104 protein-coding genes and 4 pseudogenes are annotated in these 113,420 nt (G+C 62.4%); 57 read left to right on the top strand and 51 right to left on the bottom strand.

The window, feature by feature from the left end:
- Window positions 1-172: 172 nt before the first annotated feature.
- On the bottom strand, window positions 173-499 hold the full coding sequence (locus X733_RS01000000166685; protein WP_023727873.1) for a hypothetical protein: 327 nt from the start codon (window positions 497-499) through the stop codon (window positions 173-175).
- A 273-nt stretch (window positions 500-772) separates the two neighbouring features.
- On the opposite strand from X733_RS01000000166685, the gene X733_RS138935 reads away from it, so the two are divergent.
- Both X733_RS138935 and X733_RS138940 read left to right on the top strand, forming a co-directional pair.
- Entirely contained in the window at window positions 773-1,009 is a 237-nt protein-coding gene (locus tag X733_RS138935) for a hypothetical protein (protein ID WP_023671471.1), read from the top strand.
- A 766-nt stretch (window positions 1,010-1,775) separates the two neighbouring features.
- The gene (locus X733_RS138940; protein ID WP_031194071.1) at window positions 1,776-3,002 is read left to right on the top strand and encodes an anion transporter; all 1,227 of its coding nucleotides are present in this window, start codon (window positions 1,776-1,778) and stop codon (window positions 3,000-3,002) included.
- A gap of 99 nt (window positions 3,003-3,101) precedes the next feature.
- Here the strand turns inward: X733_RS138940 and X733_RS138945 are convergent, their stop codons facing one another.
- A complete protein-coding gene (locus tag X733_RS138945; protein WP_023727874.1) occupies window positions 3,102-3,692 on the bottom strand; it encodes a TetR/AcrR family transcriptional regulator in 591 nt (196 codons plus the stop codon).
- A gap of 83 nt (window positions 3,693-3,775) precedes the next feature.
- Here X733_RS138945 and X733_RS138950 point away from each other — a divergent pair, with 83 nt between their 5' ends.
- Window positions 3,776-4,660, top strand: coding sequence for a crotonase/enoyl-CoA hydratase family protein (locus tag X733_RS138950; RefSeq protein ID WP_023727875.1), 885 nt, complete (start codon window positions 3,776-3,778; stop codon window positions 4,658-4,660).
- Here the strand turns inward: X733_RS138950 and X733_RS138955 are convergent.
- The 5 genes from X733_RS138955 to X733_RS138975 all read right to left on the bottom strand — a co-directional run bounded on the left by X733_RS138955 (window position 4,636) and on the right by X733_RS138975 (window position 8,854).
- On the bottom strand, window positions 4,636-4,947 hold the full coding sequence (locus X733_RS138955; protein ID WP_023743015.1) for a cupredoxin family copper-binding protein: 312 nt from the start codon (window positions 4,945-4,947) through the stop codon (window positions 4,636-4,638). The two genes, X733_RS138950 and X733_RS138955, sit on opposite strands and share 25 nt — an antisense overlap.
- A 10-nt stretch (window positions 4,948-4,957) precedes the next feature.
- Window positions 4,958-5,482: a DUF4142 domain-containing protein gene (locus tag X733_RS138960; RefSeq protein WP_023697729.1), complete on the bottom strand. Its 525-nt coding sequence runs from the start codon at window positions 5,480-5,482 to the stop codon at window positions 4,958-4,960.
- A gap of 115 nt (window positions 5,483-5,597) precedes the next feature.
- The gene (locus tag X733_RS138965) at window positions 5,598-6,266 is read right to left on the bottom strand and encodes an RNA polymerase sigma factor (RefSeq protein WP_023730437.1); all 669 of its coding nucleotides are present in this window, start codon (window positions 6,264-6,266) and stop codon (window positions 5,598-5,600) included.
- Window positions 6,267-6,369: 103 nt separating this feature from the next.
- Entirely contained in the window at window positions 6,370-7,458 is a 1,089-nt protein-coding gene (locus tag X733_RS138970; RefSeq protein ID WP_023727878.1) for an HPP family protein, read from the bottom strand.
- Between the two features lie 226 nt (window positions 7,459-7,684).
- A complete protein-coding gene (locus X733_RS138975; RefSeq protein ID WP_023820021.1) occupies window positions 7,685-8,854 on the bottom strand; it encodes a cystathionine beta-lyase in 1,170 nt (389 codons plus the stop codon).
- A gap of 459 nt (window positions 8,855-9,313) precedes the next feature.
- Here X733_RS138975 and X733_RS138985 point away from each other — a divergent pair, with 459 nt between their 5' ends.
- The 5 genes from X733_RS138985 to X733_RS139005 all read left to right on the top strand — a co-directional run bounded on the left by X733_RS138985 (window position 9,314) and on the right by X733_RS139005 (window position 14,351).
- A complete protein-coding gene (locus X733_RS138985) occupies window positions 9,314-10,342 on the top strand; it encodes an amino acid ABC transporter substrate-binding protein (RefSeq protein ID WP_023684327.1) in 1,029 nt (342 codons plus the stop codon).
- A gap of 62 nt (window positions 10,343-10,404) precedes the next feature.
- Window positions 10,405-11,592, top strand: coding sequence for an amino acid ABC transporter permease (locus X733_RS138990; RefSeq protein WP_023684326.1), 1,188 nt, complete (start codon window positions 10,405-10,407; stop codon window positions 11,590-11,592).
- 4 nt (window positions 11,593-11,596) lie between these two features.
- On the top strand, window positions 11,597-12,754 hold the full coding sequence (locus X733_RS138995) for an amino acid ABC transporter permease (RefSeq protein WP_023684325.1): 1,158 nt from the start codon (window positions 11,597-11,599) through the stop codon (window positions 12,752-12,754).
- Window positions 12,755-12,776: 22 nt separating this feature from the next.
- On the top strand, window positions 12,777-13,580 hold the full coding sequence (locus X733_RS139000) for an amino acid ABC transporter ATP-binding protein (RefSeq protein WP_023671483.1): 804 nt from the start codon (window positions 12,777-12,779) through the stop codon (window positions 13,578-13,580).
- A gap of 105 nt (window positions 13,581-13,685) precedes the next feature.
- Complete coding sequence (locus X733_RS139005; RefSeq protein WP_023820019.1) at window positions 13,686-14,351, top strand: TIGR02117 family protein; 666 nt, start codon at window positions 13,686-13,688, stop codon at window positions 14,349-14,351.
- A 223-nt stretch (window positions 14,352-14,574) separates the two neighbouring features.
- On the opposite strand, the gene X733_RS139010 is transcribed toward X733_RS139005, so the two are convergent.
- Window positions 14,575-15,813 carry an FAD-dependent monooxygenase gene (locus X733_RS139010; protein ID WP_023820018.1) on the bottom strand — a complete coding sequence of 413 codons (1,239 nt, stop codon included), beginning with the start codon at window positions 15,811-15,813 and terminating at the stop codon, window positions 14,575-14,577.
- A 19-nt stretch (window positions 15,814-15,832) separates the two neighbouring features.
- Window positions 15,833-16,078, bottom strand: coding sequence for a zinc-finger domain-containing protein (locus X733_RS139015; RefSeq protein ID WP_031194066.1), 246 nt, complete (start codon window positions 16,076-16,078; stop codon window positions 15,833-15,835).
- Window positions 16,079-16,311: 233 nt separating this feature from the next.
- Here X733_RS139015 and X733_RS139020 point away from each other — a divergent pair, with 233 nt between their 5' ends.
- Window positions 16,312-18,507: an RNA degradosome polyphosphate kinase gene (locus tag X733_RS139020; RefSeq protein ID WP_023820016.1), complete on the top strand. Its 2,196-nt coding sequence runs from the start codon at window positions 16,312-16,314 to the stop codon at window positions 18,505-18,507.
- Window positions 18,504-20,036: an exopolyphosphatase gene (gene ppx / locus X733_RS139025; RefSeq protein WP_023820015.1), complete on the top strand. Its 1,533-nt coding sequence runs from the start codon at window positions 18,504-18,506 to the stop codon at window positions 20,034-20,036. The genes X733_RS139020 and ppx overlap by 4 nt, the downstream gene beginning before the upstream one ends.
- Window positions 20,037-20,295: 259 nt before the next feature.
- Here ppx and X733_RS139030 read toward each other — a convergent pair whose 3' ends face one another.
- The 6 genes from X733_RS139030 to X733_RS139055 form a co-directional block, all read right to left on the bottom strand.
- Window positions 20,296-20,703: a DoxX family protein gene (locus X733_RS139030; protein WP_023712732.1), complete on the bottom strand. Its 408-nt coding sequence runs from the start codon at window positions 20,701-20,703 to the stop codon at window positions 20,296-20,298.
- A 137-nt stretch (window positions 20,704-20,840) separates the two neighbouring features.
- The gene (locus tag X733_RS139035; protein ID WP_023671490.1) at window positions 20,841-21,263 is read right to left on the bottom strand and encodes a DoxX family protein; all 423 of its coding nucleotides are present in this window, start codon (window positions 21,261-21,263) and stop codon (window positions 20,841-20,843) included.
- 257 nt (window positions 21,264-21,520) lie between these two features.
- The gene (gene fumC, locus X733_RS139040) at window positions 21,521-22,918 is read right to left on the bottom strand and encodes a class II fumarate hydratase (RefSeq protein WP_023743009.1); all 1,398 of its coding nucleotides are present in this window, start codon (window positions 22,916-22,918) and stop codon (window positions 21,521-21,523) included.
- A gap of 578 nt (window positions 22,919-23,496) precedes the next feature.
- A complete protein-coding gene (locus X733_RS139045; protein ID WP_023715187.1) occupies window positions 23,497-24,483 on the bottom strand; it encodes a glycosyltransferase family 10 in 987 nt (328 codons plus the stop codon).
- Between the two features lie 103 nt (window positions 24,484-24,586).
- Window positions 24,587-25,348, bottom strand: a complete 762-nt coding sequence (locus tag X733_RS139050; RefSeq protein WP_031194064.1) for an SDR family oxidoreductase — start codon at window positions 25,346-25,348, stop codon at window positions 24,587-24,589.
- Between the two features lie 127 nt (window positions 25,349-25,475).
- Entirely contained in the window at window positions 25,476-26,237 is a 762-nt protein-coding gene (locus X733_RS139055) for an NIPSNAP family protein (protein ID WP_031194063.1), read from the bottom strand.
- 85 nt (window positions 26,238-26,322) lie between these two features.
- Between X733_RS139055 and X733_RS139060 the strand changes: the two genes are divergently transcribed.
- A complete protein-coding gene (locus X733_RS139060; protein ID WP_023755902.1) occupies window positions 26,323-27,009 on the top strand; it encodes a TetR/AcrR family transcriptional regulator in 687 nt (228 codons plus the stop codon).
- Window positions 27,010-27,027: 18 nt separating this feature from the next.
- Here the strand turns inward: X733_RS139060 and X733_RS139065 are convergent, their stop codons facing one another.
- Window positions 27,028-27,621, bottom strand: coding sequence for a hypothetical protein (locus X733_RS139065; RefSeq protein WP_031194060.1), 594 nt, complete (start codon window positions 27,619-27,621; stop codon window positions 27,028-27,030).
- A 132-nt stretch (window positions 27,622-27,753) separates the two neighbouring features.
- On the opposite strand from X733_RS139065, the gene X733_RS139070 reads away from it, so the two are divergent.
- A complete protein-coding gene (locus X733_RS139070; RefSeq protein ID WP_023820011.1) occupies window positions 27,754-28,944 on the top strand; it encodes a metallophosphoesterase in 1,191 nt (396 codons plus the stop codon).
- Here X733_RS139070 and X733_RS1000000168715 read toward each other — a convergent pair.
- Window positions 28,928-29,104, bottom strand: coding sequence for a CsbD family protein (locus X733_RS1000000168715; RefSeq protein WP_023820010.1), 177 nt, complete (start codon window positions 29,102-29,104; stop codon window positions 28,928-28,930). The genes X733_RS139070 and X733_RS1000000168715 overlap by 17 nt on opposite strands.
- Window positions 29,105-29,275: 171 nt before the next feature.
- Here X733_RS1000000168715 and X733_RS139075 point away from each other — a divergent pair, with 171 nt between their 5' ends.
- From X733_RS139075 to X733_RS139100, 8 genes are all read left to right on the top strand, one after another.
- Window positions 29,276-29,929 carry a glutathione S-transferase family protein gene (locus tag X733_RS139075; protein ID WP_023820009.1) on the top strand — a complete coding sequence of 218 codons (654 nt, stop codon included), beginning with the start codon at window positions 29,276-29,278 and terminating at the stop codon, window positions 29,927-29,929.
- Between the two features lie 30 nt (window positions 29,930-29,959).
- Window positions 29,960-30,289, top strand: a complete 330-nt coding sequence (locus tag X733_RS0135780; protein WP_023814786.1) for a YciI family protein — start codon at window positions 29,960-29,962, stop codon at window positions 30,287-30,289.
- Window positions 30,290-30,754: 465 nt separating this feature from the next.
- A complete protein-coding gene (locus tag X733_RS139080; protein WP_023671502.1) occupies window positions 30,755-30,964 on the top strand; it encodes a cold-shock protein in 210 nt (69 codons plus the stop codon).
- Between the two features lie 293 nt (window positions 30,965-31,257).
- On the top strand, window positions 31,258-31,482 hold the full coding sequence (locus X733_RS139085) for a hypothetical protein (RefSeq protein WP_023820007.1): 225 nt from the start codon (window positions 31,258-31,260) through the stop codon (window positions 31,480-31,482).
- Window positions 31,482-31,889 (top strand): hypothetical protein, encoded by a 408-nt coding sequence (locus tag X733_RS139090; RefSeq protein ID WP_023820006.1) that lies wholly within the window; start codon window positions 31,482-31,484, stop codon window positions 31,887-31,889. Before X733_RS139085 ends, X733_RS139090 begins: the two co-directional genes overlap by 1 nt.
- Window position 31,890: 1 nt before the next feature.
- Window positions 31,891-32,055 carry a hypothetical protein gene (locus tag X733_RS1000000170365; RefSeq protein WP_023671505.1) on the top strand — a complete coding sequence of 55 codons (165 nt, stop codon included), beginning with the start codon at window positions 31,891-31,893 and terminating at the stop codon, window positions 32,053-32,055.
- Window positions 32,056-32,059: 4 nt separating this feature from the next.
- The gene (locus X733_RS139095) at window positions 32,060-32,440 is read left to right on the top strand and encodes a YkgJ family cysteine cluster protein (RefSeq protein ID WP_023715196.1); all 381 of its coding nucleotides are present in this window, start codon (window positions 32,060-32,062) and stop codon (window positions 32,438-32,440) included.
- Between the two features lie 69 nt (window positions 32,441-32,509).
- Entirely contained in the window at window positions 32,510-33,121 is a 612-nt protein-coding gene (locus tag X733_RS139100) for a LysE family translocator (RefSeq protein ID WP_023689918.1), read from the top strand.
- Between the two features lie 23 nt (window positions 33,122-33,144).
- Here the strand turns inward: X733_RS139100 and X733_RS02680 are convergent, their stop codons facing one another.
- Genes X733_RS02680 through X733_RS139115 form a run of 4 tightly spaced genes read right to left on the bottom strand, consistent with a single transcriptional unit; the run spans window position 33,145 to window position 35,537 of the window.
- Complete coding sequence (locus tag X733_RS02680) at window positions 33,145-33,585, bottom strand: AraC family transcriptional regulator (RefSeq protein ID WP_196813781.1); 441 nt, start codon at window positions 33,583-33,585, stop codon at window positions 33,145-33,147.
- 46 nt (window positions 33,586-33,631) lie between these two features.
- A complete protein-coding gene (locus X733_RS139105; protein ID WP_023697709.1) occupies window positions 33,632-34,018 on the bottom strand; it encodes a nuclear transport factor 2 family protein in 387 nt (128 codons plus the stop codon).
- A 17-nt stretch (window positions 34,019-34,035) separates the two neighbouring features.
- Window positions 34,036-34,485: an OsmC family peroxiredoxin gene (locus X733_RS139110; protein ID WP_023705715.1), complete on the bottom strand. Its 450-nt coding sequence runs from the start codon at window positions 34,483-34,485 to the stop codon at window positions 34,036-34,038.
- A 41-nt stretch (window positions 34,486-34,526) separates the two neighbouring features.
- Window positions 34,527-35,537 (bottom strand): NAD(P)-dependent alcohol dehydrogenase, encoded by a 1,011-nt coding sequence (locus X733_RS139115; RefSeq protein WP_023820004.1) that lies wholly within the window; start codon window positions 35,535-35,537, stop codon window positions 34,527-34,529.
- A 104-nt stretch (window positions 35,538-35,641) separates the two neighbouring features.
- Here X733_RS139115 and X733_RS139120 point away from each other — a divergent pair, with 104 nt between their 5' ends.
- Window positions 35,642-36,250 (top strand): TetR/AcrR family transcriptional regulator, encoded by a 609-nt coding sequence (locus X733_RS139120; RefSeq protein ID WP_023820003.1) that lies wholly within the window; start codon window positions 35,642-35,644, stop codon window positions 36,248-36,250.
- Between the two features lie 146 nt (window positions 36,251-36,396).
- Here the strand turns inward: X733_RS139120 and X733_RS01000000166680 are convergent.
- The 4 genes and pseudogenes from X733_RS01000000166680 to X733_RS139130 all read right to left on the bottom strand — a co-directional run bounded on the left by X733_RS01000000166680 (window position 36,397) and on the right by X733_RS139130 (window position 40,032).
- Window positions 36,397-38,314: pseudogene (locus X733_RS01000000166680) on the bottom strand (chaperonin GroEL).
- Between the two features lie 118 nt (window positions 38,315-38,432).
- Window positions 38,433-38,615: pseudogene (locus X733_RS139125) on the bottom strand (TCP-1/cpn60 chaperonin family protein); the annotation flags it as partial.
- A 63-nt stretch (window positions 38,616-38,678) separates the two neighbouring features.
- A complete protein-coding gene (locus tag X733_RS0135765; protein ID WP_081740754.1) occupies window positions 38,679-39,050 on the bottom strand; it encodes a co-chaperone GroES in 372 nt (123 codons plus the stop codon).
- Between the two features lie 184 nt (window positions 39,051-39,234).
- Entirely contained in the window at window positions 39,235-40,032 is a 798-nt protein-coding gene (locus tag X733_RS139130; RefSeq protein ID WP_023819996.1) for a methyltransferase domain-containing protein, read from the bottom strand.
- A gap of 82 nt (window positions 40,033-40,114) precedes the next feature.
- On the opposite strand from X733_RS139130, the gene X733_RS139135 reads away from it, so the two are divergent.
- Window positions 40,115-40,984, top strand: coding sequence for a hypothetical protein (locus X733_RS139135; RefSeq protein WP_023715203.1), 870 nt, complete (start codon window positions 40,115-40,117; stop codon window positions 40,982-40,984).
- On the opposite strand, the gene X733_RS139140 is transcribed toward X733_RS139135, so the two are convergent.
- The gene (locus tag X733_RS139140) at window positions 40,981-41,607 is read right to left on the bottom strand and encodes a TetR/AcrR family transcriptional regulator (protein WP_023819995.1); all 627 of its coding nucleotides are present in this window, start codon (window positions 41,605-41,607) and stop codon (window positions 40,981-40,983) included. The two genes, X733_RS139135 and X733_RS139140, sit on opposite strands and share 4 nt — an antisense overlap.
- Before the next feature lie 169 nt (window positions 41,608-41,776).
- Here X733_RS139140 and X733_RS139145 point away from each other — a divergent pair, with 169 nt between their 5' ends.
- Window positions 41,777-42,934 carry a hypothetical protein gene (locus tag X733_RS139145; protein WP_023819994.1) on the top strand — a complete coding sequence of 386 codons (1,158 nt, stop codon included), beginning with the start codon at window positions 41,777-41,779 and terminating at the stop codon, window positions 42,932-42,934.
- A gap of 79 nt (window positions 42,935-43,013) precedes the next feature.
- Entirely contained in the window at window positions 43,014-43,949 is a 936-nt protein-coding gene (locus X733_RS139150; protein WP_023712754.1) for a helix-turn-helix domain-containing GNAT family N-acetyltransferase, read from the top strand.
- A gap of 42 nt (window positions 43,950-43,991) precedes the next feature.
- On the opposite strand, the gene X733_RS139155 is transcribed toward X733_RS139150, so the two are convergent.
- Window positions 43,992-44,825 carry an AraC family transcriptional regulator gene (locus X733_RS139155; protein ID WP_023819993.1) on the bottom strand — a complete coding sequence of 278 codons (834 nt, stop codon included), beginning with the start codon at window positions 44,823-44,825 and terminating at the stop codon, window positions 43,992-43,994.
- A gap of 462 nt (window positions 44,826-45,287) precedes the next feature.
- Here X733_RS139155 and X733_RS139160 point away from each other — a divergent pair, with 462 nt between their 5' ends.
- From X733_RS139160 to X733_RS139175, 4 genes are all read left to right on the top strand, one after another.
- Window positions 45,288-45,758, top strand: a complete 471-nt coding sequence (locus X733_RS139160) for a MarR family transcriptional regulator (RefSeq protein WP_023705728.1) — start codon at window positions 45,288-45,290, stop codon at window positions 45,756-45,758.
- Entirely contained in the window at window positions 45,755-46,948 is a 1,194-nt protein-coding gene (locus tag X733_RS139165) for an HlyD family secretion protein (RefSeq protein WP_023819992.1), read from the top strand. The genes X733_RS139160 and X733_RS139165 overlap by 4 nt, the downstream gene beginning before the upstream one ends.
- A 349-nt stretch (window positions 46,949-47,297) precedes the next feature.
- Window positions 47,298-48,833 carry a DHA2 family efflux MFS transporter permease subunit gene (locus X733_RS139170; protein ID WP_023819991.1) on the top strand — a complete coding sequence of 512 codons (1,536 nt, stop codon included), beginning with the start codon at window positions 47,298-47,300 and terminating at the stop codon, window positions 48,831-48,833.
- A gap of 333 nt (window positions 48,834-49,166) precedes the next feature.
- Window positions 49,167-51,785 carry an EAL domain-containing protein gene (locus X733_RS139175; protein WP_023819990.1) on the top strand — a complete coding sequence of 873 codons (2,619 nt, stop codon included), beginning with the start codon at window positions 49,167-49,169 and terminating at the stop codon, window positions 51,783-51,785.
- Window positions 51,786-51,814: 29 nt separating this feature from the next.
- Here the strand turns inward: X733_RS139175 and X733_RS139180 are convergent, their stop codons facing one another.
- The 4 genes and pseudogenes from X733_RS139180 to X733_RS139190 all read right to left on the bottom strand — a co-directional run bounded on the left by X733_RS139180 (window position 51,815) and on the right by X733_RS139190 (window position 57,328).
- Window positions 51,815-52,351: a CAP domain-containing protein gene (locus X733_RS139180; RefSeq protein WP_023682979.1), complete on the bottom strand. Its 537-nt coding sequence runs from the start codon at window positions 52,349-52,351 to the stop codon at window positions 51,815-51,817.
- Between the two features lie 140 nt (window positions 52,352-52,491).
- Window positions 52,492-53,122, bottom strand: a pseudogene (locus X733_RS01000000166675) (LysE family translocator).
- Between the two features lie 155 nt (window positions 53,123-53,277).
- A complete protein-coding gene (locus X733_RS139185) occupies window positions 53,278-55,251 on the bottom strand; it encodes a pilus assembly protein (protein ID WP_023689555.1) in 1,974 nt (657 codons plus the stop codon).
- Window positions 55,252-55,438: 187 nt separating this feature from the next.
- A complete protein-coding gene (locus X733_RS139190; RefSeq protein ID WP_031194052.1) occupies window positions 55,439-57,328 on the bottom strand; it encodes a pilus assembly protein in 1,890 nt (629 codons plus the stop codon).
- 336 nt (window positions 57,329-57,664) lie between these two features.
- Between X733_RS139190 and X733_RS139195 the strand changes: the two genes are divergently transcribed.
- Both X733_RS139195 and X733_RS139200 read left to right on the top strand, forming a co-directional pair.
- Window positions 57,665-58,525 (top strand): TIGR01459 family HAD-type hydrolase, encoded by an 861-nt coding sequence (locus tag X733_RS139195; protein ID WP_023819987.1) that lies wholly within the window; start codon window positions 57,665-57,667, stop codon window positions 58,523-58,525.
- A gap of 9 nt (window positions 58,526-58,534) precedes the next feature.
- The gene (locus tag X733_RS139200) at window positions 58,535-59,518 is read left to right on the top strand and encodes a bifunctional riboflavin kinase/FAD synthetase (protein WP_023682976.1); all 984 of its coding nucleotides are present in this window, start codon (window positions 58,535-58,537) and stop codon (window positions 59,516-59,518) included.
- A gap of 29 nt (window positions 59,519-59,547) precedes the next feature.
- Here the strand turns inward: X733_RS139200 and X733_RS139205 are convergent, their stop codons facing one another.
- From X733_RS139205 to X733_RS139220, 4 genes are all read right to left on the bottom strand, one after another.
- Entirely contained in the window at window positions 59,548-60,102 is a 555-nt protein-coding gene (locus X733_RS139205) for an HdeD family acid-resistance protein (RefSeq protein ID WP_023715211.1), read from the bottom strand.
- A 129-nt stretch (window positions 60,103-60,231) separates the two neighbouring features.
- Window positions 60,232-60,645: an MAPEG family protein gene (locus tag X733_RS139210; protein WP_023671536.1), complete on the bottom strand. Its 414-nt coding sequence runs from the start codon at window positions 60,643-60,645 to the stop codon at window positions 60,232-60,234.
- A 12-nt stretch (window positions 60,646-60,657) separates the two neighbouring features.
- Window positions 60,658-61,140: an SRPBCC family protein gene (locus tag X733_RS139215; protein WP_023819986.1), complete on the bottom strand. Its 483-nt coding sequence runs from the start codon at window positions 61,138-61,140 to the stop codon at window positions 60,658-60,660.
- Window positions 61,137-61,442 (bottom strand): metalloregulator ArsR/SmtB family transcription factor, encoded by a 306-nt coding sequence (locus X733_RS139220; protein WP_023689559.1) that lies wholly within the window; start codon window positions 61,440-61,442, stop codon window positions 61,137-61,139. The genes X733_RS139215 and X733_RS139220 overlap by 4 nt, the downstream gene beginning before the upstream one ends.
- 211 nt (window positions 61,443-61,653) lie before the next feature.
- Here X733_RS139220 and X733_RS139225 point away from each other — a divergent pair, with 211 nt between their 5' ends.
- The 3 genes from X733_RS139225 (at window position 61,654) to X733_RS139235 (ending at window position 66,557) form a co-directional block, all read left to right on the top strand.
- Complete coding sequence (locus X733_RS139225) at window positions 61,654-62,457, top strand: MipA/OmpV family protein (protein ID WP_031194051.1); 804 nt, start codon at window positions 61,654-61,656, stop codon at window positions 62,455-62,457.
- A gap of 233 nt (window positions 62,458-62,690) precedes the next feature.
- Entirely contained in the window at window positions 62,691-65,672 is a 2,982-nt protein-coding gene (ileS, locus tag X733_RS139230) for an isoleucine--tRNA ligase (RefSeq protein ID WP_023819984.1), read from the top strand.
- Between the two features lie 201 nt (window positions 65,673-65,873).
- Window positions 65,874-66,557 carry a hypothetical protein gene (locus X733_RS139235; protein ID WP_023671541.1) on the top strand — a complete coding sequence of 228 codons (684 nt, stop codon included), beginning with the start codon at window positions 65,874-65,876 and terminating at the stop codon, window positions 66,555-66,557.
- A 28-nt stretch (window positions 66,558-66,585) separates the two neighbouring features.
- Here the strand turns inward: X733_RS139235 and X733_RS139240 are convergent, their stop codons facing one another.
- Entirely contained in the window at window positions 66,586-67,038 is a 453-nt protein-coding gene (locus X733_RS139240; protein WP_023819983.1) for a nucleoside deaminase, read from the bottom strand.
- Between the two features lie 180 nt (window positions 67,039-67,218).
- Here X733_RS139240 and X733_RS139245 point away from each other — a divergent pair, with 180 nt between their 5' ends.
- The 5 genes from X733_RS139245 (at window position 67,219) to X733_RS139265 (ending at window position 73,878) form a co-directional block, all read left to right on the top strand.
- Window positions 67,219-69,402, top strand: coding sequence for a pseudouridine synthase (locus X733_RS139245; protein WP_031194050.1), 2,184 nt, complete (start codon window positions 67,219-67,221; stop codon window positions 69,400-69,402).
- Window positions 69,403-69,449: 47 nt separating this feature from the next.
- A complete protein-coding gene (gene rsmD, locus X733_RS139250; RefSeq protein WP_023697689.1) occupies window positions 69,450-70,004 on the top strand; it encodes a 16S rRNA (guanine(966)-N(2))-methyltransferase RsmD in 555 nt (184 codons plus the stop codon).
- Between the two features lie 96 nt (window positions 70,005-70,100).
- Window positions 70,101-71,456: a pitrilysin family protein gene (locus X733_RS139255; RefSeq protein ID WP_031194049.1), complete on the top strand. Its 1,356-nt coding sequence runs from the start codon at window positions 70,101-70,103 to the stop codon at window positions 71,454-71,456.
- Between the two features lie 188 nt (window positions 71,457-71,644).
- A complete protein-coding gene (locus X733_RS139260; protein ID WP_023730467.1) occupies window positions 71,645-73,021 on the top strand; it encodes a pitrilysin family protein in 1,377 nt (458 codons plus the stop codon).
- Window positions 73,018-73,878, top strand: a complete 861-nt coding sequence (locus tag X733_RS139265; protein WP_023819980.1) for a patatin-like phospholipase family protein — start codon at window positions 73,018-73,020, stop codon at window positions 73,876-73,878. Before X733_RS139260 ends, X733_RS139265 begins: the two co-directional genes overlap by 4 nt.
- 43 nt (window positions 73,879-73,921) lie before the next feature.
- Here the strand turns inward: X733_RS139265 and X733_RS01000000166670 are convergent, their stop codons facing one another.
- From X733_RS01000000166670 to X733_RS139305, 10 genes are all read right to left on the bottom strand, one after another.
- Entirely contained in the window at window positions 73,922-74,347 is a 426-nt protein-coding gene (locus X733_RS01000000166670; RefSeq protein WP_023819979.1) for a dihydrofolate reductase family protein, read from the bottom strand.
- 26 nt (window positions 74,348-74,373) lie between these two features.
- Window positions 74,374-75,240: a 4'-phosphopantetheinyl transferase superfamily protein gene (locus tag X733_RS0135745; RefSeq protein ID WP_023819978.1), complete on the bottom strand. Its 867-nt coding sequence runs from the start codon at window positions 75,238-75,240 to the stop codon at window positions 74,374-74,376.
- Window positions 75,237-75,695 carry a GNAT family N-acetyltransferase gene (locus X733_RS139270; protein ID WP_023742975.1) on the bottom strand — a complete coding sequence of 153 codons (459 nt, stop codon included), beginning with the start codon at window positions 75,693-75,695 and terminating at the stop codon, window positions 75,237-75,239. Before X733_RS139270 ends, X733_RS0135745 begins: the two co-directional genes overlap by 4 nt.
- Window positions 75,695-79,783: a Pls/PosA family non-ribosomal peptide synthetase gene (locus tag X733_RS139275; protein ID WP_023819977.1), complete on the bottom strand. Its 4,089-nt coding sequence runs from the start codon at window positions 79,781-79,783 to the stop codon at window positions 75,695-75,697. Before X733_RS139275 ends, X733_RS139270 begins: the two co-directional genes overlap by 1 nt.
- A gap of 308 nt (window positions 79,784-80,091) precedes the next feature.
- A complete protein-coding gene (locus X733_RS139280) occupies window positions 80,092-81,273 on the bottom strand; it encodes an arabinose transporter (protein WP_196813780.1) in 1,182 nt (393 codons plus the stop codon).
- A gap of 29 nt (window positions 81,274-81,302) precedes the next feature.
- Window positions 81,303-81,737: a lipocalin-like domain-containing protein gene (locus X733_RS139285; protein ID WP_023724823.1), complete on the bottom strand. Its 435-nt coding sequence runs from the start codon at window positions 81,735-81,737 to the stop codon at window positions 81,303-81,305.
- A gap of 57 nt (window positions 81,738-81,794) precedes the next feature.
- Window positions 81,795-82,811, bottom strand: coding sequence for a zinc-dependent alcohol dehydrogenase family protein (locus tag X733_RS139290; RefSeq protein WP_023819974.1), 1,017 nt, complete (start codon window positions 82,809-82,811; stop codon window positions 81,795-81,797).
- 25 nt (window positions 82,812-82,836) lie between these two features.
- Complete coding sequence (locus tag X733_RS139295) at window positions 82,837-83,232, bottom strand: cupin domain-containing protein (protein WP_031194045.1); 396 nt, start codon at window positions 83,230-83,232, stop codon at window positions 82,837-82,839.
- 19 nt (window positions 83,233-83,251) lie between these two features.
- The gene (locus X733_RS139300; RefSeq protein ID WP_023819972.1) at window positions 83,252-83,722 is read right to left on the bottom strand and encodes a cyclophilin-like fold protein; all 471 of its coding nucleotides are present in this window, start codon (window positions 83,720-83,722) and stop codon (window positions 83,252-83,254) included.
- Window positions 83,719-84,909 (bottom strand): MFS transporter, encoded by a 1,191-nt coding sequence (locus X733_RS139305; RefSeq protein WP_031194043.1) that lies wholly within the window; start codon window positions 84,907-84,909, stop codon window positions 83,719-83,721. The genes X733_RS139300 and X733_RS139305 overlap by 4 nt, the downstream gene beginning before the upstream one ends.
- A 148-nt stretch (window positions 84,910-85,057) precedes the next feature.
- Here X733_RS139305 and X733_RS139310 point away from each other — a divergent pair, with 148 nt between their 5' ends.
- From X733_RS139310 to X733_RS139345, 9 genes are all read left to right on the top strand, one after another.
- Window positions 85,058-85,951 (top strand): LysR family transcriptional regulator, encoded by an 894-nt coding sequence (locus tag X733_RS139310; protein ID WP_023819970.1) that lies wholly within the window; start codon window positions 85,058-85,060, stop codon window positions 85,949-85,951.
- Between the two features lie 597 nt (window positions 85,952-86,548).
- A complete protein-coding gene (locus tag X733_RS139315) occupies window positions 86,549-88,840 on the top strand; it encodes a Piwi domain-containing protein (RefSeq protein ID WP_031194042.1) in 2,292 nt (763 codons plus the stop codon).
- Complete coding sequence (locus tag X733_RS1000000167335) at window positions 88,837-90,072, top strand: hypothetical protein (RefSeq protein WP_050588713.1); 1,236 nt, start codon at window positions 88,837-88,839, stop codon at window positions 90,070-90,072. Before X733_RS139315 ends, X733_RS1000000167335 begins: the two co-directional genes overlap by 4 nt.
- A 60-nt stretch (window positions 90,073-90,132) precedes the next feature.
- The gene (locus X733_RS139320; protein ID WP_023819967.1) at window positions 90,133-91,563 is read left to right on the top strand and encodes a hypothetical protein; all 1,431 of its coding nucleotides are present in this window, start codon (window positions 90,133-90,135) and stop codon (window positions 91,561-91,563) included.
- Between the two features lie 464 nt (window positions 91,564-92,027).
- A complete protein-coding gene (locus X733_RS139325) occupies window positions 92,028-93,083 on the top strand; it encodes a LacI family DNA-binding transcriptional regulator (RefSeq protein ID WP_023819966.1) in 1,056 nt (351 codons plus the stop codon).
- Window positions 93,084-93,146: 63 nt separating this feature from the next.
- Entirely contained in the window at window positions 93,147-94,385 is a 1,239-nt protein-coding gene (locus X733_RS139330) for a sugar ABC transporter substrate-binding protein (protein ID WP_023715223.1), read from the top strand.
- Between the two features lie 122 nt (window positions 94,386-94,507).
- Entirely contained in the window at window positions 94,508-95,428 is a 921-nt protein-coding gene (locus X733_RS139335) for a sugar ABC transporter permease (protein ID WP_023819964.1), read from the top strand.
- A complete protein-coding gene (locus tag X733_RS139340; RefSeq protein WP_023682951.1) occupies window positions 95,428-96,285 on the top strand; it encodes a carbohydrate ABC transporter permease in 858 nt (285 codons plus the stop codon). The genes X733_RS139335 and X733_RS139340 overlap by 1 nt, the downstream gene beginning before the upstream one ends.
- A gap of 37 nt (window positions 96,286-96,322) precedes the next feature.
- Window positions 96,323-98,290, top strand: a complete 1,968-nt coding sequence (locus X733_RS139345) for a glycoside hydrolase family 127 protein (protein WP_023819963.1) — start codon at window positions 96,323-96,325, stop codon at window positions 98,288-98,290.
- 1 nt (window position 98,291) lies between these two features.
- On the opposite strand, the gene X733_RS139350 is transcribed toward X733_RS139345, so the two are convergent.
- The 3 genes from X733_RS139350 to X733_RS139360 form a co-directional block, all read right to left on the bottom strand.
- Window positions 98,292-99,092 carry an endonuclease/exonuclease/phosphatase family protein gene (locus X733_RS139350; protein ID WP_023671569.1) on the bottom strand — a complete coding sequence of 267 codons (801 nt, stop codon included), beginning with the start codon at window positions 99,090-99,092 and terminating at the stop codon, window positions 98,292-98,294.
- 26 nt (window positions 99,093-99,118) lie between these two features.
- Window positions 99,119-100,579, bottom strand: a complete 1,461-nt coding sequence (locus tag X733_RS139355; RefSeq protein WP_023700604.1) for a phospholipase D-like domain-containing protein — start codon at window positions 100,577-100,579, stop codon at window positions 99,119-99,121.
- A gap of 160 nt (window positions 100,580-100,739) precedes the next feature.
- Complete coding sequence (locus X733_RS139360; protein ID WP_155924281.1) at window positions 100,740-101,900, bottom strand: helix-turn-helix transcriptional regulator; 1,161 nt, start codon at window positions 101,898-101,900, stop codon at window positions 100,740-100,742.
- A gap of 933 nt (window positions 101,901-102,833) precedes the next feature.
- On the opposite strand from X733_RS139360, the gene X733_RS1000000170360 reads away from it, so the two are divergent.
- Complete coding sequence (locus X733_RS1000000170360; RefSeq protein WP_196813779.1) at window positions 102,834-103,361, top strand: hypothetical protein; 528 nt, start codon at window positions 102,834-102,836, stop codon at window positions 103,359-103,361.
- 250 nt (window positions 103,362-103,611) lie between these two features.
- Complete coding sequence (locus X733_RS139365) at window positions 103,612-104,907, top strand: isoprenylcysteine carboxylmethyltransferase family protein (protein WP_023819960.1); 1,296 nt, start codon at window positions 103,612-103,614, stop codon at window positions 104,905-104,907.
- A 63-nt stretch (window positions 104,908-104,970) separates the two neighbouring features.
- Here the strand turns inward: X733_RS139365 and X733_RS1000000168695 are convergent, their stop codons facing one another.
- Window positions 104,971-105,273, bottom strand: coding sequence for a nuclear transport factor 2 family protein (locus X733_RS1000000168695; RefSeq protein WP_245274524.1), 303 nt, complete (start codon window positions 105,271-105,273; stop codon window positions 104,971-104,973).
- On the opposite strand from X733_RS1000000168695, the pseudogene X733_RS1000000168690 reads away from it, so the two are divergent.
- A pseudogene (locus X733_RS1000000168690) lies at window positions 105,241-105,387 on the top strand (LysR family transcriptional regulator); the annotation flags it as partial. The gene X733_RS1000000168695 and the pseudogene X733_RS1000000168690 overlap by 33 nt on opposite strands.
- Window positions 105,388-105,462: 75 nt before the next feature.
- Here X733_RS1000000168690 and efp read toward each other — a convergent pair.
- Window positions 105,463-106,032 (bottom strand): elongation factor P, encoded by a 570-nt coding sequence (gene efp, locus X733_RS139375; protein ID WP_023682947.1) that lies wholly within the window; start codon window positions 106,030-106,032, stop codon window positions 105,463-105,465.
- A 129-nt stretch (window positions 106,033-106,161) separates the two neighbouring features.
- Here efp and epmA point away from each other — a divergent pair, with 129 nt between their 5' ends.
- The 7 genes from epmA (at window position 106,162) to lpxK (ending at window position 112,992) form a co-directional block, all read left to right on the top strand.
- Window positions 106,162-107,208: an EF-P lysine aminoacylase EpmA gene (epmA, locus tag X733_RS139380; protein WP_023819958.1), complete on the top strand. Its 1,047-nt coding sequence runs from the start codon at window positions 106,162-106,164 to the stop codon at window positions 107,206-107,208.
- 197 nt (window positions 107,209-107,405) lie between these two features.
- The gene (locus tag X733_RS139385; protein ID WP_031194038.1) at window positions 107,406-108,749 is read left to right on the top strand and encodes a TldD/PmbA family protein; all 1,344 of its coding nucleotides are present in this window, start codon (window positions 107,406-107,408) and stop codon (window positions 108,747-108,749) included.
- Window positions 108,736-109,542: a 3'(2'),5'-bisphosphate nucleotidase CysQ gene (locus X733_RS139390; protein ID WP_023671574.1), complete on the top strand. Its 807-nt coding sequence runs from the start codon at window positions 108,736-108,738 to the stop codon at window positions 109,540-109,542. Before X733_RS139385 ends, X733_RS139390 begins: the two co-directional genes overlap by 14 nt.
- A 68-nt stretch (window positions 109,543-109,610) precedes the next feature.
- Window positions 109,611-109,856, top strand: coding sequence for a DUF4170 domain-containing protein (locus X733_RS139395; RefSeq protein WP_023819956.1), 246 nt, complete (start codon window positions 109,611-109,613; stop codon window positions 109,854-109,856).
- A 5-nt stretch (window positions 109,857-109,861) separates the two neighbouring features.
- Window positions 109,862-110,650, top strand: a complete 789-nt coding sequence (locus X733_RS139400) for a lysophospholipid acyltransferase family protein (protein ID WP_023819955.1) — start codon at window positions 109,862-109,864, stop codon at window positions 110,648-110,650.
- Complete coding sequence (gene waaA, locus X733_RS139405) at window positions 110,647-111,963, top strand: lipid IV(A) 3-deoxy-D-manno-octulosonic acid transferase (protein WP_023671577.1); 1,317 nt, start codon at window positions 110,647-110,649, stop codon at window positions 111,961-111,963. Before X733_RS139400 ends, waaA begins: the two co-directional genes overlap by 4 nt.
- The gene (gene lpxK, locus X733_RS139410) at window positions 111,964-112,992 is read left to right on the top strand and encodes a tetraacyldisaccharide 4'-kinase (protein ID WP_023819954.1); all 1,029 of its coding nucleotides are present in this window, start codon (window positions 111,964-111,966) and stop codon (window positions 112,990-112,992) included. It begins immediately after the preceding gene.
- Window positions 112,993-113,420 lie beyond the last annotated feature (428 nt).

Here is a 113,420-nt window from a genome sequence, read left to right as displayed (position 1 = left end):
ACGCGCCGCGGTTTTGGCTCCGTCGTGCTCAAGCGGGTTGCACCACAAGCGCTTAGCGGCACCGGACAACTGGAATTTGGGGAACAAGGCGTCGTCTGGACGCTCCAGGCGCCGCTGCGCTCGGTCCAAATCTCTCTCGCGGATTTTGTCGATTGAAAGAGCGGGTCGCGCCTTAGGACAATCCCAGCAGGGGAGCGGTTTGGCCGCCTGTGGTGTCGGAATTGCCGATGCCAGACAGTTCGTGCTTATCGTCGGCAAGCGAAGTCAATCTCCCCGCCTCGACGGAGGTCAGTCCGTCCAATTCCATCACCGCGCCGTAGAGTTGGGCCGTCTGCATCACAAGCCGCTCGACATCTTCAAGGGCGACGTTCTCGTCCAGGTTACGCAATCGTATGTCCTCGGCAACCACCGCAATATTGACCATTCCGCGCGAGCGCAGCGCGCCCAGGACCCGTGAATTGAGATCCTCCCGTAGCCGAGCCGAATATCCGTAGCGCATGGAAACCTTCCTTTCAGGAGCCGGTTGTCCCGTCGTGGTCAAGATGCGCCAACGACCTTCCGATGGCAAGAAGAATATAAAATATTCTCAGGTAAATCAAGTAGTTAGCAGACTGCGCGGGTTGTGCTATCGGCGTGTCTTCCTCATCGTTGGTCTTGTATGTGAGTCACCCATCAGCCTCTCTTGACGCGCTGCACGGGGACCCCTAGCTATACTGCAATTGAGACACATACTAACTCACCATATTTTTGGTCTTGACGGTTGGAGGCGCGAATGGCCGAGCTGGAACGACCCGAGCGACTGCAGATCATGCTGACAGCCGAGGAATTGGCTGCCTTGGAAAACTGGCGCTTCGAAAAGCGCATGCCAAGCCGGTCCGCGGCGGTGCGGGAACTGCTGCGGCGCGGCCTGGATGCGGATGGATTCCTGACTGCGGGACAAGGAACTAAGTCTCAGGACTTTGGAATTCTGGGCAGCAGTGTGACTGGCGACGGCCAGTCGGGCGAGTAATCCGACGGCGGTTAGCCAACAATCGCTTTTTCTGGAAGTGCCGCTACCAATTTATTGCAGTGGCGGAAACGCAAAGCGGGTCGGCTCTCGGCAGGGTACTGGTCTCAGCAGGGTACTCTTGGCGTATGGTTGCAAAGCCCGCTCCGGTTCGCCGGAGCGGGCTTTTTGCGTTTTCCGAACAGGAAATGGTCGCGATCGCTTTCAGATACGCTCAAGGTTCTCTTCGCACTCCATGCACGTGACGCTGTGACCGGGGCACCTGAGCCGGTGTGTTCCTCCAGGGCAGCAATGGCCGTTCGAGCTCGCCCACCGGGCACAGACAAACACCTTGCGGGTTCCGTGGCATTGTGGACATTCTATCGGACGCGCCAGCAGAGCCTCGTTTTCCGAGACACGGCATTCCCTCTCAAGAACCTGGACCATCTGAAACCCCAAGGCCGAAATACGGCTAAGCTATCCATACCCGGAAAGCCTAAATTAGAATTTAATCACATAGATCACGAGCCTTCCGAGGGGGAAGTTTCGCGGATGGCGATCTCAGTCCGCCGCAGTCCGCCGCGCGTGTCTCATTCCCAATTTCGGCCGTCTCAAGATCAAGCTCCGGTTGCTCCCGGCATCGGTCGACCCGCGATTTTGCCCACCGATTTTCGCATTCGGATCGTTATAGGCTTTCGCTTTGCTGGAGCGGCGTTAAAGCTGCCCGGCAAATGCCTGAGCGGGAACAGTCCGTTCCTGCGTCGGTTCGTTTGGACAAGGATGTCTGCCAATGACATTGATGGGCGCAGCGGCACTTTTGATCCTTGTCCTGACTTATGCCGGCGTCGCAGTCGGGCGTATTCCAGGCCTCCGTCTCGACCGGGCAGGGATCGCCTTGCTGGGGGGGGCGGCGATGATCGCCATCGGCGCACTCAGTATGGAAGATGCCTATCGCGCCATCAATTTCGACACCATTACGCTGCTGCTCGGCATGATGATCGTGGTGGCGCATCTGAAGGTGTCCGGCGCCTTCCGGGCGCTTGGCGCCTACGCTATCGAGCATGCGCACGCGCCTTTCGTGCTGCTGGTGATGGTGACGCTGTTGACCGGCGTGTTGTCGGCGTTCCTGGTCAACGACGCCATCTGCCTGGTCATGGCGCCGATCGTCGTCCACGTCACCCGTGTCATCAATCGCAATCCCATTCCCTATCTGATCGCCACCGCCACCGCGTCCAACTGCGGCAGCGTCGCCACCATCACCGGCAACCCGCAGAACATGGTCATCGGCGCGCTGTCGGGAATTTCCTACCCAGCCTTTTCGGCCGCCCTGGCGCCGGTTGCCCTCTTCGGCCTCGTCGCGGTCGTCGTCATCGTGCGCATCGTCTACCGCGCCGAATTCGCCCGCCCCGCCGATCTCAACCCGGAAGTCTATCGCGGCCGCATGCTGCCGGGACAGGTGCTGAAGGCGGTGGTTGTCTGCATTGGCCTGGCCATCGCCTTCTTCGCCGGCGTTCCGGTTGCCAAGGCAGCGCTCATCGGCGGGGCCATCCTGCTGCTCACCCGCGCCATCAAGCCGGCCCGCATCTACCGCGAGATCGACGGCCCGCTGCTGTTCATGTTCGCCGGCCTGTTCATCGTTGTCGCCGGCGCCGAAAAGACGCTGCTGACGCCCGACATCATCGCCTCGGCCAAGAACCTCGGGCTGGACGACGTCTGGCGTCTATCGGGCTTCACCGCGGTGCTCTCCAACATCATGAGCAATGTTCCGGCCGTGCTGGCGCTGCGGCCATTCATACCCGGCCTTGAAAACCCCGGGCGTGCCTGGCTGGTGGTGGCGATGAGCTCGACGCTGGCGGGCAACTTCACCTTGCTCGGCTCAGTCGCCAACCTGATCGTCGCCGAACAGGCGCGGGCGGCCGGCACGCAGCTGTCCTTCTCAGCCTTCTTCAAGGTCGGCCTGCCACTGACGCTGCTGACCCTTGCCGTCGGGACGGCATGGCTGGCGGCTGGATTCTAGAGCAATTCCAGGAAAAAGTGTGAAGCGGTTTTTCGGTCCGGAATTGCGTCAAAACAAAGAGATAGCGTGTTTCGCCGTCTTCATTAAACGATGAACGCTCTAGCGGATAGTCGCCGATCCTGACCTTGCCCGAACCAGCGTTGCAGCGGCATGTCCGGCCGCCTCGACATAGTCGGGGTTGCGGTGGATCAGCATGATCGAGAACGCGCCGTCCATCAAAAGCACGATTTCGCGCGCCAGGGTCTGCGGCTCGTCGACGCCGTGGCCTGTGAGTTCGCCGGCCAGCCAGGTCTCGAAATTCTGCTTATGCCGCGCCCCCGCTTTAACGGCCGGGTGTCCGGGCATGGAAGCGAGTTCGGCTGCCGTGCGCAGAAAGCCGCAGCCTCTCCATTTCGGGTGCTTCGCCACGCGCGCCAGATTGGTGAAAATCGCCTCGACCTTGCGCTCGACATCGCCTTCGGCCGTCTCGAACCAGCCGGCCATCTGCTTGAGGTTCGGCTGGTCGCGACCGTCGAGATAGGCCGCGATCAAATCGTCCTTGCTCTTGAAATGATAGTAGAGCGTGCGCTTGGTCAGCCCGGCTTTTTCCGCCACTGCATCGACGCTGACGCGGCCGATCCCCTCGGCATAGAACAGCTTCGTTGCGGCATCGACAATGCGTTTGCGGGTGGGGTTCGGTGCTTCGCTCATAGGGCAAGTATACCGACTAGTGAATATACATACAACCGAAAGCCTGATCCTCTCCGGTCGACAAACACAGGGAAGGAAAAGACATGACCGAGCTTGTGCTCACCGAGGCCCGCGACGGGATCGCCATCCTCACACTTAATCGGCCGGAAAAGCTCAACGCCTTGAACTATGCGCTGATTGATCGCCTGCTTGCGCTCCTCGATGCCGCCGAGACCGACGATGCCATCCGCGCCATCATCCTCACTGGAGCAGGAGCGCGCGCCTTCTCCGCCGGCGCCGACATCCTTGAATTCTCAGGCAGCGTGGCCATCGGCGTCGACGTTGCCCTGCGCGACTTCGTCATGCGCGGACAGCGGCTGACTGCAAGGCTGGAGGCATTCCGCAAGCCCGTCATCGCCGCCGTCAACGGCATCGCTTTCGGCGGCGGCTGCGAGATCACCGAAGCCGTGCCGCTCGCTATCGCCAGCGACCGCGCCTTGTTCGCCAAGCCTGAGATCAACCTTGCAATGCCGCCTGCTTTCGGCGGCACGCAGCGGCTTCCGAGGCTGGCAGGGCGCAAGCGGGCGCTCGAGCTGCTGTTGACCGGCGATTGGTTCCCGCCGCCGCGCGCCCTCGAACTCGGCCTCGTCAATCAGGTGGTGTCGCATGAGGAGCTGATGCCCGCCGCAATTGATCTCGCCCGGCGCGTGACCAGGCATTCTCCTGCAGCAATTGCCTCGATCCTCACAGCAGTGGCGCGCGGCCTGAACCAGAGCATCGCGGATGGCTTGGCTGTCGAGGCCGAGCAGTTCGCCCGCATGGCTCCGACCGCTGATCTGCGCGAAGGGCTGGATGCCTGGATCGCACGCCGCCAGCCGGGCTGTCACGGCTCGTGGACGCACATCACCCGGCCGGATGAAGCCAGGCGAGCCTCAACGCAGCAGGACGGGCTTGCGGACCGCGATCAAGGCGCCGTCACGGCCAGATGACCTTTCATGTTGGGGTGGAAGCGGCAGAAATAGTCGACCGCTTCCGCCTTCTGCAGGGTCAGGCTCGCTGTTGACTTCGGCGGGATCATCACTTCCCAGCCGCCCTTGACGGTAGCCGTGTGGGCGAACACGTCATTGTTCACCCACTTGATCGTGTCGCCGACCTTCGCCTCGACGGTGGTCGGCGAAAAGACAAGCTTGTCGATGGTGACCTGGATGGTTTCGGCCTGCACGGGTGAGGTCCCGAAGACCAGCGCCAGTGCAATCCATAGCAGCCGTTTCGACATGGCCTGGTCCTTACTTCAGCATACCTGCAACATGCTCGGCGTGCTGTTCATGGCCCTGGAAAATCTTCAGGCCGGTCTGCAGCAGGCTCTTCAACTCGGCATTGCTGGCCGATGGGATCAAAAGGGTTTCAAGCGCGCCGTCGACCTGTTTGTGGTAGGCGATCTCGTTGTCGACATAGGCTTTGTCAAAGGCTGCGCCGTCGAGTTTGGCGAGCTTCGCCCGCTCCTCGGCCGCAGCCTTGGTCAGCGCCTGGCTGGTTGCGTTGTCTTCCGGCGTCACCTTCAGCTTCTTTACCAGTTCCAGTGCCTGCGCGTTGACCGCTTCGTGGTCGCGCACCATGTCGTTGGCGAAATCCACGACCTCCTTGGTCTTCGATTTCTTGATCGCCTGCTTGGCGGCTTCCACATCGATGACGCCTGCCGTGTAGGCGATGTGGGCGATCTGCGGGTCCGTCGGCTTGTCGGCGGCTTGTGCGAGCGGGGCAGCGCCAAGCAGCAGCAAGGCAGCGAGGGCGGCGGTGTGTCGGGTAAGCATGGCATCTCCTTCGCCCGGACGCGGGATCGCGCCGGGCCATGTTTTTCAGTTGACGGTCATTGGATGCGCAGCGGCGGCAAACGTTCCCGGGGAAATCGGCCAAATCAGCCGATGATCAGCTCTCCAGGCCGAGCCGCTGCATGACGGCGCTGGTCAGCCTGTCGCAGCGCCGGCCGGCAAACGGGAAGGCGTCGAGCAGCACCGGCCCGATCTGGTCGTCGAGTGCCTTGCGTACCAGGGCGCGGGCGCGGTGTAGCCTTGTCTTGACGGTTTCCGGCCGCACGCCAAGCAGCTCGGCGGTCTCCTCGATACTGAGCCCCTCGATAACCCGCGCCACGAACACCGTCCGATAAACATCGGGCAGGCTGTCGGTCGCCCGTTCCACCAACTCGAGGATCTGCCGCTGCGCCATCGTCCGCTCCGGATCGTCGCTGGGATTGAGGGGGAACTGGATGATTTCGGCTTGCGGGTTTTTCGCCACCGTCCGCCGCCTTTTGCGCAGACGGCCGAGCGCCTCGTTGATGACGATGCGCGACAGCCAGGTGGCCAATGAGGACTCCCCGCGAAAGGCATCGAGATGGGCAAAGGCTCTGACATAGGCCTCCTGGACGATGTCCTCGGCTTCGGCATCGTTGCGCACCACCCCGCGAGCGATGCGATAGAGCCGCTGATTATGGGTCTTCATGATGATGCAGAAGGCGTTGCCTTCGCGTGCCAGCGCGCGGCGCACGAGAAGCATCTCGCTTGAAGCAGCCGTGGGCATTGGTACAGACATAGCAGGCATGGCCAGTTCCTCGATCCAATCCCCGTCCGAAACCTCGATCAAGACATTGGATGACATCGCCGGCAAAAGGTTCCCGGCCATTTTCGCCCGGCTCCGACGGCGCCTAGAATACTGCTTCCGCCAGCGGCTTGTCAGCAGCCTGCACTCGCGCCGTGGCCGCAAGCAGGTCGGTCTGCGTGATCAGGCCAAGGATGCGGCTGTCCCCGTCCACGATGATGACTGCATGGGTGCGGCCGTCGGTGAGCACCGGTAGCAGGGCCATGGCGGGCGTACCGGCGGCGGCGGTCGACGCTGTCGACGTAACGCTTCCGACGGCTTCGTCGGCTCGCGCCAATTCCCTCAATCCAACGGTGCCGACCAGCCTGGCGTCCTTGTCGACAACCGGCAGCGTGCGGATATTGTGGTCGAGCAGCAGATGACGCGCCCGATCGGCGGACGCGTGTTCATCGACCGAAATCACGTCGCGGGACATGATGTCCTCGCACAACATGGTTCGGTGTGCGCGCATCGTCGCTTGCAGTTCGACCTGTCGCAGCAGCTGTTCGAGATCGTTGCGGTCGATGTCGAAGGTCTCGTCGAGCGCAGCCAGCGCGGCATCGATGTCCTCGGCCCGGAAGCCGATGCGCTCCTGAGCCGGCGGATCGATGGTTCCGTGCGTGCTTTTCGGGGCAGGGGCCGGCACATGCGGGTAGCTGCGTCGCGACAGCCTGTGGAAAGCATAGCCGAGCGCGACCAGCATCATGGAGTTCAGCGCCACCGGCACGAACGGAAACAGGAAGCCCGCACCGATCACGGCCGGCCCGCCGAGCACGGCGGTCAGTGCGGCGGCTCCGCCCGGCGGATGCAGGCAGCGCGAGAACGACATGGCGGCGATCGCCATCGCCACGGCAATGCCCGTGGCGAGAACGGGCTGATGGACGAAATGGGCCACGATCACGCCGACCAGCGCCGATATTGTATTGCCGCCGATGATCGACCATGGCTGCGCCAGCGGGCTTGCAGGCACCGCAAACAGCAGCACCGCCGACGCCCCCATCGGCGCCACCAGCAGCGGCACATGCGGGCCGTTGCCAAGCACCAGCGCGCCGATCGCGCCGGTCAGCGCAATGCCGATCATCGCCCCGATGCAGGCGATGAGGCGCTCGCGCAGCGTCGCGCCGGCGAGAATGGGGACAAAGAGACGAAAGGCCATGGCAAGCTCAGTCCGGCTGGAATTGTGCGCGCAGCGCCTGCAATGGCGTTGGACCGACGATTTTGAAAGTCAAACCGATCCGAAAATGCGCGCGTTGGGGAAATAACATTGCGCTTGGTTGACCGATGAGCGGCTTTGCGAGGTCGATCGTCCTACGAAAGTCGCTCGCCAATCCTTTCAACGGGTTAAGCCGGCTAGCGGAATCAGCTTGGCAAGTTTGCTGGTGTCATGCCGCAGCGGCCGCTTCCAGCCCGCGCAGGATATCGGCCTTGAGGTCCTCGACATCCTCGAGCCCGATCTGCAGCCGGATCAGCGGGCCGTCATAGGGGCCCTTGGCGACGGTACGGTCGCCGAGGAAGACCGGCACGGCAAGGCTCTCATAGCCGCCCCAGGAATAGCCGAGACCGAAGATTTTCAACGCATCGAGGAAGGCATGCTGCTGTCTCTGGCCGCCGCCTTTGAGCACGATGGAAAAGATGCCGCTCGAGCCGGAAAAATCACGCTTCCACACCGCGTGGTCGGGGTGGCTGGGGAGCGCCGGGTGCAGCACGCGGGCCACGCCGGGCTGGCCTTCAAGCCAGACGGCAATGGCAAGCGCGCTCTTTTGATGGTGATCCAGCCGAACGCCCATCGTACGCAGGCCGCGCAGGACTTGGTAGACGTCGTCGGGGCCGGCGCAGCAGCCCATCGTGTAGAACGTCTCGCAAAGCTGCTTCCAGCAGTTGGCATTGGCAGACACTGTGCCCAGCAGCACGTCCGAATGCCCGGCCGGATATTTCGTCGCCGCATGGATCGAGATATCGACGCCGTGGTCGAGCGGGCGGAAATAGAGCGGCGTTGCCCAGGTGTTGTCCATCATGACGATGGCGCCCGTTTCATGCGCGGCCTTGGCGATCGCCGGAACGTCCTGCACCTCGAAGGTGTTGGAGGCCGGTGATTCCGTAAACACGACTTTGGTGTTCGGCTTGATCAAGCTGGCGATGCCGGCGCCGGCATGCGGAGCGTAATACTCGACCTCGACACCCAGCCGCTTCAGCATCGTGTCGGCGAAATTGCGGGTCGGATGGTAGACGGAATCGACAATCAGGATGTGATCGCCTGCCGAGAGAAACGCCAGCAACGGGACGGTCACCGCCGCCAGGCCCGACGGCACGATTATGGTGCCGGCGGAGCCTTCCAGCGCGTCGATCGCATGCGCCAACGCATCGGTGGTCGGCGTGCCGCGTGTGCCATAGGTGTATTTCTGGCTGCGAGCCGCCATCGCCGACGCATTGGGATAGAGCACGGTCGAGGCATGCACGATCGGCGGATTGACGAAGCCGAAATAGTCGTGCGGATTGTTGCCCGAATGGGCAAGCCGCGTGTTTCTACCCATTTCGTTGCCGTCAGTCGCCATTGCTCTTCGCCTTGTGGTGAAAGCGCTAGCCATAGAGCGGCGGCATTGGCCGTGCAACAGCGGGCGCCCGCCAGGCGGTGCCCTTTGCATAGGCCAATTCCCCCATGAATAGTCTGGAATGCGTGGCGATCCAGAGCCGCGGATTTCATGAGTGGATGTGGATTAGCGTCGACGGACTTTGCCGGTTTTATTTGCGGGGCTCGCTGCTTTCCTGATGCTGTTGTCTGCAATTCAGGCATTTGCGGCAATTGGTTTTCAAAGCTGTCGTGAAACGGTCATTTCCCTTGACCTCACAGAGATAATCGCCTTCGATGCACTTCGTGAATGGGAGGGGCCGGGCGTCGGTTACGACGCGGGGTTCCGGGAATGAGCCGGATGGGAGCCGGGTTCACGCGGGAAAAGATCAGGATTTGCCTGAGGATCAGGGTTTACCTGAAAACAGAAAAGGGTCTGTGGGTTATGAAACACATTGCAATTGGCATTCTCGGCGCCGCTGCGCTTGGATGGATGGCTTCGGCCGCGTCGGCGAGCACGCTCGACGACGTCAAGGCGAAAGGCTTCATCCAGTGCGGTACCAACACAGGTCTTGCCGGCTTCGCTGCGCCTGACGACAAGGGTGAATGGAAAGGCATCGATGTGGATTTCTGCCGCGCGGTCGCGGCCGCCGTCTTCGGCGACGGCACCAAGGTCAAGTTCACGCCGCTCAGCGCCAAGGAGCGCTTCACCGCGCTGCAGTCGGGCGAAGTCGACATCCTGTCGCGCAACACCACCTGGACCATCAATCGCGATACGGCACTTGGCCTGAACTTCGTCGGCGTCACCTATTATGACGGCCAGGGCTTCATGATCAACGCCAAGAAGCTGCCGGGCGTCAATTCGGCGCTGCAGCTTTCGGGTGCGGCAGTCTGCGTGCAGAGCGGCACCACGACCGAGCTCAACCTCGCCGACTACTTCAAGGCGAACAAGATGGAGTACAACCCGGTCGTCTTCGAAAAGCTTGAAGAGGTCAACGCCGCCTATGACGCGGGCCGTTGCGATGTCTACACCACCGACCAGTCGGGTCTCTACGGCATCCGCCTGACGCTCAGCGCGCCGGCCGACCATGTCGTGTTGCCCGAGATCATCTCCAAGGAACCGCTCGGCCCGGCCGTGCGCCAGGGGGACGACCAGTGGTACCACATTGTCAAGTGGACCTATTTCGCGCTGCTGCAGGCAGAGGAACTGGGCATCACCCAGGCCAATGTCGACGAGATGAAGACCTCGGACAACCCGGAGATCAAGCGCGTGCTCGGCCAGGAACCCGAAACCAAGATCGGCACCGATCTCGGCGTTAGCAATGACTGGGTCGTCAACATCGTCAAGGCAGTCGGCAATTACGGTGAGATGTTCGAGCGCAATGTCGGCACCGGCAGCCCGCTGAAGATCGCGCGCGGCATCAATGCGCTGTGGACCAAGGGCGGCCTGCAATACGCGCCACCGATCCGCTGATCGAAATGCGATCCGGAAGGCAGATTGTCTGCCTTCCGGTTTCTTTTTGCAGGGGATGGGCAATGGCGTCGCAGGAAGTTCTACGCGAGGAGCCGAGCCGCGGTTCCTTCATCAACGATCCAAAAGTCCGTGGAGTTGTCTTCCAAGCGGTGGTTGTCGTCTTGCTGGTGGCGAGCGTCTGGTGGATTGTCCACAACGTCATCGACAATCTGCAGCGCCTGCACATTTCTTCCGGGTTCGGCTACCTGAAAAGCCGTGCCGGCTTCGATATCTCGGTCAGCGCCATCCCCTACAACTCGGACGACACCTATGGCAAAGCCATTGTCGTCGGGCTGATCAACACCCTCATCGTCGCCGTTGCCGGCATCATCACCGCAACCATCATCGGCTTCATCGTCGGCATCGGCCGCTTGTCGCACAACTGGCTGATCCGCAAGATCTGCACGGTCTATGTCGAGATTTTCCGCAACATCCCGCCGCTGCTGGTGATCTTCTTCTGGTATTCGGGCGTGCTGGCGGTCTTGCCCGTGGTGCGTGAAAGCATCAACCTGCCATTCGGCTCGTTTCTCAACCAGCGCGGCTTCTATCTTCCTCGTGCCATCTGGGGTGATGGCTCCTGGCTGATCTTTGTCGCCTTGCTTGTCGGCATCGCCATGGCATGGTTCGTCGCCCGCACGGCGCGCCAGCGGCAGATGGCGACCGGTCAGCAGTTTCCCGTATTCTGGACGTCCCTGGCGCTGATCGTCGGCCTGCCGATTCTGGCCTATGCGCTGAGCGGCTTTCCCCTGACCTTCGATTTTCCGAAGCAATCGACCTTCAACCTGGCCGGCGGTTTCCACATCGGGCCGGAATTCCTGTCGCTCTATCTGGCGCTGTCCTGCTACACAGCCTCCTTCATCGCCGAGATCGTGCGTGCCGGCATTCTCGGCGTCTCGAAGGGCCAGTCGGAAGCGGCTGGCGCTCTGGGGCTGCGGCCGGGATCGATCCTGCGGCTAGTCGTCGTGCCGCAAGCCATGCGCATCGTCATCCCGCCGCTGACCAGCCAGTATTTGAACCTGACCAAGAACTCGTCGCTGGCCATCGCTATTGCTTACCCGGACCTGACGGCGACCGCCGGCACAGTGCTCAACCAGACGGGGCAGGCGGTCGAAAACGTGCTGATCATGATGGTCGTCTATCTCGTCATCAGCCTGGTGACGTCGGCGGTCATGAATGTGGTCAACGCCAGGATGGCGCTGGTGGAGAGGTAAGGCCATGCAGGAACATGATACCGCTTGGGTGCGGACCGAAATGGCACTGGCGCAACAGGCGCCGGCCGGCGTGCGGGGGCCTATCGCCTGGGTCCGCAAGAACCTGATCGGTTCGGTGGGCGACACCATCCTGACCGTACTGGGCATCGCACTGGTGGTGATGATCCTGCCGCCAATCATCAACTGGGCCTTCATCAGCGCCCAGTGGGTAGGGTCCGATCGCTCGGTATGCGCCACGGCGGCGCAAGGCGGCGTTCAGCCGGATGGCTGGTCCGGCGCTTGCTGGGCGTTCGTCAACGCCAAGTTCGGCCAATTCATGCTCGGCCGCTATCCTATTGAGGAGCGCTGGCGGCCGATCCTGGTCGCCATACTGTTCGTGGCGCTGCTGGTGCCGCTGCTGATCCCGCGCGTGCCGCGCAAGGGGCTGAACGCGATCCTGCTTTTCCTGGTGCTGCCGATCGTCGCTTTCGTGCTGCTGGTCGGCGGCATGTTCGGCCTGCCGCATGTGGAGACGCAGCTATGGGGCGGCCTGCTGGTGACGCTCAGCCTGGCCTTCGTCGGCATTGCAGTGTCGCTGCCGTTCGGCATCGTGCTGGCGCTCGGTCGGCGCTCGAAGATGCCGATAGTCAAGATGCTGTGCGTTATCTTCATCGAATTCGTTCGCGGCATCCCGCTGATCACCGTCCTGTTCTTTGCCAGCGTCATGCTGCCGCTGTTCCTGCCCCCCGGCGTTTCGTTCGACAAGTTCCTCAGGGCGCTGATCGGCTTCTCGTTGTTTGCCGCCGCCTACATGGCGGAGGTGGTGCGCGGCGGTCTGCAGGCGATCCCCAAGGGCCAGTATGAGGGTGCGGATTCGCTTGGTCTCGGTTACTGGCAGAAGATGAACCTTATCGTGCTGCCGCAAGCGCTGAAGTTGGTCATACCCGGCATCGTCAACACCTTCATCGGCATGTTGAAAGACACAAGCCTGGTTATCATCATCTCGATGTTCGACCTGCTCGGTGTCGTCAAGCAGAACTTCTCCGATCCCAACTGGGCGACGCCGCAGACCACCAAGTCCGGCCTGATTTTCGCTGCCTTCGTCTTCTGGCTGTTCTGCTTCGGCATGTCGCGCTATTCGATGTATACGGAACGCCGGCTGGACACCGGCCACAAACGTTAAAAACAAAAAAGGGGAACCTGCCATGGTCATAGAAAACGCCGTCAGCGCCGAAGAGATCAAGGTCGATGCCAAGAAGATGCACATCTCGACCACCGATGTCGCAATCGACATCATCGGCATGCACAAATGGTATGGCGAGTTCCATGTGCTGAAGGACATCAACCTCAAGGTGATGCGCGGCGAGCGCATCGTCATCTGCGGTCCTTCGGGCTCGGGCAAGTCGACCATGATCCGCTGCATCAACCGGCTGGAAGAGCACCAGAAGGGCAAGATCATCGTCGACGGCAAGGAACTCACCAACGATCTCAAGAAGATCGACGAGGTGCGCCGCGAGGTCGGCATGGTGTTCCAGCACTTCAACCTGTTCCCGCATCTGACCATCCTGGAGAACTGCACGCTGGCGCCGATCTGGGTGCGCAAGACGCCGAAGAAGCAGGCCGAGGAAATCGCGATGCACTTCCTCAAGCGCGTCAAGATCCCCGAACAGGCCAACAAATATCCGGGCCAGCTGTCGGGCGGCCAGCAGCAGCGCGTGGCGATCGCGCGTTCGCTGTGCATGAACCCGCGCATCATGCTGTTCGATGAGCCGACCTCGGCGCTCGATCCAGAAATGATCAAGGAAGTGCTGGAGACGATGGTGGGCCTGGCCGAGGAAGGCATGACCATGCTGTGCGTCACTCACGAAATGGGCTTTGCCCGCAAGGTCGCCAACCGGGTGATCTTCATGGATCAGGGCCAGATCGTCGAACAGAACACGCCGGCCGAGTTCTTCGACCATCCGCGCCACGAGCGCACGAAGCTGTTTCTGTCGCAGATCCTGCACTGAGCATTTTCATGCGAACCAAAAGAGCCCGGCCGTAATGCGGCCGGGCTCTTTTGCTATCTGGGGTCGGGGTTGATCTTCTCCATTGAAACACAAAGCCGCCGCCGCATGAGAAAAGCCCTGCGTTTCGTGGCCATGCTGATTATCGTGGTCGCGCTCGCTGCCACGCTCGGCACGCTGGTGCCGCGTCCGCTGTGGCCGGCGTCAGCGGCGGGTGAGGGCACGCGCCATATTCTGGTGCTGGAGAATCCGATCCACACCGACATCGCCATTCCCGTCGATGACGAGGTGCGCCGGCGCTTCCATTTCCTGGTCGCTGCCGGCATCCCTGTCGACGCCCCGGAAGTGAGCTACATCGTCTTTGGCTGGGGCGGCCGGGCCTTCTATCTGGAGACGCCGAGCTGGTCGCAGCTGAAAGCAGTGCCCGTCCTCAAGGCGCTGACACTGGACGCCTCGGTCATGCATGTCGATATCGCCGGGGCCATCGCCGAGCCGCACCCTGCTGTCACCGGTTTCGACATCGATGAGGAACGTTTTGCAGCGCTGCTCGACTATATCGACGCGAGTTTCCAGCAAGGGCCGCATGGTCCGGTCGTCATCGAGAACGCCGCCTATTCCAGCTTCGACCGCTTCTTCGAGGCGAACGGCCATTTCAACGCGCTTGTCGGCTGTAACACCTGGACAGCCGCCGGCCTGCGCACCGCCGGCCTGCGCACCGGCTGGTGGAACCCGCTGCCGGCCTCGCTGGGCTTGTCGATGCGGTTTTATAACTAGCAGTCCTTCATCGCACCGCGACAGTGTTGGATCTTTTGAAGCCAGCGGGACAGCACCCCCCTCTGGCCTGCCGGCCATCTCCCCCGCAAGGGGGGAGATCAGCCGTTTTGCCCGCGGCGCTCCTGCTGCAACGCCGGCGATTTTGGCGACGGCGACGGCGACATCCAATCTCCCCCCTTGCGGGGGAGATGTCCGGCAGGACAGAGGGGGGTGGGAAGGATCGCTACGTCGACGATCTAGACTGCCGAGTGTCCGCTCGCCATCCATAGAGCCAGTCGAGGTCGGCGGCGAGCTTGTCGGGCGAGCGCATGGCCAGGAACAGATTGCGGGCGATCGCCACCGGGCCGGCAGCATGCCAGGCGAGGCGGTTTACGGCCCCACGACGCGCGGCCTTGGCGACACGCGGCCGCCGAAGATTTTCCCAGATTTGAAAACTTCTGGGCAGATCGCCAGGGAAATCGGCGATAGCGTCGGCAAGCGTGATGGCATCTTCGATCGCCATCGCGGCGCCCTGTGCGGCAAACGGCGTCATCGCATGCGCAGCGTCGCCGATCAGCGCGATGCCCTGCGGGCTCGTCCACCGCTTCTGTTCGACGGTGTGGATCGGAAAGGCCGTCCACGGGCCGGCCAGTGCCACAAGCTTCGTCAGGCCCGGCGCGGTGCCGCGCAGGGCAGCCGTGAGGATCGCGGGATCGGCATGGCCTGACCAACCTTCCGCCATGCGCTCGCCCTTGGTGAAGGCGGCGAGATTGAAGGCCCGGCCTTTGCTGACGGGATAGGCGACCATGTGGAAGCCTGGATGCAGGAACGTGGTGACGCAGTCGGCGGCGCCGATCGCGACAAAGGCTTCGCCGGCGGCGCTCTCGGCCGCGATCGTGACTCGCCAGGCGAGTTCGCCCGAAAAACGGCTTTTGACGAAGTCCTCGCCTGCGAGTTGCGCCCTGACTGCCGACCAGACGCCGTCGGCGCCGACCAGCAGTTTGCCGCGTGCCTCGATCTCGCGGCCGTCCACTTCGGCGGTCACGGCGACATATTGCGCGTCTTTGACGATGCCGGTCACGCGGGCGCCGGTGATGAGCTCAATCTCCGGCCGTTCGGCCATTTGCGCCAGCAGCGCTGCCTGCAGATCGGCGCGGTGAGCGACGAGATAAGGCGCCTGCCAGCGCGCTTCGGCGGCTTGCCCAAGCGGTACCCGCGCCAGTCCGCGCAGCGTCCCGGCGTCCTTGAGCACGACCGCTTCCGGCCGCAACGCTGCGGGCAGCAGCCGGTCGAGCACGCCGAGTTTTCCAAGAATGCGTGTTGCGTTGGGCGAAAGCTGGATGCCGGCGCCGGCCGCTTCTAGGTGCTGTGCCTGTTCGATAAGCTTTACCGGATAACCCCGTCCGGCGAAGGCAAGGGCAGCGGTCAGCCCGGCGATGCCGGCCCCGGCGATTATGACCTGCCGGGACCTGATGTCCTCCATCGGGCTTGTCGCGGAAGGATCAGGCGGCCTGGTCGATATAAAGGCAACCACCCGGCAGCGTTTCAGTCGCCCTCAGCTTCGCCGAATAGCGGTAGAGCGTCGAGCAATAGGGGCAGACCTTTTCATCGTCGTCGCCCATGTCGAGAAACACATGTGGGTGGTCGAAGGGCGGGTTGGCGCCGGTGCACATAAATTCCTTGACGCCGATGTCGATTGCCGGATGGCCCGCATCGTTCTGGAAGTGGGGAATGGAACCGCCTGCCATCGTCGTCTCCTTGATCTCGTCGAAAAGCATCTGGAACATAACAGGCCTGTTTGCAAGATCGATGAAATGAAACTGTCGCAAAAGCCTGTCAGAGGATACGGTGAGCCGGTTAAGTGCATGTCCCTGAAATCGGAATGGTTTTCGCCGAAGGGTCATGCGTCACAAAAGCGTGTTAGAGGCATGGCACGTCCAGCGGCGCTCCAAGGGACGGTTGGCGGGGAAGAGCAGGAACCATGAACGAACTGAAGCCGGTGCAGAGCGAATTCATCAATGTCGAGGTGGCGAGCCCCGAGGGCGGCAACCCCGATAGGTTCGTCAACCGTGAGTTCTCCTGGCTGCAGTTCAACCGGCGTGTGCTCGAGGAATCGCAGAACGAGCACCATCCGCTGCTCGAACGCGTCCGTTTCCTGTCGATTTCGGCCGCCAATCTCGATGAATTCTTCATGGTCCGCGTCGCCGGCCTTGCGGGCCAGGTGCGCGAAGGCATTGCGCTCAAGAGCCCCGACGGCCGGACTCCGGAGCAGCAGCTGGAACAATTGCTGCGCGAGGTCGAGCGGCTGCAGGAGGACCAGCAGAATAGCCTTTCGTCGCTGATGTTGCTGCTCAACAAGGAAGGCATTGAGAGCATCACCCGCGATGCACTGACCAAGGATGAAAAAGTCTGGCTGGAAGACCATTTCCAGGACCAGGTTTTCCCGGTGCTGACTCCACTGTCGATCGACCCGGCGCATCCGTTTCCGTTCATTCCCAATCTCGGCTTCTCGATGGCGCTGCAATTGCGCCATCGCAAGAATGGCGAGGAGATGAGCGCGCTTCTGCGCCTGCCGGTGGCGCTGAAGCGCTTCATCCGTCTGCCCGACCGCAAGCAGCACGTTCGCTTCATTCCGTTGGAGGAGGCTGTCGGCCTCTATATCGGCAAGCTGTTCCCCGGCTATGAGGTCAAGGGTTCCGGCACCTTCCGCATCATCCGGGACAGCGATATCGAGGTCGAGGAAGAGTCGGAAGATCTCGTGCGCCTGTTCGAGACGGCGCTGAAGCGGCGCCGCCGCGGTTCGGTCATCCGCATCGAATTCGACAAGTCGATGCCCGGCGAATTGCGCGAGTTCGTCGCCGGCGAGCTTGGCGTCTCTTCGAGCCGCATCAGCGTTCTGACCGGCCCGCTGGCGCTCAGCCAGATTTCCGAGATCGTCGCCGTGCCACGCGACGACCTGAAGTTCACCCCCTACAATCCACGCTTTCCCGAGCGCATCCGCGAGCATGGCGGCGACTGTTTCGCGGCCATCCGCGAGAAGGACATCGTCGTCCACCACCCCTATGAATCCTTCGACGTGGTGGTCCAATTCCTGCGCCAGGCGATGGCCGACCCCGAGGTGGTGGCGATCAAGCAGACGCTCTACCGCACCTCCAACGACAGCCCGATCGTGCGCGCCTTGGTCGACGCGGCCGAGGCCGGCAAGTCGGTAACCGCCCTGGTCGAGCTCAAGGCGCGCTTCGACGAGGAAGCCAACATCCGCTGGGCGCGCGACCTCGAACGCGCCGGCGTTCAGGTCGTGTTCGGCTTCCTCGAACTCAAAACCCATGCGAAAATGTCGCTAGTAGTGCGGCGCGAGGACGGCAAGCTGCGCAACTATGTGCATCTCGGCACCGGCAACTACCATCCGGTGACCGCGCGCATCTACACCGACCTGTCCTTCTTCACCACCGATCCGACGATCGCGCGCGATGTCGCCCAGCTGTTCAACTTCATCACCGGCTATGCCGAGCCGACCGATGAGATGCGGATCGCCATCTCGCCGTTTACGCTGCGCAGCCGTATCCTCAAGCACATTGCCGACGAGGTCGCCTACGCGCTGGCTGGCCGTCCGGCGCGCATCTGGATGAAGATGAACGCGCTCGTCGATCCCAACATCATCGACGCGCTCTATGACGCCAGCCATGCCGGCGTCGAGATCGATCTCGTCGTGCGCGGCATCTGCTGCCTGCGGCCGCAGGTGCCCGGCCTGTCGGAAAACATCAGGGTCAAGTCGATCGTCGGCCGCTTCCTCGAACACAGCCGCATCTACTGCTTCGGCAACGGCCATGGCCTGCCGTCGGACGAGGCGATCGTCTACATCGCCTCGGCCGACTTGATGCCACGCAATCTCGACCGCCGCGTCGAGACCATGGTGCCGATCACCAATCCGACGGTGCATGAACAGATCCTTGGCCAGATCATGCTGGGCAACATCATGGACAACCAGCAAAGTTTCGACGTATTGGCTGACGGAACCTCCCGGCGCGTCGTGCTGGATGAGGGTGAGGAACCGTTCAACGCGCAGGAATATTTCATGACCAATCCGAGCCTGTCGGGACGGGGTGACGCGCTGAAGTCGCATGCGCCCAAGCGCATCGCGCAGTTCAAGCGTCGCAAGAAGAACAGCGGCTCATGATTTCAACGTCCCAAGGCCGGCTGCAGGATCGCCGGCCGCTGTCCATCATCGACATCGGCTCGAACTCGATCCGCCTTGTCGTCTATGAAGGGTTGGCGCGCTCGCCGACCTTGCTGTTCAACGAAAAGATGCTGGCCGGCCTCGGCCGCGGCATCGTTTCGACCGGCAAGCTCGACCCCGAGGCGGTGACGCGCTCGATGGAGGAGTTCCGCCGTTTCCGCGCGCTCTCCGACCAGGCGGGTGCGGAGCACATGTTTGTGCTGGCAACGGCCGCGGCCCGCGAAGCGATCAACGGCCCCGATTTCATCCACCGCGCCCAGGATGTGCTCAAGACCGAGATCCGCGTGCTCACTGGCCGGCAGGAGGCGCATTATTCGGCGCTTGGCGTCATTTCGGGCTTCCACCCCGCCAATGGCATTGCCGGCGATCTTGGCGGCGGCAGCCTGGAGCTTATCGACATCAATGGCGAGGCGATCGGCGACGGCATCACGCTGCCGCTGGGTGGCCTGCGGCTGCAGGACATGGCCAGGAATTCGCTCGCCCAGGCGACAAAGATCACCCGCGACGAACTGGCGCGCGCCAAATTGTTGAAGGGCGGGCAGGGACGGCCCTTCTACGCCGTTGGCGGCACCTGGCGAAACCTTGCCCGGCTGCACATGGAAATGACCAACTACCCGCTTGGCGTCATGCACCACTATGAGATCGGTGTCGACAGCGCCGCCAATTTCCTGAAGCAGGTGGCGAAAGGCGAGATCGAGAAGGTCAAGGGCATCGAAGGCGTGTCGAAGAACCGCCGTTCGCTGCTGCCCTATGGCGCGGTCGTGCTGCAGGAGATCATGGCGGCGATGCAGCCGTCGAAGATCATCGTCTCGGCATTGGGCGTGCGCGAAGGGTTTCTCTATTCGCTGCTCGACCCTGCCGAGCAGAAGGCCGATCCGCTGGTCTCCGCTTCGGAGGAACTGGCGCGGCTGCGGTCGCGCTCGGTCACCCATGCGCATGAGCTTGTCGAATGGACGGACAAGACCTTTGCCGCCTTCGGCATCGACGAGACGGAGGATGAGGCGCGCTATCGCCACGCTGCCTGTCTGCTGGCCGATATAGGCTGGCGCGCACACCCGGAATATCGCGGCAAGCAGTCGCTCAACATCATTGCCCACGCCTCCTTCATTGGCGTCGATCACCCCGGCCGTGCGTTCCTGGCGCTGGTCGGCCTGTTCCGCCACGAAGGCGTGTTCAACGATGCGGCGCCGGAAATCCGCGGCCTGGCGACGCCGCGCTATCTCGAGCGCGCCCGCATCCTGGCGGCGGTGCTGCGCGTCGTCTATCTGCTGACGGCGGCCATGCCCGGCGTCATGCCGCGGCTGAAATGGGAAAACCGCGGCAATGGCACGTTGGCGCTGGTGCTGCCGGCCTCACTTTCCGATCTTTACGGCGAACGCCCGGCCGGACGGCTCGCGCAACTGGCGCGGATCACCAACCGCCGGCTGGTGCTGGCGGTCGAGGGTGGGCAGAGCGTGTCGGTGAAGTAGGCGCGGCCTGACAGCAAAACCATGTCGTCGTCGGCCTCGCGTTCGAGGACCGGCTTCCTCAATCCGTCGCTGCTTCGCACCGCCACCTTCCCCCTCCGGAGGGAAAGGAAGGGAGCCTCGTTGGAAAGCGTTGGCGGCAATAGGCTCGAGCCCTTCCTCTACTCCGTCGATCGGGGGAGAGGTGGCTCGGCGGAGCCGAGACGGAGTGGGGGTCGACCTGCCTCGGCGAGGGATCAACCTGGGACGATATTTGACGATATCAGACCGCGGCGCGGCGCCCGTCGATCGACCAGGCCCCGGCGCCGGCCATGGCTAGCGCCAGGAATCCACCGGCGATGGCAATATCCTTCATCAGCATCTGCTGGTGCAGGAAGGTGAGCATCGGGTCATCGCCGCCCTGGCCGTAGTGGCCGATGGAGCCTGCAACGATGCAGAAAGCGGCAAGAAGTATCGCAACGACCGGCGTCTGAAAGCCGACCAGTATCAAGAGACCGGCAATCAACTCGAACAGCCCGGTGCCCCAGGCAGCAAGCGTCGGCAATGGCATGCCGAGGCCGGCGAAATAGCCGGTCGTCCCGGCAATGTCGGCGAGCGCGTGGTAGCCGGAGGGAACGAGCAGGGCGGCGAGCAGCAGCCGGGAAATCAGAAGCAATGCATCGCGGGGCATGGTCATCTCCGTTGTCTGTCCGCCGGCTGTTTCGAGACCGATCCTAGCAGGGATGGGACGGGCGCGCGCTTGGGCAGACAACGAAAAAGCGGCGTGGAAAATTCCACGCCGCTTTTTTCAGGCTTGGGAGGGAAAGCTCAGCCGCGCTTGGCGTCGATCGAGTAGGCGCCAGGGCCCGAGGAAGCCAGCAGCAGGAAACCGCCGGTGATGGCGACGTTCTTCAGGAAATGGATCATCTGGTTCTGGTCGGCCCAGCCGGTATGGGCGACAAAGGCCGAGGCGATGGTGAAGACCGCGAGCACCCAGGCGGCGATGCGGGTCTGAAAGCCAACGAGCACGGCAAGGCCGCCGAGCAATTCGATCAGGCCGACGACAATGGCCGTTATGGTCGGCACCGGCAGGCCCATGGCGCCGAAATAGCCGGCGGTGCCGGAAATGGCGGTGAGCTTGCCGAAGCCGGAAAGCAGGAAGATGGCGGCGAGCAGGATGCGGCCGAGCAGGATGGTGGTGGAGCTGTTGGACGCGATGCCGGCGCCGGCAGCGGAAGTGTTGATGGACATGGTGGCTCTCCGAAAAGGGTTGATGTCCCGGTCAGATAGACCAAGCCGACTGTTCACCAAAGCCGCCAGTCCGGCGACACATTGTTCACAGGATGTACATTTCGGGATCGTTCGACCGACGCAAAATTCTTGTCGCGGCCAGCAGCGGCGGGAGCAAATTGTCCCGCCACACAATTCGGATTTCTAGTTGACCCAATTCCCAAGAAGAGGGGCTGCGCGCTTCCCGAGGAAACGCAAGGCACTTTCCCTGGAATCGCTTAACCCGGATGCGTCATGTCCTCCGGCCGCACCAGCCGGTCGTAGTCTGCCTCGCTGACCAGCCCGGTGGCCAGTGCTTCCTCGCGCAAGGTGGTGCCCTTCTTGTGCGCGGTCTTGGCGATCTTGGCGGCATTGTCGTACCCGATCGTCGGCGCCAGCGCTGTCACCAGCATCAGCGAGCGGTCGAGCGCGGCCTTGATGTTGTCTTCGCGCGCCTCGATGCCGACGACGCAATTGTCGGTGAAGGAGATCGAAGCGTCGGCCAGCAGCTGCACCGACTGCAGGAAGTTGTAGGCCATCAGCGGGTTATAGACGTTGAGCTCGAAATGGCCCTGGCTGCCGGCGAAGGTCAGCGAGGCGTTGTTGCCGAACACCTGCACGCAGACCTGCGTCAGAGCCTCGCATTGGGTCGGGTTGACCTTGCCCGGCATGATCGAGGAACCCGGCTCGTTTTCCGGCAGCGACAGTTCGCCGAGGCCCGAGCGCGGGCCGGAGCCGAGGAAGCGGATGTCGTTGGCGATCTTGAAGAGGGCGGCGGCCGCCGCGTTGATGGCGCCATGCGAGAACACCATGGAATCATGCGCGGCGAGCGCCTCGAACTTGTTCGGCGCGGTGACGAAGGTGATGCCGGTGATTTCGGCGATGCGCGCCGCCACCTTTTCCGCAAAGCCGACCGGCGCGTTGAGGCCGGTGCCGACGGCGGTGCCGCCCTGCGCCAGTTCCTGCAGGCCGGGCAGCGTCATCTCGATGCGCTTGATCGAAGAGGCCACCTGCGCGGCGTAGCCGGAAAATTCCTGGCCCAGCGTGAGGGGTGTCGCGTCCTGCGTATGGGTGCGGCCGATCTTGATGATGTGGGCGAAGGCCTTCGTCTTGACCTCGAGCGCAGCGTGGAGATGCTTCAGCGCCGGCAGCAGATCGTGCACGATGCGCTCGGCGCACGCGATGTGCATGGCTGTCGGGTAGGTGTCGTTCGACGACTGGCTCATATTGACGTGGTCGTTAGGGTGCACCGGCTTCTTCGAGCCCATGACGCCGCCCAGAAGTTCGATCGCCCGGTTGGAGATCACCTCGTTGGCGTTCATGTTGGACTGCGTGCCCGAGCCGGTCTGCCAGACGACCAGCGGGAAATGATCGTTCAGCTTGCCGTCGATCACCTCTTGCGCCGCCTCGATGATCGCCTTGCCGACTGCCGGATCGAGCCGCTTCAACTCCATATTGGCTTCCGCCGCCGCTCGCTTGACGATGCCGAGCGCACGCACGATCGAGGCCGGCTGTTTTTCCCAGCCTATCCTGAAATTGCCGAGGGAACGCTGCGCCTGCGCGCCCCAGTAACGGTCGGCGGCAACCTCGATGGGGCCGAACGTGTCGGTTTCGGTTCTGGTCCTGGCAGCGGTCACTTGTCTCTCCGACGATCGAATTCGGCAACGGCGTATCGCGTTGCACAATGGCCTTCAAGCAGAGATTGCGGCCGGCAGGCAGTAAATCGGTTGAAGCAGTAGCGCCGCCCTTCGGGATCCTGCACCCTCCACTTTCGTGTGAAGGAAATTGCTCCTCAGTGCGGCTTGATCCCATAAAGTGGACGGAAACTTGCGGATTTAGCTCGATAAGATCATGTCGAGCTGGCGGATTGCTCTACGCAAACTTCCCCCAGGATCAGCAATGCGCAATTCACGTCTACCTACGAGCGACGCTGCCACACAAACTACCATCCGTGCCGGCGTCTCACTGGCAACAGCAGCGATGAGGTAGCTTATGCACTTGTCCTTCTGTTCAGTTTCCCGACCAAAATCCGGCATCGCATCCGGATCGAGCTTCGGATCGCGAAACCGAGAATTTCAAGTCCACCCTGGGAGCGCCTCCACATAGCCTCGGAGATCTCCAAGATGCATGGCGGCAAGGTCGAAGCCGTCTCGACGTCGCAAGAGACGCTCTTTGTTCTCCGTATTTTGCTGAAAGCGCGCCTGATCGCGGACCGTCAGCTCGGAACCTTTTTCCTCCAACGGCGCAGCTTTGTCCTGAGATAGGATCTATAGCCGAACGGAAGTGTTCGCCGTCCGGAAGGCTTGCTTGTCCGCGCCTCCAGACGCTGGCGCACGACGCTCATCAGTCTGCAGAACGCGGGTGTTTCCAATGATTGCACCCGTTTGACGAGGTTGTCGGGCAATGGCTTTGAGCGCCAGTCGAAATAAGCCTCGTAGTCTTGCGGCGTTGCGATCAGGTGCTGGAGATAGGCTGCAAGATCGCTGGCGCTGGCGAAGGCACTGGCGTCAATAAAGGAGTGCTCCGGAACGAACTCGTCCACATTGGGAGCGCCAAGGTAGATCGGCACCGTGCCCGCCATGAACGCGTCATAGATTTTCTCGGTGACATAGTCGGCCTCGATCGAGTTCTCCATGGCCAGGCAGAATTTGTGCCGCGCAATGGTTTCGATCTTGGTCTTCGAGCCCAGATCGGGGCCAGAGACCGATCGGTTGTTGCGATATCGGCCATAAGAATCGATCTTGATGTGGCGCGCCAGTTCGTTCGCCAAATCGACACGGCCGCTATAATTCAGGCCGGCCGACTGGAAGAGTGCGACCGGCGCTTCTTCCGTTTTCGGCACGATTGGTCTGGCCAGCGCATCTTTCCACCACACCGCACGCGGAAGGTAGGGTACCCAGACATCGGACCGGGATTCATGCGTCATGATGATATCGAAGTGCCGCATGATTTTGGGGTCAGCAAGTCGCTTGTAGTTTTGGCCGCATTCCATCGACCAGGCGACCCAATATTGACCAGGGTATTTGTAGGCATCGCCAACTTCGCGAAAGTTCGGAATATGGAAGACCACTGCCGCGGCCTCGGAAATCCGTCGTTTGTCCAGTGTCCACCGCCCGGGCATTTCGCACTGTATCGACGCGATATCGACGGGTTTGCTGAAGAACGTTGTGTAGAAGAGGATCAGTGGATCGATAGACGGCATGGCACCACGAATGTCTGAAGCATTGCTCAATCTGCAGACAGACGCGGTATCGGAAGTTTGGTCAAGTGCTCCGCTTGTTCGAGGCAGAGGGCCGTCCAAACGGTCACCCCGCCGTATACCCGCCATCGATCGCGAAAATGCCGCCCCTGGTCCACGCCGCCTCGTCGCTGGCCAGATAGACGGCGATGCCGGCAAGATCGCTGGTCTGGCCGATGCGGCCGAGCGGGTAGCTGCGCTCGACATAGGTTTTCAGCTCGGCCTGCGCTGCCGCCGGCAGGTTGTCGATCGACTTGCGCCGCATGGCGGTGTCGACCGTGCCGGGCGCAATCGCATTGACCCTGATGCCGCGCGGACCAAGCTCGAAGGCCAGCGACTTGGTCAGCGAATTCAGCGCGCCCTTGGACAAGGAATACAGGCTCGACGGCCGCTTCGGGATCATCTTGTCGGCGAAGTAGGACGAGATGTTGATGACGGAGGTGTTGGCGCCGAGATGCGGCAGCAGCCGCTGGGTAAGGAAGAACGCCGCCGTCACATTGAGCGCGAAGGATTGCTGGAATTGGTGCTCGGTGACGGTCTCGAAAGGCACCAGATAAGCGACGCCGGCATTGTTGACGAGGATGTCGAGTGGGCCGGTTGCTTTCGCGCGATCGACCACGGCATCGATGCCGGAAGAGATCGAGAGATCGGCCGACTGGGTGCCGACGTTGCCCGCCGCCGCAAGTGTCTCGCGGGCGGTCTCGAGCTTGCTGGTGTCGCGGCCGATGATCAGCACGTCGGCGCCCTCGCGCAAGAAAGCTTCCGATATGGCCAGGCCGATGCCGTCCGAGCCGCCGGTCACCAGTGCTCGCTTGCCAGAAAGTCTCATTGAAGGCCAAGTCGCATCGAATGCTCTCGCTGTTGCCCGCGTCACGAAGCAATGCCGATCGGCGAGGGCGGTCAAGCCGCCGGCCTATCGCTCAGTATGAACTTCGGTTGGCCGCGTGCCGATCCGGTTACCGCAGCAGCGACTGCGACGTCGGCGTCAGGCGCAAGGTTTCGGTCCGCCACGTCACATCGGCCGCTTGCCATTGGGGCGAAGCGGCAACTGCGGCTTCGTAACTGGCATGCGCCTCGGGACTGTCGAAACCCGTCACCGCGATAAAGACGTTTTCGCTCAAGCGCACCGGCAGGCGGGGAAAGCTGTTTTCAGCGTGCTCGGTGATGAAGGCGCCAAGCAACCGTCCGCCGGCGCCGATAAGGACCGGAACGGCGTCCGTTTCGAAATTGCCGGCGAAATCGGCTTCGGCGCCAGACCGCAGATGATGAATCTGGATGACAACAACACCGGTCAAGCGGTTGTCTGCGCTCAACTTTCCATCCGCCGGCATGGCGCCTCGCTGCGAGCCTGACAGATCGAAGCCGGCGCCTGGCGATGCCGGCTTCAAGAGCAGTACATCGTCGGAATCGATCATCGTCGCATTGGCGGCGTCGCGGTGCGCCGTCCACACCGGCCCGTCATAGAAGGCGGTGAGCGCCTGCTTCCGCGCTTCCATGCCATCGAAGCCGCGCAGCCAGACGAACATGTCGGGGCGGTCGAGGTCGCGGAACTGTCCGATGATGGTCATGCCGGCGTGTTCCTGGCCTTCGATGAACCGACTGTCGAAGATGTCGATCAGCGTCTCGCGCCGGCCCGGCTTCAGCGTGTACTGCCGCAACTCGACGACAGGCGAAGCGAGCAGTTTTGCCGCCGCAGGCGCATTCAGGGGTACGGTCATTGTGTCGTCTCCAAAAAACAGGATGATCATCCGGTTTATAAAACAGACCGGTTGTCCTGTTTTGTCAATCTGCTATCGTTGGCAAATGTCAGCAGAGATTGCTCGGGCTCCGAAAGGGCCGCCGCGAAAACGCACCAACGATCCCGAAGGGCTGCGCAACAAGGTGCTCGATATCGCCGAAGCGTCGTTCCAGGCGCGTGGCTATCATGCATCCGCCCTTGGCGAGCTGATGACGACCGCAGGCGTCAGCGGCGGCGCGCTGCATCATCATTTCCCGACGAAGAAGGCGCTCGCTCTGGCGGTGATCGAGGAGCGCGTGGCAGCGGCCCTCGATGAAACCTGGATCAACCCTGTACGGGCGGCAGGCTCGGCGCGCGAAGGCGTGCGCGCGGTGTTCGAGGCGGTGGCGACCGAGCTTGAGCAGCAAGGCTTCGTGCGCGGCTGTCCGCTCAACAATCTGGCGCATGAACTGTCGCTCGCTGACCCGGATTTCCGCGCCGCTCTGGACGATATCTTTGCCGGATGGCGTCAGGCGGTTGCCGACAAGGTGCGAGCCGACCAGCAGTCGGGGAGGGAGCAGGGCACCGACCCCGAGCGCTTTGCGGCACTCGCCATCGCCGCCTATTCCGGCGCCATGTCGATGGCCAAGGCGGCACAGGATGCCAGCGTGCTGCGCGATTGCCTGGCCGAACTTCAGGGCAGCTCAACGCCGCCATTCCCGAGCAGAGCGAAGCGGCGTAGCAGGATCCTGCTGCGGCCGGGAAAACCTTGAGGCCGGAACTGCGCTGTTCTAGTTGGAAAGCGGCTTGATCGTCTCGTAACCGTTCACCGATTCCGCGCTGGTCCCTTCGTCGTAGCGCCGGGCGAGGGACGCATGCAGATCGGGCGCATAAAGCGCGGTGAATGTGTCCAGCGTCTCGCCGGCGCCGTTCTTGAAGGTCTCCGTGACGGCCAGCACGTTGTATTTGCAGCCGCCGACGCTGAACGTCTCCTTGCCCTTGACGACCAGGCTCAGTGTCTTGGTGCTCTTCGGCTGCTTGTTCGGCGACAACTCGACGAATTCGATCGTGCTCTTGGCTCCCGTCTTCAGCGGAAACAGTTTTCGCAGATCGGAAAACGGGATCGTCGCCACCCGTCCGGTATCGCTGTCGCGAAACACTTCGACCAGGCCTGCAAACAGGAACTGTGTCTGCGGTGATTGCGATTCGTAGGTGTTGGCGACGGACACCATGCCGCCGGCCACCGGCCGAAACTCGCTGCGGACGCCGGGCATTTCCAGAACGAAGCCGGCCTTGGCCGATTTTGCGTCGACACAATCGGCGGCATGCACCGCAGCCGCCGGTAGCAACCCAGCCAGCACCACGCCTATCGAAACGGCTCTCATGAAATCCTCCCCCTCTGCTTGTATTTGCTGCGCGCCAGCATGACCCAAGAAATGCCAGAGCCACAGTGCCGTGTCGACCTGCCATTCCTGGCAACTGGACGGTGGGGCGCCGGCTGTGCTGAATTTCAGGTCATGAATCGCAAGCTCGTCCTCTCCCGTCGCAATTTCCTCGCACAGGCAGCCGGCCTTGCCATGGCTGGCATGCTGCCGCGCGCCGCGCTTGGCCAGACCGGCAAGCGCATCCAGCCCATCGACGCCACCTTTCTGTTCATCGCCGACGTCCATGCCTGCCGCATGTCGAGCGGCCTCAGCCCCAACTGCCTGGAGGAAGGCAAGACCGACGCCGCCTTGCTGCGCAATGTCGCCGCTCTCAACAGCCTCGCCGACCGGCAATGGCCGGCCGAGATCGACGGCGTCGCCACTGGCCTGCATTCGGCCGGCAGCCGCATCGGCGCGCCGCTCGGCCTCGTCGTCGGCGGCGACATCACCGACGATGGCGGCGGCCAGATCACCGAGCCCAGCGAAGGCACGCAACTGTTGCAGTTCAGCCAGCGCTATCAACAAGGCGTCGGCCCGGACCGCGTGCACATGCCGGTCTATGTCGGCCTCGGCAACCACGATCTCGACCAGAATGGCTCGCCGCCCCATGTCGACTGGTATCGGCGTGAACTGCGCGACTATGTCGAGGTCAACCACCGCCCCGGCGTGTTCTTCAAGCCCCCGGTGCCGGCCACCGAATACGATGTCGACACCGACTGCTATTCCTGGGACTGGGGCGGCCTGCATCTCGTCCAGACCCACCGCTTTGCCGGCGACACCGGCCATGGCGCGGTGAGCAGCCTGCCGTGGCTGAAGCAGGATCTGGCGACCTACGCGGCGGATGGCCGTCCCGTCATCCTGTTCCAGCACTATGGCTGGGACACTTTCTCGGTCGAGCGCTGGGACCCGGCCAAGCGCACCTATGACGATGACGGCGCAGGCGCGCCGCACTGGTGGAGCGAGGCCGACCGCCAGGCGATGCTGGCGGCGCTGAAGGGCTACAATGTCATCGCCATCTTCCATGGCCATCAGCACGAAGTGCCTATGATCTACAAAAGCGATGGCCTCGACCTGTTCAAGCCGAAGGCTGCCTATATGGGTGGCTTCGCGCTGGTGAGGGTAACCGGGGACGGCATGGACGTGGTGCTGGGCGAGGCGGCCGACGACCACGGCGAGGTCAAGTTCACCAGCGCCTTCAGCAAAGCCTCAGCCTCTGACAAGAAAAAGGCGGCCTTGAGCCGCCTTCCTCATTGCCTGCGAGATCGGGTCAGAGCGCCTTTTTGATCTTGTCCTTCACGTCGCCATAGACCTTCTGCACCTTGCCGGTCTTGTCTGCAGTGCCTTCGGCCTGGGTCTGCCTGTTGCCGGTCGCCTTGCCGCCGGCCTCCTTGACCGAGCCCTTGACCTGCTTGGCCACGCCGGCAACCTGATCCTTGTTCACCATCTTTGCATCTCCTGGGATTCCGGGGATTCATTCGCAGGAGGCAAACGGACCGGCTTGGCTTAGGTTCCCTGGGCGGCGATCATCGTCGCATATGGTCGCTTATATGGTCGCCGAAACGCTTTGCCGCGTCGTATCGTGTGACTAGTGTGACGAAATTTTGGGGAGACCGCCTTGGCTGAATTTACGCTCATCATCGCCAACAAGTGCTTTTCGTCCTGGTCGCTGAGGCCATGGGTGGCGATGAAGCATCTGGATATCCCTTTCGAGGAAGGTTTCGTGCGCCTGCGCACGCCCGAAACCTTTGCCGCTCTGGCGAAAGTCTCGCCCACCGGCCTTGTGCCAGTGTTGAATCACAATGGCAGGATTGTCTGGGAAACCCTTGCCATCCTTGAATATCTCGCCGACCTGTTTCCGGAGAAAAAGCTTTGGCCTCAGGATATCGGCGCCCGAGCGCTGGCCCGCTCGGTGGCGACCGAGATGCATTCCGGCTTTCGCGAGGTGCGCTATGGCTGGCCGATGAATTTGCGCCGGCCGAAGGGCCACAAGCCGCTCGACGCCCAAGGCGAAATGCAGCGCGCGCGCATCGAAACGATCTGGCGCCAGTGCCGGGAACAATACGGCAAAGGCGGCCCCTTCCTGTTCGGTCATTTCACCGCGGCCGATGCCATGTATGCACCTGTCGTCACCCGCTTCGACACCTATGGCGGCAAGCTCGCGCCCGACACGCGCGCCTACGTCGACGCCGTGTTGGCAACGCCGGCGATGCGGCACTGGTATGCGGAAGCAGCGAAGGAGACTTGGCCGGAACCCGGCCCGGACGAATAGAACCACTAATGACCTCACGGTGAGTGACCGATGGCCAGCAATGATGGACCGCGTGAGACTACCGCGCCAACAATCTTCCACTGCCGGCTGATCCCGCCTCGGCCGGACTTCGCCTTCACCCTGACGGAGGAGGAGAGGGAGTTGATGGGCCGGCATGCCGACTATCTGCGCGGCAAGCTTGCCGAGGGCACCATGATCCTGGCCGGGCCGGTCGCCGGCCCGGCCGGCCCTTGGGGTCTGCTGATCCTGCGTGTCGGTAGCGAAGCCGAGGCAAGAGCGGTCACCGACGGCGATCCGGTGTCGAGCTCCGGCCGCGGCTTCCGCTACGAGATCCTGCCGCTGATCAGCGCGATCCTGTAGGCGAGCGTAAGTTTAAGGAAAAGTGTGAAACGGTTTTCCCTTGGGAATTGTGTCAGACAACGGCACATACAAGAACGCCTCTCGCACCGTTTAATGTGCGGGAGGCGTCCTTTTGCCAGCATTACCGAGATTGCTCTCTAAATTGCTGACACCACGGAAATGCGCCGGCTTGCGATTGGTTCCGGGGCGTGGAATATTTTTTGGGAACGCCTTGCGCTCCGCCACCTCGTCAGTTGAGGCTTATGCCTCAGGCATCCTCAGGTTGAATTTGTTCTGTGGCCAAACCAGAAATTGACTCGGCGCTAAGAGAAGTCTATAAGAAATATGTCGATATTTGTTTGACCGACTTTTGTTATCCGCGCATGATGCGCGCCTTTGACGAACTTCCCCATCAAAAATCGAGACAAAACGCTGTTGTGCAGTCGCACGATGGTGAACGAATATTTGCCAGGGAAAGGGTTCTTCATGGCCACCGGCACAGTGAAATGGTTCAACGCCACCAAAGGTTTTGGTTTTATTCAGCCTGACGACGGCTCCGCCGACGTTTTTGTCCACATCTCGGCCGTAGAGCGCGCCGGCATGCGTGACATCGTCGAGGGTCAGAAGCTCGGCTACGAGATGACCCGCGACAACAAGTCGGGCAAGATGTCCGCCGACCAGTTGAAGGCGGCCTGATAAGGAATTCGGCCTTCCGGTGACCACGGATGTACTGGCACCGATGAAAGGCTGAAAGGAGCGCCTTGCGCATCCAACTGGATGCGCGGCGCTTTCATGGAAGGTCAGGCGGTGCCTGGCCTTTTTCATTTTATGCGTCATGCCGCTAAAAGTGCGCCGCACGCCCGCCGGAACGTGCTAAGGGACGATCCAGCAATCTGAACCGCCCATATTGCCCCGATGCCGTATTGCATTGGTCGTGACCGAAGCCCGGTCTCGCTCTATCGGCACCAGGCTCCCGACAGGAGAAAGTTTTGACCACTCAATCGAAGACCGCCGAACAGGCCGGCTCGCTGTTCAGCAAGACGCAAACCCAGTCGATGTCACTCAACCGCATCCTGTCCGAGCGTGATGCCGTCAGCGAGGCGCGCGAAGCCAAGACCGCGCGCTTGCGCGAACTGCGCAAGGAAAAGGAAGCCGACGACATGGCGGCGGCCGCAGCCCTTGCGACGCTGCCGAAGCGGGCAGGCAAACGCTGATGGCCACCAAGCGCGTACCGCCGACGCCGATCGATGCCGATGCGACCATAGCGTCCATGGTCCCGGGCCTGGACAAGCCGGTCGAATATGTCCGCCGTGTGCTGGAAAAGCTCGAGCGCTGCAAGCGCGCGCATGGCGATGCCCAGGTGCGCGTCAGCGTGCGCGGCCGTGCCGAAGCCCCGAACTATCTGGTCGAATATGTCCGCGAGGACAAAAAGACCCAGGAGCGCGTGACCTACCAGGATGCCGCCTATAGCGGCAGCACGCATCGCGAACTGGCGGCGCACCACATTGCCGAGGCGAGGAACTGGTCGCCCGAGGAAATGAACATCACAGCGGTCTCGGCGCTGATCGGCCGCTTGCGCAATCCGCGCGCACCATCATCCCGCTTTTCCGACGAGGACTGACATGGCCATAAAGTTTTCCACCAAGGACCAGCCGGCAGCGCCGGCTGCTGCCACTGCAAAGCAGGCCAAGCCCGCTGCCGCGCCGAAGGCCGCCGAACCGTCGGCAACCGATCTGTTCGAGGCGCCAGCCGCCACGCCCAAGGGCAAGGCAGGCAAGAAGAAATAGCGCCTTGCCGCACCAAGCCGATCGCAATCTCGCAGCACCTGGGCTGGTCGCGTTGGCCGCCAGGGATATCCGGTCGTCAAAACAGGACGACCAGCCGGTTTTCGATTGCCAGAGCTGCGGCGCCTGCTGTTCCTACTCGGCCGAATGGCCGCGCTTCTCGACCGAGGACGATGCGCAACTTGACCGGATTCCGGAAAAGTTCGTGTCCGCCGACCTGTCCGGCATGCGCTGCGAGGGCGTGCGCTGTTCGGCGCTTACGGGCGAGATCGGCAAGCACACGGCCTGCGGCATCTACGAGATCCGCCCGGACGTCTGCCACGCCTGCATGCCTGGCGGCGACGATTGCCTGATGGCGCGCAAGGCGCACGGGATGCCAACGATCTAGCCGACGCCCACCTTGCCTCATCCCACATCCCCCGATAGCTTCCACTACGGGCAGGGCGTTGGAGGAACCATGAGCATCGAATTCCTGTTGACGTCGCTGATCGTCGTGGCTTCGCCCGGCACCGGCGTTCTCTACACGCTGAGCGCCGGGCTTTCGCGAGGCGCGCGCGCCTCGATCACTGCTGCATTCGGCTGCACGCTTGGCATCATCCCGCATATGGCCGCCGCCATCACCGGCCTGGCGGCGCTGCTGCACACCAGTGCTGTCGCCTTCGAGACGCTGAAATATCTCGGCGTCGCCTATCTCCTCTACATGGCCTGGAACACGCTGAAGGAGAAGGGCGGCCTGAGCGTCGATGAAAACGCGGCACCCCGCTCGGCAGCCAAGGTCATCACCTCCGGCATCCTGATCAACATCCTTAACCCGAAGCTGTCGATCTTCTTCTTTGCCTTCCTGCCGCAATTCGTCAGCACGACCGAACCGAACGCATTTGCCAAGATGCTCGAACTCTCGAGCGTCTTCATGCTGCTGACCTTCGTCGTCTTCGTCGCTTACGGGATCTTTGCGGCCTCGATCCGCAGCCATGTCGTGTCGCGGCCGATGGTGCTGACCTGGATGCGCCGCACCTTCGCCGGCGCCTTTGTCATGCTCGGCGCCAAGCTGGCGCTGGCTGATCGATAGAACAGGAGCTGCCAGGCCTCGGCCTACTCTTCGTCGGTTCCGGATCCGGTCCGGATGCCTAGACGCCAGGCCGAGGGCGGAAGGCCGATCATCTTCTTGAAGGCGCGGCTGAACGCTGCCTCGGATTCGTAGCCGATTTCAGCGGCGATGCTGGCCATGTTGCTGGAGCCGGCGCTGAGCAGCTCCGAGGCGATCTGCATGCGCCATTTGGCGAGATAATGCATTGGCGGCATGCCGACCAGCCTGGTGAAGCGTTCGGCGAGCACGCTGCGCGACAGCGCGGAGTCCTTCGCCAGCGCCTCCACCGTCCAGTTATGCGCCGGCCGGTCGTGGATCAGCGCCAGTGCCCTCGCCAGGTGCGGATCGCGCAGGCCAGCCAGCCATCCCGTGGTTTGTGGCGGCAGCGATTCCAAGTAACGGCGCAACACGTCGACAAACATCAGTTCGCTCAGTTTGGTGAGCACCGTTTCACTGCCTGCGCGCTTTTGCGCCACCTCCGTGACAACGCTTCTATCCTTTGACGTAACCCATCGCCTCGACGATCAGCTCGTCCGCGACACGCATCAGGTTGACGCCGCGGATGGAGTTGCCGTCGGCCATGAAGTAGCGCCAGCGGATCGTCGCCCGTTCACCGGCGACGAAGGTTTCCTCGAGGTCGAAGCGCGTGCCGGGCTGGGTGGCGATCGCCGACCATAGGTCAATGCATGCCTCTTTGCCGGCATGGCGGGCGCCGTCCGGCGCCGGCACGGTGTTTTCGATAACGCAATCCTGCGCCACCAACTCGGCAAGCGCGGACGGATCGTGCAACTGGAACACATCGTTGAAGCGACGCATGATCTCGGCCGTCTGGCTAGAGTGGTCGCCCGGATGAATGCTCGTGATGCTGTCCTGGCTCATCTCATATCTCCTGGTTTTCATTGTTCCGTGGCAGTGGTGGCGGCCAGCTCGGCCTTGAGGGTGATGGTTGTAACGCCGGCCAAAGCGCGAGAGACAAGGCAGGTCGTCTTCGCCGTCTCCGCCATACGCTGGAATTCGGCAGGCTGAAGGCCGGGAATCTCTGCTTCCGTTTCGAGCTCGATGCGGGTGATCGTCGGCCCGGCCGCGGTCGCGCCGAGATGCACCTTGGCGACGGTGCGGATGGTGCGGGCGACGTGGCCTTCCTGGCCGAGGATGAAGGTCAGCGCCATCGAGAAGCAGCCGGCATGTGCTGCCCCGATCAGCTCTTCGGGATTGGTGCCCGGACCGTTCTCGAACCGCGACGGAAAGGAATAGGCGCCTTCGAAGACGCCGCTGCCAAGCCGCAGACGGCCGCCGCCTTCCTTCAGCGTGCCTTGCCATTCTGCGGAAGCTTCACGGATGGTCATGGTCGTTCTCCTGATTCGGGGTTGAAAAGCGGGCAATTGGGTCAGGCGCAGTCGATGACAACCTTCCCGAACACGTCGCCCTGCTGGAAGTGGCGGTACGCTTCGGGGGCTTCGGCAAAGGGGAAGACCCTGTCGATAACGGGCTTGAGGCGATGCTGCGACACGGCGCGCAGCATGGCCTCGAGATTGCTGCGGCTGCCGACGAACAGGCCGCTGATGGTGGCGAGGCTGCGCTGATAAAGCGCTGCCGGCATCTCGATCGATCTGCCACTGGCGTCCTGCAGCGTCAGCAGCACGATGTGTCCATAAAGCGTGCTGGCAATCAGCGACTGCGCGAAGGTGGCCGGGCCGCCGGTTTCGACGACGAGGTCGATGCCGCCTGTCTGCTCGCGCGCCCAGCCGCCCCATTCCGGTATGTCGGTGCTGGAGACAACGAGGTCGGCGCCCAGCGCCCGCAGCCTGTCGGCCTTCTCCGCGCGCGATGTGATGGCGACAACCCGGCAGCCGAGCAACTTGGCGAACTGCAGAGCAAACAGCGAAACGCCACCCGAACCGATGGTGAGAACCCATTGACCAGGCTTCGGAATCCGGGTCCCGGTCACCGCGTTCCAGGCCGTCACGCCGGCGCAGGTCAGCGTCGCCGCTTCGTGCCAGCTCAGATGATCGGGCAGTCGCGCCGCCCATTGTTCGTCGAGCACGGCAAACTTAGTCAGCATGCCGTCCAGCGTACAGCCGAGCTGGTCGATCAGACCGGCATTGATGCGGCCATCGATCCAGCGGGCGAAGTAGCTGCCGGTGACGCGGTCGCCGACGGCAAAACGGGTAACGGCATCGCCGATTGCGACGACGTCACCGGCGCCGTCGCTCAGCGGCACGATGCCTTGCCGCGGCGGCAACGGATAGGTGCCGCCAAGGATCATCGTGTCGCGCCGATTGAGCGAGGCGGCGCGGACTCGCACCACGATCTCATGCGGTTTCGGTTCCGTCCGCGCCTCGTCGCGCATCGCCAGGGATTCGGTTCCACCAAACCCTTCGAGACGGTAGCTGCGCATGCCACTCTCCTTAACAATATATATAGACTGATCTACATACTATATAGACCGATTGTCATATTCTTGGCAAGGCCTATAATGCGTCACTGCTGACAGAGGTTGACATGGCCAACGACACCCGCACCCGCATACTCGAGACCACAGGCCTGTTGCTCAGGCAGCGTGGCTATCACGGCACCTCGCTCAACGACATTCTGGGCGCCAGCGGGGCGCCGCGCGGCTCGCTCTATTTTCATTTCCCAGGCGGCAAGGACCAACTGGTCATCGAGGTGACGCGCAACAGCGTTGCCGACGTCACGAAAAGGCTGGGCGAAGCACTGGCAGCCGAGAGCGATCCTGCAGTGGCCGTCCATCACATCTACCAGTCGGTCGGGCGCATGCTGGAGGACAATGATTTTTCGCTGGGTTGCCCCATCGCGCCGATGGTGCTGGATTCACCCACCGATGTGCCGGAACTGGCGGAACTCTGCCGATCGGCTTTCGAGCAATGGATCGGCTTGCTGCGACAGGCCTTCGTCAGGGCAGGGGTGCCCGAACGCCGCGCGCACGCTTTGGCGCTGCTGATCGAATCCTCGCTGGAAGGGCTGATGGTGATTGCGCGGGCCACCCGCGACCGTGCACCGGTGCTGGTGGTGGCCGATGAGGTGGCTGCATTCGTCGAGCAGGCGGTGCTTGCGGGCAAGGTTGCGCGGCAGGCGGAGAGCGCGGCCTAACTAACTGGTCTCTAAAACAAAAAGGGCGCCTCTCGGCGCCCTTTCCTTATCCATAAGCCAGGTTGGCTGGATTAGAAATCCATGCCGCCACTCAAGCCCGCTTGCGGGCTTGAGCAACTTTAGCTCATGGGCGGCTTTATGGATTCTTAGAAATCCATGCCGCCCATGCCGCCCATGCCGCCGCCGCCCATGCCGCCAGGCATGCCGCCGCCAGCCGACTCCTTCTTGGGAGCCTCCGCGATCATGGCTTCGGTGGTGACGAGCAGGCCGGCGACCGAAGCCGCGTCCTGGAGAGCGGNGACGAACGATGTTGATGCCGGCAGCCTGGTCGGCATTGACGCCGGTGACCTTGATGTTGGCCGAAGCGCGCAGGAGAGCGACGCCGCCGCCTGCAACGATGCCTTCTTCCACGGCCGCACGGGTCGCGTTGAGGGCGTCATCGACGCGGTCCTTCTTTTCCTTGACTTCGACTTCCGTCGCGCCGCCGACACGGATCACCGCAACGCCGCCGGCGAGCTTCGCCAGACGTTCCTGCAGCTTCTCCTTGTCGTAGTCCGACGTGGTCTCTTCGATCTGCTGCTTGATCTGGGCAACGCGGCCCTGGATCTCGGCCTTCTTGCCGGCGCCGTCGACGATGGTGGTGTTCTCCTTGGAGATCGACACCTTCTTGGCGCGGCCGAGCATGTTGAGGCCGACATTCTCGAGCTTGATGCCGAGGTCTTCCGANATGACCTGGCCACCGGTCAGGATGGCGATGTCTTCCAGCATGGCCTTGCGGCGATCACCGAAGCCCGGCGCCTTGACGGCGGCGATCTTCAGGCCGCCACGCAGCTTGTTGACGACCAGCGTGGCCAGAGCCTCGCCTTCGACGTCTTCCGAGATGATGAGCAGCGGCTTGGAGNCGCAGCTTGTTGACGACCAGCGTGGCCAGAGCCTCGCCTTCGACGTCTTCCGAGATGATGAGCAGCGGCTTGGAGGTCTGCACGACGGCTTCGAGAACCGGCAGCATGGCCTGGAGGTTGGACAGCTTCTTCTCGTGCAGGAGGATGTAGACGTCCTCGAGCTCGGCAACCATCTTGTCGGCGTTGGTGACGAAGTAGGGCGAGAGATAGCCGCGGTCGAACTGCATGCCTTCGACGACTTCCAGCTCGGTCTCGGCGGTCTTGGCTTCTTCAACCGTGATGACGCCTTCATTGCCGACCTTCTGCATCGCTTCGGCGATCATGNGTCTCGGCGGTCTTGGCTTCTTCAACCGTGATGACGCCTTCATTGCCGACCTTCTGCATCGCTTCGGCGATCATGGCGCCGACCGACTCGTCGCCATTGGCCGAGATCGTGCCGACCTGGGCAACTTCCTCGGAGGTCTTGATCTTCTTGGCAGCCTTGCCGAGAGCCGCGACGACTTCGGTCACGGCCAGGTCGATGCCGCGCTTCAGATCCATCGGGTTCATGCCGGCGGCAACGGCCTTGTGGCCTTCCTGGACGATCGACTGCGCCAGAACGGTCGCGGTCGTGGTGCCGTCGCCGGCGATGTCGTNGGAAGTCTTGATCTTCTTGGCGGCCTTGCCGAGAGCAGCGACCACTTCGGTGACGGCGAGATCGATGCCGCGCTTCAGGTCCATCGGGTTCATGCCGGCGGCAACCGACTTGTGGCCTTCCTGGACGATCGACTGCGCCAGAACGGTCGCGGTCGTGGTGCCGTCGCCGGCGATGTCGTTGGTCTTCGAAGCAACTTCGCGGACCATCTGCGCGCCCATGTTTTCGAACTTGTCTTCAAGCTCGATTTCCTTGGCGACGGTGACGCCGTCCTTGGTGATGCGCGGTGCGCCGAACGACTTGTCGATGACGACGTTGCGGCCCTTGGGACCGAGCGTGACCTTCNTCGATTTCCTTGGCGACGGTGACGCCGTCCTTGGTGATGCGCGGTGCGCCGAACGACTTGTCGATGACGACGTTGCGGCCCTTGGGGCCGAGCGTGACCTTCACTGCGTCGGCGAGGATGTTGACGCCGCGCAGCATGCGCTCGCGGGCGTCGCGGGAGAATTTTACGTCTTTAGCAGCCATTTTTTAGCTCCTGGCAGGGGGCTTGCGATCAAGCCCGAAATTAGTTGACGGTGAGGCCGATGATCAGCCGATGATGCCCATAATGTCGGATTCCTTCATGATCAGAAGGTCTTCGCCNTTCGATTTCCTTGGCGACGGTGACGCCGTCCTTGGTGATGCGCGGTGCGCCGAACGACTTGTCGATGACGACGTTGCGGCCCTTGGGACCGAGGGTCACCTTCACCGCGTCGGCGAGGATGTTGATGCCGTGAAGCATGCGCTCGCGCGCGTCGCGGGAGAATTTTACGTCTTTGGCAGCCATTTTTTAGCTCCTGGCAGGGGCTTGCGATCAAGCCCGAAATTCAGTTGACGGTGAGGCCGATGATCAGCCGATGATGCCCATAATGTCGGATTCCTTCATGATCAGAAGGTCTTCGCCATTGAGCTTGACTTCGGTGCCCGACCACTTGCCGAACAGGATGCGGTCGCCGGCCTTGACGTCCAGCGGGACCAGCTTGCCGGCTTCGTCGCGAGCGCCGGAGCCGACGGCGATGATCTCGCCTTCCTGCGGCTTTTCCTTCGCCGTATCCGGGATGATGATCCCGCCGGCGGTCTTGGATTCGGATTCGACCCGGCGTACGACCACGCGGTCATGNGCCGTATCCGGGATGATGATCCCGCCGGCGGTCTTGGATTCGGATTCGACCCGGCGTACGACCACGCGGTCATGAAGCGGGCGGAACTTCGACTTTGCCATTTTTTCTTCCTCGAATGAGAACGGTGAGAGCTGTTCCTCGATCCGGCGGTGCCGGATGTGCGTTAGCACTCACCTGGGGAGAGTGCTAACGTGCGCTGAAATAAGCGCGTGGCTTTCGAGAGTCAAGGCGAACGATGAGCACAATTGTGCCAATTGGAGCCGTGCCGCGATCCGACGGCAGACCCTACCGGCGCCGCGGCGATTTAAGCACCAGAAGCGGGCATCGTTCCGCCAGCCCATAACCCCCTGTCGGCGCGAGGCGGACACTGTCAAAAAACCGGCTCGCCTCTTCGACCAGCGTCGCCGCCGGCGCGAAACTGTAGACAGTCTGCGAATTCGCATAGACATCGATGGTGCCGATGACCGGCATCTCCCATCCGGTCGTCGCGGCAAGGGCCTCCCGGTCGGCAAACAGCGCATCGAAGGCGTCGAGGATCGCCCGCACCGGAATGGCGCGGTCGGGATCGCCGCCGGCACAAGCCATGGCAATGCGCCATTTGAGTTCGTGGAAGGTCGCGACACCACCGGACAGCGTCAGCGCCCGGACCTCCTGCAGATCGTCCGGCACCTGAGGGCTTGCATAGGCGCGCAATGCAGCCCGCCCACCGGACTTCAGCACACGCGCGATCTCGGCAAGCAGCGCCTGCCGTGCAACCGAGGAGTCCAGCGCCGACAGGCAGCCGTCGCCGATCACCGCCCCGGCGCTTTCGTCGCCCAGCGGCAACTCCAGCCAGTTGCCGATCACCGCCTTGCGTGAGGCGGTATCGCCCGGCCAGATGCCCGATATCATGGCAGTGGACTCGTCGATCGCGAGCATGGTCCTTCCGAGGCCGGCAAGCTCCGGCGTGACCCCGAGCAGCACCACATCGACTGATTGCAGGCTAAGTTCGCGCTCATAGGCGGCGACAGCTTCCGGGGGCGGACACAGCGGCGACCCGAGAAGCCGCCAGTGACGGCGAATTGCGTCCCAATGCTCAGTCATGCGGAACGGTTTGGGGAAAGGCTGGACATATTTCCTTCCAGGCTGTTGGTTGCCTTGCGAGTTACCTCATGCAGGAAAGGCCATGGCCCGCATTGCCGTCATAACGCATGAATTTGACCGCTTCCAGAGCCGGCGGGGCCTCCTGCTGCGCCAGGACAGCCCCTACATGCTGTTCGACGTCCTGGCGGAGCTGAAACGGCGCGGTCACTCCGTGCAGATCATGCGTGGACCCTCGGCAAGTCATAACGCCGATATTGCCGTCCTGCATGTCGACGCGACAGTGACGCCATCGGACTATGTCGACTACGCGCGCGGATTTCCGATTTGTCTCAATCTTGGTGCAACCGACATTTCCAAGCGCCGCATCAGCGGTGCGATCCTCGAGGAGGGTGCCAACTGGAGCGGCCAGGTCATCGTCAAGAGCAACCTCAATCATTGGGGGACGCCCGAGGAGCAGCTCAACCGAAAATCCGTTCGCGCCGGCAAGGCAGTGCCTTTCCCGGGCGCTCAGACCTTCGACCGTTATCAGGTGCATGCCTCGCTGGCCGATGTGGCGCCGGAGATTTTCAGGCGTGCCGACCTGATCGTGGAAAAATTCATTCCCGAAATCGAGCCCGACGGGTTTGCGGCGCGGTTCTGGATATTCTGCGGCGATCGGGAGCGCTGCACCCGCTATGTCTCGCCGCAGCGCCTGGTCAAGGGCGACGACACCGTCCGCCGGCAGCCGGTTGCGGTTCCCGACGAACTGCGCGCCTTGCGTCGGAAGCTGGGCTTCGACTATGGCAAATTCGACTTTGTCGTGCATGAGGGCAGGGCCGTGCTGCTCGATGCCAACAAGACCCCAGGTCGCGCCAGGAACCTGTCGAAGATTGTTGCCGCCGGCACAGCCAACCTGGCCGACGGCTTCGAAAACCTCATCCACCAGACCGGACGGGGTCGAATCGGGCGCTAGAGAAACAGTCCCAACTGCGTATGGATGATCGACCGGTAGTCCTCGATGGTGTGGCGGCTTTCCTCCTGGTCCTGGGTCAGCGCCATGCGCACGACGCCGCCGGCCAGCTGGAAGATCAGGAAAACCATACGGCCGAACTCATTGCGTCGCTCTGGCGCGAGAAAGGGGCCGACATGGTCGCAGAACATCGTCGCCTGGTGCCGGGTTTCGGCGATGTCGAGATTCTTCAGCGCCTTGTCAGCCTGGATGGCGTTTTGCAGGTCCTGAATGGCGGGGTCGCCGGCGACGCGCTCATAGTAGTCGTCGAGCAGCCGGTCGGCCGCAGCGATAACGTCGCTCAGCCCGCCGACGTCGGCAACGATCGCGGCAAGCCGGGCGCGGCTCACTTCGGAGAATTGCTCGTAGAGCATCGCCAGGATCGCCGACTTGTTGGGGAAGTAATGATAGACGGTGGCGATCGGCCCGCCGGCCTGTGCGCCGACTTCCTTCATGGTGACGGCGTCGATGCCTTTCTCGCCGATCAGCCGCATGGTCGTCGACAGGATGGCGTCGATGCGCTCGCGGCTGCGCTCCTGTTTGGGCCTGCGCCTCGGTTCGGTCGTCATCTGCACTGCTTCGTTCATGCCGCCATCCTCTCGATCGCCCAGACCATTCGATCGCCAAGGCCATCCCAGCCTTGTTGGTGCCAAGTCCCGCTACTGATTGACAAACGAATATGATCGAGTATCAGTTTCTAAATGCTGACAGACTGTCAGTTTTTTTGCCGTCAGGCAAGGACGTTGGGAGGCGACCGTGACTTCTGCTGGTAACGCGGATGCCGGGAACGGCGACTGGCTGGTCGGCAACCCCACTGGGGCGCAACTCGCCTCGGCATTGTGGATCGGCTCGGTCGGGCTGCTCATTCTCGGGCTGCAGCCGGTGCTTCTCGGCGCGCTCTACACCGAAGGGCATGTCAGCGGTGACGAACTCGCGCTGGTCGCCACGGCGGAGATGATCGCCATCGGCATCGGATCGGCGGCCATCGCCATGATGCTGTCCGCCCACAATATGCGCTTGAAAAGTGCCGTCCTTCTGCTCTTGCTGGCGCTGGCTAACTGCGCGACCGCCTATGCGCTGACCTCGACCTCGCTGATTGCCGCCCGCGCGGTGGCAGGCCTCGCCGAGGGTGGGCTGGTGGCGGTCGCCACGGAACTGATCGCCCGTTCACGCCGGGCCGAGCGCATCGGCGGCTTCTTCGTCACCCTTCAGACCCTGGCGCAATGCGCCCTTGCCCTGCTGCTGGCGCTTTACGTCATCCCGGCCGCCGGATCGGCGGGCGGCTTCATCGTTCTTGCCGTCGTCTGCATCGCCTCGGTGGCCGTCGCCTTCATCGTCCCCGATAGCTATGCCGACCTGCCCAAGGAGGAACAGTTCAGCAATGTGCTGACCGTTCCTTCGCTTGCCGCTTTGCTGAGCGTCTTCTGCTACTTCATGTTCTTCGGCTCGGTCTGGGCGTTTCTCGAGCCACTTGGCGCACAATACGGCATCGATGGCCGCACCGTCGGCCTGATCGTCTCGGCCAACCTCGCATTGCAGGTGCTGGGCGCAATGACGGCTACCGTCTTCGAGGCGCGTATCGACTACCGCTTCGCCATCGTGGCGATCGGCGTGGTCGCCGTCGCCAGTTCCGTGGTGCTCGCCGGCAGCCCCGGCCTGACGGTTTTCTGGGTCGCGGCCTTGATCATGGGCTTCATCCTTCTATTCATCGTGCCCTATCAGATCCGGCTGGCGATCACCGCCGACGAGACGCGCACGGCCGTGCTTCTGGTGCCGGCGGCCCAGCTTTTCGGTCTGGCGATCGGCCCGGTCGCGGCANCGGTGCCGGAATTTGCCGCCGCCAGTGCGGCGGCCAGCGTCGTGCTGCTCGGCCTGTTCGTCCTGATCGCGCGGCGCCGCCGCGCGATCGCCTGAGACACGACCGGGGGAGCATCTCCTCGATACTTGACTAAGTCAAATAAATGACCGATCGTTGATGGGCAGGAGGCTTCCCATGACGATCCATCATCAACCCGGCAAGGAACGCATCGACGCGGTGCGGGCTTTCAACCGCTTCTACACCCGCCAGATAGGTCTGCTCGACGAAGGCCTGCTGAAAAGCGCCTTCTCGCTGACCGAGGCGCGGGTGCTCTACGAACTGGCGCATCGCGATGGCCTGACCGCCAGCGATCTCATCCGCGATCTCGGCCTCGACGCCGGTTATGTCAGCCGGCTCCTGAAGAAGTTCGAGCACCTGCAGCTGATTGCGCGCGCGCCGCTGGCGTCGGATGCGCGGCAGTCGTCGATCACGCTGACGCCGGTGGGGCGGCAGGCCTTCGCGCCGCTGAACCGGGCTTCGCACGACCAGGTCGCGGCCTTGCTGGAGCGGCTTCCTGCTGCCGAACAGGACCGGCTGGTCAAGGCCATGCAGACGGTGCAGCAACTCCTGGGCGACAGCCCGGAGTCCAAAGTGCCGTATATGCTGCGCCCCTTGCAGGTCGGCGACATCGGCTGGGTGGTGCGCCGCCAAGGACAGATCTACGCACAGGACTATGGCTGGGACGAAACCTACGAGGCGCTGGTCGCCGAAATCCTCGGCGCCTTCGTAAAATCCTTCGATCCAGAATGGGAACGCAGCTGGATTGCCGAACGGCAAGGGGAGGTGGTCGGCTCGGTCTTCGTCGTGCGCAAATCCGACGCGGTGGCGAAGCTGCGCCTGCTCTATGTCGAACCATCGGCGCGCGGCCTCGGCATCGGCAAGCGGCTGGTTCAGGAGTGCATCGGCTTTGCTCGTGCCAAGGGCTACACGACGCTGACCCTATGGACCAACGACATCCTGACCGCCGCCCGCCACATCTACGAGAGTGCCGGCTTCAGGCTGGTGGACGAAGAGCGCCATCACGCCTTCGGCAAGGATCTGGTCGGCCAGAACTGGAACCTGGAGCTGTAGCGCCTTTTCACCGGAAGAAGGCAAGATCGCGCGCAAACGCTCTCACACTCTAACCGGAATCCATATCTCCAGCCCGCCATTGCCACTGCGCGGATCGAACTCCGGGCCGTAGCGTTCGAATTCGGGGCCGTCGGCTATATCGTGCCCCGAGGCCGGCAGCCATTTGTTCCAGATCGTGTTGACGGTGCGGCGGATCGTGGAGATGTGCTCGGCATGGGTGAACACGGCGTATTTCTGCGCCGGCACGCGCACCCGGGAAAGCTCCTTCGGCAGGTCCGAGAAATCCGAAACTTCGACGCCGGCGATATAGTCGAAATTGCCGGCATCGTCGCCGTTGACGCAGACGCCATAGGCGACGTCGCCGGTCTCGCCCGGAATGTTGCCGATATAGGGACCGAAGCGCTGCCACTGCATCGGAATGGCCGCGCTGGTTTCGCAGCTGTAGCGCTCGCCGAGGCCGGCAATGAGGAAGGGACGGCCGGTCTCGAAGCGCGGCGGCGGCAGTGAGGCGAGGAAGGACTGGTCCATCAGGATCGGCTCCACGAGGTCGAGATTGCTGAGGCTGCCCTGCGCGCGCACCAGTTCCGGCGTCGTGCCGAACTGATCGCGGAAGGCGCGGGTGAAGGCTTCGTGCGAGGCGTAGCCGGCATCGAGCGCGACCGCGAGGATGTCGGGCGCGCCGGAAGCCAGCTTGCGCGCCGCTTCGGTCAGCCGGCGCGCGCGCATATAGCCCATCACCGAACGGCCGGTGGCGGCGCCAAAGGCGCGCGTCACATGAAAGCGCGAGACGCCGCTGCTTTGCGCGACATCCTCAAGCGAGATCGCTTCCGGCAAATGGCCCTCGACAAACCACAGCGCTTTCTCGGTCGGGTTCATAGGTCTCCTCGCATTTGGCGGCACATTTTGTCGGCTTTTTGCGAGGTCAGTTTGATCGAAATTGCGCCTGTCGTAAAATCGAAGGGCGCTGGTCGACTGTGGCAGGTCACCATCGTGGAAAGCCGTTGCTGGGCGGCCTCGGCCTGGCTCGCTGGGACAATATCTGGGCGCGCTGGGTGCGGGCACCACCTTTGCCTATGCGCTGTGGAACCACCGCCGGCTCGATGCCTTCGCCGCCGGCGAATTGCCGCCGAAAGCCTAGGTGTGCCGGTGGCGAGGACGCGCAAGACGACCTTTCTTCTCACGGCGTTCTCGACGGCAATTCACGTCTCGGTCGGGAGGTCATCCGCAACCGTCATTGCCTGTGCCATGACCGCATCTGCATGGCTGCCATCCCTCTTTTTCGGCTCTGGTGCAATGCGGCGCCTTGAATGGTAAGCACGCTTATAATATATACCGCTCATGGTTTCCGACGGCATAGATAGATTGGGCTTTTTGATCCACGACGTGCAGCGCCTTATGCGCAAGCGCTTCGAGGCGCGCGCCAGCGGACTTGGCCTTTCCTCGGCACAATGGCGGCTTCTGGTTCGCGTTGCCAAGGAGGCGGGCGTCGCCCAGGCTCGCCTCGCCGAACTTCTCGAAATCGAGCCGATCAGCGTTTCACGCCTCGTCGACCGGATGGAGGAGGGCGGCTGGATCGAGCGGCGCTCCGACGCAACTGACCGGCGCGTGCGTATGATCTTCCCGACAGCCAAGGCGAACGCGGCCTATGCCGAGGTCAAAAGCCTTGCTGGTGAAGTTTATGAGGAATCGCTGGTCGGCGTTTCGCCGGACGACCGCCGCGTCCTTATCCGGGCGCTGGACACCATCGTGCAAAACCTGGCGGACGGCGAGACGTCGTCCTTGAAGAGTACGGAAGGGGCAGCAGCATGAACGCGGCAGCCAAGCTGGACGAGAATGTAACCAAGATCGAGACGCCGGCAAAGCCGGCCGCCGAAGCGCCTGCACAGCCGGCCGCAGCACCTGTCGCGGTGGCTCCCCCGGTTCAACCCGCTCCGGCTCCGGTCAAGAAGCGCCGCCTCGGCCGCTTGCTGCTGATGGTCGCCCTGCCGGCCGCGCTGGCCATTGGTGGCGGTTATGTCTGGGTGACCGGCGGCCGCTATCAGGAAACCGAGAACGCCAATTTGCAGCAGGCCAAGGTGTCGATCGCCTCGGACACCGCCGGACGCATCGTTCAGGTCGGCATCTCGGACAATCAGCAGGTCAAGCAGGGCGATGTGCTGTTTGCCGTCGACCCCGAGCCCTACCGGATTGCATTGGCGCAGGCCGACGCGGCGGTCGCAGTCGCACGCGTCGGTATCGAACAGCTGCGAGCCGCCTACAGCCAGGCGCTGGCGCAGGAAAAGTCCGATGCCAGCCAGGTCGACTACGCGCAGTCGCAGTATGACCGCGCCGCCGACCTTGCCCAGAAGGGCATCAACGCCAAATCGTCGCTGGACGAGGCCAAGAACGATCTCGACAAAGCCAGGCAGCAACTGGCCGTTGCCGAGCAAGGCATCATCAGCGCCAAGGCGGCTCTCGCCGGCAATCCCGATATCGAGACCGACAAGCATCCGACGGTGATGGCCGCACTCGCCGCGCGCGACAAGGCCGCCTACGATCTGGCGCAGACCACGGTCAAGGCGCCGGCCGACGGCGTCATCAGCCAGGCCTCCTCGTTCAAGATCGGCCAGTATGTCGGTTCCGGCACGCCGCTGTTTGCGTTGGTCGAGACCGGCGACACCTGGATCGATGCCAATTTCAAGGAAACCCAGCTTACCCACATGAAGCCTGGCCAGAAGGCCGAGATCGTCGTCGACACCTATCCGGGCAGAACTTTCGAGGCCACCGTCAAGGCGATCGGCGCCGGCACCGGCGCGGAGTTTTCGCTGTTGCCTGCTCAAAACGCCACCGGCAACTGGGTCAAGGTCACGCAGCGCATTCCGGTGCGCCTGGAGCTGACCGATGCCGACGCCAATATGGCGCTGCGCACCGGCATGAGCGCCTCGGTTACGGTGGATACCGGCGTTGCTCGCGGGTTCCCCGCTATCTTCGGCCACGCCACCGCAGGCGAAGCGCAATAGACTGTGAATGGACCGTGATCTCGAAAAGCAGGATCACGGCCCGGCAGAACGCCCACCGCAGGCGAGGTGAAGTTGAGATGACAGGATCGGCCCGACGGCAGGTTGAACGAGGGGTGGATTGGACCGGGCCGCATCGCGGCCTGCCCAGAACCTGGACCATCTCGGCGCCCATCCTTCGGACCTTGGATTTCCGGGCGGCAAGCGCCTGATGTGTCGAGACCTTCGATCGATGTAACCCCCACATCGATAGATCGCGTCCCACCGCGATGAGGGTCTCTTCACCAGAGAAGGCCTCGCCGCCCGGAAACCTAATGTACACGTTTTTGTTACCTGTCGGAAGTTCCGCATCATGACCACACCAGAACCTTTCAAGGAAGTGCCGCATCGCGGCCTGATCACCGTGGCGCTGATGCTGGCGACGGTCATGCAGGCGCTCGACACCACGATCGCCAATGTCGCGCTGCCGACCATGACCGGCGACCTCGGCGCGTCGCCCGACAACATCAACTGGGTGTTGACCTCCTACATCGTTGCCGCCGCGATCATGACGCCGGTGACCGGCTGGCTGGCCGACCGCTTCGGCCGCAAGGAACTGTTCCTGGCGGCGGTTGTCGGCTTCACCGTGTTCTCGATGCTGTGCGGCATTGCCTGGAGCCTGGAGAGCATTGTGTTCTTCCGGCTGATGCAGGGCGTGTTCGGCGCAGCCATCGTGCCGCTGTCGCAGACCTTCCTGCTCGACATCAACCCCAGGGAACGCCACGGCCAGGCGATGGCCATCTGGGGCGCCGGCATCATGCTGGGGCCGATCCTGGGTCCGACGCTGGGCGGTTGGCTGACCGAGAATTTCAACTGGCGCTGGGTGTTCTTCATCAATTTGCCGGTCGGCATCATCGCCTTCCTCGGCATGGCAGCCTATTTGCCGGTCATTGCCCGGCGGATACGCAGCTTCGATTTCTTCGGTTTCGCCATGATTTCGCTCGGCGTCGGCGCACTGCAGCTGCTGCTCGACCGCGGCGGCGAGGTCGACTGGTTTTCCTCGGTCGAAATCTGGATCGAGCTTGCTCTTTCGATCACCGGCTTCTGGGTGTTCATCATCCACACACTGACGGCGGAACGTCCTTTCATCGACCCCAAGATCTTCCTCGACCGCAATTTCGTCACCGGTCTGGCCTTCATCTTCCTCATGGGCGTGCTGATCCTGGCCTCGATGTCGCTGCTGCCGCCGATGCTGTCGACCATCTTCGGCTATCCGACCGTGACCATCGGCGTCGTCCTGGGGCCGCGCGGTGTCGGCACGATGATTTCGATGCTTGTCGTTGGGCGGCTCATGAGCAGGATCGACGCCCGGATCCTCGTCGTCATCGGCTTTCTGCTCACCGCGCAGTCGCTCTACACCATGTCCTCCTTCACGCCGCAGATGGACAATTGGCTGATCCTTAGCTCCGGCGTCATCCAGGGCCTCGGCATGGGCATGGTGTTCGTGCCGCTGTCGACGGTGGCCTTCGCCACGCTCGACGTGCGCTTCCGCACCGACGCCACGGCCCTGTTCAGCCTGGTTCGAAATCTCGGTTCGTCGATCGGCGTGTCGGTGGTGACGGTTCTCATGGTGCGCAACACGCAGGTCAATCACACCGAACTGTCGGCTTTCATCAACCCGTTCAACCCCAATTTGTGGGCGGCCTCGCCGGCGGCAGCAGGCGGCGATCCGACGGCACTTTCGCAGGTGGACCGCATGGTCAACATCCAGGCGATGATGATCTCCTACGTCAACGACTTCAAACTGCTGATGGTGATGACGCTGGTTGCCATTCCGTTTGTCTTCCTGCTGCGCAAGCCGAAGACCGCTCCGGCCGGCGCGGCCGCTCCTGCCGCGCATATGGATTGAGGCGGGCGCCGGTAGCGCTGGCAGCAAGCTGGTTGCCCCTGATGATTGTTGCTCGGATGATCGTCAAAACCCGCGTGTGCAAAAGAATATCGATAATGAGCCGTTGGAAGTTGATTTGAAATGACATTTGCACCTTTGGTATCTGGTTGCTGACGCCTCCAATTCCGTTACAGTTCATCTTGAATTAGCACATCTGTAACATTGTCAGTCGACTTTCGTTTGGCACGACAGAGGCCCTTTCTTGTTTCAGGTGCCAAACCGGAGGAGGTCTGTTTGGTCACGAAGTCATCCAGAAGATCCGTCGGGGCGCGCGGGCCGGTGGGCGTAGCCGCATTGGCAAGACTGGCTGACGTTTCCTACGATACGCTCGAGGGAGAACTTCGCACGACCATTGCGGGTCTCGAAGGGCAGACCCTGCGCTTCGAGACTGCGATCGAGAATATTTCGCAAGGCATCTGCTTTTTCGATGCCGATGAACGCCTGATCCTGAGCAACCGGCGCTATGCGGAAATCTACCGCATTGCGCCCGAGGAATTGCGGCCTGGCGTGACACTGAGCGAAATAGTCGAACGCCGCGTCACCGCCGGCACGGCGGCGACGGCCGCCGACACCTATCTCGCAACGGCTCGCTCGATCAATTCGGGCAAGGCTTCGCGGCTCTGGACCGCCAAACTTGTCGACGGTCGCACAATCCAGATCCGTAACCAGCCGATGCCCGATGGCAGTTGGATCGCCACGCATGAGGACATCACTGAACTCCTCGCCAATCGGCAGATCGTCGACGAGCGCATTTCGCTGCAGGCGCTGATCGACTGGGTGCCCGATTATCTCTGGGTCAAGGATACGCAAAGCCGTTTCGTCGTGGTCAACAGCGCCCTTGCGACCGATAGTGGCCGCAACAAGACCAGCGACATGATCGGTTTGACCGATTTTGATCTTCACCCCCCGGAAGTTGCGCGGAAATTTCGCCTGGTCGAGCAGCGCCTGCTCAAGAGCGGACAACCTATGATCGATGCGGAAGAGTTTGTCGTCGATGCGTCGGGGAACGACAAATGGCTTTCGTCGACGAAGGTGCCGTTGCGCAATCGCCAAAATGAAATCTTCGGCTTGGTCGGCATCGCCCACGACATCACCGCCCGCAAGCAGGCGGATGTCCTTCGCAGCGGGCAGGCGCAGATCCTCGAAATGATTGCCACGAGCGCGCCGCTGGAGGACGTGCTCGACCGCCTCATGCGCTTAGTCGAGGCTCAGTTGAAGGGGATATTCGGTTCCGTCCTGCTGCTCGACAAGGACGGCATTCATTTGCGCCACGGTGCGGCGCCGGGCCTGGCGAAAGCCTATACGAGCGCCATCGATGGGGCGGCCATCGGTCCCAAGGTGGGATCCTGCGGAACCGCCATCTACCGGCGGGAACCGGTCATTGTTACCGATATTCTGCAGGATCCGCTTTGGGACGACTACCGCGAACTGGCGGCGCCCCATGGCTATCGTTCGTGCTGGTCAACCCCGATCCTGTCGCATCGGGGCGTCGTGTTGGGCGCCTTTGCCATGTATTCGATGACCGTGCGCGAGCCCACCGATGCCGAGACCCGCCTGATCGAATTCACCACACACATTGCCGGCATCGCGATCGAGCGCAAACTGGCGGAAGACCAGATCCACTTCATGGCCAACCATGATGCGTTGACCGGGCTGCCCAATCGCGCTTTGCTGGAGGATCGGCTTTCCCAGGCGGTCCTCTACGCGCAGCGATACAATCGCTGGATGACGGTGGTGTTCATCGATCTCGACAATTTCAAGCTGGTGAACGATACGCTTGGCCACAATGCCGGTGACGAACTCCTCAAGACCGTCGCCAGCCGTTTGGTTGGATGCGTGAAGGCCACCGACACCGTCGTGCGGCTTGGCGGCGACGAATTTGTCATCGTCCTGTTCGACCAAACCACCAATGTCGATGTGGTCTCGGAAACCCTGCAGACGATCAGGGATGCGATCGCGGAACCGGTTCTTGTCGGAGAGCATCGGCTGAGAACGACGGCCAGCATCGGCATCGCAAATTACCCGAAGGACGGGACCAGCCCGGATACGCTGTTGGCCAATGCCGACGCCGCCATGTATCGCGCCAAGGAATTCGGCCGCGACAATTTCCAGTTCTATGCCCCGGAGTTCAACTCAACTGCACATGAAAAATTCCTGCTTCAGGAGGAATTGCGAAACGCGCTCGCCCGGTCGGAATTCGCTCTGCACTATCAGCCACAGGTGGATCTGCGATCGGGGCAGGTTTTCGCCGTCGAAGCGCTGGTGCGCTGGAACCACCCGACGCGAGGCCTGGTTTCGCCGGCGATGTTCATCCCGACCGCCGAGGAGACCGGGCTGATCGTGCCGCTCGGCGACTGGATCCTGCACGAAGCCTGCCGGCAGAACAAAGCCTGGCAGCGCGCCGGTCTGTCGCCCGTAACCGTCTGCGTCAACGTGTCGGCGCGGCAGTTCCGGGAGAAGAACCTGATCGACCGCGTCGTCAACGCGTTGAAGGAAAGCGGCCTGGAGGCGAGGTATCTCGAGCTCGAAGTGACGGAAAGCCTGATCATGCAGGATTTCGAGCTGGCGGTCGCAACGATGAACGGACTGCAAAAGCTCGGCGTGCAGATATCGATCGACGATTTCGGAACAGGCTATTCCAGTCTCAGCGCTCTCAAGACGTTTCCGGTGGCGCGGCTGAAGATCGACAAGTCCTTCATCAACGATCTCGCGACCGACGAGAACGATCAAGCGGTCACTGGCGCCGTGATTTCCCTGGGGCAGAAGTTGAACCTTCGGGTGCTGGCCGAAGGTGTCGAAACGGAAGACCAGGTCGCCTTCCTGCGCAAGAACAATTGTGACGAGGTGCAGGGCAATTATTTCAGCAAACCCCTGTCGGCTGGGGATATCGGCGAGCTGATCGCGAAAGGCTGACGGCTGGCTCGCGCCGTAACCGCTGGCTGCTATTTTCCGAGCACCAGGCTCCAGTAGCGGATGGCGCTGTCGCGTCCGTCGCGTACATAGGCGAGGCCGAAGCGGCTGAAATCCGGATCGAGCATGTTGCGGCGGTGGCCAGCCGAATGCATCCAGATGTCGAACAGTTTCTGCTGGTCGAAGCGGCCCTCGGCGATGTTCTCGGCGGCGGCGCCCCGCACCCCATTGTCCTTCATCCGCGACGCGAAATCCTTTCCCCAGCCCGTCGTGTGGCTCATGCGTTCGCGTGAGGCCATATAGCCGGCCTGCTGCCGAGCGGCCTGCTCGAGCTGGGCGTCCGGCACCAGCGCCGGCAGTCCGGCCGAAGCTCGGATGCCGGCCAGCGTCGCGGTGGCCGAGGACGACACACCGGCGCCTTCGCCGGTCGGCACCGAGACCGTACTGCAAGCAGCGAGGCCGGCCATGGCTGCAAGGCCGATCAGCAGCAGGCGCCTGTTTGGTTTTGGACTTGCTGCGCCAGAGCGGGTTTGCGCGAGCGGATGATTGGTGGTGCAGATCATTGTCATGCCTGCCTGACTTAGCCGCGATCATGGCTTTTGCCGGGCAGGGCTGCGAAAATCTCAATCGCTGGCCTCCGTGCAGGTTCGGCCGGCCGATTCGAATGGGAAGGTCGGCGGCCGATGTAGTCTCGGCGCGCTGCGTCCGATCAGCGTTGCGCGTCGGTCGCCATTTTAAGCGCCAGCGCGGCAAGCACCGTGCCCATCATCCAGCGCTGGATGACCATCCATAGCGGCCGTCCGGCAAGAAAGGTGGCGATCGAACCGGCCGTTACCGCGATGATGGCATTGACGGTCAGGCTGATCGAGATCTGCGTGGCGCCGAGCACCAGAAGCTGCGACAGCACATGGCCGTTGCCCAGCGAGATGAACTGCGGCAGCAGCGACAGATAAAGCACCGCCACCTTGGGATTGAGGAGATTGGTCATTAGACCCATGGCGAACAGCTTGCGGGGCCTGTCCTTCGGCAGTTCGCGCACCTGGAATGGTGAGCGCCCGCCGGGCCGCACCGCTTGCCAGGCGAGCCATAGCAGATAGAGCGCCGGCAATGCGCAGTGCGTCATAGGCAAACGGCACGGCAAGCAGCAGCGCGGTGATGCCCAGCGCAGCCGATACGACATAGAACAGAAAGCCGGCCGCCACGCCGCCGAGCGAGATCAGCCCGGCCTTGGGGCCTTGCGACAGCGAGCGCGAGATCAGGTAGATCATGTTCGGCCCGGGCGTCAGCACCATGCCCAGGCAGACCAGCGCGAAGGCGAGATGGTTGGCGGTTTCGGGCACGGGCAATCTCCGGGAGGCGGTGACGATACCGAGCACGCGTTTTGACTCACCGCAAGAGCATGATGGCCGGAGACTTTGCGCCAGCGTCGAAAAATGTCGAAAGCGGCGAAGCCGTCAATTTCCCCCGCAAGGGGGAAGATCAGCAGCTTCAACCCTCAGCTCACCACGCGCAGGTTCGAGAGCTCGTTTGCGATTTCCTTGAAATTGTCAGACAGCGTGGCGCCGGTCGCGTTCCAGAACAGTTTTGCAGGCTTGCTCGGGTCGGTCGGATCCTTGCGGAAGCGCGAGTCCGACGAGCACGTCTTCAGTGCCTCCATCGCGCTCTTGTCGCCGGCGTCGGTCGTCGACATGTCGAGCGCCACCGTCATCACCATGATGTTGGCCGCCTTGGCGTTGTTGCACAGCGTCGCCATCTGCTCGTTGAGCGCGGCGGTGTAGTTGCTCGACGAATAGTTGAGCTGGCCGATGGCGCTCGACGTGCCGCCGAACAGGCGGGTGACCGCAGTGCCGTTGTAGCCGACGCCGGTATAGCCATAGCCGGCATAGGTCGACTTGTTGCCGGCGGGGTCGGAACTCACCGTCGAATAGGTGTTCTCGCCGTCGGTGAGCACGATGACCACCTTGTCATTGCCTCGTTCCGTCTCAGGACGTCCTCCTGTGAAAGGCTCCGTGCTGGAGACGGTGCGCCAGCCCCAGGCCATGCCTTCCGGCACATTGGTGTTGCCGTTGGGCGCCATCAGGTCGATTGCTGCCTTGATCTTGGTCAGCCCGGCGGCGTTGGCGACGTCGGTCAGCGGTGTGATCGGCGTGGTGGTGCAGCTGTAATTCGGACCTGCACCCGTCCCCAGCACCGGAGCATTGATCGGCCGTGGCTGGAAATACTTGGCCATGTTGGACTGCCTGGTCTTGCCGGTGGTGCTCGCCGGATCGTCGTTCCACCAGCTGTTGGCTGCGCCATAGGTCTTGGGGGCCACCTCGTCGGGGTCCTGCGTTATGTACCAATGATTGCCGGGCTCATCCGGCGCAAACATCGGCACGAACATGGTCGCGGGATCGCCGACGCCGGTGCCGGTGTTGTTCGGTCCGCCGGAGGCCGGCGCGTCGTTGACATTATAGGGATAGGGCCGCACTTCGACGCAGCCCTGCCAGCTGGCGAACGGTCCGTATGTGTCGTTGTAGTCGTATTCGTTGTGGCTGTCCGAGCATGTATGATTGGCGCGATATTTGTCGCAGACCACGCGTTTGCTGCCGACGATGCGCTCGTGGCTGGTGACCACCTTCATGTCGCGGTAGAGCGAGAAGCGGGTCAGCATCTGCCCCTCCTGCTCACCCCAGCCAGTGCCTTTCTTGTACCAGATGCCGCCGATCTTCTGGGCATATTTGTCGGCTGCGTTAAGCGTGGACCAGGCGAAATTCTCATTGTGGATGGGCGACAGCCCGTAGGCGTCGATCCACGACGCGTTGTCGTTGCTGGCGCCGACATTGACCGAGGCGGCGAACGGCACAAGGCTGAACTGGACCGGCTTGTCGATCTGCTTGATCATCGCGGCCTGCAAGGCAAGCGTGTCGACGAGCTGCTTGGCGGCTTGCTTGAGAAGGTCGATGCGCTTTTGTCCGGCACCCGTGCCCGTGTTCGACATCGACCCCGAATTGTCGAGCACCATGGCCACTTCCAGCGTGTTCTTCAGCCGGACTTGCGAACACACGGAGTAGGTGACGTTTTCCGACGTCCTGCCGATCAGCATCGCCGCTGCCGGCAGGAAATAGGGCTTGTAGACCAGGCTGGCGCACAGCTTGACGATGCCGCCGCCGGTCGTGCTGCTGGGCAGCGTAACGCTGAGCGTCGTGTCGGCGGGATCGACGTCGTTGAGGTTTGCCTTGAAGAAGTCGAGCGCATAGGCCCGCAACTGGTCGTCGGTGGCGCCTTCCACCAGCCGGCGCGCGGTGGCGAAGTTGGCGGCGTCGAGCGCGTTGACCACCCTCTGCTTCTCGCTGACCACGCCGGTGTAGTCGACGGCCATGGCCACGCCGCCCATCAGTGGCACCATCGCCACAACGGTCATCAGAGCGTAATTGCCGCGGCGGTCACGCCAGAAGTCACGCCGGAATGTGCGCCAGAGTTCACGCATGTGATGTAAGCGGCCCCGCCTGCGGATTCTTCAATGCCGCCACAGTTTCACAAAACGTTGAAGGACGGGTTTGGGAAACTGCTCGATTGCGCGGATAGCGCTTCACCAGGCGCTAACCAAATGCGCCAGCTGCCGAACGCAAAACGCCCCGCCGAGGCGGAGCGCCTTGTTCGAAAGATCGCGCCGATCAGCTGACGATGCGCAGGTTCGACAGTTCGTCGGCGATTTCCTTGAAACTTTGCGACAAGGTGGCGCCGGTCGCGTTCCAGTACAGCTTCGCCGGTTTGCTCGGGTCGGTCGGATCCTTGCGGAAGCGCGAATCCGAGGAGCATTTCTTGAGCGCATCTATGGCAGTCTTTTCCGCCGGCTTGGAACTAACAAGGTCGAGCGAGACGGTCATCAAGAGAATGTTCGAATTCTTCGCATTGGCGCAAAGGGTTTGCATCTGCTCGTCAAGCGCGGCCGTGTAGTTGGTCGCCGTATAGGTTGTCTGGGCGACGGTCGTGTTGACGAACAGGCGGGTCGCAGGCTCCACTGGCTTCGGAAAATTAGGGCCGGTGTAGCCATAGGCGGCGTAGGTCGATCCATTCTTGGCGTAGTTGCTGGTCATGTCGTTGCTGGGGCCGATGCTATAGGTGTTTGCGCCGTCGGTCAGGACGATGACCACTTTGTCGTTGCCTCTTTCGGTGTTCGGCCGGCCTTGCGTAAAAGGCTCGTTGCTCGACACCGTCCGCCAGCCCCAGGCCAGCCCTTCCGGCACGTTGGTGTTGCCCGTCGGGGCCATGGCATTGATGGCATCCGTCAGGATTTTCTTGCCATCGGTGGTGGTTATGTCCTGCAACGGCGTGATCGCGGCGGTCGTGCATGCCGAATTGGGTCCATCATCGGCCGCAGCGGCTGCTGCGTCCCAGGGCTTTGTCAGAAAATACTTGCGCATATCCGCCTGGCGCTTGGGGACAGTCAGCGTGTCGGAATAATCGATCCACCAATTGTTGGCGTAACCCCACGTCGATGTGCTGGTGCGAGTTGTGTCGGTCCAGAAATTGCCAGCTTCGTCCGGCGCGAACATCGGCACGAACATGGTGGCGGGCGTCCCAGTGGTCGGCGACGTGTCGTCGTCATTATAGGGATACGGCCTCGCCTCCACGCAGCCCTTCCAGGCTTCGTATTTGGCGACGACGGAGGTCTTGCAAGTGCCGTTCGAGTTTTTCTTCGTACAGGTCGTTGCCATCATGTCCTGATAGAGGGTGAAACGCGTCATCTCCTTGTCTTTGTCAGTGCCCCAGCCCGTGCCGCGCTGGTAGTAAACGCTGCCTACTTTTTCGATCCATTTGGTGGCATTTGCCGCCGCTGTCATCGTCGACCAATCGAAGTTCTGATGATGGATCGGGGAAATGCCGGTCGTGTCCAGCCACGTCGGCAATGGAGCCGGGGGGATCGGAGCGCCGACATTGACCGACGCAGAAAACGGGACCAGCGAGAACTGCACCGGCTTGGTCACCTGTTTCATTTGTGCGGCCTGGAGCGCCATTGTATTGACAAGCTCGGTCGCGGCCTTCTTGAGCAAATCTATTCGCGGCTGGCCGGTGCCGGAGCCGTTGATGCTCATGGAGCCGGAATTGTCGAGCACGAGAGACACTTCCAGCGTGTTTTTGAGGCGGATCTCCGAGCATGCCGATGTTGTGACGTCGGTGGACGTTCTTCCGATCAGCATGGCCGCCACCGGCAGGAAATAGGGGTGGAACGTCAAACTGGCGCACAGCTTCAGCGTGCCGCCACCTGCGTTGTTGTTGGGCAGCGTCACCGTCAGGGCCGTATTGGCCGAGCTGACCTTTCCGAGATTGGCTTCGAAGAAATCCTTCGCATAGGCCTTGACTGCCGTGTCGGTCGCCCCGGTGACGATCTGCTGTGCCGTGGCAATCCCGGCGGCATCCAGCGCGTTCAGCATGTTCTGCTTCTGGCGCAGGAGATCGGTGTAGTCAATTGCAAGCGCCAGCGCGCCCATCAAGGGCACCATGGTGATCACTGTCATCAAGGCATAGTTGCCGCGTCTGTCGTTCAGAAATCTGCGGATCATGCCTTCAGCACCCCTGCCAGGACCCAATATCGGTCCGAAGATGCCCACAAAATCGTTAAATTTCAGGTTGCTGAAATACATTCAACATAGGGCCATCTTTTCAAGGCTCGTTAACCACTCGGCCCTGGTGATCAGCGGTGCGACATTGTTTCGATCGACCGAAGCTCGGAGAAGGGTGGTTCCTGCCTGTTGCAACCTTCGATCAGCCCGTTGCGCAACAGCCTCGCAAGTGCCGAAAAGCTGGTGACAGCATGAAACGCTTCGGTTAATGCGGGGCCGGTTGCGGCGGACTGTCGGCTGCAGCTCTCGCAATGATCGTCACAGCAGGAAAACGGCATGGCGGATTCGCCTGACATCATCGGCTCGCTCGCGGATTTGTCGGGCGCCTACTCGGCCATCCTGTGCGATGTCTGGGGCGTGATCCACAATGGCGAATGGCATTTTCCGGCGGCTGCCGAAGCGCTTGCCGCCGCGCGTGCGGCGAAGGTCCCGGTCGTCCTGATCACCAACTCGCCGCGCCGCAATGCCGATGTGGTGGCGCAGATGAATGCGATCGGCGTTCCCGCCGCCGCCTACGATCGCGTCGTCACCTCAGGCGATGTGACCCGCGACCTTATCGCCGAAGGTCCACGAAAAATCTTCCATATCGGCGCCGACCGCGATTTCACCCTCTATGACGGTCTCGACGTCGAGCTCGTCGAGGAGTTCGAGGCTTCCGGCGTGGTCTGCACCGGGCTGTTCGATGACGAGGTGGAAACGCCTGAGGACTACGCCGATATGCTGCGCCGGCTGCGCGCCAGGAACCTGCCTTTCATCTGCGCCAATCCCGACATCGTGGTCGAACGCGGCGAGCGCATGATCTGGTGCGCCGGCGCCTTGGCGCGCGACTATGCCCAGCTTGGCGGCCGCACGCTGATCGCCGGAAAACCCTATGCGCCGGTCTATGACGTAGCGCTGCGGGAGGTCGCCGTGCTTCTCGGCCGAGACGTCGCGCGCACCGAGGTGCTGGCCATCGGCGACGGCATGATGACCGACGTCAAGGGCGCCGCCGACAACGGCATCGACGTGCTTTACGTCTCGGGCGGCATTCACGCGCGCGACTATGGCGATCCCATGCAGCCGGACCCCGCCAGGCTTGCAGCCTTTCTGCAAAAGCACGGCTACCGGCCGGTCGCCGTCATTCCGAGACTGCGGTAGGGTTGCTGCATGAGCGCAGCTTTCGAACACATTTCAGCAACCGCGCCGCTGCCGCCGCATTTGCGCGGCGGCGTGGTGGCGATCGGCAATTTCGACGGCGTCCATCGCGGCCACCAGGCGGTGCTCGATCGCGCGCTTGCCGAAGCCGGGCGGCGCGGCGTGCCGGCGCTGGTGCTGACCTTCGACCCGCATCCGCGCAAGGTGTTCAGGCCCGATATGCCGCTGTTCGTATTGACGCCGCCGCCGATGAAGGCGCGGCTGCTGTCGCATCTGGGCTTTGCCGCACTCGTCGAACAGCCGTTCACGCGCGCCTTTGCCGGCCTGTCGGCCGAGGCTTTCGTGACCGATGTGCTGGAGACGAACCTCGGCATCACCCATGCCGTCACCGGCTTCGATTTTCACTTCGGCAAGGACCGGCAGGGCGGTCCTGCGTTTCTGATGGCGGCAGGCGAGCGCCATGGTTTCGGCGTCACCCTGGTCGACGCCTTTCGCGACGAGGGCGCCGAGGTGGTGTCGTCGAGCCGTATCCGCGAGCTGCTCTGCGAGGGAGAGGTCGCCGAGGCCGCAGGCCTGCTCGGCTACCGCTTCACCGTCGAAAGCGAAGTGATCGGCGGCCAGCAGCTCGGCCGCACGCTCGGCTTCCCGACAGCCAACATGAGGCTTTCGCCGGAAACGACTCTGAAGGAAGGGATTTATGCCGTCCGCTTTCGCCGCGCCGACGGCACGCTCTATGATGGTGTCGCCAGCTTCGGGCGTCGCCCGACTGTCGACGACAATGGCGCGCCGCTGCTCGAAACCTTCGTCTTCGACTTTGCCGGCGATCTCTATGGCGAGATCTGCGACGTATCGCTCTTCGGCTTTTTGCGTCCCGAGGTGAAGTTCGATGGGCTCGATGGGCTGGTGGCACAAATGAAGCGCGACGAGGCGGAGGCGCGCGCGCTGCTGGCCGGCGTCAGGCCGCTTTCGGATCTGGACGGCGCCATCGCTTTTTGAGCCTTCCGGCCGCTTACCTCTTCAAGCCCCTACTTCTTCAACGCCAGTCCGAGAGCGATGAAGCTCCAGCCCTGGAAGATCAGGTCGATGGCCAGGAACAGGCCGAGCACCCACAGGCTGTTGACCGGCCAGCCCATGGCGATGGTCAGCCCCGCCAGCACGCTGATCAGGCCCGCCGCGACGACCCAGCCCCAGCCCTTTTCCGGTCGGTGGCTATAGCCGACCCAGGCCCTGAGCGCGCCTGAAGCGACCAGCGCCACCGCCAGCAGCAAGGTCAGCACCGTCGAGGCCAGCAGCGGATTGTCGAAGGCAAAGAAACCGGCAACGGCATAAAGTAGGCCGCTGAGCAGCCAATAGAAGAAGCGACTCCAGCTTTTCACGCCGAAGGCATGCACGATCTCGATGATGCCGGCCATCAGCATCAGCCAGCCCACGACATAGACCGAGGCGACGGTGGCGATGAACAGATTGCCGAAGGCAATGCCGCCGAAGATGAGCAGCAGCACGCCGAGCGCGACGAACCACCCCCATTTGTCCCGTGTCCGGCCGATCGCATCTTTGAGGGTATCACCGTGCAGGGTCATGGCTGCATCTCCTCGAAATCGCCTGGCACCTTGCCGGGAGGTTAGCCCCGGCTGTAGCGGACGTCCAGCCGATGGCGACGGCTAGCAAAACAAACAAAGCGTCGGTGGCTTGAGGTTCGCGCGTACGTGTCAATTTATGGCAGCCCACCCAGTCACAAGGACGAGGACAAGCGTGACGATCGCTCCAGAGACGTAGACGATCGTTCTGACACTGCCACCCTTGGCGGCATTGCCGCCGCGTAGGTAAACCCCCAGGTGAAGCAGGCGTATCGCCACATGAACCCAGACAATGGTCGCCAACGTGGCCGACCCAACGCCAACCATCATGGCCAGCACCGCCGGGACGACAAAAGGCGCCAGCGCCTCGACCGAGTTCATATGCACGCGGTCGATCCTGTAGAGGAGATTGGCGTCGTCGGCCGGGATCACCGGACCGGAAAGCGCTCCGGCAAATCCCTTGGACGAACCCGAGTAAACCGCCAGCGCGACTGACAAAAGACAGAGGATCAGTACACCGAGGATGCTTAGCCAATAGGGTTCCATAATTGTGCTCCTTCAGGTCACCTTGCTGGCAAAAAGATCTTGGAATCGCCTGAGATACAGCGGCCAGCCTCGATCACCGTCAATCCCAAAGCGCACGCCTTCCCAGCCTTCGCCATGACGTTCGAGATTGCGATGCTCGATCTCGACGCGGGTCCGGCTATTCGTCTCCGCCGTAAACCGGACTTCCCACTCGCTGGTCATGTCCGGATTGGTCTCGATCTGCCATTGAGGGCTGATATCCCAACTCAGAAGCAGTCGGTTCGGCGGCTCGTAGGCCAGCACCCGTGCCCAGCGGCACTCGCTGCCATCCACACCGCGGTCGTAGACGTGACCGCCAACGCGGGGTTCGAAGATCGTCTCCGCGATCGGCACCGCAAGCAGGTTATGCTCTTTGGGTTTGAAACTGCCGAAGTCCTCGGTGAAGACCTTGAAGGCATGTGCGATCGGAGCCTCGACAAGGATGGAGTGCCTCACGGGCGGTTGATGTGTGCTCATTCCTGCTCCTTCAAGGGCTGTTCGACGACCACTTTGTAGGCGGCCAAGGTCTTGCTCCAGAACCGGTCGAGTTCGGCGCGCAGGCTGGCCAAGCCTTCCGGTTCGACCCGGTAGATGCGTTGCTTGCCTAGCCGTGTGTTGGCCACGAGGCCGGCGTCCTTGAGCACCTTCAGGTGCTGCGAGACCGCCGGCCGGGTGACAGGAAGCGCACGAGCCAATTCCCCGACCGAACAGGGTTGTTCGACCAGCAGTTCGAAGATCGTCCGCCTGGTCGGGTCGCCAAGCGCGGTCCATCTGTTCATGTTAGTCTGCACTAACGCGAATTTAGGCAACCTCGCTATTTCTGTCAACTCGCCACAGGCCCGGCGGCGCCCTGTTCAAATGGGCCACAGCGCAAAAAACAGGGTCGCAGTTGCCGCCACTGCTGTAGATTTTAAGTCAAATTTTACCGAACCGGCGCCATGGCTCTGGCTGCCGGGTGTTCTCTCCGTTTGTTTCGCGTATGGGGTGATGATGCGTATTGTCTGGACGATTCCGCTGTTTCTCGCCTCGGCGCTGCTCACTGTGTCCACCGCCAATGCGGGCGAGGGTGCCTTCGGCTGGATGTCCGGCGACTGGTACCTGACGCTTGGCGCCACCGGCATGGTCGCGCCGAAATTCGAGGGCTCCAACAGCTATCTGCTCAGCGCATCGCCGATCATCTCGCTGGGCAAGGCCGGCCCGGCCGCGCGCTTTACCTCGCGCAACGACAACATCTCGCTGGCGCTGGTCGACGATGGCGGCGTCCGCGCCGGCCTGACCGGAAAATTCCTGTTTTCCCGCGACAGCAAGGATGAGCTCAAGGGCCTCGACCCGGTGCGCTGGGGCGGTGAGGTCGGCGGCTTCTTCGAAATCTATCCGACGGACTGGCTGCGCGCCCGCGCCGAACTGCGCCATGGCATTCGTGCCCATGATGGCTTTGTCGCCGACATCGCCGCCGATGCTTTCTACGACGTGACGCCGACTGTCAGAATTTCGGGCGGACCACGCGTGTCCTTTGCCTCGTCGGGCTATTTCGACTCTTATTATGGTGTCAACGCCAAGGAGGCTGCGGCCTCGGACCTGAGCGAATACCATCCTGGCGGCGGCCTGAAATCGACCGGCCTTGGTGGCGCCATCACCTGGAAGGTGACCGATCCGATGACCGCCAGCCTGTTCGGCGAATATGCGCGCCTGATGGGCCCGGCCGCCGATTCCAGCCTGGTCAAGGAGCGCGGCGACCGTAACCAGTTCACGGTCGGCGTCTCGACCACCTATCGCTTCGACTTCGCGATGTAAGTGAATCGAACAAGAGACGCTTTATTCCTGCGGCTTTCTCGGCTAAAAGCCCGGCAATGACGAGCTTTTCACGCCTTCGCGCGCTGACGATACGAATTACAGGCCCGGTGTTCCGGGCGGCCTGAGCGCCGCCGGAGCCGCCGGGAGTTTTGCGCGCCCCCCTCGCGCTTTTCCAATCATGATAGTTCACGCCCGAGCTTTTACGCCCGCCGGGCAATGCATATGGCAGACCAATGACCGACACTGTTGAAACGATCGACTATTCCAAGACGCTTTACCTGCCGCAGACGGATTTCCCGATGCGCGCCGGCTTGCCGGAAAAGGAACCGCTGCTGGTCAAGCGCTGGCAGGACATGGACCTCTATCGCAAGCTGCGCGAGGAGGCGGCCGGCCGCGAAAAATACGTGCTGCATGACGGCCCGCCCTACGCCAACGGCAACATCCATATCGGCCATGCGCTGAACAAGATCCTCAAGGACGTCATCACCCGCTCGTTCCAGATGCGCGGCTATGACGCCAATTATGTGCCGGGCTGGGATTGCCACGGCCTGCCGATCGAATGGAAGATCGAGGAACAGTACCGCGCCAAGGGCAAGAACAAGGACGAGGTGCCGGTCAACGAATTCCGCAACGAATGCCGCGAGTTCGCCGCGAACTGGATCTCCGTGCAGGGCGCGGAGTTTCAGCGACTGGGCGTCATCGGCGACTTCAAGAACCCCTATACGACGATGGCTTTCCATTCGGAGTCACGCATCGCCGGGGAGTTGTTGAAGTTCGCCATGTCCGGCCAGCTCTATCGTGGCTCCAAGCCCGTGATGTGGAGTGTGGTCGAGCGCACCGCGTTGGCCGAGGCCGAGATCGAGTACCAGGATTATGAGTCGGATACGATCTGGGTGAAGTTTCCAGTTGTGTCAGGATTTTGGAGCGTTGAGCACTTTGTATCAGACGCTGCACCGTCCATGCGCGTTCCGGAAAGCGTTGCACTTTTGGACAACGCCCACGTCGTCATCTGGACGACAACCCCGTGGACGATCCCCGGCAACCGTGCCGTCAATTATTCGTCACGGATCGGCTACGGCCTTTATGAAGTTACCGCAGCCGAAAATTCGTTCGGTCCACAGCCCGGTGAAAAGCTGATCTTTGCAGATGCGCTTGCCGAAGACTCCTCGGCCAAGGCCAAGGTCACCTTGAATCGGCTTCGCAGCGTTTCGGTCGAAGAGCTTGGAAGCCTTACACTTTCACATCCCTTCAAAGGTCTCGGCGGCGGCTACGAATTCGCCGTGCCGATGCTGGCCGGCGATCATGTCACCGACGACGCCGGCACCGGCTTCGTCCACACCGCGCCCGGCCATGGCCGCGAGGACTTTGATGCCTGGATGGATGCGGCATCGGATTTGCGCGCACGCGGCATCGACCCTGCCATCCCCTTCACTGTAGATGATGCTGGCTTCTTCACCAGGGACGCGCCGGGTTTTGGCCCGGATCGCGAAGGCGGGGCGGCGCGCGTGATCGACGACAACGGCAAGAAGGGCAATGCCAACCAGGCGGTCATCGACGAGCTGATCAAGCGCAACGCACTGTTCGCGCGCGGCCGGCTGAAGCACAGCTATCCGCACTCGTGGCGGTCGAAGAAGCCGATCATCTTCCGCAACACGCCGCAATGGTTCGTCTATATGGACAAGGACCTCGGCGACGGCACGACGCTGCGCAGCCGTGCGCTGAAGGCGATCGATGACACACGCTTCGTGCCGGCGGCCGGCCAGAACCGTATCCGCGCCATGATCGAGGAACGCCCGGATTGGGTCTTGTCGCGCCAGCGCGCCTGGGGCGTGCCGATCGCCGTCTTTGCCGACGAGGACGGCAATGTGCTGAAGGACGAAGCCGTCAACCAGCGCATCATGGACGCATTCGAGAGGGAAGGCGCCGACGCCTGGTTCGCTGCCGACGCCAAGGAGCGTTTCCTCGGCAATCACGAGGCCTCCAAATGGAAGCAGGTGATGGACATCCTCGACGTCTGGTTCGATTCGGGCTCGACGCATGTCTTCACGCTGGAAGACCGTCCGGACCTGAAATGGCCGGCCGACGTCTATCTCGAAGGCTCCGACCAGCATCGCGGCTGGTTCCACTCCTCGCTGCTCGAAAGCTGCGGCACCAGGGGCAGGGCACCTTACGACACCGTCGTCACCCATGGCTTCACCATGGATGAGGAGGGGCGAAAGATGTCGAAATCGCTCGGCAACACCGTCGTGCCGCAAGACGTCATCAAGCAGTCCGGCGCCGACATTCTGCGGCTATGGGTGGTGACGACGGATTATTGGGAAGACCAGCGTCTCGGCAAGAACGTGCTGCAGACCAACATCGACGCCTACCGCAAGCTCCGCAACACCATCCGCTGGATGCTGGGCACGCTCGCCCATGACGATGGCGAGGAGGTGCCGCTGGACAAGATGCCGGAACTGGAGCGGCTGATGCTGCATCGGCTGGCCGAGCTCGATGAGGTCGTGCGCTCGGGCTACGACGCGTTCGAGTTCAAACGCATCACCCGCACTTTGCTCGACTTCATGGTGGTCGAGCTGTCGGCCTTCTATTTCGACATCAGGAAGGACGCGCTCTATTGCGAAGGACCCGCCAGCGTGAAGCGCAAGGCCTCGGTACAAGTGGTGCGCCACCTCTTCGACTGCCTGGTGAAATGGCTGGCCCCGATGCTGCCCTTCACCACGGAAGAAGCCTGGCTCGACCGTCATCCGGATGCTGTCTCGCTGCATCTCGACCAGTTCCCCGAGATTCCGGCCGACTGGAAGAACGAGGCACTGGCGGAAAAATGGCGCAAGGTGCGGCAGGTCCGCCGTGTCGTCACCGGCGCGCTCGAGATCGCACGCGCTCAGAAGGTCATCGGTGCCTCGCTGGAAGCCGTGCCGGTCGTGAGCCTCGACGATGCCACGCTTGAAGCCGCGATCGCCGATGTCGACATGGCTGAAATGGCGATCACCAGCGATCTCGTCATCGCCCATGGCAAGGCGCCGGAAGGCGCCTTTGCGCTCGACGATGTCAAAGGTGTCGCGGTGGTGGTCGAAAAGGCCGAGGACCGCGGCTTGGTCAAATGCGCGCGTTCGTGGCGCTATACCGCCGATGTCGGGCAGGACGTGGAATTCCCCGACGTGTCTGCCCGCGATGCCGCCGTGCTGCATGAACTCAAGGCTCTGGGACGTTTGTGACTGCTCATAAGCCGGAGCACAAATGCCATGCCGCGTGGGCGAAAACCGCCCGCGCGTTGCCCTTAACGAGTGGTTGAGATAAACACGCGAAACTCCGGAAGACAAATTGTCGCCGGAATTCCGTCGCAAGAGCGTGGACGATGGGGACCGGGCCTTTGGCCGGTGACGATCGAGAGGCTGTCTAGAGTGGGACTTTTTGGCATGACCAAGAGAACTTATGCGCGCGTTGCGCTGCTGGCGCCGCTTGTCGCGTCCGGCCTCGCTCTGTCCGGTTGCATGGGCTCGCCTACCTACGGCACCGATAAGACGGCTGGCGAGCAGCTTGCCGGAGACCTTTCCGGCGCCTTCGCGATCACGCCCAAGCACAAGGAACAGATCGACTACAGGCCGCGTCCGGAGCTGGTAAAGCCGGCGCCGGGGCAGAAGGAAGTGCTGCCGCCGCCGCAGGAAAGCATCGAGACGGCGAGCACCGATTGGCCCGAATCGCCCGAGCAGCGCCGCGCCCGCCTGCGTGCCGACGCCACTGCCCACCAGGACGACCCGTCCTATCAGTCGGGGATCGTCGATGACGTGCAGACCGATCCGGCTTCCGTGAAGAAGGCGCTGGCGGATTCGGGCTCCAGCCACCCGCCGGCCTGGTCGCCGAAGGATTCAGACAAGGGCCGCGCCGCCGAGATCCAGCGCCGCACCGCAGAGCAAAAGCAGGGCGACCCCAACACTCGCAGATATCTGAGCGAGCCGCCTCTGGCCTATCGAGCTGCCTCCGACACGGCGCCGCAGGGCGAACTCGGCGAGGATGAATACAAGAAGGAACGCCGCCTCAAGAAGGAAGCGGCCGCCAAGGGCAAGAGCGGCGGGCTCTTCGACTGGCTGCCCTCCTGGTAGGAACCGTCGCCTTCGGTAGCTGAAGGCTCTACGTTTCGCGTCTTTCCCGAAAGAATTCCCTGAGCAGCAGCGCCGCATCGGCCTCGGCCATGCCCGGATAGATGTCGGGCGTATGGTGGCAGGTCGGCGAAGCGAAGAAGCGCACGCCGTTGACCACCGCGCCGCCCTTCTCGTCGGCCGCGCCGAAATAGAGCCGGCGCAGCCTGGCGAAGGAAATGGCGCCGGCGCACATGGCGCAGGGTTCCAGGGTCACATAGAGGTCGTGGCCGGTCAGCCGCTCGCTCGAGAGCGTTTGGCAGGCCGCGCGGATCGCCAGCATTTCGGCATGCGCCGTCGGATCGGCAAGTTCGCGGGTGCGGTTACCGGCGGATGCCACCACCGTGTCGCGGCTGGCGATGACGGCGCCAACGGGAACTTCTCCGCGCAAGGCGGCGGCTTGCGCCTCTTTCAGCGCCAGCGCCATGAAATCCGGCCGCTTCAAGCGGTTTCCATTCCGATTATCTCCTCGCCACTTGGCGGTGATCCTGTTATGGAGCGCGTCAACCCGAATATCGGAACAGATTTTCGGAAATGATCATGCGCCAAATCAAAGTGCTATAGCGTCCTTTGCGCGTCCGAAAGGATGCGCCACGCTGTAGCAGCGCAACAAGGCAAAGGCCACATGGACGACAACGACAAGAAATCTCCGCGCCACAAAGGCCCGGGCAAAAGCGGCCCTGGAGCCGCGGGGCCGCGCCGCGATGGCGCCGCCGGCAAAAGCGGCAAACCCTCCTTCGGGGCCAAGAAACCCTATTCACCGCGCGGCGCCCGGCCGGCAGCGGCTGAGGGCGAGCGGCCCAAGCGCGATTTCAAAAGTGGCGACCGGCCATTCAACAAAGGTCCGCGTTCCGAAGGCAAGCCCTTCGAAAAGCGCGAGGGACCGCGCAAGCCATATGCACCACGCGGTGACCGGCCGATGGCAGCCGAAGGCGAGCGCAAGCCGTATGAAAAGCGCGAAGGGCCGCGCAAACCCTATGCGCCGCGTGGGGATCGCCCTATGGCGGCCGAGGGTGAACGCAAGCCGTATGAAAAGCGCGAGGGGCCGCGCAAGCCTTATGCACCGCGCGGCGATCGGCCGGTTGCGGCCGATGGCGAGCGGCCAAAGCGCGATTTCAAGGGCGGCGATCGGCCATTCAGCAAGGGGCCGCGTCCCGAAGGCAAGCCTTTCGAAAAGCGTGAAGGGCCGCGCAAGCCCTACGCACCGCGTGGCGATCGGCCTGCTTCCGCCGAGGGCGAAAAGCGTTTTGACCGGCCAAAGCGCGATTTTGGCGATCGCCCGCAGCGCGACGCCGGAGATCGTCCCAAGCGTGACTTCAGCGATCGCCCCAAGCGCGATTTCGGTGGTGACCGGCCGCAAGCATCTGGCGGCGCCTTCAAGCCGCGCCCGCGTCCGGCAGATGCGGAAGAAGCCGGCGAGCGTATCGCCAAGCGATTGGCCCGCGCCGGCCTGGCGTCGCGCCGCGACGCCGAAGACCTGATCGCGGCGGGCCGTGTCAAGGTCAACAACCGGGCTTTGACCTCGCCGGCCTTCAACGTCATGCCGGGCGACATCATCCATCTCGACGGCATGGAGATCCCGCCGATCGAGCGCACCCGCCTGTTCCTGTTTCACAAGCCGGCCGGCGTCGTTACCACCAACCGCGACCCCGAGGGCCGCAAGACCGTGTTCGACGTGCTGCCGGCCGAATTGCCGCGGCTGATGACCATCGGCCGCCTCGACATCAACACCGAAGGCCTGCTGCTGCTCACCAATGATGGCGGTCTGTCGCGCGTGCTCGAACTGCCTGCCACTGGCTGGCTGCGCCGTTACCGCGTGCGCGTTCATGGCAAGGTCGAGGAAAGCATGCTCGCAGGCCTGCGTGAAGGCATTGCCGTCGACGGCGTCTTCTACGGCGCCATCGAGGCGACGCTCGATCGTGAACAAGGCACCAACGCGTGGCTGACGATCGGCCTGCGCGAAGGCAAGAACCGCGAAGTGAAGAACATCCTTGGATCGCTCGGCCTCGACGTGACGCGGCTGATCCGTATCTCCTACGGACCGTTCCAGCTCGACGATCTCGCCGAAGGCCATGTGCTGGAGATCAAGGGCCGCGTGCTTCGCGACCAGCTCGGCGAGCGTCTGGTCGAGGAATCCGGCGCCAATTTCGACGCCGAGATCATCAAGCCGTTTTCCAACCAGCCGGTGCGGCGAGAGCGTGACGTGGAGCCGGAACGGCCGAAAGTCACCCGCGAGGGTGACCATCGGCCGATCGGCGAGGGCGGGCTGATCAAGAACCGCAAGCGCCGCGAAGGCAGCCGCGACGAAGCGCTCGGCAAGCTGTCGACCAGTCCCGAAAGGGGCGCGAGGCCGGAAAAGAGCTTTGGCGAACGCGGCCCGAGACCCGAGCGCAGCGAGTTTTCGGACAAGCCGCGCAGCGAGTTTCGCGAAAAGCCGCGCGGCGATTTTGGCGACAAGCCCCGTGGAGGCTTCGGCGACAAGCCACGCGGCGCCTTTGGTGACAAACCGCGCGGCGGCAAGAAGCCCGAGCGCGAGCAGCGGCCGATCGAGCCGCCAGGCCAGCGCAAGGCTAATGTCTGGATGGCGCCGGGCGCGCGTCCGATCGGCAAGGGCAGGGCGGAAGCCGATGCCGCCAAGGCGGCCGAGGCCAAGGCGCGCAAGGCGTCGTTCAAGCCGTCCTATGGCAAGCCGTCCTATGGCAAGCCGGGCGGAGCCAAGCCGTTCGGCAAGCCGGGTGGCGAGCGTCCGGATGGCGGTCGGGGCGGCGAGCGGCCACGCAACGGTCCCAAGGGCCCGAGGACCAGATGATGCCGGGACTTAAATGAGATCCGGCCTTAAATGAGACCCGGGCATAAATGAGAATCGTCGGCGGCCAATTTCGCGGGCGTCCGCTGGCGACGCCGCGCGACCATGCCATCCGCCCGACGACCGACCGCGCCCGCGAGGCCGTCTTCAACGTGTTGGCGCACCGCTTTGCCGACAAGCTCGACGGCGCGCGTGTGCTCGACCTTTTCGCCGGCACCGGCGCTCTCGGCCTCGAAGCGCTGTCGCGCGGCGCTTCCTATGGCGTCTTTATCGAAGAATCGGCCGAAGGGCGCGGCCTGATCCGCACCAATGTCGAAGCTTTTGGCCTTACCGGCCGCACCAAGATCTTCCGCCGCGACGCGACCGCCCTGGGTGAGGCCGGTACGCTTGCGGCATTCGGCCTGGTCTTCGCCGATCCGCCCTATGGCAAGGGCCTTGGCGAGCGCGCCCTGCGCTCGGCCAGGGATGGCGGCTGGTTGCTGCCCGGCGCGCTCTGCGTGATCGAGGAAGCCGCCTCGGCGCCCTTCGAGATTGGGCCGGAATTCTCGGTGGTTGATGAACGAAACTACGGCGAGACGGTGGTCCGGTTCATCGAGCTTGCGTAAGGGTGTGGCGATCGGCGCCTTCAAAATGACGCACAATTCACTTTGCCTCCGCGGCTGACCTTGCCTATCGTCGCGCGATAACAACCGGAGCCATCAATGACATCTCATACTGAATGGCTGCGGAGGGCCTTGCTCGCCACCGCGCTGACCATGGCCGGCCCGGCCCTGGCCGCGGATGATGGCAAGGTGGCCAACTTCCTGCTCGACAATGGCATGGAGGTGGTGGTCGTTCCCGATCATCGCGCCCCCATCGTCACCCATATGGTGTGGTACAAGATCGGCAGCGCCGACGAGCCGCCAGGCAAGTCCGGCATAGCGCACTTCTTCGAACACCTGATGTTCAAGGCCACGACCAACCACGCCGCGGGCGAGTTCGACCGCGCCATATCGGCCATCGGCGGCTCCAACAACGCCTTCACCTCATATGACTACACTGCCTTCCACGAGACGGTGGCGCCCTCGGCACTTGGTGAGATGATGAGCTTCGAGGCCGATCGCATGCGCAACCTCATCTTGACCGACGAGGTCATCAAGACCGAGCGCGACGTGATCCTGGAAGAGCGCCGCTCGCGCATCGACAGCAATCCGCAGGCGGTGCTCGACGAAGAGGTCGACGCGACGCTCTGGCAGAACCAGCCCTACCGCATTCCGGTGATCGGCTGGATGCAGGAGATGGAGCAGTTGAACCGCACCGATGCGGTTGCCTTCTATGACAAATACTACCGGCCCAACAATGCGGTGCTGATCGTGGCCGGCGATGTCGAGCCGGAGGTCGTGAAGGCGCTGGCCGAAAAAACCTATGGCAAGGTCGCGCGCGGTCCCGACCTGCCCCTGCGCATCCGCCCGGTCGAGCCGGAGCAGAACACCAAGCGCACGGTGACGCTCACCGATGGGCGCGTTTCGGTGCCGAGCTTTTCGACGCAATGGGTGGTTCCGTCCTACCACACGGCAAAACCCGGCGAGGCCGAGGCGCTCGACCTGCTGGGAGAGATCCTTGGCGGCGGCAGCCGCAGCAGGCTCTACCAGCAACTCGTGGTCAAGCAAGGCATCGCATCGGCGACCGGCGCCTTCTTCCAGGGTACGATGCTCGACGCCACCAATTTCACCGTCTATGGCGCGCCGCGCGGCGACGCCAAGCTGAGCGACGTCGAGGCGGCCGTCGAGGCCGAGATCGCCCGCATCGTCAAGGACGGCGTCACCGCCGACGAGCTGGAGAAGGCCAAGGCCCGCTATATCAGGGCCATGATCTTCGCCCGCGACAAGCAGGACGAGATGGCCAATCTCTACGGCGCCGAGCTCGCCACCGGCGGCAACGTCAGGGATATCGAGGAATGGCCGGACCGCATTCGCAAGGTCACCGCCGATGAGATCAAGGCGGTCGCCGCACGCTATCTGCTGCTCGACCGTACGACGACCGGCTATCTCTTGCCGCAGCAACAGGCTGGGAATTGATGATCACAAGATTGAGCATTGGCGCTGCCCCTCACCTGCCTGCCGGCATCCTCTCTCCGTATAGTGACGGGGAGAGGGGCGCTGTCATCGCCGATTTCGCCAACCATCAGCGTCGTAAGAAGAGCGCCAGCGTCGCGGCGAGACCCCTTCTCCCCGTCACTATACGGGGAGAAGTGCCCGGCAGCGCGATGAGGGGCGGAGCTGACCTTGGCGATCAATGGCCTGATGCGATTGCTGATAGGCGCATCGCGGTTCTCCACGCCCTCGCCACACTGTTCCTCGGCATCTTCTTCCTCATCCTGCCGGCGCTTGCCGCGCACGCGATGGACATTCAGCCGGTGACCTCATCGAAAGGCGTCAACGCCTGGCTGGTCGAGGACCACTCCATTCCGATCATCGCCATCCGCTTCGTCTTCGATGGCGGCTCGACGCAGGATCCGGCGGGGCGGGAAGGGTTGGTCAATCTGATGACCGGCCTGTTCGACGAGGGCGCCGGCGACCTCGACAGCGAGGCCTTCCAGATCAAGCTTGACGATGCCGGCGCAGAGATGGGCTTCGAAGCGGCGCGCGACGGCACCTATGGCGCGATGCGGATGCTGGCCGAGCAGAAGGATGCGGCCTTCGACCTGCTCAGGCTGGCGGTCACCAGCCCGCGCTTCGACCAGGCGCCGATCGACCGCATCCGCGCCCAGATCCTGTCCGGCATCATCGCCAATGAGCGTGACCCCAACACCGTCGCGCAAACCAAATGGCTGCGCGCCATCTATGGCGACCATCCGTATTCCAGGCCCGACCAGGGCACCAAGGACAGCATTGCCACCGTCACGGCGGCGGATCTGGCGGCCTTCCACAAGGCCAATTTCGCCCTCAGCGGCCTGCATGTCGCGGTGGTCGGCGACATCGACGCCGCGACGCTGAAGCGGAAGCTCGATGAGGTCTTCGGCGATCTGCCGGAAAAGCAGGTGCTGCAACCGGTTGCCGATACCGAGCTGAAGCTCGGCCAGCAGCTCGAGGTCGACTACGACCTGCCGCAGACCTCGCTGCAGTTTGCCTACCCCGGTGTGAAGCGCGATGCGCCGGATTTCTTCCCCGCGGTGCTGATGAACCAGATTCTCGGCGGCGGCACCTTCACCTCGCGCCTCTATGACGAGGTGCGGGAAAAGCGCGGCCTGGCCTACTCCGTCGATTCCAACCTGGTCGACCACCAGCATTCCAATGCGCTGATCATCACCACGGCGACGCGTTCCGACCGCGCCGCCGAGACGCTCGCCATCGTCAAGGAGGTGGTCAAGAAGATGGCGCAGGAGGGGCCGACCGAGGCCGAGCTGGACGCGACCAAGAAATACATGGTCGGCTCCTATGCTATTAGCAATCTGGATTCTTCCAGCGCCATTGCCGCGACCCTGGTGGAATTGCAGCTCGACAATCTCGGCATCGACTACGTGCAGCGCCGCGCGGCGCTCATCAACGGCGTGACGCTCGATCAGGTCAAGGCAGCGGCGAAGAAGCTGCTGACGCCGGCGCCCGCGATCATGAGCATCGGGCCGAAGCTGGAGGCCAAATGACAGGTCCGACTTTCGGTATCGCCTTTGGCGGCGGCGGCGCGCGCGGCCTCGCCCATATCCACATCGTCGAGGCGCTGGATGAGCTCGGCATCATGCCCGTGGCCATCGCCGGCTCCTCGATCGGCGCCATCATGGGCGCCGGCATGGCCTCGGGCATGAGCGGCAAGGACATCGAGGACTACGCCCGCTCGATCCTCGGCCGCCGCGCCGAGGTGGCGGCGCGCATGTGGCGCTCGCGTCCCGGCACCATCGCCGAGGCGATGCAGGGCGGCATCCGCGTCAGCCAGTTCAACATAGAGCGCATCTTGAAGGCGTTCCTGCCGGAAGCCATCCCGGAAACCTTCGCCGAGCTGAAAATCCCGCTGAAGGTGACGGCGACGGACTATTTCGGTCACAAGCTGGCCGTCTTCGACGAGGGCGACCTGCATTCGGCGCTCGCCGCCTCGGCTGCCATTCCCGCCGTGTTCCGCCCGGTGACGCGCGACGACCGCGTGCTGATCGACGGCGGCATCTACAATCCGGTGCCGTTCGACCTCATCGAAGACGCCGCCGACATCATCATCGCGATCGACGTCGTCGGTGCGCCGAGCGAGGCCGAGCGCAAGCACCCGACCACCGTCGATCTGATGTACGGCGCCACGCAATTGATGATGCAGTCGATCATCGCCCACAAGCTGAACCAGCGCCCCCCCGACATACTGATCCGCCCGCCGGTGTCGAAATACCGCGTGCTCGATTTCATGAAGATCGACACGCTGCTTGCCGAGACGCACGAGGTCAAGGACGAACTGAAGCGCGAGGTGGAAAGAGTGGTCGAGGCGCGTGGCAAGGGCAAGCGGGGGAAGAAAGCAGGGTGAGCTGCCGATCTCCCCCCAAGGGGGAGATTACACCACCAGCGTCTCACACCTTCCCAGCCGCATATTCCAGCGCCACCACGCCATTGCTGAACTGTACGGTCGAGATCGGCTCCAACGCCACCGGCATATCGGACGGGAACAGCTTCTTGCCCTCGCCGACGGTGCCAGGGTAGCTGAGCAGCCTGACGCGATCGACCAGACCATGGCGCAGCAATTCCCGCGCGACGCTGAGGCTGCCATGCACATAGATGTTGCCGCCGCTGCCTTGCTTCAGCGCCCGAACCGCTTCCGGCAACACACCCTTCAGCAACTCGGCCGGTTTCCAGTCGAGTGCCTTCGGGCTTGTCGACGCGACATATTTCGGCAGCGCATTGAACCGGTCGGCGAAGTCTCCGGTTTCCTTGGGCCAAGAGCCGGCAAAAATCTCGTAGGTCGGTGCGCCCCAGAAGCATGGCCCCGCTGTCGGCAAGCTCGTCCTCCTTGAACCTTTGCATCTCATCGTTCCAGGTCACGCTGGGCAGCTTCTCGACCTCGGCGATGCCATCGATGCTGATGAAATCGGTGACAATAAGGTTTCTCATGGCGCTCTCCTTCTTCTGTCAAAGGACGAACCGTGTGAGCCTTTTGCGACCGCTCTGCGAAAAAAAAGCGCTTTGTTGAGCAGGCGTTGCTGTCGGGCGCTGGTCCATTCGCGCTTAAAGGGGGGCTTCGGACACCATCGACAAACGCCAGAACGACCACACACGGAGCAACGCAGTAAACCAGTCTCGCTCTGCGGCCCGTCTTCGTCACAGCGTCGCTTGCGTCGAGATCGACGGTGATGTCCTCATAGCCCAGCACTTCGCCATCAAGCGGGTAGGCGGCCTTGTAGACAGCTTCCTTGGCGGCAAAAAGGATGCGACCGGCAAGATACGGGTCGGTTGCGTCGATCCGGTCAGCGGGGACTGCAACCAGCGCGAAGATGTCGTCGGGCAGGGGCAAAGCGGGCTCGATATCGATGCCGAGCGAGGCGACGTGGGAGAGCGGCGCGACGGCCGCCACGGCCATCTCGTCGTCGTGAGCCAGCGACCCCGTTACTCCATGAGGCCATACCGGTGCGCCGGAGGAGCCGCGGAGGATAGCGACGTCGTTCAAGCCCATATCCGCCAGCAGCTCGTGCGCGATCCACCGCGCCGCGCCACTCGCCCGCCGCATCAGCGGCAGGCGTGACGGGATGGAGCGTGCTTCCTGCGGCAGCAAATGGTTCTCATCGCCTTCGCGGATCGTGCGGCATCCGATCCGAACGCCGGCCGGTGCCATGGCGGCCATCGCCGCCAGCAGATGCGCCGACAGGCTGGCGCCGGCATCGAGCGACCGTGTCATGGCTGGCCGCCCGGCAGAGCGAGTTCGGCGATCATTTCCCCGTCCTCGTCCAGTCCCTCTTCGACGAAACCGGCAGCGCGATAGAGGCGGCGTGCCGCTTCATTCCCAGGTTCGTAGCAGATCGAAACGTGGCTGATGTGGCCGAGCCGCATGATTTCATCCAGCACTTCGCGCAAAGCGGCCTTGCCGTAGCCTTGGCCCTGATGGACGCGATCGATCATGAAGCGGTAGATCCGCGCCTCGTCGTCGTCCTGCGGCGCCTCGTACATCAGGAAACCGACGACGCGATCGCCTGCCATGACGACGCGCGGCCGAGCGTCCCCGTCGGTTTCGGCTTCGTCCAGCGACTCCGCATTGCTGGCGACGAAATCCATCTGATCCGCAGCCATTTCCAGAGCCGCGACCAGGGCCCGGTTGGCCCCGGTCACCGAAACGAGGCGGATGTCTGCGCTCATCAAGCCGTTGCCTTGACGCTATCCTCCGGCACCGGCGTGACGAAGCGATGCAGCTTGGCCGGGTTGCCCCGCCAGATCGAGTTGGGCTCCAGCTCTTCGCCCTTCATCACGAAGGAGTCCGCATCGACCATCGAGCCTTTGCCCATCACCACGCCGTAGTGGACAAAGGCGGAAGGTCCGAGCGTGCAACCATCGCCGATGCGGATGAAATCGGACTTGAACGCGCCTTCTTCCAGCGAGTGGGCCTGAATGACGCAGCCCTCGTTGAGCGTGACGTCGTCGCCGATCTCGACCAGCGAGCGCTCGGTCAGGTTGCTGCCGCCATCATAGACCCGGCTGCCGACCTTGACGCCGAGCAGGCGCAGGATCATCGGCCGGAACGGCGTGCCGGCGAACAGGCGCACGATCGGCGAATCCGCCAGCTTCCAGTGGCGTTCGTGGCGCCAGAAGGCGACGTCGTAGATCGTCGTCATCTGCGGCTTTAACCGGCCAAAGCCAAGGCTTGCCCGCTCGACCAGAATGTAGAACGGAATGGTGATCGCCGAGGTCAAAAGCACGGCGGCGAACAGGGCGACCTCCGCCCATTCCGTATAGTAGTTCAGCGCCCGGTCCCAGATCGCCAGCGTGACGAACAGCATGACCCATTGCGTTGCCAGGAACAGAAGAATGGTCACCAGGTTGTGGCGGTTCTTGTGCGGGATGCGCCGGCGCCGGTCGGCCTCGTCGACGCCGGCGATAAGCTCCTTGTCGCGGTTCACCATGCGCGGGATTTCAAACGCAGGCGAACCGAGAAGGCCGACATTCTCGCGCACCGGCCCATCGATGGGGATCATCACCTTGGTGCCGAGCAGCACGTTGTCGCCGGTGCGGCCGTCCGGCGGATAGTAGATGTTGTTGCCGAGATAGTTGCGTTCGCCGATGCGCGTCGGCTCGAGCCTGAAGGCCGAGGCGGATTTGTGCATGTTGATCATGAACAGTCCGTCCGAGACCATGGTCTCGGTGCCGATCTCGCACAGAAGCGGGTTTTCGTGCTGCTGGTTGGAGCCGAAATTGGAGCCGGTCTGCACCACTCTGTTGAGGTTCCAGCCGATGGCGCGCATGTAGTGCACGATTGCCGAGCTGTCGCCGGCCAGGAGCCCGAGCACGCGGGAATTGCTGGCGAATTCGGCGACGGTCTGCAGCCAGTAGCGGAAACCGTAAAGCGTGTAGGTGCGGCCCGGCTTCAAGATCAGGCTCGTCAGGCGCGGCACCAGCGTCGCTGCGAGGAAAGCCGCCGCGATATAGCCGAAAAGCGTGACCGTGGTGCCGATTGCGACAAGGCCGATCGTCTCCTGATAGTCGTCGCCGACATATTCCCAGTAGCTGTGGAACAGGAGCGGCAGCGGGGTGACGAGGCCAAACAGGCCGATCAGCTGCAGCGCTTCATAGAGGAAGCGCCGGACCTGGTAAGGATTGACATTGCGCACCTTGCAATAGTCCGCCGTGGTCGGCACTGCCGGCGATCCATGCCAGTGCTCGCCGTCGGGGATGCTTTGCCCGCGATGCAGCGAGGACGAATGGCCGAGCTGGGCACGGTCGCCGATGCTGGTGTCGATGTCGAGCGTGGAGCCGACGCCGACGAAGGCATCGCGGCCGATGGTCAGCGGTCCGGTATGGATGTAGCCGGCCTCGGCCCTGAAGCCGAGGATCATCGATTCCTTGCGCAGGATGGTGTTGGCGCCGATGGAAATAAGATCCGTGCAGACGGGCACGGACTTCGATTCGATGACGGCGTTTTTGCCCAGCTTGGTGCCGAGCAGCTGCAGATAGAGGCTGTAGAGCGGGCTGCCGCGGAACAGCACGACGGGTGCGGTGCGGATCAACGTCTTGACCACCCAGAAGCGGAAGTAGCGCACGCCCCAGATCGGAAACGCCTCGGCCTTCCAGCGGCCGATGAGCACCCATTTCGCCAGGACGGCAAAGCCCGACATGCCGAAGAACACGGCGGCCGAGAGCGCCACGCACCGGATATAGAGCTGCAGCGGATCGTCGAGCGCGTCATACATCCAGTTGAGGCCGTCATTGATCGCCCAGAGCGCCACGTAGCTGTAGAGGCCGTAGAACGAAAGCTGCGCCGCGCCGCAGGTCCAGTAGGCGAAATTCGAGGCCCGGCGGGTGAGGACCGGCTCGTTGGTTGCCGTCGTCATCTCCTCCGCTACCCCCAGATGCAGCGCCAGGCGCGCCACTGTGGGATAGAGATAGATGTCGCGCATCGACGTCGTCGCCCATTCCTTCCTGGTGCGCACGCGCGCGCAGAAATGCGCCATCAGCAAGGAGTTGGCGCCGAGATCGTCGAAGAAGTGATCCTCGACCGACACCGCGTCGAATTTCAGCACCGTGGCCAGCGCTTCCGCCAGGAATCGCTCGTCCTCATTGCCGGGCGGCACCATCGTGCGATCGGCCGAAAGCCGGACGCTCGTCGGTTTCGGCAGTTGGCGCAGGTCTACCTTGTTGGAGACGGTCATCGGGATGGCGGGCAGCTCCTCCAGATAGGCGGGCACCATATAGTCCGGCAGCCGCCGCTTCATCGTCTGGGCGAGATCCGCACGGGAAACCGCCGCTACGCCGGTTTTAAGCGCGTAATAGGCAACGAGTTCGACGCGGCCGGGCTCGATCTCCCAGGTGGTGACGGCGGCCTGCGCGATCTCGGGCTGGTCGAGCAGCACCGCCTCGATCTCGCCGAGCTCGATGCGATATCCGCGAATCTTCACCTGCGTGTCGATGCGCCCGGCATACTCGATCTCGCCGCTATCGTTGATCCGGCCAAGATCGCCGGTGCGGTAGATGCGCTGCGACGGGTTGTTCGGCAGGCCGACGAAATCGGCGATGAATTTCTGGTCGGTCAGGTCCGGCCGGTTCAGATAACCGACGGCGAGCCCGATGCCGGCAATGCCGATCTCGCCCAGTTCACCGGGCTCGGCAAGTTGCGGCAGCGAAGCGTCGAGAATGACGATCGAGTAAGTCGGCAACGGCGCGCCGATCGTGACGGGACGGTCCGGCGTCAGCGCCCCCATCGTTGCGGTGACGGTCGCCTCGGTCGGCCCGTAGGTGTTGAGGATTTGGCGCCCCGGCTTCGACCAGCGCACCACCAGATTGTGCGGGCAGGCCTCGCCGCCCACCAAAAGCGTGCGCAGGCTGGGAACGTCCGATGCCATCGACGACAACAATGTCGGGCTGCAGGCCATGCAGGTGATGTCATGGAGGCGCAGGAAATCCGCCAGTTCCTCGCCCACCAGCGGCATCTGGCCAGGTGCCGGCACCACCGTCGCACCGGCGACGAACGGCACCCAGATCTCTTCGGAGGAAAAGTCGAAGGCAATGGTCATGCCCTGATAGACCCGGTCGCCCGGCCGGTAGCCATAGGAGGCGGCCGCGACGTGTATGAAATTGACGAAACTCTGGTGCGTGATGACCACGCCCTTGGGCTTGCCGGTGGTGCCCGAGGTATAGAGGATGTAGCAAATGTCGTCGGTCGCCTGCTGCTTCAGCGGCGCGGGCGACTGTGCGGAGATTTCGGCGGCCGCGCTGTCGATCAGCACATGGGGAACGGGCAGTTGACCGGCGCGCGACGCATAGGCGGCGATGGTGACGATCATGCTGACGGCGGCGTCTTCGATGATCAGCGCCATCCGCTCCTGCGGAAACGCGGTGGCCAGCGGCACGAAGGCAGCCCCCGCCTTCATCACCGCCAGCAACGCCACATAGGTCTCCGCCGACCGGTCGAGAATGAGCCCAACCCGGTGGCCCGGCCGCACGCCGTGCTTGATCAGCATGCGGGCGAACCGGTTGGCGCGGCTGTTCAGCTCCTGATAGGTCCAGACGCGCCCGTCGGAGATCACCGCCGGCAGTGCGGCAAACGTTACGGCGAGCTGCTCGAACACCGTATCGAGCCGCTCGCCCGGCTGCCCGGCAAAGTCGGCGCCCGTCAGGACCTGGCCGTTCCTTGCCGGGCCGCGAGCGATCCGTGCCAGCGCATCGATGCCTGGCAGGCCGCCGATCGGTGTTGCCGCGTCGCTGTCCAGTTCGGCGATATCGTAGTCCATTTCCATACTTTCTCGTCCTCGCCGGGCATTGCCCGGCTGTTCATGCCGCCGCCGCTGGAGGAGGCACTGCGCCGCCGCTGCGATTTTGTTGATGGAGGGCTTCCAAAAAGGAAGAACCCGGAATCCCGACCGGGAAGCTTATGCCACCCGATCTTTTCGCCGGTTTTTCCGAACTGTTGAATTTTGTTTCTGGAGTGTGTCTGGGCGGGGATTTGCCGGGGCCTCGTTGACCCTTGCGGGGAGGGGTTCAGCCTCCGTGGCGACCCGGAAAGAGACTATGAGCGAACCTCATGCGGACGGCGCCGGCGAGCTGTCTACAATGGAGCGTTACGGCGACCCAGCAGCAGAGCGATGCCCAACGCCGGAAGCGTTGCCGCCGCAACGGCGAAGAAGACGAATTGCAGCCCGGTCGACGCGGCGACCAGGCCGAGCGCCGGACTGCCGAAGCCGAGCGCCACGTCGAGGAAGACGGTATAGAGTCCCATTGCCAGGCCGCGGCTGCGCGACGGAAGACGGCTTACGGCCTCGGCGCCGAGGCCGGGATAGACCAGCGAGTAGCCGAGGCCAGTCAGACCAGCTCCAATCGCGGCGACAACAGGCCCGGTCGCAAGCCAGATCAGCATCAGCCCTGCCGCCTCGACCGCGACGAAGATCACAGCGACGCGTGCGCCCCCAAGCCTGTCGGGCAGGTGGCCGAAGCACAGCCTTGCCACGATCAGCGACGCGGCATAGGCCGTGAAGGGAAGCCATACCGGCTGCCAGCCCCGCTCGGCGAAGAGCAGGGCGGCGAAGCCCAGAATAGCACCATAGCCGAGGCTGCTGAAAGCAGCTCCGACGCCAGGAAGCCAGACCGCTTTCGCCACGCTCCTCCACGACTGCGGCGCGCTACTCGCGACAGCGCTGGTGCCGCGCATCGGCAGGATGGCAAGCAGCGTCGCCAGCGGCAGGATGATCGTCGCGAGTGCGATCGCGGTGAAACCGCTCGCTGCATAAAGCGCAGATCCGGCCGGCGCTCCCAGCGCGAGCGCCGCAAACATCGCCGTGCCCACCCAGGCTATGACTTTTCCGGAGTTCTGTCCGCCCGCAACGGAGAGGCCCCAGGCGACGCCGCCGGTGATGATGAAGCTCTCGGACGCGCCCAGTACCGCCCGTCCGGCGAACAGCGCGGATGCGGACGCTACCGGCCGGTCGAGCAATGCCAGCGAGCCGAGGTAAAATAGCCCGGCAAGGGCAGCGGCAATGAGGCCGATGACGACAGCGCGCTTGCCGCCGCGTCCATCGGCATAGTTTCCAGCCCCGATGCGCGACAGCATCGAGGCGACGAACTGGCTGCCCGTCACCAGTCCCACTGCGAAGGGGCCGAAGCCAAGCTGCTGGTGAAGATGCAGCGGCAGGACGGGTAGCGCCAGGCCGATCAGCAGGAAGCCGGCGAAGACGGCCGCCATGATCGGTACCAGCTCCGCCATGACGCCATTTCGGTCTGGAATCCGCGCCATTTTGGCCATCGGTAATCCAACTGTTCGGATCAGTAGCGTTCGTAGGTCACGCGCCAGCCTTCGGCCGGGTTGTCAGGCGTGAGGACCAGTTTGTTGTCCGAGACCTCGAATTTGCGTTTCATGCTCTTGCCGACAAGGTTACGGACCAGGGAGGACTCGATGGTGATGACGAAGGTCTTGTCCTGGTCGTTGATGGCGACCGGCCCGTAATAGGCTTCGTAGCCATTCGCCGTGTAAGGCGTGTCCGGCGCCTTGGGGTCGGGGTTCTGCGCCTGCACCGAGAGGGTGCCGGCCTCGGTGAAGATGACCTGGCCGGAATATGGCACGGGCTTGAGGTTTCCCTCGGCGCCGGCCTCGAGCGAAATCATGCGCCATGCGCCGATGATCGCGGACTCTTGCGAGAAAGCCGGCGTGGCGACCGAAAGCGCAAGCGCAAGGGCGGCAATCTTCAATCTCATAGTCATATGTTGTTGTTCCTTTTCTGAGTTGTGGGTGCGCACAGCCGTCCGCCCGATTGCTGCTCACACCGAAAGCATGACCTTGATGGCGCGACGCTCGTCCATGGCGCGGTAGCCTTCAGCGACCTCGGCCAGCGGCAGCTTGAGGTCGAAGACCTTGCCGGGCTTGATCCGACCTTGCAGCACACGGTCCATCAGGTCGGGCAGGAAGCGGCGCACCGGCGCAGGGCCGCCCAGCATGCGTTTCTGGCCGAAGAATAGTTTTTGGCCGTCGAAGTTCACGCCATGCGGCACGCCGACATAGCCGATGGTGCCGCCGGGGCGGGAGCAGGCCAGCGCCTGGTCGAAGGATTCTCCCGTGCCGACGCATTCCAGCACGGAGTCCGCGCCGACGCCCTTGGTGAGTTCCTTGATGAGGGCCACGCCTTCCTCGCCGCGCTCAGCGACGATGTCGGTGGCGCCGAACTCGCGGGCGAGTTTTTGGCGGCTGGCGTGCCGGCTCATGGCGATGATGCGCTCGGCGCCCATCTCCTTGGCCGCAAGCACGCCCATCAGGCCGACCGCACCGTCGCCGACCACCACCACCGTCGATCCTTCGCGGACCTCGGCTGCGTCGGCCGCATACCAGCCGGTGCCGAGCACATCGGACACCGCCAGCAGGTCAGGGATGAGGTCGGCCGGCGGCACCTCGGCGGTGGCGACCAGTGTGCCATCGGCCAGGGGCACGCGGGCGTAAGGCGCCTGCGCGCCCGACATGAACTCGCGCTGCACGCAAGACGACTGGAAGCCGAAGCGGCAATGCGGGCAGGTGTTGTCCGAGAGGCAGAACGAGCCGACGACGAACTGGCCGGGACGGACGGTGCGCACCTCTGCGCCGACCTCGACGACGATACCGCAATATTCGTGGCCCATATGCATAGGCCCGGCGACCGGCTGCAGCCCGCGATAGGGCCACAAGTCCGAGCCGCAGATGCAGCTTGCCGACAGCTTGATGATGGCGTCCGTCGGCCGCATGATTTTCGGATCGGCGATTTCCTCGCAGCGTATGTCGCCCGGTTTGTGAAGAACGGTTGCAAGCATGTTGGTTCCTTCCGAGGGGAGAAGATCAGCCGCCGTAGTCGCCGTCGCTGACATGTTCCAGCCAGTCCACGACCTTGCCGTCCTTGACCTCCTGGAGGGCAATGTGGGTCATGGCGGTCCGAGGCGACGCGCCGTGCCAGTGCTTTTCGCCGGGCGCGAACCAGACGACGTCGCCCGGACGGATTTCCTCGACCGGGCCACCCTGGCGCTGCACGCGGCCTAGGCCCGAGACGACGATCAGCGTCTGGCCGAGCGGATGCGTGTGCCAGGCGGTGCGGGCGCCAGGCTCGAAGGTCACCTGTGCGCCTTGAACCCGCTCGGCGTCGAAGGGATTGAAGAGCGGATCGATCCGCACCGTTCCGGTGAACCAGTCAGGTGGTCCCTTGCCGGAAGGCCTGGTGCCGGCGCGAAGAATGTCTATGGTGATCTCCTTTGCGATCTCAAATGCGTTCGATGCGAAGCGGGAATTTGCCGCGAACGTGCAGGGCCTGCTCGCCCTCGTCGAAGCGGCCAAGCCTGATCAGCCCGGGATGGCGGTAGTCGGCGTAGAACATGGCCAGGTTGCCCCAGGGCATGAAATAGCACAGGTCGTAGGGCTGCTCGTCGGCGAACGCGCCGCTTCCCTCCTCGGTCAGCTTGCGTGGCAGATAGGCGATCTTCTCGTTATGGGCGTAGTCCTCGATCTCGAGGTCGAGCGGCAGCATGGAGAAGAAGTCGCGCGCCGAGGGATTGTCGTAGAGCGTGGCGGTCATGGTGCGGCCGTTGAAAACCATCCTGATCTTCATGTCGGTGGGCTCCTGGCTGACGGGAGATTGGCCTTCCTGGCTGGCGGCTGTGCGAGGCAGGGCCGCCACCGCGAGCGCGGCGCCGAGCAATGTCCGGCGGCTGAGCGGCGCACGTTCGATCGTCATGGCAAAGACCTCCGGGCCATATACGCTGCGGCAAGGGCGGCGAGCGCCGATCCGCAGAGCAGCACCGCGCCCAGAGTGAACGGTCCCCACCAGCCGACCGTATCGAAGAGCGTGCCGCCGATCGCGGCGCCGCCGGTGATGGCGAGCTGGATGACGGCTACCTGCAACCCGCCGCCGGCCTCCGCGTCGTTCGGCAACGTTCGGCTGAGCCACGTGCCCCAACCAACCGGCGCGGCCATGCCGAAGAAGCCCCAGGCAACGAGCAGCAGCGCTGTGGGACCCGGGAGTGCACCGAGGGCGATGAGCGCGGCGGCCAGCGCAGCCATGACCAGCGGGATGACGATGAGGATGCTGAACAGACGCGTGCGCAAAAGCCGGCCGACGCACCATGTGCCGAGCACCCCGGCCAGCCCCATCGCCAGCAGGACCGCCGAGAGGGCGGCGATGTCGAGCCGGGTGACGTTCTCGAGGAAGGGCCGCAGATAGGTGAAGAGCGCGAACTGACCCATGAACAGCATCATGATCGACGCCATGCCGGTGGCGACGGGAAGACGGCCGAGCAGCGCCAGCGGATTGCCGGCACGCTTCCGCCGGCGCGGCGGCAGCGCCGGCAGGCTTGTCCACTGCCAGGCCAGCGCCAGGAGGCCAAACGGCACGACGAGGAAGAAAGCGCCGCGCCAGCCGAGATAGGCGCCAAGGAAACTGCCCAGCGGCGCCGCGATGGTGGCCGCAATGGCATTGCCGGCGTTCAGCATGGCGAGACCCTTCGGAACCATGTCTTGCGGCACGAGGCGCATGACGATCGCGGTCGACATCGACCAGAACCCGCCGATCGCGATGCCGAGCAGCGCCCGGCCGACCATGAGCAACGCGTAGTTCGGGGCGAAGGTGACAGCCAGACCGGACACGATGAGGAGGAGGGTGAAGCCGGTCACGACCAGTCGGCGGTCGATGTGGCGCGTGAGGCCGGCGACCAGCAGGCTGGTCACGACGGCGAAAGCGCCCGAAATCGAGATCGCCTGTCCCGCGCGGCCCTCGGTGATGCCGAGATCGGCCGCTAGGGGCGACAGCAGGCTGACCGGCATGAATTCCGATGCGATGAGCACGAAAACACACAGCGCCATCGACAACACCGCGCCCCATGCGGCGCGGTTTTCAACAAGCCTTGTGTCGTATGTGGTTTCCATGATTGGCATCCTGGCAAAGCGACCGGACGGATCAGCCGCCAATCCCCATCGCTGCCAGAAGATATTGCAGAGGAACCCATTTAAGTAGACTAAGCAATCCGCATGGACTTATCTGCTCATGATATGAATGTCCGATGGGAGGTGCCCTATGCAGCGCGATGGCATGAAGGATCTGCTCTGGTTCGTGGCGGTCGCCCGGGAGCGCAGTTTCACCAGGGCGGCGGCAAAGCTCGGAACCTCGCAGTCGACCCTGAGTTCGACAATCAAGGAGCTCGAAGCTCGTCTTGGCGTCCGCCTGCTGACGCGTACGACGCGGAGCGTCTCTCCGACCGAGGCCGGCGAGCGACTTTTCCAATCTCTCGTTCCCCGCTTCGAGGAAATTGAATCCGACCTTGCAAGCCTGGTGGCGTTTCGCGACAAGCCCTCCGGAACGGTCCGCATCACCCTGTCCGACCATGCGCTCCAGACGACCGTCTGGCCGAAGCTCCAGCCCTTGCTCAGCGACAACCCCGACGTGCGCGTCGAGCTCTACAGCGACAACGGCATGAAGAACATTGTGGAGGAGCGCTTCGACGCAGGCGTGCGGCTTGGCGAGAGCATCGACAGGGATATGATCGCAGTGCGCATCGGGCCGGATTGGAGGCTCGTGGCCGTGGCTTCGCCGGACTACTTTTCCCGCCATCCGGTTCCGGCCGCGCCCCAGGACCTGGTCGATCACGACTGCATCAATATGCGGCAGGCGACGTTCGGCGGATTGTATGCCTGGGAATTCGCCAGGGATGGCCGCGACCTTCGTGTGCGGGTGGAAGGCCAACTCACCTTCAATTCGTCCATTCCCATGATCGAGGCTGCGACAAGCGGTTTCGGGATCGCCTATGTCCCGGAAAACCTCGTCAGCCACCACATCGCCGATGGACGCCTCAGGCTCGTGCTTGACGACTGGAGCCCGCCTTTTGCCGGCTATCACCTCTATTATCCGAGCAGGCGACAGCTCTCCCCTGCCATGGCGGTGATCATCGACGCGCTCCGCCATCGCATCTGACCCCTGTTTGGGTCATGAAGCTGAGCTGGGTGAATGGCAGGTTCTACCTGGGCATCGCCCGGCTTCATGCTGCCGCTGGAGCAGGCGCTGCGCCGCCGCTGCGATTTTGTTGGTGGTCCAAAAAGGAAGAACGCGGAATCCCGACTGGGAAGCTTATGCCACCCGATCTTTTCGCCGGTTTTTCCGAACTGTTGAATTTTGTTTCTGGAGTGTGTCTGGGCGCGCGCGCNTATGCCACCCGATCTTTTCGCCGGTTTTTCCGAACTGTTGAATTTTGTTTCTGGAGTGTGTCTGGGCGCGCGCGCTCAGAGATCGGCGTTCATCGGCGCTACGGCCGAGAGCCTGCTTCTCAAAGCGGACCTCGCCTCAAGGCATCAACCGCCCCGGTGACATCTCCGAGTGGACTGCGCCCTCCACTTCACCGGCAAAGAGTGCAAATGTTGTGCACCCCGTGGGTAAGTAGCCGTTATTCCTTGCTCCACGGTCTACGAATATTCTACTTTTGTTTCCATGTAGGTTATTTCTGACGGAAAGATTTCGCCAGAGGCTTGGTGGTTTTCGCCAGAGGCTTGGTGGTTGCAGAGTTCGAGGGGGTAGATGGTAGCGCTAAGACTGAATGGTGTTCCAATATTGTGCGCAGCAGACGTAACGGTCGCCGTCGCAAAACTACCCTACACCAAGGAATCTCTCGACGAGTTGCGCAAAGAACATGCGGGCCGATATTTAATCCGGCGCGGTGGTGATGACGGGCAAGAAATTATGTCGGTCCCGCTATTGGCCGACGCACCTCAACTCAGCGATGCAGTCGTAGAGGTAAAATTATCTGAGGCACATTGGCTTCTTGCGTCACTCGCGGTTGAAGCCCTGACTAGATTATTCACTGAGTTAGGTCGACCCATTCTGCGATCGAGGCCTTTACGCCTGCTATCCCAGAAGCCAGCCAATCTGTTTCCTGAGAATGTTGGGCTGCCTGACTGGCTTCAACGCCGCGTTGTCTTGGACCTCGAGACCAGAAAAATCTGGAGGCAAGATGGCGATCCTACACTTGTGTTGCTGTGCGATGTTCGCACACAAAACTTCATAGATGTCCCAACCGACAAGCTGATGGCGACCGGAGTATCGGTGATGGGGCGTTACGTCAGTCGCATGGTGTCGAGCGATGATCCCAGAATAACTTCACATCTAAAACTGGCCGGTAGAGTCATTTCCATTGAAGGCGATAGACTGCTTCTTGCCGACTTCGGTGAAGGCCCGGATTCAATCTCGATCGCTCACGCTTACCTGGAACGGCGGAGAGAGAACGTTGATTGGTGCGTGCAGCAACTGAATCCAGCGAAGGCTGGCCAAATCCTTATGTCCGTCCAGGCTGAAGCCGCGAAGTTCTTAAATGGACCGGGCCGCTTTGAGCTCATCAAGCGGACTTTCGACTACCTTCGAACGCAGAGCATCGAGCTCGTTCCAGATGTCAAGCTTGAGCTTGGCGATCTGATCGGTATGGGTGCTGCACGTTGGCCTTTTCGGCAAGAAACAATCAAAAAACCAACTCTCGTCTTTGATCCTAGTGGCGTAAAAACAGACACGTGGAACGAGCGCGGCCTCGACAAGCATGGACCCTACGACCAACGCACCTTCTCCCCTAAGGAGATGAGAATTGCGGTCATTTGCCGTGAAGCAGATGAGGGCCGGGTCGAAGGATTTCTGGCGAAGTTCCTAGACGGAATGCCTCACGTAATTGTTGGCGAGAACCGAAAGCCGTATGAGAAAGGGTTCATTCGCCGCTTTGCCCTGTCTGCGCCAAAGGTCCACACCTTTACCGCTAAAAGCAGCTCGGTACCCGACTATCTCAATGCCTGCAGGGCTGCCTTAAAATTTGCGCATGACCAAGGGTTCGAATGGAGCCTGGCAATCGCACAGATCGACAAAGACTTCAGGGAGTTACTTGGCCCAGACAATCCCTATTTCGCAATCAAAGCTGCGTTTCTGAAGCAGCGTGTTCCCATTCAAGAATTGACGTTGGAGACCATGAGCACGCCCGATCGGCAGCTTGTCTATATTCTCAACAATATCAGTCTTGCGAGTTACGCCAAGATCGGCGGCATTCCGTGGCTGCTAAAATCTGGCCCGACGGTTGGCCATGAACTCGTCATAGGTATTGGCTCCCAGACAGTCTCATCCTCACGTTTGGGAGAAAAGCAACGGGTGGTAGGCATCACCACCGTTTTTACGCACGATGGTCGGTATCTACTCGACGATCGGACACGCGCGGTGCCATACGGTGAGTACGAGGCCGCACTTTCGGAGACATTGACGCGTGCTATTGAGCGTGTTCGCACTGAGGACAACTGGCGAAGCACAGACGCCGTAAGACTGGTGTTTCATGTCTTCCAGCAGATTAAGGACTACGAGGCAGACGCGGTAGGCAAGCTCGTGGAGAACCTTGGCTTCTCCGACGTGAAGTATGCATTCGTGCACGTGGTGGACTCGCATCCATACACGTTGTTCGACGAGCATATGCCCGGAGTAAAATTTGGATACGAGATGAAGGGTGCTTACGCCCCAGAACGAGGCCTTTGCATCTCGCTTGGAAGAGACGAAAGGCTCCTATCTTTCACTGGCAGTCGAGAAGTGAAACAGACGCATCACGGGCTACCAAGACCAACGCTTTTGCGCCTGCACAGGAACTCTACCTTCCGGGATATGACCTACATTGCGCGTCAGGCGTTCGATTTCGCGAACCACTCGTGGAGAATGCTGACACCGGCTCCACTGCCGATCACTATCCACTACGCGGAGCTGATTGCGCGCCTGCTTGCAGGCCTAAAGGACACGCCAGGTTGGGATGAGGACACCATGTTGGGTCCCGTTGGACGAACGCGTTGGTTCTTATGACTGATGAGCCAAACATACTTGTCGAACTGCAGCAGCTAGCTAGCGACGATCCAAATCAGCCCGAACATGCGCGAGCCTTTTCGTACTGGATTCAAAATGATGTCTTCACTGGCGATTCCGTTCTGGATGCTGTGGCGACGGCCGCCGCGAGGGCATCGGGTCCTGACAGGCGTACGTCGCATGTTGCAGTGCTCGGCTACGCTGCTCACTTCGATCGTAAATTCACGGGCGCCTTTGTTGAAGGACTTAGGTGGCTTCAGGAACGAAGATATTTTGTAGTTGGTCGCCCGCGAACGTTTGAAGCTGATGGCTTGGCCCTCTTAGGCGTTGCAGTTGGAGTTTCGTTATTGCCAACACGCGACGCAGGCCAGTCGCATGCCTGGCTTGCGGACCTGGTTAGGAGGTCGCTGGTGGATGCAGCGGCGATAGACTGGAATGGATCTCTAATAAGCGCGGCGTCCGTTGTGCTAAAACTGCAAACGAATTCCAGGCCGCTCCCAGAACTGCTTGTCGCTCTTCAAGCAAAAGGATTGGCCGAAGCGACCGCTGATCAGAGACAGGAAGGGTGGCGTCACGCGTTCGACGTGAGAGGCAACGAAGATGGAATGTCGAGAGCATCGACGCGCGTTGCCGTAATCAATTTTCTTTCTCGTGATGCACCCGCTATTCGTTTCGACAAAGCAAGCGTCACTGATGTTGCCCGGGTTCTGCACGGGCTAGAGCGATCTTTGCGTCACTGGACATGGGAAGACAAGCCACGCACGCCGAAGTCGCAGGTCGCGCGGTGGGATGTGGAAAACGAGTACCACGTTCAGAACCTGCTCTGGGCCCTACTAGCTCCGATCTTTTCCGATCTTGATGACGAGGAGTGGCTAAAATCTTTGGGCCAGCACCATCCACGCGGCGACTTGGCGATCCCCTCACTCAGAACGATAGTGGAAGCTAAGTTTCTGAGGGTCGGGTCAGGACAATTCTCCAAAGTCATCCAGGAAGTAGCGGCGGACGCTACGACATACCTCGGAGACGGTAGTGGATATGATCACCTGATTGCCGTGGTTTGGGACGATCTCGCACGAACAGAAGAACATGCCGAGTTGCGTCGAGGCCTGTTAGCGCTGCGCGGCATCAACGATGCGATAATCTTATCCCGCCCGTCCTTCATGCGACGGATTCCCCTCGCATTGAAAAAGAAGCTGGATGGGGAAGCGGAGGAGAAGGTTGAAGAGACCTAGGCGCGCGCCAACTCTGAGACAAACTGACCAAAATGCAATTAATCTACTAGGGGACGTGGTATGAGCCAAATCGTCATAAAGAAATCCAGTGAGCTAATTGATCCACAGGCACAGCTCATTGTAAATTTTCTCAAAGAGATGGGGTTGCCGTACGACAACATTATCGCCGATCAGACGCAACGGGCTATCATTGGTGACAATATTCAAGGCCTCGTGGCGGCACTTCCGGCTGAGGTCAAGAAGGACGCCAGATATCTATCTCGCTTCGTTATAGGGGCGGGCATCGGGTTATTTGACTATTCCCTGAATGCCGTTTGGAATGAAGTGGTCCTCAATCTTCGCAAAAAGGCCGTTATGTACGGCCTTGACATCTTTTTTGACGGAGCAGTAGGCGGCAGCAAGGCGCGAGAATATTACTCGACTGAAGAGGATCTATCCTCCTTAAAGGACTCCGTGCTCTTAGACACGAGTCGAAAGTTGGAGCTCATATCCGATACAACCTACAAGAAGCTCAAACACATACTGGAAATGAGAAATGACACGGGCATTTCACATCCGAACAGTTACAGTATTAACGCCTACGAACTTCTGGGTTATTTGCAGAACTGCATTCAGGATGTTCTAAACGACAACCCTACCGAAGCTGCCCTGCAGGTTCAGGCGTTTATCAAGAACTTGAAGACAACGACTGGTGCGCTGGACAACGCCACAGCCCAGGGAATTGAGAAGCGTATTGCAGAACTTCCCAGCCACCTATGTGGGAGCCTGCTTCGCACTGTGTTCGGCATCTATGTCTCGGCAGACACCGATCCGGTTGTCCGCAAAAACATATCTCTGATAGCGCCCGGAATATGGAAGGCCTGTCAGGACGAGGCGAAATATAAACTTGGGATCGTACTCGAAGGCTATAACGTCAATCTTTACAAGGACAAACATGCCCTTGGCCAGCAATTCTTCGATGTCGTTGGCGGCAATGCATTTCGTTCGCCATCCGAGCGCGTCATAATCGTCGATGAGCTAATAACAGAGCTACTCGACAAGCATAACGGATGGGATAATTTCCATCACGAAGCCCCGGTCGCGGCGCAGCTATACTCGTACGTGCCCGACCAGGCGGCAATCTTTGACAATCTTTGCATGCGATTGTTCAAGGTAATATTGATGTGCCGGATCGGCCGCGGCGTTGCCTATCTAGAAGGCGTGTCACCGGGTGGCCGACGATACTATGATGCAATCCTCGCCATAGCAGGAGACAAATTTGCCCCGTACGTCATGGCTTCGCTCGGTCACTACGAGATCACGGCGAAACTCGGCAACCAACTTTGTCGCAAGCACGCAAAAGCGGCACTGCAAATCGTCCGAAAGACCGTGATTAATGCTCGCCTCATTGAATGTCTTGACTACTTGATTGCTAATATTGAGGGCACCGCAAGCTGCGTAAACAATGCTGAGTTCAGGAAGTTGTCCCAAGGGTACATAAACTGGCCGTAGCCGCTGCTAACCAGGCAGGCCGTTCGCTATCCGCTGCGCATCTTGCTGTCCGCAAAGGCCCGACCGCTCGCCCGCTCAAGCCAAAGTGCTTGACCTTGCGGTATTTCTGACGAACGACCGGTCTTGGGCAGCAAAGGCGGAGCGTGGACGGCCTATTCGGGTCGTTAGGGAATGGCAGCTTCCTGGCTGGTTCGTTCCAGAAGCGCACCGTCTGCACTCGGCCCTAAGGCGCCATCAGAATGTCTGCTCACCATGACCGCTCCTAGCGCAAAGCGGTGATGACGAACAACCGCGTCGATCGCGTCGCCAACTCGCCACCCCCTTGCCATCGCCAAATTCTCATCCTAGTCTCCCCTTGAGAAAACCTTTTCCCAAGCCCACACCATACATCGACCACCCACCTCGACACGCTACAGCCCAGTAAGAGAAAACCTTTTCCCAGACCGAGGACCGACACCCGCAAAATGGCCTCCGACACGCCACCACCACCCAAACAACCCGTCACCCTGCGTGAAGTCGCGGCGATGGCTGGTGTCAGCGTGGCCACGGCTTCGAAGGCGCTGAACGGGCAGGGGCGGATGACCGCCGAGACGCGGCAGCGCATTCGCGAGACGGCGCAGCGGCTCGGCTTTCGCCCCAACAGCCTGGCGCAGAGCCTGCTGCGGCGGCGCTCCTTTACAGTCGGCCTGTTGACCAACGATACCTATGGCCGCTTTTCCCTGCCGGTCATGTCCGGCATTTCCGATGCGCTGGTCGATGCCGGCGTGTCGGTGTTCATGTGCAATGTCGAGGACGATCCGCGGCTGGCGCAGCTGCATGTCGAGGCGATGCTGGACAAGCGCATCGACGGCATCATCGCCAGCGGCAAGCGCATCGACCGCCATTTGCCGGTCGACCTCGCCAATCTCGGCGTGCCCGTCATCTACGCCTTCAGCCAGCCCGATCCCGATGCCATCGCCTTCGTCTCCGACGATGCCGGCGGCGCGCGGCTGGCGGTCGAGCATTTTTGCCGCCTCGGGCGGCGGCGCATCGCCCATATCAGCGGTCCCGAAAGTTTTGCCGTGGTGAATGAGCGGGCACAGGCTTTTCGCGATGTGCTGGCCGCGCACGGCCTGCCGGTGACCGAGCCCTTGCTCGGCTCGTGGTCGGAAGCCTGGGGGCATGAAGCCGTCGGAAAGCTGTTCGACGGCCCAATGCTCTTCGACAAGAAGGGGGAGAAACCCGACGCCGTGTTCTGCGGCAACGACCAGATCGCGCGCGGCGTCATCGATGCGCTGCGCGAGCGCGGCTTAGGCGTGCCTGGCGACGTCGGCGTCATCGGCTTCGACAATTGGGAGATCGTGGCCGAGGCAACCCGCCCGCCGCTGACCTCGGTCGACATGAACCTGGCAGCGCTCGGCCGCGAGGCCGGCCTCACACTGCTTTCGCTCGTCGGCGGCCAACCCGCCGCGCCGGGCATTCGAAAACTGCCGTGCCGGCTGGTGGTGCGTCAGTCATGCGGCCGCCCATTGGACGGCTAGGAAAACGCGAGGCGCGATCTGCGCCGCAACAGGGAGGAGAACAAAACCATGAGGAGGAAAACCATGAAGACCATGATTACCGGGTTCGCGCTCGCCGCGAGCATCATTGCCTTGCCTGCAATGGCCGCCGACACCGCCAACATCTGGGTGCGCGCCGACGGCTCGAACTTCATGCCGCGCATCGTCGATGCCTTCAACAAGGGCCATGAGAACCAGGTCAAGCTGGACATCATTCCCAATGCCGAGATCATCCCGAAATATGGCGCCGCCGCCGCCGGCGGCACGGCGCCCGACGCGCTGTCGCTCGACCTGATCTACACGCCATCCTTTGCCGCCGCCGGCCAGCTCGAAGACATCACCGACTGGGCGAAATCGCTGCCCTATTTCGCCAGCCTGTCGCCGGCGCATGTCAAGACCGGCACCTACAAGGACCACATTTACGGGCTGCCGTTCTCGGCCGACGCCTCGGTGCTGATCTGGAACAAGAAGCTGTTCAAGCAGGCGGGGCTCGATCCCGACAAGGGGCCGGCCAACTGGGCCGAGATCGAGGCCGATGCCGAAAAGGTCAACGCGCTCGGCGGCGACATCAAGGGCTTTTATTTCTCCGGCAATTGCGGCGGCTGCAACATCTTCACCTTCACGCCGCTGATCTGGGCCTCTGGCGGCGACATTTTGAGCGAGGACGGCTCCAAGGCGACGCTGGACAGCCCGCAGCTGCGTGGCGCCATCGACCTCTACCGCTCGATGGTCAAGAAGGATCTGGTGCCGGCCGGCGCGCAGACCGACACCGGCGCCAATTTCTTTGCCGCCTTCGCCACCGGCAATATCGGCATTTCGCCGTCCGGCGCCTTCGCCATCGGCGCGCTCAACACGCAGTATCCGGACATCGACTATGGCGTCACCTTCCTGCCGGGCAAGGACAGCGGCTGGTCTTCGTTTGCCGGCGGCGACAATTTCGTCGTCACCAAGGGCACCAAGAAGCTCGCCGTGGTGAAGGAGTTTCTCGACTTCGCCTATTCGCTGGAGGGCCAGACCATCCTGGCGAAATACGGCAGCCTGCCGGTGCGCGGCGACATCGCCAAGGAAGCGCTGAAAGATCTCGATCCGCGCTACCAGATCGCCGCCGAAGCCATGGCCAAGGGCCGCACGCCCTATTCCGTGGTGTTCAACGACCTGATCAACTCGGCCAACGGTCCGTGGACGCAGATGATCAACGAGGTCGTCTTCGGCGACGACGTCGATGGCGCCATCGCCAATGCGCAGGAGACCATGCAGTCGATCATCGACCAGGCGCAGAAATAAGGACTGGCCGGCGGCGAGGGCGCATGACGCCCCTGCCGTCGCAGGTCCTGATCCGGCCGCCCGATCCGTCTCCCTGGACGGGCGGCCGGCGCTCCTTACCCTCCCACTTGTGGGGAGGGTAAATGACCGCCACCACCACCACCCCGCCACGCGCCAGAAAACTGGTCGGCGCCGGCCGCCGGCAGTGGATCGGCCTGCTCTATGTCGCGCCGGCAGTGGCACTGGTCGTCTTCTTCTTCATCATCCCGCTCGGCATGACCGCGTGGATGTCGCTGCACAACTGGCCGCTGATGGGCGAGCATTTTTACATCGGCTTCGACAATTACCGGGCGATCCTGCGCGACAACCGTTTCTGGAACGCGCTGAGCTTCACCGCCTACTACACCGTGATCGTCACCATCGTGATCTTCGCCGTCGCCTTTCCGCTGGCGCTGTTCATCGAAAAGCCCAGGCGGCTGACCGGCTTTTACCGGACATCCTTCTTCATGCCGGCGGTCGTCGGCTTCGCTTCTGCCAGCCTGCTCTGGTCGTGGCTGCTCAATGTCGATTCCGGCCTGTTCAGCCCGGCCGCCTACGATTTCGGCCTGACGGCGAAAAAGTTCAACCTGCTGGCGACCTTCCAGCCGGCCTTCTGGTCGATCATCGCCATGGTCGTGTGGAAGGTGGCGGGCTTCACCATGATCATCCTGATGACCGGCCTGCAGTCGATCCCGACCGATCTGCAGGAAGCGGCGATGATCGACGGGGCAGGGCCGTTCGCGCGCTTTCGCGCCATCACCCTGCCGCTGATGCGCCGCACGCTGGCGCTGGCGCTGATCCTGTCGATCGCCGGCTCGATCCTCGCCTTCGACCAGTTCTACATCATCCTGCGCGGCGGCCCGCGCAACCAGACGCTGACCGCCGTCTACTGGATCTTCAACCAGTCCTTCGTCTCGTTCAAGCTCGGCTATGGCGCCGCTTTGTCGATGATACTGCTCGCCATCCTGGTGGCGCTCAGCCTGGTTCAGCTGTGGCTGCTGCGCAAGCCGGAGGGCATCGACTGATGGCGCAGGCAAGAAGCCGCAGCAGCCGCCTCTGGCTCAGGATCGCCGAGCATTCGACCGGCATGATCGCCTCGGTGCTGTTCATCGCGCCGATCGTCTGGGCCGTGCTGTCGACCTTCAAGCCGGCGCAGGAGGCGCGCCAGCCGCCGCTGCCGCCATGGCCGACGACAGGCTTCTCGGTCGAGAACTATCGCACGCTCGACACCTTTGGCGACGGCCTCTGGCTGCCGGCGCAAAACAGCCTCTATGTCGCCTCGATGACGGTGATCCTGTCGGTCGTCGTCAGCGTGCTGGCCGGCTACGGGTTTTCGCGCTTCCGCTTTCCCATGAAGGATGTGCTCTTCATCGTCATCCTGTCGACGATTATGATCCCGTTCCAGTCGATCCTGACGCCGATCTTCCTGGTGCTGACCAAGGTCGGCCTGCACAACACGCTGACCGGGCTGGTCCTGGTCTACACCACGCTGCAACTGCCGTTCTCGATCTTCATGATGCGCAACGCCTTCGATGCGGTGCCGCGCGAGATCGAGGAGGCCGCGCGCATGGACGGCGCCAACAACGTCACCATGCTGCTGAAGGTGATGCTGCCGCTGGTCTGGCCGGGCATCGTCACCATCGCGCTGTTCGCCTTCCTCGGCGCCTGGAACGAATTCCTGGCCGCACTCGTGCTGATGACCGACCAGTCCAAATTCACGCTGCCGATCATGATGACTGCACTTCAGTCCGGTCGCTTCGGCGCCATCGACTGGGGCGCGGTGCAGGCGGGCGTCACCGTGATGATGGTGCCGTGCCTGGTGCTCTTCCTGCTGCTGCAGCGCTTCTACATCCGCGGCCTGATGGCCGGCGCAGTGAAATGACCCGCCGTGAATGACCAATATCCAACGGAGTGACACGATGACAGCCAAACCATCCGCCAAGCCCGGCAAACTCGCCTTCCGCCCACTGCCGGTGCCGCAGGTCGATGTGCGCGGCTTCTGGGGCGACCGTGTCGATGCCGTGGCGTCGCGCACCGCCGACATCCTCTACGAGCGCTGCGTCGAGGCGCGCATGCTGGAGCAGATCGACCCGGACCGGCCCTCGCCGGGCGTCGTCATTCCGTTCCATTCGCCGTCGCCCGACGAGGCTGCCAGCCCCGGCTTCACCGGCTCGACGGTGACGACGCAGATGTTCTGGGACTCCGATTGGGGCAAGACCATCGAGACCGCGGCCTATTCGCTCTACCGGCGCAAGAACGCGGCGCTCGAGACGAAGATCGATGCCGTCGTCGACCTGTACGGCAGACTGCAGCAGGAAGACGGTTATCTCTCCAGCTGGTACCAGCGCATCCAGCCCGGCAAGCGCTGGACCAATCTGCGCGATTGCCACGAGCTCTATTGCGCCGGCCATCTGATCGAAGGCGCGGTCGCCTACTACCAGGCCACCGGCAAGCGCAAGCTGCTGGATATCATGTGCCGCTATGTCGACCATATCGCCGACACCTTCGGTCCGGAGCCGGGCAAGAAGAAGGGCTATTGCGGCCATGAGGAGATCGAGCTGGCGCTGGTCAAGCTGGCGCGGGCGACCGGCGAGCAGAAATACATGGACCTGGCCAGGTATTTCATCGACCAGCGCGGGCAACAGCCGCATTATTTCGACGAGGAGGCGCGTGCGCGCGGCGCCGACCCGAAGGCCTATCATTTCAAGACTTATGAGTACAACCAGTCGCACAAGCCGGTGCGCGAGCAGGACAAGGTCGTCGGCCATGCGGTCAGGGCGATGTACCTCTATTCCGGCATGGCCGACATCGCCACCGAATATGGCGACGATACGCTCAGGGTAGCGCTCGACCGGCTCTGGAACGATCTCACCACCAAAAACCTCTATATCACCGGCGGCCTCGGGCCATCGGCGCACAATGAGGGCTTTACCAGCGACTACGACCTGCCCAACGAAACCGCCTATGCCGAGACCTGTGCCTCGGTCGGCCTCGTGTTCTGGGCCAGCCGCATGCTCGGCATGGGCCCCAACGCCCGCTACGCCGACATGATGGAGCGAGCGCTCTACAACGGCTCGATCTCCGGCCTGTCGCTCGACGGCTCGCTGTTCTTCTACGAGAACCCGTTGGAGAGCCGGGGCAGGCACAATCGCTGGAAATGGCATCGCTGCCCCTGTTGCCCGCCGAATATCGGCCGCATGGTCGCCTCCATCGGCAGCTATTTCTACTCCCTCTCGGATGATGCGCTGGCCGTTCATCTCTACGGCGACAGCACCGCGCGCTTCGACATATCGAACCGGGCGGTCAGTCTGATTCAGTCCAGCAATTATCCCTGGGATGGCGCGGTCTCCATTCGGATCGAAGCCGACGCGCCGGTCGAGTTCACCTTGCACCTGCGCGTCCCCTCCTGGTGCGGCAAGGCGGCGCTCAAGGTCAACGGCGCCGCGGTCGATCTGGATGACATCACCAGCGACGGCTATGCCGCGATCCGGCGCGAGTGGCGCCAGGGCGACCGGGTCGAACTCGATCTCGAAATGTCGATCGCCCGTCTGTTCGCCAATCCGGAGGTGCGTCAGGACATCGGCCGCGTCGCACTTGCGCGCGGTCCGCTGATCTATTGCGTCGAGGAGACCGACAATGCCGGCCAGTTGCATCGGATCGCTCTGCCGCGAACGGCAACAATCGAGGCGCATGCCGAGCCGAACCTGCTCGGCGGCATCGTCACGCTTTCGGCACTTGCCAGCAAGGAAGCGCAGGAAAACTGGGAAACCGGGCTCTATCGCACCGATCCGCCGGCGGTGAGCGAAACGAAAATCACCGCCGTCCCGTACTTTGCCTGGGACAACCGTGAACCCGGTGAGATGCTGGTCTGGCTGCGGGACGGATGAGTTACAGGCTGACGAACGCCGTCAGCGGCAAATGATCCGACGCAACCCGCGACAGCGGCGTGTCATGGGCTTCCACCGACGAGACCATGCCGTGCCGGTTGGCCATGATCCGGTCGAGCGCCAGCACCGGCAGGCCTGAGGGGAAAGTCGGCACCGCCGCCGGCGTGAAACCAAAGGTGGCGTGCAGCGTCTTGAGCGCCGAGCGGTTGCCCAGCCGCCATTCGTTGAGGTCGCCGAGCAGCAAGGTCGGCCTTTCATCCTGGTTGCTCATGATGTCGAGCACGACGCGGGCCTGCTCCGAACGCGAGCGGCGCAACAGGCCGAGATGCGCGGCGATGACGCGCAGAGTGCGCGTTTCGTCGAGGTCGATCTCGGCAACCAGCGCGCCGCGGGGCTCCAGTCCCGGAAGCTTGATCTGATGGACGTCGCGCACGGTGCCGCGCTTGAACAAAAGCACGTTGCCGCGCCAGCCATGGCCCTTGCCGCTTCCGGAAACCGGCACCGGCACAAGCCCTGTTTCGTGTTCGATCCGGGCAAGGTCGAGCAGCCCGGCGCGGTCGCCGAAGCGGTTGTCGGCCTCCTGCAGCGCGATGACGTCGGGGCCGATCTCGCGGATGACGCGGGCGGTCCGTTCGGGGTCGAACCTGCGGTCGGTGCCGATGCATTTGTGGACGTTGTAGGAGGCGACCACCATCTGGGCGCCTTCAATGTGCTTGCGCGGCGTCGCGTTCGCCTTGCGCGCTTTCCTGCCGCGGATCGACAGGAGCACTGTTTCAGGAAGGCTGCGTCCGTTTATGTCCATAGGCCTGCGTTCAATCTGTCCTGATTCTAAAGATAGGGCGATCCCAGCCATAACAACCGGTCAAAGACCCGGATGACAAATGGCCGCGCTCTTAGGGTTGCGAGTGTGACGGGTTTGGCGGAAGCGATTGCCGCTCCGATACGCCCCTCGATCTCGGCGGCAAAGCCGGTATCCAGCACCTCCAGGTCGATTTCGAAATTCAGCCGCAGCGACCGGGCGTCGAGGTTGGAGGAGCCGACATAGGCCCAGACGCCATCGACCGACAACAGCTTCGAATGGTCGAACGACCCCTCATGCCGCCAGACGCGGCAATAGTGCTTCAGCACCTGGTCGTACTGCGCCGTCATGGCGCGGCCGACCAGGAAGAGATTGTTGACCGCGGGCACGACGATGTCGATCTCGACGCCGCGCCGGGCCGCCGTGACCAGCGCGCTGACAAATTCCCGGTCCGGCAGGAAATAGGGCGACATGATGCGGATCGATTTGCGGGCGACGGAAAATGCCCCCGTCAGCAATTTGTGGTTGGTTTCGATGCTGGCGTCCGGCCCCGACGCCACGGCCCGCACCAGGATCGGCTGACCGGGTGGCGGCGAGGGCTTTTCTACGTGCCAAACCTCGTCCTTGAGCGCCTCGTTGCCGGCAAAACGCCAGTCTTCGGCGGCAACCGCGAACAGGTCGGCCACGACCGGCCCCGTCACCTGGAAATGCGTATCCGCCGAACTGGCGCTGCCGGCGAATTCGGCCGAAAATCCCTTGCGGATGTTCATGCCTCCCGTGAACGCCACCACACCGTCGACGATCAGGATTTTTCTGTGCGTCCTCAAATTCGCATAGGGAAGTCTCAGGCCCATGACGATGTTGCCGTTGAACAGATCGACGGTGACGCCGGCTTCCCGGAGTGTCCCAAGGATGCTGGGCACGGAATAGCGCACGCCGACCGCATCGATCAGCACGCGAACCGTCACACCGCGCCGGACCGCGCCGGCCAGCGATCCGACAAAACGTCGTCCGATCTCGTCATTGTCGAAGATGTAGGTCTCGAGCAGAATGCTGCGCTGTGCGCTGTCTATCGCCCGGCACATTGCTGCGTAAGCTTCGTCGCCGGTCCTGAGGATCGTGATCGCGTTTGCCGACGTCAGTGCGCGCCGCGCCACCCTGTCGCCTAGCGTCTTCAGGCCGGCAAAGCGCTGGCCGAATTCGGCTGAGATGAGTGTTTCGAGCGCAATGTCGTGGTCGTGTTTGGCTGTCTCGGCTTCACCGGCGACGGGCCGCATGGCGCTGATCGTGGCGCGGCGGATGCGGTTGATGCCGGCAATGGCATAGATGATCGCGCCAAGGAACGGCGACAAGATCATCACGCCGACCCAGCCGGTGGCGGCGCGCACGTCTTCCTTGGTCATGATTGCGTGGACGATGCCGATGGCGGCCATCAGCATCGGAATGATCACAAGGATCAGAGGCCAGTAGGTCACAAAGGTCTGCCACATCGGCAGGACTATCGAGCCAGCGGCCGCAGAAGGCAATGCAGCTGATTTGTAGCCGCCCGGATGCTCTAGGAAACATTACTCCGCACTTGGAGATCGGCATTCAAGCGTCCGGCGTCAGCGCCTGCTGTGCGATGGAAAACAGACAGGTGGTCTTCAGAAATCATCGAGGAAAAAACAGCCTGCCGGAAGCTCGATGGCGCGTGATCAGCGTAACGACATCCCGCTGCTTGGAGGTGCCGGTCTTGGCGAAGATCGATTTGAGGTGTGTTTGGATAGTCGAGCGCGAAACACCAACGCGACTGGCGATTTCCGACAATGTGCCGCCGCGCTCGAACTCCAGGACCAGGCCGGCTTCCGCTTTGGTCAGTCCAAAATGATGGCGCAGATTTCCCATCAGCGCGGCTAGGTCTTCACTTGCACGCGGCCGAACTATGACCAGTGAAACGGTTCTTGGCGTAAAGATCGATAGAAGCCCGGCCGGCAAGGCATTCGTTTGATCGATTGCGACAGGGACACATGTAACGACATAATTTCCCGATGCGGAATTCACGATCAGATCGTCTAGTCTGGCTCGGCCGTCCCCGAGGGTGCAACTGTTTCGGACAAGGCCTGCAAACGCCGCATTTGCTTCCGCATTGTTGATTTGGACGATATCTTGCCCCCTGACCAAAACAAGGCTGGCATCAGCTATAAGTTCGTTTGCGGCGGCATTTGATGCAAGCAGGCGGCAGTTCTCATCCACCACAATAGCCGCATCGACGAGCTGGTCGATCAATCCGCGTCCTCCCGGCCGATTAAACGTTGGGTTGGTGAGCCGGTTTACTTCGAGCGCAGTTCGAAGGGCGGGCACAACGGTTCGCAGCAAGGCCTGACCGCGAGCATGTATCTGCTCGTGACGCCTGAAATCATGGTGCACGGCCAACACCGCGTATCGATCTCTGTGCGCGGCGAATTTCAAAGCCGTCGCCCCATCGCATTCACGCTCCGGGTTCACAAGATCAGTGAAGAATTCCGTCTTCCTAAGCAATTGGTCCGGGTATAATTCTGACGATCTTGTGAACAAAGACATGTTCATCTCGTTCATGCCCTTCGTCCAAGGGTTAACCTTCCAATAGTGGTCCCCGTAGGCCTGAATGGTTCTGTCGCTGAAGCCAGAATAGACAACCTGAAGCAGGGTTGTGCTTTCTTTCTCAACTACTTGAAACAGTATCTTTGATCCAGGGATGAAACGCTGCAGCAATTCGGCAACGTCGGTCCAACGATTCACGTTACAAGCTGCGGCGTTGATGATCGTGTTGAGGTCCGCGATGTCGGACGACAATCTTTTTTCACTTGAGGTCATAGTCGATCAATGTGCCTGCCGAAAAGTCCATAGGCAACGCGTCCACAAAAATAGCTATTCCGGCGCGGCCGAGATTTGAATTCCGACGACCCTTCCGCGCAACCACTTTTAGCCTACACGAACCGCTGTGGGAGTACATTGCACAAACATTGATCGGATACCACGGTCGATCTGGACTTGCACCATTTGCCATTTCGAACCGTCCAACATCCCTCGTTTGGGGGATGTGGGCGATATTCACGCTGTTAGCCTTGCCATGTCGACCTATTGACACTGACGGGCACCGCGTGGGGATCTATGTTCAATTCAAATCGTTCTGGCTATTCCGTGTTTGCCTCCCGACGCCGAACGGCGCTCCGGCCTCTCTTGGCCGTAAGCGCGATTGTACTCACGGGTTGCGCGGTTTCCGGCACCCAAGTGCTGGCGCCCTATCGATTGGCGGATGGAACAAGGCTTCAGGACGTCGTGACGATAGGCGCCGATAAGTCCGGCACGGCACCGGTAGTTACGCACGTGAAGACATTCAGGATTGGGGGCAGGGGAGGTGCAACTCTTGTTGCGGATGGCACCGGCTCCGGCGCGGGTCTTGGCACCGTGGTTGTCGGTGTAGCTGTCGCCGGCGTTGCAGGGGGGGTAACGGGCGGCCTCATCGCCAACGCTGTGCGCCACCATTCCAATTCGTCGTCGAGCATATCATGCGCGGATCCAGCCAACGCCCAGACGCCCACATGCCTGTGTGAAGCCAATCCTAGGCTCCCCGGCTGCGAAAACGCTCTTCAGCCTGTTGGAGATGGCAGTGGGTCTATCGGCACATTCCCGTCGGGAAACTGACGGCTACGGCGGCAATCTGGCAGACGGTTCGTTTTAGTTGATTTCACCCACAGTTCAGCGACCTGAAAGGTCCGACGTTCGATGGCAAGAAAGATTCTATTCCTTCTACCTGCGGCATTGATAGGCGGTGCACTGGCAGGATCGCTTGTGCATTACACTGCGAGCGGTCCAACCCCCTGCTATCCTATGCAGTCTAACTGCCCGGGGCGCCAGCCTTGGGCAGGGAATGGGAACGGCAGTCACAGCGACCGCGGCAAAGAGGGCGCGAACGGCGCTGGCAACAACGGCAGTGCCAACGGCAACGGCGGCAACAATGGCACCGGCAACGGTGGGGGCAATGCCAACGGCAGCGCCAACGGCAACGCCAACGGCAACGGCGGCAACAATGGCACCGGCAACGGTGGGGGCAATGCCAACGGCAGCGCCAATGGCGGCGCCAACGGCAACGGCAACGGCGGCAACAACGGCACCGGCAACGGTGGGGGCAATGGCACTGCCAACGGCGGCAACGGTGGCGGAAATGACAACGGTGGCGGAAATGACGGTGGCGGAAATAAAGCCTCCTATACGCCGGGGAGATTGCCCGTCTGGATGATCAACGGCAATTGACTGAAGAGCCGCGTCTCCACGCGCTCCTACTGCCGTCGCAAAGCAACGGGATATTCAAGAAGGACGGATTTTTGCGCCTGCTTATACTGTTGGTACTAACGGTGGTGTTAGGTTTCTCGCTCGGCCTTGCCAGTACGCCGAGACCCGACAGGGAAGCAGTATGCGGCACAGTCAGGATCGGCAGCCGTTCCATATTTTCGAAATGGTCAAGCATCTCTGCGGCCCCGGTTAGTTTCGTCGAATCAAAAGAATGCACGATTCCGTGGCGCAGATAATGGTGAACGTGGAGATGGCTTCGGCTGGACATCGCACGGAAGTGCGGCCGGCCAGCGATATTCATATTGCGACTAGCCTGGTTGGCTTGGCGGCCGTCATACTGTCCCTGACCGTGGTTGGATTGTTACAACTTGCCGGCGGGATGGCGACTATTTGGGTTATAGCCCTGCCGGCTCTTGCGATGGGTCTCTTCGACATCGCGGTTCTGAAGGAGCACCGTCAGCCGTCCGCAGGCCTCGACTTTGGTCGTTCCAGACCCGAACTGCTGGTTCGCCTGTCCCGGACCGCCTTAAAACTGGTCGCGCACTGGGCATGCTGGGGCACAATCGCGCTCATTTACTGGACGATACCTGAATACCGCGCACCATTCTATCAGGTGTATTTCGAGGCCTTCCGGATCTGTTTTCCTTGGCTGGCGGTGATTGTACCTGCCTATTTGTTTTTATTCGATCGCTATCAAACGGACCCTAAGGATGACGCTTGGCATTTCGGTAACTTCCTGCTTCGCGGGAGGTACGGTAGCACGGACCTTAATCGGGCCAAGTGTCATGCGCTCGGCTACGCATTGAAAGGCATCTTTCTGCCGATGTTGGTTCCAGCAATCGCGTCATATCTCGAGACGTCGAATGGTATATCTGTGTCCGATCTAAAATACCCTCTAGCATATTTCTATTATATATTCGACAAGATCTGGCTGATAGATGTGATATTTGGATCTATTGGTTATGTTTTCACTCTTCGCATTCTCAACTCGCATATCAGATATGTCTACGCCGATGGATGGATCTGGGCTGTAACGCTCATTTGCTACAGCCCGCTAAACGCAGCCCTTCTCTATTCGGGCGGGTACTATTCCGGTGCTCATTGGTATGCGCTCGTACCCATAGATTCGGCCATTGGTATGGCCTTCATGATCGCGATTTTGTTTTCTGTGGGAATGAACACTTACGCCAATATCGCGTTCGGACTCCGTTTTTCCAATATTGCTCACAGGGGCATCATGACGTCCGGTCCCTATGCCTGGTTCAAGCACCCGGCCTACCTATTCAAGAATATTGGGTTCTGGCTCATATCAGCCCCGTTCATTGTGACGGATGGCCCCCTGACGGCTGTCAGGGGGTGCATGCTGATTCTAATCTTGAATGGAGTTTACTATCTGCGCGCAAAGGGCGAGGAAATTGCCTTGATGCCTGACCCCAAATATCGGGCCTACGTCGATTACATTGATCAACATGGGTTCCTCGCAAGAGCGAAGAAACTTTTACATTAGAGCGGCCATTTCAAGCATCCGGCGTCAGCGTCTGCTGGACCAGGAATGTGTCGGCATACTGCGTCATACTGGCGATCTTTCCATAACTGATCTCGTAGAGATGGGCAGGCGGCGTGCATCGACTTTCCCCATCGCCTTGTAGGTTCCGGAGTAGACCCCGAAGGCGGCGATACGGTCGCCGTCTTCAAGATAGGTGTGAACGTCGGCGCGATAGCCGATCCATTCCGTGGCGAGGCGCCGGAAGACACCGGTGATAATCGCTTCCGCGCCGACATAGGTCCCGGCGTATGGGAAACCTTCGGCTTCGGTCCACCGTGCATCGGGGGTGAGAGCGGCCAGCAGATTGCGGCGGGGCGGCTGATCCAACTCCTCAAGGACTGGTCGCTGCCCTCCGGGGACATCCATACGGTCTATCCGGCCGCGCGGTTCCGGCCGCGCAAGGTGACCGCCTTCGTCGAAATGCTTATCGCCGCCGAGTAGCAGAAACCTTCTGTCGCGCTAGCTCTGGGACGGACGCCGTAAACAGGCTCACGCGTGTTCGTAGGATGTTCTTTCTCAGTCCTTCGCCCGCTCCACATAAGCGCCATCGGCCGTCATCACCACCACGCGGGTACCCGGCGCGATGTGCGGCGGCACCAGCGTGCGCACGCCGTTGGAAAGCACGGCCGGCTTGTATGACGAGGACGCCGTCTGGCCTTTGGTCGTCGGCTCCGTCTCGACCACTTCGAAAGTAGCGCGCTGCGGCAGCACCAGGGCTATGGCGATGCCGTTGAACTGCGAAATCTGCACCGCCATGCCTTCGAGCAGGTAGGGCGCCATGTCGCCGACCACGCTTTCCGGCACCGCGACCTGGTCGTAGCTTTCCGGGTTCATGAAGTGATACCCCTCGGCGTCGGCGTAGAGGAAGGTGTGCTCGCGCTCCTCGACATAGGCGCGCTCGACCTGCTCGGTGGTGCGGTAGCGCTCCGAAACCTTCACCCCGTCGGAGATGCGGCGCATGTCGAGCTGGGTGACCGGCGTACCCTTGCCAGGGTGGATGTTTTCGGCAAAGAGGATCACGTAAAGCTTGCCGTCCTTGTCGACGACATTGCCTTTACGGAGCGAACTGGCGATGACCTTCACCACGGTTTTCAATCCTAGACTTCGTTGGCCTGAAACGATCGTTCGGCGCAAATCGGCTGCGAGAGCCGTCGCCGTAGCGCATCTTGGCCCGAACCGCCAGCCCTGTCAGCAATTCCGTTGCCCGGCAAACCCATGACTGGCGCTTCGCCCTGGTGGACGCCGGATGTTCACGCCGACCGCCGGCCGCGGCTGATGGCGCGTAACGCCATAGCTGCCGCAATGCGCGGCTGGTTTGGCGAGCGCGACTTCATCGAGGTCGAGACGGCGGCGCTGCAGATATCACCGGGCAATGAGGCGCATCTCTCCGCCTTTGCCACCGAGGCTATCGGCGCCGACGGTGCGCGCCGGCCGCTTTACCTCCACACCTCACCGGAATTCGCCTGCAAGAAGCTGCTTGCCGCCGGCGAACGGCGCATCTTCAGCCTGGGCGCCGTCTGGCGCAACCGCGAGCGCGGTCCTTTGCATCACCCGGAGTTCACCATGCTCGAATGGTACCGGGTCGGCGAAACCTATGAGAGCCTGATGGCTGATTGCGCCGAACTGCTGAAGCTCGCGGCTGAGCGGGCCGGCGCCAAAACCTTCCGCTTTCGCGGCCGCGAGGCCGATCCGTTTGCCGAGCCGGAACGCGTGAGCGTGGCGGAAGCTTTTGCGCGTTACGCCGGCATCGATCTTCTTGCCACCGTTTCTGCCGATGGCGGCACAGACCGCGCCGCACTTCATGATGCTCTGGTCAAGGCCGGCCTGCGCACGGCCGACGATGACAACTGGGCCGATTTGTTCAGCCGCGTGATGGTGGAAAAGGTCGAACCGATGCTGGGGCAGGGGCGGGCCACAATCCTCTATGGCTATCCGATCTCCGAGGCCGCCTTGGCCCGGCCGAGCGCGGAGGACCAGCGCGTGGCCGAGCGCTTCGAGCTCTATTGCTGCGGCGTCGAGCTCGCCAATGCTTTTGGCGAACTGACCGATCCGGCCGAGCAGCGCCGGCGCTTTGCCGCCGAGATGGACGAGAAGGAGCGCGTCTATGGCGAGCGCTATCCGCTGGATGAGGATTTTCTCGCCGCCCTCGCCATCATGCCGCAAGCCAGCGGCTCGGCGCTTGGCTTCGACCGGCTGGTGATGCTGGCAACGGGCGCGACGAGGATCGATGACGTGATCTGGACGCCGGTCGCCACTCCTTGACGGAAATCGGCCTCGGTTAAACTCACAAACCGGTCAAGCCGCGCGTCTGTGGCGCCGCCGCGGATGGCTTTGCGGGCCGCTTGGGCGCTATGCCGCAGCGGGACAATTGCCCGTGCGCCATTGCACAAGCCGCATTGGGACAATAGATGGTGCAGCAGCCGCTACCGCCCGGCGCGGCTTCAGCCAGGACCATGCGCATGACCGATACATCAGAGGCAGCGAAATTGACCGACCGCGTCGCGGCACTGGTCGAGGCTGCCAAGCGGGCCGGCGCTGACGCCGCCGACGCGGTTGCCGTGCGCGGCCGTTCGATCGGCGTGTCGGTGCGGCTGGGAAAGGTCGAGCACACCGAAGCGTCCGAGGGCGACGATGTCTCGCTGCGCGTCTTCGTCGGCAACCGGGTGGCGAGCGTCTCGGCGACGGCGGCATCGGACCCCAAGGCGCTGGCTGAGCGCGCCGTGGCCATGGCCAAAGTCTCGCCCGAGGACCCCTATCAGGGTCTCGCCGATCCGGCTTTGCTGGTTGGCAAGGTGCGCGACCTCGATCTGTTCGACGCCACCGAGGTTTCGGCCGATCAGTTGAAGGAAGCGGCCCTTGCCGCCGAGGAAGCGGCCCTTGCAGTCAAGGGTGTCACCAATTCGGCCGGCAGCGGCGCCAGCGCAGGCCTCGGCGGGCTGGTGCTTGCCACGTCGAACGGCTTCGTCGGCCACTATGTCGCGTCGCGCTTTTCGCGTTCGGCCAGCGTGATTGCGGGTGAAGGCACCGGCATGGAGCGCGACTACGAATACTCTTCGAACCAGCATTTTTCCGATCTGGACGCACCGGAATTGATCGGCCGCAAGGCCGGCGAGCGCGCCGTGCGCCGCCTCGGCGCCCGCAAGGCGGCGACCGGTCCGGTCAACGTGGTGTTCGATCCGCGCGTCGCGCGCGGCATTGCCGGTCATCTCGCCGGCGCCATCAACGGCGCTTCGGTGGCGCGCAAGACCAGTTTTTTGCGCGAGATGATGGGCAAGCAGGTTGCGTCGGCTGCCATTACCGTCACCGACGAGCCGCTACGGCGTCGCGGCCAGGCCTCGCGCCCGTTCGACGGCGAAGGCGTCGAGGGCGAAAAGCTGTTGATGGTCGAGAACGGCGTGCTGAAGCACTGGTTCCTGTCGACGTCCGCCGCGCGGGAATTAGGGCTGACCACCAACGGACGCGGCGCGCGCAGCGGCTCGTCGGTATCGCCGTCTTCGACCAATCTCGCCATCGAGCCGGGCGACAGGACGCCGGAAGACCTGATCAGGTCGCTAAAATCCGGCTTTTATGTCACTGAAGTGTTCGGCCAGGGCGTCGACATGGTGACCGGCGAATACAGCCGTGGCGCATCCGGCTTCTGGATCGACAATGGTGAGCTTGCCTATCCGGTGGCCGAGGTGACCATCGCCTCGAATTTGAAGACGATGTTCCTCAATATGGTTCCGGCGAGCGATCTTGACCGCGATTTCGGCACTGCCGCACCGACGCTGCTGATCGAAGGAATGACCCTTGCCGGAGCGTGACCCGGTCATATCGGCCGGGGCCTCGGAAGACCTCGATCTGCTGCGCGACGCCGCCCGCGAGGCGGGCGCGATCGCCATGCGCTATTTCGGCAAGAACCCGCAAGTGTGGATGAAGGGCGGCACCTCGCCGGTCAGCGAAGCCGACCACGCGGCGGACGCCTATCTGCGCGAGACCCTTCTTGCGGCGCGGCCGGACTATGGCTGGCTATCAGAGGAAACGACTGACGATCCGGCGCGGCTTCTGGCGCGGCGCACCTTTGTCGTCGACCCCATAGACGGCACCCGCGGCTTCCTCGAAGGTCTGCGCTCGTGGTGCGTCAGCGTCGCGGTGGTCGAGAATGGCCGCACGCTCACCGGTGTGCTCGAATGTCCGGCCAAGGGCGAAACCTATTGGGCGCTGCCTGGCCATGGAGCTTTCCGCAACGGCAAGCCGATTGCCGTGCGCGGCCTGGGTAAGACGGTCGAGATCGGCGGGCTGAAGCAGTTGATCGACCTGATGCCGGCGCAATGGCAAAGCCGGGTGCGGCGGGCGGCGCACATTCCCTCTCTCGCCTACCGGCTGGCGATGGTCGCCAACGGCACGCTCGACGCAACCTTCGTCAAGCCCAACGCGCATGACTGGGATATCGCCGCCGCCGATCTCATCTTGCGCGAGGCTGGCGGCGCCGTGCTCGACGGCCATGGCCGCGCGCCGCTTTATGCCGGGGAGATCATCCGTCACGGCGCGCTGGTCGCCGGCAGCGGCCAGCTGCTGACCGTGCTTGCCGGCGTCATTGCCGATACGGAAGCGTGATCGAAGGTTCCAAAGTCGGCAGCTTTGGGCTAGACCTGTCGCAAACTCACAATATGTGAAGGACCGAAATGGCCGCGGAAGACGGAACGAAACAGCTTTTGCACCTGGTGTTCGGCGGCGAGCTGAAGAAGCTGGGAGGCACCGAGTTCCGCGATCTCGACGCGCTCGACATCGTTGGCGTCTATCCGGACTATCAAACCGCGCACACCGCGTGGAAGGCAAAGGCGCAAGCCAGCGTGGACAATGCCCATATGCGCTATTTCGTCGTCCATCTGCACCGGCTGCTCGACCCTGAAAGCAAGGCCGCCGGTTGACAGCGATGGAGCATGAAGCGGTGAAAGGGCAGCCCACCGGTGCCGCGGTCCGAAGAAGACGCGGCGGCAGTTCGAAGACATTCTGGCGCAAGATCCGCGAGCCGTTGGCGCAGTCGCGAATCGTCAAGAGCATGATCGTCAGCCTGCTCGCCCAGTTCGTCCGCCTGGTGCGCCTGACCAACCGCGTGGTCGAAGGCTCGGCTAAAATTTCAGGCGGCGACTACGCCGAATTCGAACCCGGCATCATCGCGCTCTGGCATGGCCAGCATCTGCTGACCCCAGCCTATTATCCCAAGGGACGGCCGCTGGTCGCCATGGTCTCGCGCAGCGCCGACGCCGAACTCAACGCGCTGATGATCGAAAAATTCGGCATCGAGGCGGTGCGCGGCTCCGGCGGGCGTGAAAGCACGAAGCATCTCGACAAGGGCGGCGCCAAGGCGCTCATCGCCCTGAAAAAGTCACTCGTGGCCGGCAAGAACGTCGCCATGATCGCCGACATTCCCCACGGCACGCCGCGCGACGCGGGGCTTGGTATCGTTCTGCTGGCACGCCTTTCCGGCCGGCCGATCATGCCTGCCGCCATCGCCACCAGCCGCCGCAAGGTGCTGGAAAGGAGCTGGGACAAGACCACCATCAACCTGCCGTTCGGCCGCTCCTCGATCGTCATCGGAACGCCGGTTTTCGTGCCGGCCAATGCCGACGAGGCCGAAATGGAGCGCAAGCGCCAGGAAGTCACGGCCGCGCTCAATGCCGCAACCGCCGAGGCCTATCGGCTCGTGGACGGCAGGCCATGAGCGTCGGCTGGGCGCGCGCCTTCCTGGCGGCCTACCGCCTTGCCGGTGCAGCCGCCTATCCGCTGATGGGTCCCTATGTCGCCTGGCGCACATCGCAGGGCAAGGAAGACCGCAGCCGCAGCCGTGAGCGCTACGGCGTTGCCGGGCGGCCGCGCCCCGAAGGGCCGGTGATCTGGATCCATGCGGCAAGCGTCGGCGAGACCCTTGCGGTCGTGCCGCTGGTGCAAAGCATCCTCGACTACGGTGTCAACATCGTGCTGACGACGGGAACAGTGACCTCGGCGCAGGTTGCCGACGAACGGCTGGGCGACCGCATCATCCACCAATATGTTCCGCTCGACCTCAAGCCGGCCGTCAGCCGCTTTCTCGATCACTGGCGGCCGGACCTGGCTATCATCGCCGAATCCGAGATATGGCCGATGACGATCCTCGAGCTCGGCGCCCGCCACGTGCCGCAGGTGCTGGTCAACGGCCGGCTCTCCGACCGTTCGTTCAAATCCTGGAAGAAGCGCGCCAACATCGCCGAGGCGCTGTTCGAGAACCTTGCACATGTCGTTGCCCAGTCGGATGTCGACGGCGAACGGTTTCGCGCGCTTGGCGCCCGGCCGGTCACCGTGTCCGGCAACCTCAAGGTCGACACCTTGCCGCCGCCCGTCGACGAACGGGCGCTGGCGACGCTGAAGCGCCAGATCGCCGGCCGCCCGACCTGGGCGGCAATTTCGACCCATGACGGCGAGGAGGTGGTCGCGGCGGAAGTCCACGCCACGCTCTACAAGCGCCACCATGGCCTGCTGACGATTATCGTCCCGCGCCATCCCGACCGCGCCGAAGCGCTGGCCGCACAGATTTCCGGCATGGGCCTGAAGCTGGCGCGGCGCAGCAAGGGCGACCGGATCACCGCCGACACCGATATCCTCCTTGGCGATACGATCGGCGAGATGGGGCTTTATCTCCGGCTGACGGAAATCGCCTTTGTCGGCCGCTCGCTGACCTCGGAAGGCGGCCAGAATCCGCTGGAGCCGGCCATGCTCGACACCGCTGTGCTGGCCGGCCGCAACGTCCAGAATTTTCGCGAGGCCTATCAGCGCCTGCTCGACAGCGGCGGCGCCAAGCTGGTGCGCGACCGCGACATGCTGGCCGGCGCCGTCAATTTCCTGCTGAGCAATGAAGTTGCGCGCCATGAGATGATGGCGGCCGGTGCCGCCACAGTCGACCAGATGCGCGGTGCGCTGGCGCACACGCTGAAGTCGCTCGAGCCTTATATCCAGCCATTGATCGTCAAGTCGCGCCTGAAGGGCGCCGACGGGCGATAGGTGGCGTCGGAAGCACCACCTTTCTGGTGGGAAGCGCCGGACTGGCGGGTCTTTGCGCTGTCGCCGCTATCAGCCGTCTATGGCATCGTCGCCGGCCGCCGCATGCATCGGGCGGTACGTGAAAAGATCGACGCGCCAGTGCTTTGCGTCGGCAACTTCACCGTCGGCGGCAGCGGCAAGACGCCGGTCGCCATCGCGCTGGCAAAGCAGGCCAGGCGCATGCAACTCAATCCCGGATTCCTGTCGCGCGGCCATGGCGGCTCGTTCGCGCAGCCGCATGTCGTCGATGCCGGTCACGACGCTGCCAAGCATGTCGGCGACGAGCCGCTGCTTTTGGCCGAGCACGCGCCGGTTGCGGTGAGCCCCAACCGCGCTGCCGGCGCCAAGCTGCTCCTGGAAGCCCATGGTTGCGATTTCCTGATCATGGATGACGGTTTTCAGAGCGCGCGCATCCATATCGATTATGCGCTGGTCGTCGTCGACGCCCGTTACGGCATCGGCAACGGCCGGGTCATTCCGGGCGGTCCGCTGAGAGCCAACATCGTCGACCAACTGGTGTTCACCGACGGGCTGTTGAAGATGGGCGAGGGCGCTGCCGCCGACCAGGTCGTGCGCCAGGCGGCGCGCGCCGGCCGGCCGATCTTCGAGGCGCATGCCGAGCCCGCGGCCAAGGAGCGGTTCGCCGGCCGGCGGTTCCTCGCCTTTGCCGGCATCGGCCACCCCGAAAAATTCTTCGACACGCTGCGCGGCACTGGTGCGGAAGTGGCGCTGAGCCGGTCGTTTCCGGACCATCACTTCTATGCCCCTGATGAACTCGCGGAACTGGCGGCAACCGCGCGCCGCGATGGACTGGGCCTCGTCACCACCGCCAAGGACGCCGCCCGGCTGCGCCACGGCGCTGCCCCGGCCGATTTCCTCGCTGAACTCGCCGTGCTGGAGATCGACGCCACGTTCGAACTCGACACTGTGCCGGAGCGCATCATCGACGAGACGCTGGATGCCTGGAGACAGCGGAAGCTGCGAGGGTAGGGCGTGCAGCGTCACGCGGAGATGCTGGCGGACAGCACCCCCCTCTGGCCTGCCGGCCATCTCCCCCGCAAGGAGGGAGATCAGCAGCTTTGCCAATGGCGCTCATTCTGCAACGCTGGTGATTTGGCGAAAGCAAAGATGATCATCCAATCTCCCCCTTGCGGGCATAGGCGCTAAGATAGCTTTGGCATGGACTGAAACTTGCGCTTTCGTGGTGGTTCGCGCCAGCGATATCGCAAGGCATGGAGTTTTTGGCGCAGGGCCGCCAAGGAAGGTTGAGGAAAGATGGTCGCGATCAGAGAGGCGACGATCTGGCGGGTTGCGCGCCACAGCAGCGGGCGCCCGTCGCTCAAGGGGGAGAGACACCCAACTCCTGCGAGAGGGGTTCGGTCACAAGCGCGATGAGGAAGTGTGCAAGGATCCAAGGC

The organism is Mesorhizobium sp. L2C066B000, assembly GCF_000502335.1.
Lineage (GTDB): Bacteria > Pseudomonadota > Alphaproteobacteria > Rhizobiales > Rhizobiaceae > Mesorhizobium.
Note: the sequence above shows the minus strand (reverse complement) of the source record. Positions and strands in the feature narration are given on the sequence as shown.

What these genes read in the sequence shown, in the direction of transcription:
- X733_RS01000000166685 (WP_023727873.1), bottom strand. Translation starts at nt 499, where the DNA reads ATGCGCTACGGATATTCGGCTCGGCTACGGGAGGATCTCAATTCACGG.
- X733_RS138935 (WP_023671471.1), top strand. Translation starts at nt 773, where the DNA reads ATGGCCGAGCTGGAACGACCCGAGCGACTGCAGATCATGCTGACAGCC.
- X733_RS138940 (WP_031194071.1), top strand. Translation starts at nt 1,776, where the DNA reads ATGACATTGATGGGCGCAGCGGCACTTTTGATCCTTGTCCTGACTTAT.
- X733_RS138945 (WP_023727874.1), bottom strand. Translation starts at nt 3,692, where the DNA reads ATGAGCGAAGCACCGAACCCCACCCGCAAACGCATTGTCGATGCCGCA.
- X733_RS138950 (WP_023727875.1), top strand. Translation starts at nt 3,776, where the DNA reads ATGACCGAGCTTGTGCTCACCGAGGCCCGCGACGGGATCGCCATCCTC.
- X733_RS138955 (WP_023743015.1), bottom strand. Translation starts at nt 4,947, where the DNA reads ATGTCGAAACGGCTGCTATGGATTGCACTGGCGCTGGTCTTCGGGACC.
- X733_RS138960 (WP_023697729.1), bottom strand. Translation starts at nt 5,482, where the DNA reads ATGCTTACCCGACACACCGCCGCCCTCGCTGCCTTGCTGCTGCTTGGC.
- X733_RS138965 (WP_023730437.1), bottom strand. Translation starts at nt 6,266, where the DNA reads ATGCCTGCTATGTCTGTACCAATGCCCACGGCTGCTTCAAGCGAGATG.
- X733_RS138970 (WP_023727878.1), bottom strand. Translation starts at nt 7,458, where the DNA reads ATGGCCTTTCGTCTCTTTGTCCCCATTCTCGCCGGCGCGACGCTGCGC.
- X733_RS138975 (WP_023820021.1), bottom strand. Translation starts at nt 8,854, where the DNA reads ATGGCGACTGACGGCAACGAAATGGGTAGAAACACGCGGCTTGCCCAT.
- X733_RS138985 (WP_023684327.1), top strand. Translation starts at nt 9,314, where the DNA reads ATGAAACACATTGCAATTGGCATTCTCGGCGCCGCTGCGCTTGGATGG.
- X733_RS138990 (WP_023684326.1), top strand. Translation starts at nt 10,405, where the DNA reads ATGGCGTCGCAGGAAGTTCTACGCGAGGAGCCGAGCCGCGGTTCCTTC.
- X733_RS138995 (WP_023684325.1), top strand. Translation starts at nt 11,597, where the DNA reads ATGCAGGAACATGATACCGCTTGGGTGCGGACCGAAATGGCACTGGCG.
- X733_RS139000 (WP_023671483.1), top strand. Translation starts at nt 12,777, where the DNA reads ATGGTCATAGAAAACGCCGTCAGCGCCGAAGAGATCAAGGTCGATGCC.
- X733_RS139005 (WP_023820019.1), top strand. Translation starts at nt 13,686, where the DNA reads ATGAGAAAAGCCCTGCGTTTCGTGGCCATGCTGATTATCGTGGTCGCG.
- X733_RS139010 (WP_023820018.1), bottom strand. Translation starts at nt 15,813, where the DNA reads ATGGAGGACATCAGGTCCCGGCAGGTCATAATCGCCGGGGCCGGCATC.
- X733_RS139015 (WP_031194066.1), bottom strand. Translation starts at nt 16,078, where the DNA reads ATGGCAGGCGGTTCCATTCCCCACTTCCAGAACGATGCGGGCCATCCG.
- X733_RS139020 (WP_023820016.1), top strand. Translation starts at nt 16,312, where the DNA reads ATGAACGAACTGAAGCCGGTGCAGAGCGAATTCATCAATGTCGAGGTG.
- ppx (WP_023820015.1), top strand. Translation starts at nt 18,504, where the DNA reads ATGATTTCAACGTCCCAAGGCCGGCTGCAGGATCGCCGGCCGCTGTCC.
- X733_RS139030 (WP_023712732.1), bottom strand. Translation starts at nt 20,703, where the DNA reads ATGCCCCGCGATGCATTGCTTCTGATTTCCCGGCTGCTGCTCGCCGCC.
- X733_RS139035 (WP_023671490.1), bottom strand. Translation starts at nt 21,263, where the DNA reads ATGTCCATCAACACTTCCGCTGCCGGCGCCGGCATCGCGTCCAACAGC.
- X733_RS139045 (WP_023715187.1), bottom strand. Translation starts at nt 24,483, where the DNA reads ATGCCGTCTATCGATCCACTGATCCTCTTCTACACAACGTTCTTCAGC.
- X733_RS139050 (WP_031194064.1), bottom strand. Translation starts at nt 25,348, where the DNA reads ATGAGACTTTCTGGCAAGCGAGCACTGGTGACCGGCGGCTCGGACGGC.
- X733_RS139055 (WP_031194063.1), bottom strand. Translation starts at nt 26,237, where the DNA reads ATGACCGTACCCCTGAATGCGCCTGCGGCGGCAAAACTGCTCGCTTCG.
- X733_RS139060 (WP_023755902.1), top strand. Translation starts at nt 26,323, where the DNA reads ATGTCAGCAGAGATTGCTCGGGCTCCGAAAGGGCCGCCGCGAAAACGC.
- X733_RS139065 (WP_031194060.1), bottom strand. Translation starts at nt 27,621, where the DNA reads ATGAGAGCCGTTTCGATAGGCGTGGTGCTGGCTGGGTTGCTACCGGCG.
- X733_RS139070 (WP_023820011.1), top strand. Translation starts at nt 27,754, where the DNA reads ATGAATCGCAAGCTCGTCCTCTCCCGTCGCAATTTCCTCGCACAGGCA.
- X733_RS1000000168715 (WP_023820010.1), bottom strand. Translation starts at nt 29,104, where the DNA reads ATGGTGAACAAGGATCAGGTTGCCGGCGTGGCCAAGCAGGTCAAGGGC.
- X733_RS0135780 (WP_023814786.1), top strand. Translation starts at nt 29,960, where the DNA reads ATGGCCAGCAATGATGGACCGCGTGAGACTACCGCGCCAACAATCTTC.
- X733_RS139080 (WP_023671502.1), top strand. Translation starts at nt 30,755, where the DNA reads ATGGCCACCGGCACAGTGAAATGGTTCAACGCCACCAAAGGTTTTGGT.
- X733_RS139090 (WP_023820006.1), top strand. Translation starts at nt 31,482, where the DNA reads ATGGCCACCAAGCGCGTACCGCCGACGCCGATCGATGCCGATGCGACC.
- X733_RS1000000170365 (WP_023671505.1), top strand. Translation starts at nt 31,891, where the DNA reads ATGGCCATAAAGTTTTCCACCAAGGACCAGCCGGCAGCGCCGGCTGCT.
- X733_RS139100 (WP_023689918.1), top strand. Translation starts at nt 32,510, where the DNA reads ATGAGCATCGAATTCCTGTTGACGTCGCTGATCGTCGTGGCTTCGCCC.
- X733_RS139105 (WP_023697709.1), bottom strand. Translation starts at nt 34,018, where the DNA reads ATGAGCCAGGACAGCATCACGAGCATTCATCCGGGCGACCACTCTAGC.
- X733_RS139110 (WP_023705715.1), bottom strand. Translation starts at nt 34,485, where the DNA reads ATGACCATCCGTGAAGCTTCCGCAGAATGGCAAGGCACGCTGAAGGAA.
- X733_RS139115 (WP_023820004.1), bottom strand. Translation starts at nt 35,537, where the DNA reads ATGCGCAGCTACCGTCTCGAAGGGTTTGGTGGAACCGAATCCCTGGCG.
- X733_RS139120 (WP_023820003.1), top strand. Translation starts at nt 35,642, where the DNA reads ATGGCCAACGACACCCGCACCCGCATACTCGAGACCACAGGCCTGTTG.
- X733_RS139130 (WP_023819996.1), bottom strand. Translation starts at nt 40,032, where the DNA reads ATGACTGAGCATTGGGACGCAATTCGCCGTCACTGGCGGCTTCTCGGG.
- X733_RS139135 (WP_023715203.1), top strand. Translation starts at nt 40,115, where the DNA reads ATGGCCCGCATTGCCGTCATAACGCATGAATTTGACCGCTTCCAGAGC.
- X733_RS139140 (WP_023819995.1), bottom strand. Translation starts at nt 41,607, where the DNA reads ATGAACGAAGCAGTGCAGATGACGACCGAACCGAGGCGCAGGCCCAAA.
- X733_RS139150 (WP_023712754.1), top strand. Translation starts at nt 43,014, where the DNA reads ATGACGATCCATCATCAACCCGGCAAGGAACGCATCGACGCGGTGCGG.
- X733_RS139155 (WP_023819993.1), bottom strand. Translation starts at nt 44,825, where the DNA reads ATGAACCCGACCGAGAAAGCGCTGTGGTTTGTCGAGGGCCATTTGCCG.
- X733_RS139160 (WP_023705728.1), top strand. Translation starts at nt 45,288, where the DNA reads ATGGTTTCCGACGGCATAGATAGATTGGGCTTTTTGATCCACGACGTG.
- X733_RS139165 (WP_023819992.1), top strand. Translation starts at nt 45,755, where the DNA reads ATGAACGCGGCAGCCAAGCTGGACGAGAATGTAACCAAGATCGAGACG.
- X733_RS139170 (WP_023819991.1), top strand. Translation starts at nt 47,298, where the DNA reads ATGACCACACCAGAACCTTTCAAGGAAGTGCCGCATCGCGGCCTGATC.
- X733_RS139180 (WP_023682979.1), bottom strand. Translation starts at nt 52,351, where the DNA reads ATGACAATGATCTGCACCACCAATCATCCGCTCGCGCAAACCCGCTCT.
- X733_RS139185 (WP_023689555.1), bottom strand. Translation starts at nt 55,251, where the DNA reads ATGCGTGAACTCTGGCGCACATTCCGGCGTGACTTCTGGCGTGACCGC.
- X733_RS139190 (WP_031194052.1), bottom strand. Translation starts at nt 57,328, where the DNA reads ATGATCCGCAGATTTCTGAACGACAGACGCGGCAACTATGCCTTGATG.
- X733_RS139195 (WP_023819987.1), top strand. Translation starts at nt 57,665, where the DNA reads ATGGCGGATTCGCCTGACATCATCGGCTCGCTCGCGGATTTGTCGGGC.
- X733_RS139200 (WP_023682976.1), top strand. Translation starts at nt 58,535, where the DNA reads ATGAGCGCAGCTTTCGAACACATTTCAGCAACCGCGCCGCTGCCGCCG.
- X733_RS139205 (WP_023715211.1), bottom strand. Translation starts at nt 60,102, where the DNA reads ATGACCCTGCACGGTGATACCCTCAAAGATGCGATCGGCCGGACACGG.
- X733_RS139210 (WP_023671536.1), bottom strand. Translation starts at nt 60,645, where the DNA reads ATGGAACCCTATTGGCTAAGCATCCTCGGTGTACTGATCCTCTGTCTT.
- X733_RS139215 (WP_023819986.1), bottom strand. Translation starts at nt 61,140, where the DNA reads ATGAGCACACATCAACCGCCCGTGAGGCACTCCATCCTTGTCGAGGCT.
- X733_RS139220 (WP_023689559.1), bottom strand. Translation starts at nt 61,442, where the DNA reads ATGAACAGATGGACCGCGCTTGGCGACCCGACCAGGCGGACGATCTTC.
- X733_RS139225 (WP_031194051.1), top strand. Translation starts at nt 61,654, where the DNA reads ATGCGTATTGTCTGGACGATTCCGCTGTTTCTCGCCTCGGCGCTGCTC.
- ileS (WP_023819984.1), top strand. Translation starts at nt 62,691, where the DNA reads ATGACCGACACTGTTGAAACGATCGACTATTCCAAGACGCTTTACCTG.
- X733_RS139235 (WP_023671541.1), top strand. Translation starts at nt 65,874, where the DNA reads ATGACCAAGAGAACTTATGCGCGCGTTGCGCTGCTGGCGCCGCTTGTC.
- X733_RS139245 (WP_031194050.1), top strand. Translation starts at nt 67,219, where the DNA reads ATGGACGACAACGACAAGAAATCTCCGCGCCACAAAGGCCCGGGCAAA.
- rsmD (WP_023697689.1), top strand. Translation starts at nt 69,450, where the DNA reads ATGAGAATCGTCGGCGGCCAATTTCGCGGGCGTCCGCTGGCGACGCCG.
- X733_RS139255 (WP_031194049.1), top strand. Translation starts at nt 70,101, where the DNA reads ATGACATCTCATACTGAATGGCTGCGGAGGGCCTTGCTCGCCACCGCG.
- X733_RS139260 (WP_023730467.1), top strand. Translation starts at nt 71,645, where the DNA reads ATGAGGGGCGGAGCTGACCTTGGCGATCAATGGCCTGATGCGATTGCT.
- X733_RS139265 (WP_023819980.1), top strand. Translation starts at nt 73,018, where the DNA reads ATGACAGGTCCGACTTTCGGTATCGCCTTTGGCGGCGGCGGCGCGCGC.
- X733_RS0135745 (WP_023819978.1), bottom strand. Translation starts at nt 75,240, where the DNA reads ATGACACGGTCGCTCGATGCCGGCGCCAGCCTGTCGGCGCATCTGCTG.
- X733_RS139270 (WP_023742975.1), bottom strand. Translation starts at nt 75,695, where the DNA reads ATGAGCGCAGACATCCGCCTCGTTTCGGTGACCGGGGCCAACCGGGCC.
- X733_RS139275 (WP_023819977.1), bottom strand. Translation starts at nt 79,783, where the DNA reads ATGGAAATGGACTACGATATCGCCGAACTGGACAGCGACGCGGCAACA.
- X733_RS139280 (WP_196813780.1), bottom strand. Translation starts at nt 81,273, where the DNA reads ATGGCGCGGATTCCAGACCGAAATGGCGTCATGGCGGAGCTGGTACCG.
- X733_RS139285 (WP_023724823.1), bottom strand. Translation starts at nt 81,737, where the DNA reads ATGACTATGAGATTGAAGATTGCCGCCCTTGCGCTTGCGCTTTCGGTC.
- X733_RS139290 (WP_023819974.1), bottom strand. Translation starts at nt 82,811, where the DNA reads ATGCTTGCAACCGTTCTTCACAAACCGGGCGACATACGCTGCGAGGAA.
- X733_RS139300 (WP_023819972.1), bottom strand. Translation starts at nt 83,722, where the DNA reads ATGACGATCGAACGTGCGCCGCTCAGCCGCCGGACATTGCTCGGCGCC.
- X733_RS139305 (WP_031194043.1), bottom strand. Translation starts at nt 84,909, where the DNA reads ATGGAAACCACATACGACACAAGGCTTGTTGAAAACCGCGCCGCATGG.
- X733_RS139310 (WP_023819970.1), top strand. Translation starts at nt 85,058, where the DNA reads ATGCAGCGCGATGGCATGAAGGATCTGCTCTGGTTCGTGGCGGTCGCC.
- X733_RS139315 (WP_031194042.1), top strand. Translation starts at nt 86,549, where the DNA reads ATGGTAGCGCTAAGACTGAATGGTGTTCCAATATTGTGCGCAGCAGAC.
- X733_RS1000000167335 (WP_050588713.1), top strand. Translation starts at nt 88,837, where the DNA reads ATGACTGATGAGCCAAACATACTTGTCGAACTGCAGCAGCTAGCTAGC.
- X733_RS139320 (WP_023819967.1), top strand. Translation starts at nt 90,133, where the DNA reads ATGAGCCAAATCGTCATAAAGAAATCCAGTGAGCTAATTGATCCACAG.
- X733_RS139325 (WP_023819966.1), top strand. Translation starts at nt 92,028, where the DNA reads ATGGCCTCCGACACGCCACCACCACCCAAACAACCCGTCACCCTGCGT.
- X733_RS139330 (WP_023715223.1), top strand. Translation starts at nt 93,147, where the DNA reads ATGAAGACCATGATTACCGGGTTCGCGCTCGCCGCGAGCATCATTGCC.
- X733_RS139335 (WP_023819964.1), top strand. Translation starts at nt 94,508, where the DNA reads ATGACCGCCACCACCACCACCCCGCCACGCGCCAGAAAACTGGTCGGC.
- X733_RS139340 (WP_023682951.1), top strand. Translation starts at nt 95,428, where the DNA reads ATGGCGCAGGCAAGAAGCCGCAGCAGCCGCCTCTGGCTCAGGATCGCC.
- X733_RS139345 (WP_023819963.1), top strand. Translation starts at nt 96,323, where the DNA reads ATGACAGCCAAACCATCCGCCAAGCCCGGCAAACTCGCCTTCCGCCCA.
- X733_RS139350 (WP_023671569.1), bottom strand. Translation starts at nt 99,092, where the DNA reads ATGGACATAAACGGACGCAGCCTTCCTGAAACAGTGCTCCTGTCGATC.
- X733_RS139355 (WP_023700604.1), bottom strand. Translation starts at nt 100,579, where the DNA reads ATGTGGCAGACCTTTGTGACCTACTGGCCTCTGATCCTTGTGATCATT.
- X733_RS1000000170360 (WP_196813779.1), top strand. Translation starts at nt 102,834, where the DNA reads ATGGCAAGAAAGATTCTATTCCTTCTACCTGCGGCATTGATAGGCGGT.
- X733_RS139365 (WP_023819960.1), top strand. Translation starts at nt 103,612, where the DNA reads ATGCACGATTCCGTGGCGCAGATAATGGTGAACGTGGAGATGGCTTCG.
- epmA (WP_023819958.1), top strand. Translation starts at nt 106,162, where the DNA reads ATGACTGGCGCTTCGCCCTGGTGGACGCCGGATGTTCACGCCGACCGC.
- X733_RS139385 (WP_031194038.1), top strand. Translation starts at nt 107,406, where the DNA reads ATGACCGATACATCAGAGGCAGCGAAATTGACCGACCGCGTCGCGGCA.
- X733_RS139395 (WP_023819956.1), top strand. Translation starts at nt 109,611, where the DNA reads ATGGCCGCGGAAGACGGAACGAAACAGCTTTTGCACCTGGTGTTCGGC.
- X733_RS139400 (WP_023819955.1), top strand. Translation starts at nt 109,862, where the DNA reads ATGGAGCATGAAGCGGTGAAAGGGCAGCCCACCGGTGCCGCGGTCCGA.
- waaA (WP_023671577.1), top strand. Translation starts at nt 110,647, where the DNA reads ATGAGCGTCGGCTGGGCGCGCGCCTTCCTGGCGGCCTACCGCCTTGCC.